At 63.3% G+C, this 105,606-nt stretch carries 108 protein-coding genes, 1 pseudogene and 1 riboswitch (1 of these 110 running past the window's edge); of the genes and pseudogenes, 59 read left to right on the plus strand and 50 right to left on the minus strand.

The annotated features are described in order from the left end of the window. Nucleotides 1-1,452, minus strand: partial view of a carboxypeptidase M32 gene (locus NKH59_RS15560; protein ID WP_352540315.1) — the 5' portion only. Its footprint begins 33 nt before the window's first position; the window shows 1,452 of its 1,485 coding nt (coding positions 1-1,452); the start codon lies at nucleotides 1,450-1,452; its stop codon lies beyond the left edge, outside the window. Between the two features lie 185 nt (nucleotides 1,453-1,637). On the opposite strand from NKH59_RS15560, the pseudogene NKH59_RS15565 reads away from it, so the two are divergent. Continuing rightward, nucleotides 1,638-1,980: pseudogene (locus NKH59_RS15565) on the plus strand (DUF1304 domain-containing protein). Nucleotides 1,981-2,059: 79 nt separating this feature from the next. Here NKH59_RS15565 and NKH59_RS15570 read toward each other — a convergent pair. The 7 genes from NKH59_RS15570 to NKH59_RS15600 form a co-directional block, all read right to left on the minus strand. Beyond that, nucleotides 2,060-2,458 (minus strand): hypothetical protein, encoded by a 399-nt coding sequence (locus NKH59_RS15570; protein ID WP_352540314.1) that lies wholly within the window; start codon nucleotides 2,456-2,458, stop codon nucleotides 2,060-2,062. A 273-nt stretch (nucleotides 2,459-2,731) separates the two neighbouring features. Next, on the minus strand, nucleotides 2,732-3,763 hold the full coding sequence (locus NKH59_RS15575) for a peptidoglycan -binding protein (RefSeq protein WP_352471213.1): 1,032 nt from the start codon (nucleotides 3,761-3,763) through the stop codon (nucleotides 2,732-2,734). Between the two features lies 1 nt (nucleotide 3,764). Further along, nucleotides 3,765-4,790 (minus strand): MotA/TolQ/ExbB proton channel family protein, encoded by a 1,026-nt coding sequence (locus NKH59_RS15580; RefSeq protein WP_352471212.1) that lies wholly within the window; start codon nucleotides 4,788-4,790, stop codon nucleotides 3,765-3,767. A 115-nt stretch (nucleotides 4,791-4,905) separates the two neighbouring features. Beyond that, on the minus strand, nucleotides 4,906-5,613 hold the full coding sequence (gene trhA, locus NKH59_RS15585) for a PAQR family membrane homeostasis protein TrhA (protein ID WP_023678018.1): 708 nt from the start codon (nucleotides 5,611-5,613) through the stop codon (nucleotides 4,906-4,908). A gap of 99 nt (nucleotides 5,614-5,712) precedes the next feature. Continuing rightward, the gene (locus tag NKH59_RS15590) at nucleotides 5,713-6,513 is read right to left on the minus strand and encodes an inositol monophosphatase family protein (protein ID WP_352540313.1); all 801 of its coding nucleotides are present in this window, start codon (nucleotides 6,511-6,513) and stop codon (nucleotides 5,713-5,715) included. An 81-nt stretch (nucleotides 6,514-6,594) separates the two neighbouring features. Continuing rightward, nucleotides 6,595-7,161: an elongation factor P gene (efp, locus tag NKH59_RS15595; RefSeq protein WP_023678016.1), complete on the minus strand. Its 567-nt coding sequence runs from the start codon at nucleotides 7,159-7,161 to the stop codon at nucleotides 6,595-6,597. Nucleotides 7,162-7,299: 138 nt separating this feature from the next. Further along, nucleotides 7,300-8,157, minus strand: a complete 858-nt coding sequence (locus NKH59_RS15600; RefSeq protein ID WP_352540312.1) for a LysR family transcriptional regulator — start codon at nucleotides 8,155-8,157, stop codon at nucleotides 7,300-7,302. 112 nt (nucleotides 8,158-8,269) lie between these two features. On the opposite strand from NKH59_RS15600, the gene NKH59_RS15605 reads away from it, so the two are divergent. Continuing rightward, entirely contained in the window at nucleotides 8,270-9,286 is a 1,017-nt protein-coding gene (locus tag NKH59_RS15605; RefSeq protein WP_353022307.1) for a zinc-dependent alcohol dehydrogenase family protein, read from the plus strand. A 42-nt stretch (nucleotides 9,287-9,328) separates the two neighbouring features. Here the strand turns inward: NKH59_RS15605 and NKH59_RS15610 are convergent, their stop codons facing one another. The 3 genes from NKH59_RS15610 to NKH59_RS15620 form a co-directional block, all read right to left on the minus strand. Next, entirely contained in the window at nucleotides 9,329-10,360 is a 1,032-nt protein-coding gene (locus NKH59_RS15610) for a tetratricopeptide repeat protein (protein WP_023678013.1), read from the minus strand. A 1-nt stretch (nucleotide 10,361) separates the two neighbouring features. After that, entirely contained in the window at nucleotides 10,362-11,009 is a 648-nt protein-coding gene (locus tag NKH59_RS15615; protein ID WP_352540310.1) for a thiamine phosphate synthase, read from the minus strand. A 176-nt stretch (nucleotides 11,010-11,185) separates the two neighbouring features. Beyond that, nucleotides 11,186-12,070, minus strand: coding sequence for a DMT family transporter (locus NKH59_RS15620; RefSeq protein ID WP_352540309.1), 885 nt, complete (start codon nucleotides 12,068-12,070; stop codon nucleotides 11,186-11,188). A 132-nt stretch (nucleotides 12,071-12,202) separates the two neighbouring features. On the opposite strand from NKH59_RS15620, the gene NKH59_RS15625 reads away from it, so the two are divergent. Together NKH59_RS15625 and NKH59_RS15630 are read left to right on the plus strand one after the other, a co-directional pair. Next, the gene (locus tag NKH59_RS15625; protein WP_023678010.1) at nucleotides 12,203-12,652 is read left to right on the plus strand and encodes an Lrp/AsnC family transcriptional regulator; all 450 of its coding nucleotides are present in this window, start codon (nucleotides 12,203-12,205) and stop codon (nucleotides 12,650-12,652) included. A 95-nt stretch (nucleotides 12,653-12,747) separates the two neighbouring features. Further along, the gene (locus tag NKH59_RS15630) at nucleotides 12,748-13,518 is read left to right on the plus strand and encodes a sulfite exporter TauE/SafE family protein (RefSeq protein WP_352450835.1); all 771 of its coding nucleotides are present in this window, start codon (nucleotides 12,748-12,750) and stop codon (nucleotides 13,516-13,518) included. A gap of 41 nt (nucleotides 13,519-13,559) precedes the next feature. On the opposite strand, the gene NKH59_RS15635 is transcribed toward NKH59_RS15630, so the two are convergent. Then, a complete protein-coding gene (locus NKH59_RS15635; RefSeq protein ID WP_352540308.1) occupies nucleotides 13,560-14,111 on the minus strand; it encodes a DUF2269 family protein in 552 nt (183 codons plus the stop codon). Between the two features lie 604 nt (nucleotides 14,112-14,715). Here NKH59_RS15635 and rcdA point away from each other — a divergent pair. Beyond that, nucleotides 14,716-15,243: a protease adaptor protein RcdA gene (gene rcdA / locus NKH59_RS15640; protein WP_352450833.1), complete on the plus strand. Its 528-nt coding sequence runs from the start codon at nucleotides 14,716-14,718 to the stop codon at nucleotides 15,241-15,243. A gap of 38 nt (nucleotides 15,244-15,281) precedes the next feature. On the opposite strand, the gene NKH59_RS15645 is transcribed toward rcdA, so the two are convergent. Continuing rightward, nucleotides 15,282-15,599 (minus strand): winged helix-turn-helix transcriptional regulator, encoded by a 318-nt coding sequence (locus tag NKH59_RS15645; protein WP_245274745.1) that lies wholly within the window; start codon nucleotides 15,597-15,599, stop codon nucleotides 15,282-15,284. A gap of 192 nt (nucleotides 15,600-15,791) precedes the next feature. On the opposite strand from NKH59_RS15645, the gene NKH59_RS15650 reads away from it, so the two are divergent. The 17 genes from NKH59_RS15650 (at nucleotide 15,792) to ftsH (ending at nucleotide 30,759) form a co-directional block, all read left to right on the plus strand. Next, nucleotides 15,792-16,646, plus strand: a complete 855-nt coding sequence (locus tag NKH59_RS15650) for an SDR family oxidoreductase (protein ID WP_352979150.1) — start codon at nucleotides 15,792-15,794, stop codon at nucleotides 16,644-16,646. A gap of 265 nt (nucleotides 16,647-16,911) precedes the next feature. After that, entirely contained in the window at nucleotides 16,912-17,424 is a 513-nt protein-coding gene (gene ruvC, locus NKH59_RS15655) for a crossover junction endodeoxyribonuclease RuvC (protein ID WP_352613377.1), read from the plus strand. A gap of 56 nt (nucleotides 17,425-17,480) precedes the next feature. Continuing rightward, nucleotides 17,481-17,750, plus strand: a complete 270-nt coding sequence (locus NKH59_RS15660) for an AbrB/MazE/SpoVT family DNA-binding domain-containing protein (RefSeq protein ID WP_352471202.1) — start codon at nucleotides 17,481-17,483, stop codon at nucleotides 17,748-17,750. Continuing rightward, a complete protein-coding gene (locus NKH59_RS15665) occupies nucleotides 17,728-18,150 on the plus strand; it encodes a type II toxin-antitoxin system VapC family toxin (protein WP_353022310.1) in 423 nt (140 codons plus the stop codon). The genes NKH59_RS15660 and NKH59_RS15665 overlap by 23 nt, the downstream gene beginning before the upstream one ends. A 13-nt stretch (nucleotides 18,151-18,163) precedes the next feature. Beyond that, complete coding sequence (ruvA, locus tag NKH59_RS15670; RefSeq protein ID WP_352613383.1) at nucleotides 18,164-18,784, plus strand: Holliday junction branch migration protein RuvA; 621 nt, start codon at nucleotides 18,164-18,166, stop codon at nucleotides 18,782-18,784. A gap of 40 nt (nucleotides 18,785-18,824) precedes the next feature. After that, nucleotides 18,825-19,109 (plus strand): AbrB/MazE/SpoVT family DNA-binding domain-containing protein, encoded by a 285-nt coding sequence (locus NKH59_RS15675; protein ID WP_023678000.1) that lies wholly within the window; start codon nucleotides 18,825-18,827, stop codon nucleotides 19,107-19,109. A gap of 46 nt (nucleotides 19,110-19,155) precedes the next feature. After that, nucleotides 19,156-20,196: a Holliday junction branch migration DNA helicase RuvB gene (gene ruvB / locus NKH59_RS15680; protein ID WP_023677999.1), complete on the plus strand. Its 1,041-nt coding sequence runs from the start codon at nucleotides 19,156-19,158 to the stop codon at nucleotides 20,194-20,196. A gap of 125 nt (nucleotides 20,197-20,321) precedes the next feature. Continuing rightward, entirely contained in the window at nucleotides 20,322-20,792 is a 471-nt protein-coding gene (gene ybgC, locus NKH59_RS15685; RefSeq protein ID WP_352471199.1) for a tol-pal system-associated acyl-CoA thioesterase, read from the plus strand. Nucleotides 20,793-21,087: 295 nt separating this feature from the next. Beyond that, the gene (tolQ, locus tag NKH59_RS15690; RefSeq protein WP_023677997.1) at nucleotides 21,088-21,798 is read left to right on the plus strand and encodes a protein TolQ; all 711 of its coding nucleotides are present in this window, start codon (nucleotides 21,088-21,090) and stop codon (nucleotides 21,796-21,798) included. Nucleotides 21,799-21,807: 9 nt separating this feature from the next. Further along, entirely contained in the window at nucleotides 21,808-22,266 is a 459-nt protein-coding gene (gene tolR, locus NKH59_RS15695; protein WP_023677996.1) for a protein TolR, read from the plus strand. A gap of 7 nt (nucleotides 22,267-22,273) precedes the next feature. Then, nucleotides 22,274-23,440 (plus strand): cell envelope integrity protein TolA, encoded by a 1,167-nt coding sequence (tolA, locus tag NKH59_RS15700; RefSeq protein ID WP_352500781.1) that lies wholly within the window; start codon nucleotides 22,274-22,276, stop codon nucleotides 23,438-23,440. 28 nt (nucleotides 23,441-23,468) lie between these two features. Next, on the plus strand, nucleotides 23,469-24,779 hold the full coding sequence (tolB, locus tag NKH59_RS15705; protein WP_352471197.1) for a Tol-Pal system beta propeller repeat protein TolB: 1,311 nt from the start codon (nucleotides 23,469-23,471) through the stop codon (nucleotides 24,777-24,779). An 81-nt stretch (nucleotides 24,780-24,860) separates the two neighbouring features. Continuing rightward, on the plus strand, nucleotides 24,861-25,208 hold the full coding sequence (locus NKH59_RS15710; protein ID WP_353022345.1) for a four helix bundle protein: 348 nt from the start codon (nucleotides 24,861-24,863) through the stop codon (nucleotides 25,206-25,208). A 236-nt stretch (nucleotides 25,209-25,444) separates the two neighbouring features. Further along, nucleotides 25,445-25,951, plus strand: a complete 507-nt coding sequence (pal, locus tag NKH59_RS15715; protein WP_023677992.1) for a peptidoglycan-associated lipoprotein Pal — start codon at nucleotides 25,445-25,447, stop codon at nucleotides 25,949-25,951. A gap of 175 nt (nucleotides 25,952-26,126) precedes the next feature. Then, entirely contained in the window at nucleotides 26,127-27,236 is a 1,110-nt protein-coding gene (gene ybgF, locus NKH59_RS15720) for a tol-pal system protein YbgF (protein ID WP_352471196.1), read from the plus strand. A gap of 54 nt (nucleotides 27,237-27,290) precedes the next feature. Continuing rightward, nucleotides 27,291-28,727: a tRNA lysidine(34) synthetase TilS gene (gene tilS, locus NKH59_RS15725; RefSeq protein ID WP_352471195.1), complete on the plus strand. Its 1,437-nt coding sequence runs from the start codon at nucleotides 27,291-27,293 to the stop codon at nucleotides 28,725-28,727. Nucleotides 28,728-28,833: 106 nt separating this feature from the next. After that, a complete protein-coding gene (ftsH, locus tag NKH59_RS15730; protein ID WP_023677989.1) occupies nucleotides 28,834-30,759 on the plus strand; it encodes an ATP-dependent zinc metalloprotease FtsH in 1,926 nt (641 codons plus the stop codon). Nucleotides 30,760-31,289: 530 nt separating this feature from the next. On the opposite strand, the gene NKH59_RS15735 is transcribed toward ftsH, so the two are convergent. After that, nucleotides 31,290-31,952 carry a hypothetical protein gene (locus tag NKH59_RS15735; protein WP_502893708.1) on the minus strand — a complete coding sequence of 221 codons (663 nt, stop codon included), beginning with the start codon at nucleotides 31,950-31,952 and terminating at the stop codon, nucleotides 31,290-31,292. Nucleotides 31,953-32,826: 874 nt separating this feature from the next. Between NKH59_RS15735 and glmM the strand changes: the two genes are divergently transcribed. From glmM to serA, 5 genes are all read left to right on the plus strand, one after another. After that, nucleotides 32,827-34,179 carry a phosphoglucosamine mutase gene (glmM, locus tag NKH59_RS15740; protein WP_352471193.1) on the plus strand — a complete coding sequence of 451 codons (1,353 nt, stop codon included), beginning with the start codon at nucleotides 32,827-32,829 and terminating at the stop codon, nucleotides 34,177-34,179. Nucleotides 34,180-34,405: 226 nt separating this feature from the next. Then, the gene (locus NKH59_RS15745; RefSeq protein WP_352613400.1) at nucleotides 34,406-35,245 is read left to right on the plus strand and encodes an outer membrane protein; all 840 of its coding nucleotides are present in this window, start codon (nucleotides 34,406-34,408) and stop codon (nucleotides 35,243-35,245) included. A 232-nt stretch (nucleotides 35,246-35,477) separates the two neighbouring features. After that, on the plus strand, nucleotides 35,478-36,227 hold the full coding sequence (locus NKH59_RS15750) for an outer membrane protein (RefSeq protein WP_353022312.1): 750 nt from the start codon (nucleotides 35,478-35,480) through the stop codon (nucleotides 36,225-36,227). Between the two features lie 182 nt (nucleotides 36,228-36,409). After that, complete coding sequence (locus tag NKH59_RS15755; RefSeq protein WP_353022313.1) at nucleotides 36,410-37,585, plus strand: phosphoserine transaminase; 1,176 nt, start codon at nucleotides 36,410-36,412, stop codon at nucleotides 37,583-37,585. Between the two features lie 184 nt (nucleotides 37,586-37,769). Beyond that, nucleotides 37,770-39,368, plus strand: coding sequence for a phosphoglycerate dehydrogenase (gene serA / locus NKH59_RS15760; RefSeq protein ID WP_353022315.1), 1,599 nt, complete (start codon nucleotides 37,770-37,772; stop codon nucleotides 39,366-39,368). Nucleotides 39,369-39,427: 59 nt separating this feature from the next. On the opposite strand, the gene NKH59_RS15765 is transcribed toward serA, so the two are convergent. Continuing rightward, nucleotides 39,428-40,330 carry a DMT family transporter gene (locus NKH59_RS15765; RefSeq protein WP_352613407.1) on the minus strand — a complete coding sequence of 301 codons (903 nt, stop codon included), beginning with the start codon at nucleotides 40,328-40,330 and terminating at the stop codon, nucleotides 39,428-39,430. 321 nt (nucleotides 40,331-40,651) lie between these two features. Here NKH59_RS15765 and NKH59_RS15770 point away from each other — a divergent pair, with 321 nt between their 5' ends. Further along, entirely contained in the window at nucleotides 40,652-41,950 is a 1,299-nt protein-coding gene (locus NKH59_RS15770; RefSeq protein WP_023680654.1) for an adenylosuccinate synthase, read from the plus strand. A 73-nt stretch (nucleotides 41,951-42,023) separates the two neighbouring features. Further along, a complete protein-coding gene (locus NKH59_RS15775; protein ID WP_352683372.1) occupies nucleotides 42,024-43,709 on the plus strand; it encodes a hypothetical protein in 1,686 nt (561 codons plus the stop codon). A gap of 31 nt (nucleotides 43,710-43,740) precedes the next feature. Here NKH59_RS15775 and NKH59_RS15780 read toward each other — a convergent pair whose 3' ends face one another. From NKH59_RS15780 to NKH59_RS15795, 4 genes are all read right to left on the minus strand, one after another. After that, entirely contained in the window at nucleotides 43,741-44,040 is a 300-nt protein-coding gene (locus NKH59_RS15780) for a CcdB family protein (RefSeq protein ID WP_352450813.1), read from the minus strand. Beyond that, on the minus strand, nucleotides 44,040-44,282 hold the full coding sequence (locus tag NKH59_RS15785; protein ID WP_254816484.1) for a type II toxin-antitoxin system CcdA family antitoxin: 243 nt from the start codon (nucleotides 44,280-44,282) through the stop codon (nucleotides 44,040-44,042). Before NKH59_RS15785 ends, NKH59_RS15780 begins: the two co-directional genes overlap by 1 nt. A 76-nt stretch (nucleotides 44,283-44,358) precedes the next feature. Next, nucleotides 44,359-46,179, minus strand: coding sequence for an ABC-F family ATP-binding cassette domain-containing protein (locus tag NKH59_RS15790; RefSeq protein ID WP_352683374.1), 1,821 nt, complete (start codon nucleotides 46,177-46,179; stop codon nucleotides 44,359-44,361). 15 nt (nucleotides 46,180-46,194) lie between these two features. Continuing rightward, complete coding sequence (locus tag NKH59_RS15795) at nucleotides 46,195-46,839, minus strand: thiamine diphosphokinase (RefSeq protein WP_353022317.1); 645 nt, start codon at nucleotides 46,837-46,839, stop codon at nucleotides 46,195-46,197. 127 nt (nucleotides 46,840-46,966) lie between these two features. Continuing rightward, nucleotides 46,967-47,081: riboswitch (TPP riboswitch) on the plus strand. 43 nt (nucleotides 47,082-47,124) lie between these two features. Between NKH59_RS15795 and thiB the strand changes: the two genes are divergently transcribed. The 4 genes from thiB to NKH59_RS15815 all read left to right on the plus strand — a co-directional run bounded on the left by thiB (nucleotide 47,125) and on the right by NKH59_RS15815 (nucleotide 52,520). Continuing rightward, nucleotides 47,125-48,138, plus strand: a complete 1,014-nt coding sequence (gene thiB / locus NKH59_RS15800) for a thiamine ABC transporter substrate binding subunit (protein ID WP_352683378.1) — start codon at nucleotides 47,125-47,127, stop codon at nucleotides 48,136-48,138. A gap of 251 nt (nucleotides 48,139-48,389) precedes the next feature. Beyond that, nucleotides 48,390-50,009 (plus strand): thiamine/thiamine pyrophosphate ABC transporter permease, encoded by a 1,620-nt coding sequence (gene thiP, locus NKH59_RS15805; RefSeq protein WP_353022319.1) that lies wholly within the window; start codon nucleotides 48,390-48,392, stop codon nucleotides 50,007-50,009. Next, nucleotides 50,006-50,797, plus strand: a complete 792-nt coding sequence (gene thiQ / locus NKH59_RS15810; protein ID WP_352613421.1) for a thiamine ABC transporter ATP-binding protein — start codon at nucleotides 50,006-50,008, stop codon at nucleotides 50,795-50,797. The genes thiP and thiQ overlap by 4 nt, the downstream gene beginning before the upstream one ends. Before the next feature lie 253 nt (nucleotides 50,798-51,050). Beyond that, complete coding sequence (locus NKH59_RS15815) at nucleotides 51,051-52,520, plus strand: M48 family metalloprotease (RefSeq protein WP_352683380.1); 1,470 nt, start codon at nucleotides 51,051-51,053, stop codon at nucleotides 52,518-52,520. Between the two features lie 13 nt (nucleotides 52,521-52,533). Here NKH59_RS15815 and NKH59_RS15820 read toward each other — a convergent pair whose 3' ends face one another. Then, nucleotides 52,534-53,391, minus strand: a complete 858-nt coding sequence (locus NKH59_RS15820) for an RNA polymerase factor sigma-32 (protein WP_254816490.1) — start codon at nucleotides 53,389-53,391, stop codon at nucleotides 52,534-52,536. Nucleotides 53,392-53,715: 324 nt separating this feature from the next. Here NKH59_RS15820 and NKH59_RS15825 point away from each other — a divergent pair, with 324 nt between their 5' ends. From NKH59_RS15825 to NKH59_RS15835, 3 genes are all read left to right on the plus strand, one after another. Then, nucleotides 53,716-54,489, plus strand: a complete 774-nt coding sequence (locus NKH59_RS15825) for an amino acid ABC transporter substrate-binding protein (protein ID WP_352768306.1) — start codon at nucleotides 53,716-53,718, stop codon at nucleotides 54,487-54,489. Between the two features lie 122 nt (nucleotides 54,490-54,611). Continuing rightward, entirely contained in the window at nucleotides 54,612-55,292 is a 681-nt protein-coding gene (locus NKH59_RS15830; protein WP_023721020.1) for an ABC transporter permease subunit, read from the plus strand. Further along, nucleotides 55,289-56,062: an amino acid ABC transporter ATP-binding protein gene (locus tag NKH59_RS15835; RefSeq protein WP_352714394.1), complete on the plus strand. Its 774-nt coding sequence runs from the start codon at nucleotides 55,289-55,291 to the stop codon at nucleotides 56,060-56,062. The genes NKH59_RS15830 and NKH59_RS15835 overlap by 4 nt, the downstream gene beginning before the upstream one ends. A gap of 78 nt (nucleotides 56,063-56,140) precedes the next feature. Here NKH59_RS15835 and NKH59_RS15840 read toward each other — a convergent pair whose 3' ends face one another. The 6 genes from NKH59_RS15840 to NKH59_RS15865 all read right to left on the minus strand — a co-directional run bounded on the left by NKH59_RS15840 (nucleotide 56,141) and on the right by NKH59_RS15865 (nucleotide 64,129). Beyond that, nucleotides 56,141-56,722: a CarD family transcriptional regulator gene (locus NKH59_RS15840; protein ID WP_006327799.1), complete on the minus strand. Its 582-nt coding sequence runs from the start codon at nucleotides 56,720-56,722 to the stop codon at nucleotides 56,141-56,143. A gap of 368 nt (nucleotides 56,723-57,090) precedes the next feature. After that, on the minus strand, nucleotides 57,091-57,429 hold the full coding sequence (fdxA, locus tag NKH59_RS15845) for a ferredoxin FdxA (protein WP_352452512.1): 339 nt from the start codon (nucleotides 57,427-57,429) through the stop codon (nucleotides 57,091-57,093). Between the two features lie 148 nt (nucleotides 57,430-57,577). After that, on the minus strand, nucleotides 57,578-57,964 hold the full coding sequence (locus NKH59_RS15850; RefSeq protein ID WP_023680553.1) for an RNA-binding S4 domain-containing protein: 387 nt from the start codon (nucleotides 57,962-57,964) through the stop codon (nucleotides 57,578-57,580). 12 nt (nucleotides 57,965-57,976) lie between these two features. Next, nucleotides 57,977-61,384, minus strand: a complete 3,408-nt coding sequence (locus NKH59_RS15855) for a helicase-related protein (protein ID WP_353022321.1) — start codon at nucleotides 61,382-61,384, stop codon at nucleotides 57,977-57,979. 731 nt (nucleotides 61,385-62,115) lie between these two features. Further along, on the minus strand, nucleotides 62,116-62,841 hold the full coding sequence (gene phbB, locus NKH59_RS15860) for an acetoacetyl-CoA reductase (RefSeq protein ID WP_352767641.1): 726 nt from the start codon (nucleotides 62,839-62,841) through the stop codon (nucleotides 62,116-62,118). 103 nt (nucleotides 62,842-62,944) lie between these two features. Next, nucleotides 62,945-64,129: an acetyl-CoA C-acetyltransferase gene (locus tag NKH59_RS15865; protein WP_352452508.1), complete on the minus strand. Its 1,185-nt coding sequence runs from the start codon at nucleotides 64,127-64,129 to the stop codon at nucleotides 62,945-62,947. Between the two features lie 278 nt (nucleotides 64,130-64,407). Here NKH59_RS15865 and phaR point away from each other — a divergent pair, with 278 nt between their 5' ends. Continuing rightward, nucleotides 64,408-65,016 carry a polyhydroxyalkanoate synthesis repressor PhaR gene (gene phaR / locus NKH59_RS15870; RefSeq protein WP_023678449.1) on the plus strand — a complete coding sequence of 203 codons (609 nt, stop codon included), beginning with the start codon at nucleotides 64,408-64,410 and terminating at the stop codon, nucleotides 65,014-65,016. Nucleotides 65,017-65,089: 73 nt separating this feature from the next. Here the strand turns inward: phaR and NKH59_RS15875 are convergent, their stop codons facing one another. After that, a complete protein-coding gene (locus NKH59_RS15875) occupies nucleotides 65,090-66,238 on the minus strand; it encodes a citrate/2-methylcitrate synthase (protein ID WP_352452507.1) in 1,149 nt (382 codons plus the stop codon). Between the two features lie 91 nt (nucleotides 66,239-66,329). Here NKH59_RS15875 and NKH59_RS15880 point away from each other — a divergent pair, with 91 nt between their 5' ends. From NKH59_RS15880 to NKH59_RS15905, 6 genes are all read left to right on the plus strand, one after another. Beyond that, nucleotides 66,330-67,418: a citrate synthase/methylcitrate synthase gene (locus tag NKH59_RS15880; protein ID WP_353022322.1), complete on the plus strand. Its 1,089-nt coding sequence runs from the start codon at nucleotides 66,330-66,332 to the stop codon at nucleotides 67,416-67,418. A gap of 200 nt (nucleotides 67,419-67,618) precedes the next feature. Beyond that, nucleotides 67,619-68,401: a 3-hydroxybutyrate dehydrogenase gene (locus NKH59_RS15885; RefSeq protein ID WP_353022324.1), complete on the plus strand. Its 783-nt coding sequence runs from the start codon at nucleotides 67,619-67,621 to the stop codon at nucleotides 68,399-68,401. A gap of 26 nt (nucleotides 68,402-68,427) precedes the next feature. Then, nucleotides 68,428-69,558 (plus strand): patatin-like phospholipase family protein, encoded by a 1,131-nt coding sequence (locus NKH59_RS15890; protein ID WP_353022347.1) that lies wholly within the window; start codon nucleotides 68,428-68,430, stop codon nucleotides 69,556-69,558. Between the two features lie 282 nt (nucleotides 69,559-69,840). After that, on the plus strand, nucleotides 69,841-71,052 hold the full coding sequence (locus tag NKH59_RS15895; RefSeq protein ID WP_352613440.1) for an efflux RND transporter periplasmic adaptor subunit: 1,212 nt from the start codon (nucleotides 69,841-69,843) through the stop codon (nucleotides 71,050-71,052). Nucleotides 71,053-71,054: 2 nt separating this feature from the next. After that, nucleotides 71,055-74,231 (plus strand): efflux RND transporter permease subunit, encoded by a 3,177-nt coding sequence (locus NKH59_RS15900; RefSeq protein ID WP_352613442.1) that lies wholly within the window; start codon nucleotides 71,055-71,057, stop codon nucleotides 74,229-74,231. Nucleotides 74,232-74,329: 98 nt separating this feature from the next. Continuing rightward, nucleotides 74,330-74,488, plus strand: a complete 159-nt coding sequence (locus tag NKH59_RS15905) for a DUF3309 family protein (protein ID WP_023678456.1) — start codon at nucleotides 74,330-74,332, stop codon at nucleotides 74,486-74,488. A 66-nt stretch (nucleotides 74,489-74,554) separates the two neighbouring features. Here the strand turns inward: NKH59_RS15905 and NKH59_RS15910 are convergent, their stop codons facing one another. Continuing rightward, nucleotides 74,555-75,514, minus strand: coding sequence for an SDR family oxidoreductase (locus NKH59_RS15910; RefSeq protein WP_352613444.1), 960 nt, complete (start codon nucleotides 75,512-75,514; stop codon nucleotides 74,555-74,557). A 93-nt stretch (nucleotides 75,515-75,607) separates the two neighbouring features. On the opposite strand from NKH59_RS15910, the gene NKH59_RS15915 reads away from it, so the two are divergent. Further along, nucleotides 75,608-76,519 carry a LysR family transcriptional regulator gene (locus tag NKH59_RS15915; RefSeq protein WP_353022325.1) on the plus strand — a complete coding sequence of 304 codons (912 nt, stop codon included), beginning with the start codon at nucleotides 75,608-75,610 and terminating at the stop codon, nucleotides 76,517-76,519. Here the strand turns inward: NKH59_RS15915 and NKH59_RS15920 are convergent. The 4 genes from NKH59_RS15920 to NKH59_RS15935 form a co-directional block, all read right to left on the minus strand. Then, on the minus strand, nucleotides 76,477-77,658 hold the full coding sequence (locus NKH59_RS15920) for an MFS transporter (RefSeq protein WP_352613448.1): 1,182 nt from the start codon (nucleotides 77,656-77,658) through the stop codon (nucleotides 76,477-76,479). The genes NKH59_RS15915 and NKH59_RS15920 overlap by 43 nt on opposite strands. A 146-nt stretch (nucleotides 77,659-77,804) precedes the next feature. Continuing rightward, a complete protein-coding gene (locus NKH59_RS15925) occupies nucleotides 77,805-78,266 on the minus strand; it encodes a cupin domain-containing protein (RefSeq protein ID WP_353022327.1) in 462 nt (153 codons plus the stop codon). 11 nt (nucleotides 78,267-78,277) lie between these two features. Then, the gene (locus tag NKH59_RS15930) at nucleotides 78,278-78,586 is read right to left on the minus strand and encodes a DUF1244 domain-containing protein (protein WP_352979192.1); all 309 of its coding nucleotides are present in this window, start codon (nucleotides 78,584-78,586) and stop codon (nucleotides 78,278-78,280) included. 26 nt (nucleotides 78,587-78,612) lie between these two features. Beyond that, complete coding sequence (locus NKH59_RS15935) at nucleotides 78,613-79,410, minus strand: N-formylglutamate amidohydrolase (protein ID WP_352471170.1); 798 nt, start codon at nucleotides 79,408-79,410, stop codon at nucleotides 78,613-78,615. A 286-nt stretch (nucleotides 79,411-79,696) separates the two neighbouring features. On the opposite strand from NKH59_RS15935, the gene NKH59_RS15940 reads away from it, so the two are divergent. The 3 genes from NKH59_RS15940 to NKH59_RS15950 all read left to right on the plus strand — a co-directional run bounded on the left by NKH59_RS15940 (nucleotide 79,697) and on the right by NKH59_RS15950 (nucleotide 82,881). Further along, nucleotides 79,697-80,143 (plus strand): DUF1036 domain-containing protein, encoded by a 447-nt coding sequence (locus NKH59_RS15940; protein ID WP_352703963.1) that lies wholly within the window; start codon nucleotides 79,697-79,699, stop codon nucleotides 80,141-80,143. Next, nucleotides 80,140-81,570: a pyruvate kinase gene (gene pyk, locus NKH59_RS15945; RefSeq protein WP_352454861.1), complete on the plus strand. Its 1,431-nt coding sequence runs from the start codon at nucleotides 80,140-80,142 to the stop codon at nucleotides 81,568-81,570. The genes NKH59_RS15940 and pyk overlap by 4 nt, the downstream gene beginning before the upstream one ends. Before the next feature lie 213 nt (nucleotides 81,571-81,783). Further along, nucleotides 81,784-82,881 (plus strand): NAD(P)H-dependent flavin oxidoreductase, encoded by a 1,098-nt coding sequence (locus NKH59_RS15950; RefSeq protein WP_353022329.1) that lies wholly within the window; start codon nucleotides 81,784-81,786, stop codon nucleotides 82,879-82,881. Between the two features lie 86 nt (nucleotides 82,882-82,967). Here NKH59_RS15950 and NKH59_RS15955 read toward each other — a convergent pair whose 3' ends face one another. Beyond that, nucleotides 82,968-83,567 (minus strand): tetratricopeptide repeat protein, encoded by a 600-nt coding sequence (locus NKH59_RS15955; protein WP_352489294.1) that lies wholly within the window; start codon nucleotides 83,565-83,567, stop codon nucleotides 82,968-82,970. Between the two features lie 94 nt (nucleotides 83,568-83,661). Beyond that, a complete protein-coding gene (ykgO, locus tag NKH59_RS15960; protein WP_006327841.1) occupies nucleotides 83,662-83,787 on the minus strand; it encodes a type B 50S ribosomal protein L36 in 126 nt (41 codons plus the stop codon). Between the two features lie 225 nt (nucleotides 83,788-84,012). Here ykgO and NKH59_RS15965 point away from each other — a divergent pair, with 225 nt between their 5' ends. Next, nucleotides 84,013-84,435: a lysozyme inhibitor LprI family protein gene (locus NKH59_RS15965; RefSeq protein WP_352540271.1), complete on the plus strand. Its 423-nt coding sequence runs from the start codon at nucleotides 84,013-84,015 to the stop codon at nucleotides 84,433-84,435. 92 nt (nucleotides 84,436-84,527) lie between these two features. Here the strand turns inward: NKH59_RS15965 and NKH59_RS15970 are convergent, their stop codons facing one another. The 13 genes from NKH59_RS15970 to NKH59_RS16030 form a co-directional block, all read right to left on the minus strand. Beyond that, entirely contained in the window at nucleotides 84,528-85,604 is a 1,077-nt protein-coding gene (locus NKH59_RS15970; RefSeq protein WP_352471166.1) for a 5-(carboxyamino)imidazole ribonucleotide synthase, read from the minus strand. Next, the gene (gene purE, locus NKH59_RS15975; protein WP_023678468.1) at nucleotides 85,601-86,098 is read right to left on the minus strand and encodes a 5-(carboxyamino)imidazole ribonucleotide mutase; all 498 of its coding nucleotides are present in this window, start codon (nucleotides 86,096-86,098) and stop codon (nucleotides 85,601-85,603) included. Before purE ends, NKH59_RS15970 begins: the two co-directional genes overlap by 4 nt. Nucleotides 86,099-86,178: 80 nt before the next feature. After that, nucleotides 86,179-86,562, minus strand: coding sequence for a DUF6572 domain-containing protein (locus NKH59_RS15980; RefSeq protein WP_353022331.1), 384 nt, complete (start codon nucleotides 86,560-86,562; stop codon nucleotides 86,179-86,181). Between the two features lie 154 nt (nucleotides 86,563-86,716). Further along, nucleotides 86,717-87,565 (minus strand): anti-sigma factor family protein, encoded by an 849-nt coding sequence (locus NKH59_RS15985; protein ID WP_353022333.1) that lies wholly within the window; start codon nucleotides 87,563-87,565, stop codon nucleotides 86,717-86,719. Next, nucleotides 87,562-88,122 (minus strand): sigma-70 family RNA polymerase sigma factor, encoded by a 561-nt coding sequence (locus NKH59_RS15990; RefSeq protein WP_352817726.1) that lies wholly within the window; start codon nucleotides 88,120-88,122, stop codon nucleotides 87,562-87,564. Before NKH59_RS15990 ends, NKH59_RS15985 begins: the two co-directional genes overlap by 4 nt. 25 nt (nucleotides 88,123-88,147) lie before the next feature. Continuing rightward, the gene (locus NKH59_RS15995) at nucleotides 88,148-88,495 is read right to left on the minus strand and encodes a cupredoxin domain-containing protein (protein ID WP_353022335.1); all 348 of its coding nucleotides are present in this window, start codon (nucleotides 88,493-88,495) and stop codon (nucleotides 88,148-88,150) included. A gap of 11 nt (nucleotides 88,496-88,506) precedes the next feature. Further along, the gene (locus tag NKH59_RS16000; RefSeq protein ID WP_502908703.1) at nucleotides 88,507-89,454 is read right to left on the minus strand and encodes a metallophosphoesterase family protein; all 948 of its coding nucleotides are present in this window, start codon (nucleotides 89,452-89,454) and stop codon (nucleotides 88,507-88,509) included. A 165-nt stretch (nucleotides 89,455-89,619) separates the two neighbouring features. Next, a complete protein-coding gene (locus tag NKH59_RS16005) occupies nucleotides 89,620-90,825 on the minus strand; it encodes an aminotransferase class V-fold PLP-dependent enzyme (protein WP_352814943.1) in 1,206 nt (401 codons plus the stop codon). Between the two features lie 23 nt (nucleotides 90,826-90,848). Further along, complete coding sequence (locus tag NKH59_RS16010; protein ID WP_023678474.1) at nucleotides 90,849-91,310, minus strand: RidA family protein; 462 nt, start codon at nucleotides 91,308-91,310, stop codon at nucleotides 90,849-90,851. 34 nt (nucleotides 91,311-91,344) lie between these two features. Further along, a complete protein-coding gene (locus NKH59_RS16015; RefSeq protein WP_292655694.1) occupies nucleotides 91,345-92,139 on the minus strand; it encodes an amino acid ABC transporter ATP-binding protein in 795 nt (264 codons plus the stop codon). Between the two features lie 4 nt (nucleotides 92,140-92,143). Then, nucleotides 92,144-92,794 carry an amino acid ABC transporter permease gene (locus tag NKH59_RS16020; RefSeq protein ID WP_352589866.1) on the minus strand — a complete coding sequence of 217 codons (651 nt, stop codon included), beginning with the start codon at nucleotides 92,792-92,794 and terminating at the stop codon, nucleotides 92,144-92,146. Nucleotide 92,795: 1 nt separating this feature from the next. Next, nucleotides 92,796-93,461: an amino acid ABC transporter permease gene (locus tag NKH59_RS16025; protein ID WP_023678477.1), complete on the minus strand. Its 666-nt coding sequence runs from the start codon at nucleotides 93,459-93,461 to the stop codon at nucleotides 92,796-92,798. A 66-nt stretch (nucleotides 93,462-93,527) separates the two neighbouring features. Further along, nucleotides 93,528-94,409, minus strand: coding sequence for a transporter substrate-binding protein (locus NKH59_RS16030; RefSeq protein ID WP_031212143.1), 882 nt, complete (start codon nucleotides 94,407-94,409; stop codon nucleotides 93,528-93,530). Between the two features lie 146 nt (nucleotides 94,410-94,555). Here NKH59_RS16030 and NKH59_RS16035 point away from each other — a divergent pair, with 146 nt between their 5' ends. After that, entirely contained in the window at nucleotides 94,556-95,341 is a 786-nt protein-coding gene (locus NKH59_RS16035; protein WP_352768256.1) for an IclR family transcriptional regulator, read from the plus strand. Nucleotides 95,342-95,391: 50 nt separating this feature from the next. On the opposite strand, the gene NKH59_RS16040 is transcribed toward NKH59_RS16035, so the two are convergent. Beyond that, nucleotides 95,392-95,595 (minus strand): YdcH family protein, encoded by a 204-nt coding sequence (locus NKH59_RS16040; RefSeq protein ID WP_023678480.1) that lies wholly within the window; start codon nucleotides 95,593-95,595, stop codon nucleotides 95,392-95,394. A gap of 239 nt (nucleotides 95,596-95,834) precedes the next feature. On the opposite strand from NKH59_RS16040, the gene NKH59_RS16045 reads away from it, so the two are divergent. From NKH59_RS16045 to NKH59_RS16075, 7 genes are all read left to right on the plus strand, one after another. Continuing rightward, complete coding sequence (locus tag NKH59_RS16045) at nucleotides 95,835-96,014, plus strand: YdcH family protein (protein ID WP_023678481.1); 180 nt, start codon at nucleotides 95,835-95,837, stop codon at nucleotides 96,012-96,014. A gap of 202 nt (nucleotides 96,015-96,216) precedes the next feature. Further along, on the plus strand, nucleotides 96,217-97,470 hold the full coding sequence (ispG, locus tag NKH59_RS16050; protein ID WP_352452483.1) for a flavodoxin-dependent (E)-4-hydroxy-3-methylbut-2-enyl-diphosphate synthase: 1,254 nt from the start codon (nucleotides 96,217-96,219) through the stop codon (nucleotides 97,468-97,470). Between the two features lie 4 nt (nucleotides 97,471-97,474). Beyond that, entirely contained in the window at nucleotides 97,475-98,329 is an 855-nt protein-coding gene (locus NKH59_RS16055; protein WP_352471157.1) for a lytic transglycosylase domain-containing protein, read from the plus strand. A gap of 162 nt (nucleotides 98,330-98,491) precedes the next feature. Beyond that, nucleotides 98,492-99,688 (plus strand): phosphoglycerate kinase, encoded by a 1,197-nt coding sequence (locus NKH59_RS16060; protein ID WP_353022337.1) that lies wholly within the window; start codon nucleotides 98,492-98,494, stop codon nucleotides 99,686-99,688. A 140-nt stretch (nucleotides 99,689-99,828) separates the two neighbouring features. Beyond that, on the plus strand, nucleotides 99,829-100,854 hold the full coding sequence (locus NKH59_RS16065; protein WP_353022339.1) for a class I fructose-bisphosphate aldolase: 1,026 nt from the start codon (nucleotides 99,829-99,831) through the stop codon (nucleotides 100,852-100,854). Between the two features lie 141 nt (nucleotides 100,855-100,995). After that, the gene (locus tag NKH59_RS16070; RefSeq protein ID WP_353022341.1) at nucleotides 100,996-101,733 is read left to right on the plus strand and encodes a DUF899 domain-containing protein; all 738 of its coding nucleotides are present in this window, start codon (nucleotides 100,996-100,998) and stop codon (nucleotides 101,731-101,733) included. 86 nt (nucleotides 101,734-101,819) lie between these two features. Next, nucleotides 101,820-102,551, plus strand: coding sequence for an SGNH/GDSL hydrolase family protein (locus tag NKH59_RS16075; RefSeq protein WP_353022342.1), 732 nt, complete (start codon nucleotides 101,820-101,822; stop codon nucleotides 102,549-102,551). Between the two features lie 117 nt (nucleotides 102,552-102,668). Here NKH59_RS16075 and NKH59_RS16080 read toward each other — a convergent pair whose 3' ends face one another. Further along, nucleotides 102,669-102,830, minus strand: coding sequence for a hypothetical protein (locus tag NKH59_RS16080; RefSeq protein WP_352540257.1), 162 nt, complete (start codon nucleotides 102,828-102,830; stop codon nucleotides 102,669-102,671). Nucleotides 102,831-103,034: 204 nt separating this feature from the next. On the opposite strand from NKH59_RS16080, the gene NKH59_RS16085 reads away from it, so the two are divergent. From NKH59_RS16085 to NKH59_RS16095, 3 genes are all read left to right on the plus strand, one after another. Further along, a complete protein-coding gene (locus NKH59_RS16085; protein WP_023678489.1) occupies nucleotides 103,035-103,202 on the plus strand; it encodes a hypothetical protein in 168 nt (55 codons plus the stop codon). Nucleotides 103,203-103,343: 141 nt separating this feature from the next. Beyond that, a complete protein-coding gene (locus NKH59_RS16090) occupies nucleotides 103,344-103,751 on the plus strand; it encodes a hypothetical protein (RefSeq protein WP_353022343.1) in 408 nt (135 codons plus the stop codon). Nucleotides 103,752-103,769: 18 nt separating this feature from the next. Continuing rightward, entirely contained in the window at nucleotides 103,770-104,489 is a 720-nt protein-coding gene (locus NKH59_RS16095; RefSeq protein ID WP_352540254.1) for a helix-turn-helix transcriptional regulator, read from the plus strand. 58 nt (nucleotides 104,490-104,547) lie between these two features. On the opposite strand, the gene NKH59_RS16100 is transcribed toward NKH59_RS16095, so the two are convergent. Then, the gene (locus NKH59_RS16100; RefSeq protein ID WP_352471151.1) at nucleotides 104,548-105,243 is read right to left on the minus strand and encodes a DUF1013 domain-containing protein; all 696 of its coding nucleotides are present in this window, start codon (nucleotides 105,241-105,243) and stop codon (nucleotides 104,548-104,550) included. Between the last annotated feature and the right edge of the window lie 363 nt (nucleotides 105,244-105,606).

The following is a 105,606-nucleotide window of genomic DNA, read 5'->3' on the forward strand; positions in this document are numbered from 1 at the left end:
GAAATGCACGGCATTGAGCTTTTCGCCGGTAGCGCGTTCGAGCAGTTCCGGTGTCGACCAGCGCGAGCCTTGCGACCAGATCCTTTTGCGGCGCCAGTCGTTGATCGCGGCAAAATCTCCGTTGGCGAGGTCTTCGTCGGCTGAAGGATGATCCCTGGTCAGCGCCGCCCATTGCTGCGCCGCCATCATGGCGCCCAGCGTGTAGGAGGGGAAATAGCCGAAGGCGGCACCCGGCCAGTGGACGTCCTGCATCGGACCGTCAGCCGGATTGTCTGATGTCGACAGGCCGAGATAATCGCACATCTTGGCATCCCAGGCTTCGGGCAGGTCGGCTGCTTCCAGCCGTCCCGAGACAAGCTCCTGCTCCAGCTCGTAGCGCAGGATGACGTGCAGCGGATAGGTGACCTCGTCGGCATCGACGCGGATCAGGCCGCGCTCGACCCGGTGCACATGCGGCAGGATGTCGTCGATCGTCCAGCGCTCGCCGAGGTGTCTTTCGACCACCGGCAGCGCCCAGCGCCAGAATTCTGGATTGCGGCCGATCTGCTTTTCGACGAACAGGCTCTGGCTTTCATGCACCGCCATGCCGCGCGCTCTACCCAGAGGCCAGTGCGCCCACGCCTTCGGCAGGTTCTGCTCGTACAGCGCATGGCCGGTCTCGTGCAGCACGCCCATCAGCGCCGACAGGAAATCCGAGGTCTTGTAGCGGGTGGTGATGCGCACGTCGCTCGGCACGCCGCCGCAGAAGGGATGGTGCGAAACCGACAGCGAGCCGTGGGTGAGGTCGAAGCCGACTGCCGCCATCATGGCGAGGCCGAGCTCGCGCTGCTTGTCCAAGGGGTAGCTGCCGGAAAGCGGCTTCAGCGGATGTTTCGCCAGCCGCTCTTCCTGCACGGCCAGTGCCTCCGGCACGAAGCCTTTCAGGAAGGTCTTCAACTCGACAAACACAGGCGTGATGTCGGCGGCGCGATTGCCCGGATCATATTGCTCCATCAGCGCGTCGTAAGGCTCGAGCCCGAGCACCTCGGCGCGAAGGGCCGCCTCCTCGCGGACCAGCGCCACGACGCCTTCCAGCGCCGGCAGGAAGCCGGCCCAGTCGTTCTTGGCGCGCAGGTCGCGCCACAGCTGCTCGGAGCGCATGCGCGCGGTCGTCTGGCGCTCGACGAACTCGACCGGCAGGCAGGTCAGGTTGGTATATTGCCGGCGGAATTCCCTGACCGCGGCCTGCTGCTCTTCGTTCAGCGCCTCCTGCTCGGCCGCCGCGATCCAGTCGGCAATCTCCGGCGCAGTCGCCCGGGCATGGTGCATGCCGGCAAGCACCGACATTGCCTCTGCGCGCTTCTCGCCGCCGCCGACCGCCATATGGGTCGCCTCGTCGGCGCCGAGGATGGCGAGGGCGTGTTCCAGTGCTTCGAGCTTGTGGCCGAGGTCGTCGAGTTTTTGAAAGGACATTGTGGGTTCCGCTGATTTGACGGCGGGAAAAGATACCAATGCAAAACTGTTGGCAACCCCTGAAGACCGTCCGCGACCGATGCATCGACTGCCGGCCGCAACGGTCGAAAGGCACCTCGCGGAAGCGGTGGCGTGCGTGATCAATGTCGTCCGGCGGCGGCAGACCGCGATGGGGGAGACGAAACGTGATCGCCAATGTGCTGGTCGGGCTGGTGGCCGTGATCCACCTCTGCATCGCCTATCTGGAGATGGTGCTGTGGGACACGCCGCGCGGCCATATGGTATTCAGGCTGACGCCGGAATTCGCCAGTGCCTCGAAAGTCCTCGCGGCCAATCAGGGCTTTACGACGGCTTTCTCGCAGCCGGCCTGACCTGGGGCTTTACCTCGGCGAAGCCGGTTTTCAGTAGTCTTCTTCTTGCTCTGCGTCGCCGTCGCCGGCCTTTACGGCGGCAACGGCGGGCGCAAAATCCCTGTTCATCGAGACAGTGCCGGCAGTACTGGCGCTGATTGCGCTGGCGTTGGACTAGCGCATGATCCCTGAACCGAAAGCTGGAAAAGGATCATGGGCAAAATCAATTGCCACAGCGCCCGGCACTGCGGCCGATTTCAGCCGCCTGGATAAGTTGGGCCATAGCCGTTGGGATAGTATCCGCCATCGGCGCCGTTGCCGATGAGGAAGGCACTGCCGGTGTCAGCGCGCAGCTTTTGGCTGATATCGTCGAGCTGCGCCATCAACTGCTGATATTGCGTGCTCGGCATCGTTCCACGGCGAGCGGCCCTCTGGGCGGCCCGATCGAGTTGAGCGACCTGCGTGCGCAAGTCACGTGCCTCGCCCGGCTCGAGCTTGTTCGCCCGGATGGCGCCCTGGATACCCGTCTCCACACTCTGGATCTGATTGATCAAGGCCGTCTCACGCGGGCCGGCGTAAGCGCCAGCAAATGGAACGGCGAGGAAAAGTGTGGCGAGCGTAGCAGTCCTGAGATTCCTGGGAGCGAAGAAGCGCATGGTTGCGTCTCCTTTACTGGGGAAGGCGGTGGTTGGGAGGGTCCTGCCTTCCGGCCGCGGGCCGTCAGGTTCCGTCGCGTCGCGATGAGCGGTTCCACCGCCGGCGGTTCTCGGCCCATGACCAAGGCTAAAGGTCACGGCGGCAAAGTGTAATTAAAAAATGGTAATTTTTTCAGCTCTTGCCGCTGCCGCACCAGTGCCCTAAATGCCGCCGACTTGAGCCGGCTCGAGCCGGCCCGACCTGGCGCGTGATACAAGCCAAAGGCTTGCAGATCACCGCTCGGTCAGCTTCAACTCGATGCGGCGGTTCTTGTTGCGCGCCTCTTCGGTATCGGCGGGGTCGAGCGGCTGGAATTCGCCGAAGCCGGCCGCGACCAGCCGGTTGGCCGGCACGCCGTTCTCGATCAGGAACTTGACCACCGATGTCGAGCGCGCCGTCGACAATTCCCAATTGTCGCGGTAGCGGCCGGTGCCGGAGAGCGGCTTGTTGTCGGTGTGGCCGTCGACGCGCAGCACCCAGCTGATCTCCGGCGGGATTTCCTTTTGCAACTCGATGATGGCATCGGCAAGCTTCTTCATCTCGAGCTTGCCGGCATCGTTGATCACCTCGGAGCCGGTCGGGAAAAGCACTTCCGACTGGAAGACGAAGCGGTCGCCGACGATGCGGATGTTCTCGCGGTCGGCAAGAATTTCACGCAAGCGGCCGAAGAAATCGGAGCGGTAGCGGTTTAGCTCCTGCACGCGTTGCGCCAGTGCGACGTTGAGGCGGCGGCCGAGATCGGCGATCTTGGTGTTGGATTCGCGGTCGCGCGTTTCGGACACGTCGAGCGCTTGTTCGAGCGCTGCGATCTGCCTGCGCAGCGCCGAAATCTGCTGGTTGAGGATCTCGACCTGGCTCAGCGCCTGCTGGCTGATCTGGCGCTGGCTGTCGAGCTCGCCGGAAAGTGCCGTCGCGCGCTGGTTGGCGGCATCGCCGGCACCGGCGCCTTGCGCCAGCAATTGCTCGAGCCGGCTCTTTTCCGCCTCCGATGCAGACAGCGATGCCTGCAAATTGGCAAGGGTGTCCTCCTTGTCCTGCGTCGTCGAGCGCTCCAGCGCCAGAAGCTGGGTCAACTCGTTGATCTGCGAATTGAGGCGGTTGAGCACCGTGTCCTTGCCGGAGATCTCGCGGCCGAGCAGGAACTGCGCCAGCACGAAAACAGTCAGCAGGAACATGATCGCCAACAGCAGCGTCGACAGCGCATCGACGAAGCCCGGCCAGTAATCGATGCGGCGGTCGGAGCGCCGGCCTCGTGCCAACGCCACGTCAATGCACTCCAGGCTTCTTCAAGGCGTCGGCGATCTTCTCCAGGGTGTTGCGCATCGCCTTCTGCTCGTCCGACTGGGCCTCGACCCAGTCGCGCATGATCTGCTGTTCCGAGCGCATGTTCTTGACCAGGCCGGAAATGCCGTCGGCGAGATTGGCCATGGCGGTGGCGACGCGCGGATTGGAGCCGCCGCCATTCTCCTGCAGAGTGCGCAGCTTTTCCGACAACAGCCGGATTTCCTCGGAGGGTTCGGTCTTGGCCGTGTCGGCAACGACGATGTCGGAGGACAGGTCGGTGACCGAGGACAGCCAGTTTTCGAGTTCGGTATAGAAGCGCGTCTGGGCGCGGCCGGCCTGCAGGTCGAGGAAGCCGAGCACCAGCGAGCCGGAGAGGCCGAACAGCGAGGACGAGAAGGCGGTGCCCATGCCGGCCAACGGAGCGGAAAGCCCCTGCTTCAGGGATTCGAGCACGGCCGCGGCATCGCCGGTGCCGGGATCGAGCGACTCGATGGTTTCGCGGATCGAGCCGATCGTGTTGAGCAGGCCCCAGAAGGTGCCGAGCAGGCCGAGGAACACCAGCAGTCCGACAAGGTAGCGCGACGTGTCGCGGCTTTCGTCGAGCCGGGTGGCGATCGAATCCAGCATGGTGCGCATCGAACTGGTCGAGAAGGCAATCGTCGAGGAGCGGCCGATCATCGCCTTCATCGGCGCCAGCAGCACCGGTTCGGTGGTTTCGGAGCCGGCGCGGAACGAGTTGACCCAGCGCACCTCGCGGAACAGCCGGCCGACCTGGACGAAGGCCAGCAGGATGCCGACCGCCAGCACGCCGATGATCAGGCCGTTGAGGCCGGGATTGGTGACGAAGGCGGTCGAGATCTGGCGGGTCAGGATGGCGGCGATGAAGGCCACGATGAACAGAAAGATCACCATGGTCAGCAGAAACACCTGAGGGCTCGACAATTTGTGCGGGTCGTAGATCAGAACGTCGGAGCGCCTGCCCATGCCGAAGGATCTGAGAAGAGTCATCCGTGCCCCGTTTCCGATGCCGTCGCCGCCGATCAATTTGTGTTTGCGACTCTAAACGGAATTGTGACGAAATTGAATGGCGCTTGGCAATATTGCCACTGTCCGCGACCGGAGGTCAAAGCCGGTTGATGACCAGGCAGTCGACCATGGCGGCCAGATGCAGGCCGGCGCCGGTGACGACAAAGCCATGCCACAGCGCATTGTGGAAGCGCAGGCCCTTCCAGGCGAAGAAGATCACGCCACAGGAGTAGACGATGCCGCCGGCAACGATGAGCGCGATCGATGTCGCCGGCAGCGTCCGCACGAGCGGCTCCACCAGAACGATACCGCTCCAGCCGATGGCTAGGTAGAAGACGATCGCCAGCCGGTCGAAACGGCCGGGAAGAAAGACCTTGATGGCGATGCCGACCGCCGCGGCGGTCCAGACCAGGACGATCATGGAAACGGCCAGCGGCGAGCCGCCGAGCTGGGCCAGGAAAGGCGTGTAGGTGGCAGCGATCAGCAGATAGATCGCGGCATGATCGAAGCGCCGCAATATCCATTTCGCCGGCGACGAGACCGGCCAGACATTATAGGCCAGCGAAACCGACAGCACGGTGAGCAGCGAGACTACATAGAAGGCGGCGGCGACGTATTCGCCGGGGCCGGTTCGATAGGCGGCCAGTGCCAGCAGCGTCGAGCCGGCAGCGATCGCTAGCACGATGCCCACGGCGTGGACAATGCCGTCGGCGATGATCTCGGCGCGCGAGTAATGCCAGCGCCCCATGAAGGGAATGTCGAGCTGGGAGAGTTCGCTCTGGGGTTGGGGCCGGCTGTTCGTCATCGATGATCCTGCGCCACCGTATCTGGGCGGCCGCGGGACAGTATTTCAAGCTTTGGTTGCGGTTTTGCGACTGCGGCGGTTCAGCGCGGCGTGCCTCTATCAGCCGACTGAGAGTGGCTTTTTGATAGTCTTCAACAGCGCGCGCTGGATGAGTTCGTTGCCGGCGACCAGTGAACCGGCGTTCAGCACATCCTGTCCCCCGGCGAAATCGGAGACGAACCCGCCCGCCTCGCGGATCAGCAAAATGCCGGCGGCGACATCCCAGGCCGACAGGCCGGTTTCCCAGAACCCGTCCATGCGGCCGGCGGCGACGTAGGCAAGATCGAGCGAGGCGGAGCCGAGACGGCGGACGCCAGAGACCTCGGCCATGACATTGCGCAACTCGATGAGGAAATTGCCGTGCTGGCCACGCCCGAGATGCGGCATGCCGCAGCCGATCACCGCATCGACCAGCTTGGTGCGGCCGGCGACGCGCAGCCGGCGGTCGTTCATGAAAGCGCCGCCGCCGCGCTCGGCGGTATAGAGCTCATCCATCGCCGGATTGTAGACGACGCCGGCGACGATCTGGCCCTGGCGCTCCAGCGCGATCGAAACGGCAAAGAGCGGAATGCCGTGCAGGAAATTGGTGGTGCCGTCGAGCGGGTCGACGATCCAGCGGTGCTGGCCGTCGTCGCCCTCGATCACGCCGCGTTCCTCCATCAGGAAGGCGTAGCCGGGCCGCGCCTTGGAGAGTTCGGCAAAGACGATGTCTTCGGCCTTGCGGTCGGCCTGGCTGACATAGTCGCCCGGCCCCTTCATCGAGACCTGCAGGTTCTGCACTTCGCCGAAGTCACGCGACAGCGAGCGGCCGGCCTTCATTGCGGCCTGGACCATGACATTGAGGATCGCGGAACGCGCCATTGCTGTTCTTCCTGTCGCTGCGCCTATTTGCCTTGACGCATGATCTTATCCAAAAAGTCTGCAACTCTTTGGGATCACGCCTTAGTCGGCGCGGCGCACGTAAGTGATTTCGTTGGTATCGACGATGATGCGCTCGCCCGAGCCGATGAACGGCGGCACCAGCACGCGGATGCCGTTTTCGAGTATCGCCGGCTTGTAGGACGAGGCTGCCGTCTGGCCCCTCACCACCGGGTCGGCCTCGGTGATGGTCAGCGTCACCTGGTCGGGCAGCGAAATGCCGATCGGCCTTTCGTCATAGAGCTGGACCGTCACCATCATGCCGTCCTGCAGGAAGGCGGCGCGATCGCCGACGAACTCCTTTTGCAATTCGAGCTGCTCGTAGCTTTCGGTGTCCATGAACACCAGCGCGTCGCCCTGCTCGTAGAGGAAGGAAAAATCCTTCAGATCGAGCCGGATCTGCTCGACCGTCTCGGCCGAACGGAAGCGCTCGTTGAGCTTGGTGCCGTTGATCAGGTTCTTGAGTTCGACCTGGTTGTAGGCGCCGCCCTTGCCGGGCTTGACGGTGTTGGTCCTGACCGCCACCCAAAGGCCGCCATCATGCTCGATGACGTTGCCGGGACGGATTTCGTTGCCATTGATCTTGGCCATGGTGAGGTGATCCGGAAATGAGATGATCGCCGCAAAGGGCAATTTGGCGCCTCCAAGACCACAAATCGCCAGCAGAGGCAAGGAGCGCCTTCCGATGAAGCGGGAACGAAGCTGGCCCGGCAGCGCGGCGTGGCGGCCTCAGTCCGCCCTGACAGTCGCGGTGACGGCCTCGGTCACTGCGTCGGCGACCTCTCTCAAAAGATGCAGATGCGGCGAACGCAAGACGACAATTCGCAGCGACAGCTCGAGGCCGGGAGCGTCGACCAGGGCAATGCCCTCCGGCAGCTTTTCCCGCAGCAGCCGCGTGGGCAGCAGGCCAAGGCCTTGGCCTCGATGAACCCAGTCGATCTGCAGCGCGCTGTCCTGAATCTCGGCGCCGACCATCAACCTGTGGCCGCCCTCGGCCAGGGCAGCCGCCAGCCGCCGGCGCGCGTCGCAGGGTTCAGGGCTGAGGACCCAGGGCATGGTCTTGACGTCGGCTTGCCGACTGGTGTTTTCGGCAGCGATGATGCCGAGGGGCTCGGTTCCGACAACGCCGTCTCCAGTTTTGGAATTGCTGCCGTCCAGGATGAAGGCGAGGTCGAGCTGTCCGCGCTTGTGCTGGTCGGCCAGCTCAAGACTCCAGCCGCTCTTCAGACGCAGCGAAACCTTCGGAAACCGCGCCACGGCATCAGCAATGGCGGCGGCCACGGCTTTGTCGCAAAGTCCATGCGCGAGGCCGAGCCGCAGCAGGCCCTCCGGCTCGTTGCCCTTGGCGAATGATCTCAGCGCGTCGACGGCGGCGAGAATTTCCTTGCCGCGTGCCAGCACCTCTACGCCGGCCGGGGTCAGTCGCGACGGCTTTAGCCGGCGGTCGAGCAATTCCGTGCCGAGCACCTCCTCCAGCCGCTGGATCTGGCGGGTGACGGCCGGCTGCGTCAACGGCAGGCGTCGAGCCACCTTCTGAATCGAACCCTCCTCGGCAAAGAGGGCCAGTGTTTTCAGTTCTTCAAGCACGACACACCCGAACATGTCACAGAAGCATAATTATGCTGAACATTATGAATTTGAAATCCGGTGGATGGCAAGCGATTTTCCTCTGGCAGGACCCAGCTGAAAAGGAACGACGATGAAAGCGATCGAATTGCAGAGCCCGGGCGGCCTCGAGAGCCTCAGAATGGTCGAGCGGCCGATGCCTGAACCGGGGCGCCAGGAGATGATTGTGAAGGTCAAGGCGACGGCGCTGAACTACCGCGATGCCGAGATCGTCCGCGGCAGCTATCACACGAAGTTTGCATTGCCGCTGGTGCCGCTGTCGGACGGCGTCGGCGAAGTCGTTGCCATCGGCGCCGAGGTCAGCCGGTTCAAGATCGGCGACCGGGTCTGCGGCACGTTCTGGCAACGCTGGGTCGGCGGCAGTTTCGCGATGGCCGAGCCCTCCTATCAACGTGGCGGCCCGATCGACGGGCTGCTCAGCGAGTTTGCCCGGCTCGACGAACAGGCGGCGGTGCTGGCGCCGGCCAATCTGAGCGACCTCGAGGCGGCGACGCTGCCATGCGCCGGCGTGACGGCATGGCACGCGCTGTTTACGGAAGGCAGCGTCAAACCCGGCGACACCGTGCTTTGCCTCGGCACCGGCGGCGTTTCGCTGTTTGCGGTGCAGTTCGCCGCCGCTGCCGGGGCGCGCGTCATCGTGACGTCGAGCAGCGATGAGAAGCTTGCGCGGGCAAAGCAACTTGGCGCGCAGGATGGCGTGAACTATCGCAGCGTCCCCGATTGGGCATCGGCCGTGCTGGGATTGACGGATGGCCGCGGCGCCGACCATATCATCGAGGTTGGCGGACCGCAGAGTTTTGCACAATCGCTGAGGGCAGCGGCGCGCGGCGCCCAGATCAACGTCATAGGCTATCTCGGCGGCAGTGACGGCGCCATCAACCCGCTCGACATCTTCCGCCGGCAGGTCCGGGCGCGAGGCATACCGGTGGGCTCACGCGAATCCTTCGAGGCGATGAACCGCGCCATTGTCGTCAACCGGTTGAGACCGGTGATCGACCGGGTCGTGCCATGGAGCCGGGCCGCCGAAGCCTTTCGGTACCTTGAACACGGCTCGCCCTTCGGCAAGGTCGTGCTCGATCATACCCAATGAGCCCGCCTGACGAGCCCGGTGCGATGAGTCTCGAGACCGCGGTCAGGGCAGGCGGTTGGCCCGTTGCAGCGCCTGCTGCGTCTGCTCGTCGGTCAGGCCCTGCAGGAAATCGTCCATCTCTTGGTCGATGAGCCCGGCGCGGCGGGCGACAACATACCAGGCGCCGGCGAGGATCAGATCCGGGTCGGTGCCGATGCCGTTCATGTAGAGCTTGGCGAGACGGTTCTGGGCGGCGACATTGCCGCCCTCGGCGGCCTGCTTCATCCAGTTGAAGCCGGATTTCAGGTCGCGGGCGCCGCCGCGCCCCTCGATCATCCAGGTTGCGAGATCGATCTGTGCCGTGTCGTAGTTCTGCCGCGCGGCCTGTGCCAGCAGGCCGCGGGCGCGGACATCGTCGCGCGGCTTGCCGCCGGCGCCATTGGCGTAGACCTGTGCCATCGCATATTGTGCGTCGGCAAGCCCGGTCGCGGCAGCGCGCTCGTAATAGGATACGGCTTTGGCAATACCGGCATCGCCGGGCTCCTGTTCGACCATCAGCTGCGCAAAATTGAACTGCGCCAGGCGGTTGCCGGCCTCGGCGGCGGCCTGCATCAGCGCATAGGCCTCCTTCTCGTCCTTTTTGACGTAGCGGCCGTCGAGCAGCATCAGCGCATACTGGAATTGCGATTCCGGGACGCCCTGCTCGGCGGCAAGCGCATACCACTTCGCCGCCCCTGCCGCGTCGACCGGCACGCCGAGGCCGCGCGACAATATCTCGGCCACCAGCGTCTGTGCCGCCGGATCGCCGTTTTGAGCGCGCGAAAGCGCAAGGTTGTAGGCCGTCTTGTAGAGCCCGCGCTGAAAGGCGCCGTAGGCAGCATCGGACGGCTTTGCGCCGAAGCGGTCGGGGTTGATGGTATCGGCCGACGGCAACGGGGCGGTAGTGGCGGGCTGCGGCAATTGTGCGGCGATCGGCTTGTCGGCAGGTTCGCTGGAATCCGGCCTGGGCTGCGGCAGAGGAACGGGTTCCGCCGCTATCGCCTGCGTCACGGCCGTTGCGAGAAAGGCGCTGAAAAGGATTTTCCGCGAGAGCACGTCAGTCCTCGAAGCGCGGCGCGGTTTCGTCGAGCAGCGCGTTGGCGGCGGCAACCGCCATCTTCGGATCGACGTCCTCGGCGAAGACGGCGCTGGACAGCGCCACGAATTCAGCGCCGGTGGCGGCGACCGCTTCCACCGAGGCAAGATCCGATCCGGCCATGACGATGCAGGGGATCTGGATGACGTCCGCCCACCATTGCCCGAGCGACAGGTTGCGGGGGTGCGGCTCAGGCTTGTTGTCGTAACCGAAACGGCCGAAGAAAATGTAATCAGGCCTGACCTCGCCGAGTTCCAGCGCATCATCGCGGGTCTTGGCGCCGCCGGTGCCGACCATCATCCTGGCCTGGAAGTGTTCGATCGTTTCGGCGAGCTCGTCCTTGCCGACCTCGACATGAATGCCGTCGGCCTGGACGCGGCCGGCGATGCGGGTGTCGCCGGCAATGATGACGGCAATGCCGGCCGCTTGCGCCACCGGCACGATCTGCTCGGCAAAGGCTTGGAAAGAGGCCTCGTCCATACCGTTTTCCGGCAGGATAAGCGAGGCGACGTCACCGCCCTCGAAGGCCGCGGCGATGCGCTCGGCCGGCACGTTCGGCGGCGCGATCAGCACGATACGGCAGCGGTTGGGCGGCGTTGCGTCATTCATTGGTGTTCGATCCCGGTTATCGCCTATGCCGGGCGAAGATGGTTGCATTGCGGCATAGAGCAAAGTGCGGGGATTGAACAGGCGGCAGGGGGATCACGATTGCCGTCAACGATTCCATAGGGCTCGGCGCATGACTGCCGTTGGCCGAAATTCTCCTCGCCTGGTCGCCTGCGGCCCTACGCAGGCACCTTCGATTTCCACAGCGACCAGCCGAGATTCATGCCGGCCGCGGCGACCAGGATGGCGGCGGCGCCGACGATCTGCGCCGGATGCAGCCGATGGCCGAAGGCGACGACATCGACGAGGATGGCGACGACGGGATAGATGAAGGACAGCGATCCCTGCAGATGCGTCGGCAGCTTCTGGATGGCGCCGTACATGAGGATGTACATCAGGCCGGTATGGACGATGCCGAGCGTCGCCAGCATGACCCAGCTCCGCGCATCGGCGGGAAGGTGGGTGAGATTGGCGAAAGGTGCCAGCATGAGAACGCCGACGCAGACCTGGATCAGGGCGATCAGGTGCGGCGGCGTGCCTTTGAGCTTCTTGGTGACGATAGCCGCAACGGCCCAGAAGAAAGCCGCGGCCAGCGCCATCGCAATGCCGGTAAAGTAATCCGTACCATGATCGCCTGCATCGGGCGCGGCCTGCACGATCAGCAGCATGCCGGCAAAGGCGATGCCGAGCCAGGTCAGCTTGGTCACCGTCAGCCGTTCGGAGAAGAAGAGCGCGCCAAAACCTACCAGCATGAAGGGCTGCGTGTTGTAAACGGCCGTGGCGATCGAGATCGACGCGCGGGAAAACGCGCTGAACAGCAACAGCCAGTTGATAACGATGGCAGCACCGCCGAGAGCCGCGATCGCGACGATGCGAAGCGACAGCCTGCCACGCAGCAGTCCCAGCGCCGCGCAGATGATCAGCAGCGTTACCGCCCCGAAAGCACAGCGCCAGAACACCACGTCCATGATGGGCTGGCCGGAAAGCACGACGAACCAGCCGATCGTGCCGAGGATCGCCATCGCCGCCGTCATTTCGATCGTGCCGCGTACCGTGTTGTCCATGGATGCTCCTGAAACCCGTTGAGATTTTATAATCCCACGGCGGATCGGGTATTTCCATGACTTGCAGCTGGTGATATGCAGGACGAACCTCATTTAATTAGGTAGACATCGGCTTTTTCTTGGAATTGTAAAATGCTGGACGAACTCGACAGAAAGCTCCTCGATATCCTGGTCAAGGATTCACGGACCTCGCTGAAGGAACTGGCGCTGCAGGTCGGGTTGTCGTCGCCAAGCGTTTCGGAGCGGCTTCGGCGGCTTGAGGATCGCGGCGTCATCCGCGCGTTCACCATTGACATCGATCCGCAGGCGCTCGGCTACGCCTTGCAGGCGATCGTTCGCATCCGGCCATTGCCGGGCAAGCTGCACATCGTCCAGAAGCTGATCGAGGAAATCCCGGAATTCGGCGAATGCGACAAGGTGACGGGCGATGACTGCTTCGTTGCCCGGCTGTTCGTCCGCTCGATCGGCGAGCTCGACGGGATTCTCGACCGCATTGCCGACAAGGCCGAAACCAGCACCGCCATCATCAAGGCGCAGCCGATCCGGAGACGCCCGCCGCCGCTCGACATGCCAAACATGTGACGGGTTTCGGTGGCGTGGCCCACATATTTGCGGTCGCGGTCTGGCCATTTCTGGTCTATTCCAGAGTTCAACTTTCCCTCCAGCGTCCCTTCCCCATGTCAGGCCTGCTCGTCGATCCCTGGTTCTATGCCGCGGCCATTCCGGCCGTCATCCTCGTCGGCCTGTCGAAAGGCGGCTTCGGCGGCGCCGTCGGCTTTGTCGGCGTGCCGTTGATGGCGCTGACCATGCCGCCGGTTCAGGCTGCCGCAATTCTTCTGCCAATTCTGTGCCTGATGGACATTGTCTCGGTATGGACGTGGTGGGGCATCTTCGACCGCAAGATGCTGGCCGACATGATGCCGGGCGCCGTGATCGGCATCGCCCTTGGCTGGCTGACGGCGGCACTTGTAACCGAAGAGATGGTGCGGCTGATCGTCGGCGCGGTTGCCCTGATCTTCGTGCTGCGCTGGCTCTATTTGCAACTCCGCCACGGTGCCGGCCACGCGGCGGAGCCCAACCGCGTCGCCGCCGGCTTCTGGGGTACTGTTGCCGGGTTCACCAGCTTCGTCGCCCATGTCGGCGGCCCGCCTTTTCAGGTCTATGCGCTGCCGATCAGGCTCGATCCGAAGGTGCTGTCGGGCACCGCGGCGATCTTTTTCGCCGTCACCAATGCGCTGAAGCTCATCCCCTATTTCGCGCTCGGCCAGTTCGACACCACCAATTTGACCGCGTCGGCGGTGCTGATGCCGCTGGCGCCGCTGTCGACCATCGCCGGCGCCTGGCTGGTGCGGCGGATGCGGCCGGAGCTGTTCTATCCCTTCACCTATGCGACCGTGGCGGTCGTCGCGGTCAAGCTTCTGTGGGACGGCATCGCCGGCCTCCTGTAAGACGGCGGCCCCATTCGGCCGCCGCCGGATATCCTTACACCTCAGGCGGCACTCGGCAGCAGCTGCCGCGTCCTGCCAAGCGCCAGGGCAATGCCGGTTGCGAGTACGAGCGCCATGCAGCCCAGAATGGTGATGTCGTGCAGCGTCGGCTTCAGCACCATGTCCGCGATGATCACCAGCATCACCGAATAGTCGAAGCGCGCGGCGCTGAGGACGCGCTGGCCCTGGGCAAGCACTGCCGGCGTCACGCCATCCTTGGCGATCATGCCTGCCATGCGGTCGGCAGTCGGCTTGAAGATGAACATGCCGATGCAGAAGGTCGTCGCATAACCGGCAAGGCCGATCAGCACCCACAGATCGGAAAAGCCGACCCAGAAGCCGCACATGATGAGGCCGAAAAGCAATGTCAGCATCGACATCGGCGCGAAGAACCGGTTGCCGAGCTCGCCGGTGGCGCGCATCGCCTGCAGCATGCCTTCGACGTTCCCGGCGCGGTCGGCGCGTACCGCGAGCAGCATCAGCGTGAAGCCGCCGCCGACCCAGAGGATCGCCGAGACGACATGCAGAAATTTAACGGCCGAGTACCAGTCCATTATTCGCTCCTTGAGAGATTTGATGATTTGCCGGAGCGCAAGGTTTGCTCCGCCTCGTTGCGAGGAGCGGGCGTTTACCGCGGCGCCTGTTTCGGAACGATGTCGCGCGGCGAGCGGATCTGTTTCGATATGTCGGTCACGATCTGGAGGAAACATGGCGCAAGCGCGTCGCCCCGACTTTCCAGCCGGTAGTGGGAACGGGTGCCGTGGCCAGTCAGCTGTGCTGTTACGGCACAGATGCTGGGCGCTTGATCGAAAAATATGCCCTGCGTTAAGGCTTCGTTAAGCTTTACAGGCGTTTACTATGTCCATCCAGTGATCTGGATTCTTACCGAGTGGTTGGAGCCACTTTGTTTGACGCCTCCCTGTTAAACTCCTGAGAGCCGCCTTATCCGCGGCTCTTTTTTTGTGCGCCGGCATGGGCGTCCTTCCGGCTAAATGCGGCCGTTAACCCCGGCTAAATGCGGCCGTTAACCGTTTGTTAAACATGTGCTTGCCTTCGCTGGCAGCGAAGCGCATTTTCAAGCTTCAGTCGTTTAGGCTGCCGGATATGGCGGCCAAGAGCCGAATCGGCCGGCTGTCAGGCAAGTGCAGGGGCGTAGCGATGAACGAGCCTTCGAAGGCGAGCGCGAAAACCATCAAGCTGGCGGAGCGCCGGGTTTTCTCCCAATCCTTCAAGCCGCTCTATCAGGAAGGCATGGGCCTGGTCGAGCAGGCGGCCGAATATCTCGACGGCAAGGGCCGCGCCGAGGCCAAGAAGCTGTCGAGGCTGGCGGCGACGCTTTATGCGGCCGAATCGATGCGGCTGACCACCAGGCTGATGCAGGTCGCCTCGTGGCTGCTTTTGCAGCGGGCGGCGAATTCCGGCGAGATGACCCGCGATCAGGTGGCCTCAGAAAAATCCAAGGTGCGTCTCGACACTGCCTCGGCGCATGACGAGGCGCCCGGCTGGGCCGAGCTGCCGAAGGATTTCATCGATCTCGTCAACCGCTCGCTGCGGCTGCAGGCGCTGGTGCGCCGGATGGACGAGGAGATCTATGGCGGCCTTGCCGAGGTGCCGCCGTCGAGCCGTCGCCTCAATCCGGTCTCCGACCAGATCACGCTGCTCAACACGGCTTTCGCCCGCGGCTGAGAGACCGTTTCATAATTCTACTCCGGCGGCCATCTAGACTAACCGCGAAGGGACGGGCTCGCGATCATCAGGCGGGGAGAATCACGCAGCAGCAGGCGCGATCCGACCTCCACGATAGACCTGATCGCTGGGAGCAGCTCCTGCCCCAATGACGTCAGCTCATACTCCACGGTCGGCGGCGATGTCGGCATCACGTGGCGTGCGAGGACGCCACGCTCCTCGAGATCGCGCAACCTGCCGGTCAGCACCTTCGCCGAAATGGCTGGGATATCGCGGCGCAATTCGGAGAACCGGCGCGGGCCGTCGCTCAAGGACCAGAGCACCTCGGGTGTCCAGCACCCGCCAAGCAGCGCCATGCACCTCGACATGGGGCAGCCGGGAAGCGCCTTCACCTTCGTTCGCATCCTGAGGACCATCGCGCATCTTCCATGAGAGTTTCCAGTTGGTTACCGGAAAATGATGGTAACTACAAGATACGTGGTTTCCGCGGGTAACGAGAGCCGCTATCTGAGGCTCTCAATCCATCCAACCACGAAATGGACAGAACGATGTACGCAATAACTGGAGCAACAGGACAGCTTGGCCGTCTCGTGATCGACGCACTGCTGAAGACAGTTCCGGCCAGCCGGATCGTTGCGGCGGTTCGTGATCCGGCAAAGGCCAGCGATCTTGTCCAACGCGGCGTAGTCGTGCGGGAGGCGGACTATGATCGTCCCGACACGCTCCCGATGGCGCTGGCCGGCGTCGATAGACTGCTGCTGATTTCCTCGACCGAAGTCAGCGGCCGCTTGCCGCAGCATCGGTCAGTGATCAAGGCCGCCCAACGGGTGGGGGTTTCGCTGATCGCTTACACAAGCATGCTGCATGCGGACACGTCTCCCGCGAGGCTCGCGGTCGAACATCGGCAGACGGAGAAGGTCATCGCGGCCTCCGGCCTACCCGCCGTCATCCTGCGCAACGGCTGGTACACCGAGAACCATCTGATGGCGCTCCCGGCGGCTCTGGAGCACGGCGCCTTCATCGGCGCCGCAAATGAGGGGCGCTTCTCGTCCGCGGCGCGGCAGGATTATGCCGAGGCCGCGGCCGTGGTGCTGACGAGCGAGGATCAAGCAGGGAGGATTTACGAGCTCGCCGCGGACCAAGCCTTCACGCTCGCCGAGCTTGCGGCGAAGGTCTCGCGGCAATCGGGCAAGGCGATCGCCTACAACGACCTTGCCGGGGCGGCCTATGAGGGTCTGTTGACGGGCGCCGGGCTGCCCGCCGATCTCGCCGCTATCCTGGCCGATGCCGACATTGCAGCCTCACGCGGAGCGTTGTTCGATGACGGCGGCGCCATGAGCCGGCTGATCGGTCGACCGACAACGCCACTGGAGAGCGTCGTTGCGGCAGCATTGCGCGGTTGAAACCGAGATGGCTGTCACATCCGCCAAAGGATCAGAGGACCGTCTGTCGCTCGCGCCAACGGTTATTCAAACGACTAGACTAGCGCAGCCTTCTGCGCTTCCGGTGCTCGCGTACTTATGTACGCTCCGCTCCGGTTCTCGAAAACCACGCTATCTGTCTCGCCAGAGCGAATTCTCAAACATTCTCTAGACCAGACTCGGTTGCTGTTTCTGGTTTGTTTCACATTTCGCTGGCATCGCTGTCCCCCGAAGGTAGACTTGACGGATGGGGGAAGCGATTCGCATCATCGGCATCGATCCGGGGCTGAGGCGCACCGGCTGGGGCATCGTCGAGAGCCTCGGCAATTCGCTGCGCTTCGTCGCTTCCGGCACGGTGCGGTCCGACGACAAGGCCGCCCTGGCGGTGCGTCTTTGCCAGTTGTATGACGGGCTCGCCGAGGTCCTGCATGCCGCGATGCCGCAGGAGGCGGCGGTCGAGCAAACTTTCGTCAACAAGGACGCCGCAGCGACGCTGAAACTCGGCCAGGCACGCGGCATCGCCATGCTGGTGCCGGCGCGTGCCGGCCTTGTCGTTGCCGAATATGCGCCAAACGCCGTCAAGAAGGCGGTGATCGGCGTCGGCCATGGCGACAAGAAGCAGATCCACATGATGGTCAAGGTGCTGATGCCGAAGGCGACTTTCGACAGCGATGACGCCGCCGACGCGCTGGCCATCGCCATCTGTCACGCGCATCACCGGCAGAGCATCGCTTACAGGATGGCGGCGCTGGCCGGATAAGTATGTTCTTGACTTGTTCTCCAGTGGGCAATAAGTAATACCAACGAGGTATTACCATGCGCGTTACCACCAAGGGCCAAGTGACCATCCCGAAGGAAATACGGGATCATCTGGGTATCGGCCCGGGCTCGGAGGTGGAGTTCGTCCCCACCGAGGACGGGGCTCGTGTTATTGCGGTCGACGAAAACATGTCGGAGGAGGAAGCCTCGCGCAGATTCAGCCAGATGCTCGGCCGTATGGCCGGTACGCTGGATCTGGGAGGCATGACGGCGAACGAATATATGGAATGGCTGAGGGGCCCACGTGAAGATCTCGACATTGATTGACACAAATGTCCTGATCGACGTTTGGGGTCCTGCCGGACGGGAGACGAAATGGTCGGCATCCGCGATTACCGCATGCCGGCGCGACGGCGCACTCGTAATCAATGCAATCGTCTGGTCCGAGCTCGCGCCGTTGATTGCGACCGAACAGGCCCTTCGCCAAGCAGTCGACATGCTCAAGATTGATCGCGAATTCCTGCCGTGGGAAGCAGCCTTCCTCGCCGGTGTCACACATTCGCGCTATCGCCGCGCCGGCGGCCTCCGCGAACGAACGCTGCCGGATTTCTTTATTGGAGCCCATGCGGTTGTCGCTGGGCATCGCCTGCTGACGCGCAATGCCGCGCGCTATCGCGGCTATTTCCCGGACCTCGATATCATCTCTCCGGAAACCCACCCGGCATGATCGGCACGCTCAAATGATCGGCAAGCTAAAAGGCACGCTGGACGAGATCGACGAGGATTTCTGCATCGTCGACGTGCATGGCGTCGGCTACGTCGCCTATTGCTCGGCGCGCACGCTTACCGCGTTGCCGCCGCCCGGCGAGGCGGTGGTGCTGTTCATCGAGACCTATGTGCGCGAGGACATGCTGCGGCTCTATGGGTTCCAGTCGGTGCTGGAGCGCGAATGGTTCCGGCTGTTGATGAACAATGTGCAAGGCGTCGGCGCCAAGGTGGCGCTGGCCATCCTATCGACGCTGGCGCCGGCCGATCTCGCCAATGCGATTGCGTTGCGCGATATCGCCATGGTCAGCCGTGCGCCGGGCGTCGGCAAGAAGGTGGCCGAGCGCATCGTCACCGAATTGAAGAACAAGGCGCCGGCCTATGCGGGCACTGCCTCCGGCACCATCGGCCTGAAGCAGGAGCTCGGCGAGGGCGTCGCCTCGGCGCCGATCACCGATGCCGTCTCGGCGCTGGTCAATCTCGGCTATTCGCGAGACACCGCCGCCAATGCAGTGGCGGCGGCGCTGAAGACGGCAGGCGAAGAGGCGGACGCGTCGAAGCTGATCCGCTTCGGGCTGAAGGAGCTGGCACGGTGAGAAGTTGCCCGACAAATAAATTCCGACTAGGAACAAGAGCATGGTCGGATATGCAAGCTTGACCTCCAGGGGGCAGCTTACGATTCCAAAGAAAGTCCGGAACGAGTTGTCGCTCAAGTCAGGCGATACTGTTGCGTGGACGGTCGTGGATGGTCTCCTGATAGGAACGCCGCGCAATCTCGAATTTGCCGACCTCGCTGGATTTCTAGGCGATCCACCTGACGGGCCTGCTGCGCTGGAACAGATCGATGCGGTGGTAAGAGATGCAGTGGGCCGCCATGTTGTTGGCGAGGAGCACGGCGACGAACGAGAGGGTGCCGGGTGACGTTGATCGGTATCGATACAAACTTTTTCTTTCGGGCGGTATGCGCATGAGCCTTTCGCCACGCCTCATTGCTCCCGACAGACGCGGCGAGGACGCCGAGCAGACCTTGCGGCCGCAGACGCTCGGCGACTTCGTCGGCCAGGCGGCGGTGCGGGCCAATCTCAAAGTGTTCATCGAGGCCGCCAAGGGCCGCAGCGAAGCGCTCGACCATGTGCTGTTCGTCGGCCCGCCCGGCCTCGGCAAGACGACGCTGGCGCAGATCATGGCGCGCGAGCTCGGCGTCAATTTCCGCTCGACCTCGGGTCCGGTCATCGCCAAGGCCGGTGATCTCGCGGCGTTGCTCACCAACCTCGAAGACCGCGACGTGCTGTTCATCGACGAGATCCACCGGCTCAACCCGGCGGTCGAGGAAATCCTCTATCCGGCGATGGAGGATTTCCAGCTCGACCTGATCATCGGCGAGGGGCCGGCGGCGCGCTCGGTCAAGATCGACCTGGCCCGCTTCACGCTTGTCGCCGCCACCACCCGGCTCGGCCTTTTGACCAACCCGCTGCGCGACCGCTTCGGCATTCCGGTGCGGCTCAATTTCTACTCGGTCGAGGAACTCGAGCAGATCGTGCGGCGCGGCGCCCGCATCCTTGCCATGCCGCTCGGCGACGACGGTGCCTTGGAGATCGCCCGGCGGGCGCGCGGCACGCCGCGCATCGCCGGCCGGCTGTTGCGCCGGGTGCGCGACTTCGCCAGCGTTGCCGGCGACGGTCATGTCGACCGCAAGGTCGCCGACGAGGCGCTGACGCGGCTGGAGGTCGACGGGCTCGGCCTCGACGCGCTCGACCGCCGTTATCTGTCGATGATCGCCCGGAATTTCGGCGGCGGGCCGGTCGGCATCGAGACCATCGCGGCCGGGCTTTCCGAGCCACGCGATGCCATCGAGGACATCATCGAACCCTTTCTGATCCAGCAAGGCTTCATCATGCGTACCCCGCGCGGCCGCGTGCTGGCGGCCAATGCCTGGCGGCATCTCGGCCTCGACGCGCCAAAGGACCTGGCGCAGCAGCAGATCAGCCTGTTCCAGGAAGAACCCTAAGTTCCGCTGCTTATGGCTTCGGTGCTGGCAGTCCCCGGCCCAGCCCTCCAGGTCTTGATCATCGCCGGTCTATGCGCAAAACAGGTGTTGCTTGAAACAGGGCCTGTCGGGCCAAAAGGACAGCAATGGACGATCATGGTGAATCGGCATTGTCCGCCGGACTTTCCGGCGCGCTGACGGAATTCGGCCATCGACTGATGGCGCGGGTCTATTATGCAGACACCGATTTTTCCGGCGTCGTCTACCACGCGCGCTATCTCGAATTCTTCGAGCGCGGCCGGTCCGACTATCTGCGGCTGGCCGGCGTCCACCACACCGAGCTTGCCGACGGCAAGCATGGCGAGAAAATAGTCTGGGTGGTGCGGCGCATGGAGATCGATTTCCGCGGTTCGGCCCGCATGGATGACATCCTGACCATCGATACGCGCACCGAAGACATTTCCGGCGCCCGCATCGTCATGGCGCAGCAGTTGAAACGCGGCAGCGAAGTGCTGGTCGAGGCGCGGGTCGAAGCGGCGATCGTCGGCGAGAACGGCCGGCCGCGGCGCTTTCCCAAGGATTGGGTGGCAGCCTTCATGCCCGGAACGCGCAAATAAGAGTTCAGAGGCGGAAGATCCGGAGCTCCCGGTCGAGGCGAGGATCGCCGGGCTGGTCGTCGGGGCGCGGCAATGCGCCGCGCTGTACGTCCTAACCCATCCTTAACCATAACGGTCCATGAAGGGATTGGTTAAGATTGGAAGAATCCAAGCGCCTTCCTTTCACCAATATTTGCCCCGAAAAGGCCGCCAACGGTGCATTTGGGGTTATTCCGCAAGCTTAACGCGAACGGACCACAAGGGATGCCCATGGGCCAGCCGCCAGCCACGCCCGGAAAATCTTTAAGGACGTAACATGGAAAACATCGCTCTCGCCGAACCGGGCGCGCATTTATCGATTTGGGCCTTGTTCATGCAGGCCGGTTGGGTGGTCAAGCTGGTCATGATCGGGCTGCTTGGTGCCTCGATCTGGACCTGGGCGATCATCGTCGACAAGCTCGTCGCCTATGCCCGCATGCGGCTGGCGCTCAACCGCTTCGAACAGGTGTTCTGGTCGGGGCAGTCGCTGGAAGAGCTTTACCGCACGCTCGCCGACCGCAAGACGACCGGCATGAGCGCGATCTTCGTCGCCGCCATGCGCGAATGGAAGAAGAGCTTCGAGAAGGGCGCAAAATCGCCGCTCGGCCTGCAGACCCGCATCGACAAGGCTATGGATCTGGCGCTGACCCGCGAGATGGAAAAGCTGGAAGGGCGGCTCGGCTTCCTCGCCACCACCGGCTCGGCGGCGCCCTTCATCGGCCTGTTCGGCACCGTGATCGGCATCATGACCTCGTTCCAGGCGATCGCCGCTTCGAAGAACACCAGCCTGTCGGTGGTCGCGCCCGGTATCGCCGAAGCGCTGCTGGCGACGGCCATCGGCCTGCTCGCCGCCATCCCCGCCGTCATCGCCTACAACAAGCTGTCGTCCGACGCGAGCAAGATCGCCGTCCGCATGGAAGGGTTCGCGGATGAGTTCTCCGCCATACTCTCGCGCCAAATCGATGAAAAAGTCGCGCAGAAGGCCTGAGGAACGATCATGGGAATGTCTGTAGGCGCGGGTGGCGGAGGACGCGGTGGTCGAGGCCACAGGCGGCGCGGCCGCCATCACGCGATGATATCGGAAATCAATGTCACGCCGATGGTCGACGTGATGCTGGTGCTGCTGATCATCTTCATGGTCGCCGCACCCATGTTGACGGTCGGCGTGCCGGTCACCCTGCCGGAGACGAAGGCCAAGGCGATGAACGCCGATACCCAGCCGATTACGATTACGATCGACGGCACAGGCAAGATCTTCGTACAGGAGACCGAAATCCCGCAGGAGGAGCTGATCGCCAAGCTGAAGGCGATTTCTAAGACCGGCTACGAAGAGCGCATTTACGTCAAGGGCGACAAGACCACCAATTATGGCGACGCGATGGTGGTGATGGGTCTCATCCAGGACGCAGGCTACAAGAACCTCGGCCTGATTACACTGCCGAAACAGGATCAATAAACGCGAGATGAGGACCGGCCTCACCACATCGGTGATCTTGCATACGGTGGCGATCGCCTTCGGGCTGTTCACGCTGTCGGCGCCGGCTGCGCTTCCGTCGTCCGATGTCGAGTCGGTCGCAGTCGACATTGTGCCGATGGAGGCCGTCTCGCAGGTTTTGCAGGGCGACAAGAAAGCCGTGATGCACGAAAAGCCGGCGCCGCTGCCGACACAGCGTCCCGACATCGTTCCCGATGCCCAGAAAGTCGGCGAGAACAGCATCGATACCGACAAGCCGCCGACGCCTGAGGCCAAGCCCAAGCCGGTCGATATGACGGCGGCTCCGCCACCCGCGCCGACGCCGGTCGAAAAGCCCAAGCCCGAGGACGTGCCGAAGCCGCCGGAAAAGCCGAAGCCTATTCCCGCAACGGAGGTAGCGCCGGTGCCGCAGCCGAAGGAAGAGGTCAAGCCCGAACCGGTCAAGCAGACCGATCCCAAGCCGACGCCGGCCAAGGAGCCGACGCCCACGCCGCCGCAGGACAAGACCGCCGCGATCGATCCGCAGCCCGAGGTCAAGCCGGATGCCGTCGCCGAGGCGATTGCCAAGCAACCGCCGACCGAGGAGGCGCAGCTTCCGGACTCGGCGCCGGCGCCCGAGGCTCGGCCGAAGCCGCAGCCGGCCCAGGCTGAAAGCGCGAAGGCGCCGGAGCGCAAGGACACCGACAAGCCGGTCAAGGAAGCCTCGTCCAGGCCGAAATCGGACGACAAGCAATTCAATGCCGACGAGATTTCGGCGCTGCTGGACAAGCAGAAACCGTCCGGCGGCGGCGCCAAGCGCTCGACCCAGCAGGCTTCGCTCGGCGGCGAGAAGAACCAAGGCACCAAACTCTCGCAGAGCGAGCTTGATGGCCTGAAGGCCCAGATCAAACGCTGCTGGAGTGTGACACCCGGCACATTCGATGGCGACAGCCAAAAAGTCACCATCAGGATGAAGCTCACTCAAAATGGCGAGATCGACGGCGCTCCGGAAGTCGGATCCGCAGGCGATGGCTCAATGGGCTCCCGAGTTGCCTCGGAAGCAGCGCGGCGCGCAGTGCTGCGATGTGCGCCCTACAATCTGCCCGTCGCAAAGTATGACGGCGAACTGGGATGGAACGAGGTCGAGGTCAATTTCATCCCCAGCGACATGTATTGATTGCCGAGAGAACAACGAGGCTGAACGAATGAAGAAGTTGCTTACGACGCTGATGCTGATCGGCACGATTGCGACCGCCATGAGCGGGCTCGCCACGCTGCCGGCAAAGGCGTTGGTCCAACTCGATTTGACTCAACCCAATATCGAGCCTCTGCCGATCGCCATCACCGACTTTCAATCGGGCGACGCGTTGGGCGCGGAGATATCGGGGATCGTCATCGACGATTTGAAGCGCTCGGGCCTGTTTGCTCCGATCGACAAGAGCGCTTTCATTGAAAAGATCTCCAACCCGGATGCCACGCCCCGCTTCGAGGACTGGAAGGTAATCAACGCCCAGGCTTTGGTCACCGGCAGCGTCGGCAAGGAAGCCGACGGCCGTGTCCGCGCCCAGTACCGGCTGTGGGACGCCTTCGCCGGCCAGCAGCTCTCGGGCGAACAGTTCTTCGCCAACGACGCCAATACCAGGCGCGTCGGCCATATCATCGCCGATGCGATCTACGAGCGGCTGACCGGCGAGAAGGGCTATTTCGACACGCGCGTCGTCTTCATCGATGAGTCCGGTGCCAAGAATGCGCGCAAGAAGCGGCTTGCCATCATGGACCAGGACGGCGCCAACGTCCGCTATCTCTCGAACGGCAAATCGATCGTGCTGACGCCGCGCTTCTCGCCGAACCGGCAGGAAATCACCTACATGTCCTACGAGAGCGGCCAGCCGCGGGTTTACCTTTTGCAGATCGAGACGGGGCAGCGCGAGCTGGTCGGCAATTTCCCCGGCATGACGTTTGCGCCGCGCTTTTCGCCGGACGGCCAGAAGGTGATCATGAGCCTGCTGCGCGATGACGGCAATTCCAACATCTTCGCCATGGATCTGAGAAGCCGCTCGACGACCAGGCTCACCAATTCGACCGCCATCGACACCTCACCGTCCTACTCGCCTGACGGCAGCAAGGTGGTGTTCACCTCGGATCGCGGCGGCCGCGCGCAGATCTATGTGATGGGCGCCGACGGCTCGGGCCAGACCCGCATCTCGTTTGGCGACGGCGTCTATTCGACGCCGGTGTGGTCGCCGCGCGGCGATCTCATCGCCTTCACCAAGCAGACCGGCGGCGAATTCCAGATCGGCGTCATGCGCACCGACGGTTCGGGTGAGCGCATCCTGTCCACCGGCTTTCAGCAGGAAGGGCCGACCTGGGCGCCCAACGGCCGGGTGCTGATGTTCTTCCGCGATTCCAATGGTGGACCAAAACTTGTTTCGGTCGATCTCACCGGCCGCAACGAACAGTCGATCCCCACGGCGAACTTCGCCTCGGATCCGGCCTGGTCGCCGCTGCTGGAGTGATGGAAGAAGAACTGAGGAATTGAAGAACTGAGGAGTTGAAGAGTTGAAGAACTGAAGAATGGAGAAGGCAGAGGGGTCTACATCGAGCACGCGAGGGATTTAGAAGTCTATAAGCGTGCCTGTGCGGTTTCCCTTGGGGTACACAGAGCCACGCTTGCTTTTCCGAAAATGGAGCAATACGCGCTCGCCGATCAACTACGTCGTTCCAGCAAGGCGATCTGCGCCAATTTGGCCGAAGGCTTTGCCAAACAGGCTCACTCCAAGCCCGAATTCGCACGCTTGGCCATAGGATCATGCAGTGAGGTGGAGACCTGGAGTTCGTATGCGTTCGACCTCGAGTACATCACACAGGCGCAACGCGACCATTGGTTGCAATCCTATGCCCGTATCTACGGAGTGCTGGTCAATCTCAGAGAGAAGCTGAGGTGATCTCTTTGCTCAATTCCTCGATTCCTCAATTCCTCGGTTCTTCAGTTCCTCAATTCCCTCTTTTTCATGTTAGCCGCATTTCCGCCTACGGTCCGCGCTCATTGTCGCCCCTCGGCAGAACGGTTGCGGACGGCAGCCGAAAACCAAATTTTAACCGTGTTTCTTGAGCGCCGGTTAACCCAAACGTGGTTACTGGACGATCAATGAAATCACTCGAATTGCGAAGGAGAGGCGGCATGGGCCGTATCGCAGCACTTACCACAAACCCGGTCATGATCGCGCTGGTCGCGATGCTCGCGATCACCGGTTGCGCCTCGAAGAAGACGCCGAACAGCGCCGCCGATCTCGGCCTCAACGGCGCCGGCGCGGCAACGCCCGGATCGGCCCAGGACTTTACCGTCAACATCGGCGACCGCATCTTCTTCGACACCGATTCGTCCTCGATCCGCGCCGATGCGCAGACGACGCTGTCGCGCCAGGCGCAGTGGCTGAACCAGTACAAGCAGTATGCCATCGTCATCGAAGGCCATGCCGACGAGCGCGGCACGCGCGAATACAATCTGGCGCTCGGCGCCCGCCGTGCTGCCGCCACACGCGACTTCCTGGTCGCCAAGGGTGTTTCGGCGCAGCGCCTGAAGACCATTTCCTACGGCAAGGAGCGTCCGGTCGCGGTTTGCGACGACATCTCCTGCTGGTCGCAGAACCGCCGCGCCGTAACCACGCTGGGCGGCGCCGGTTCTTGATCGGCATAAATGCAACACTTGGTGCGAAAGGCGGCCAAAAGGCCGCCTTTTTCATATCTGCCCGCTCCAAACAAAATTTGGCCGAAGTCTCACGTCCTGTTAAGAGCCGAGGGCGCCTGGCCACTTCGGTTGGAAAGGGCGCGCAACAGGCTAACGGTTTCACGGCGAGAGGCACATGCATTTCAGATCGGTCTTGAGCGGCACGCTTGCGCTGCTGCTCGTATCAAGTATCGCGGCGCTTGCTGACGGGGCAAACGGCACCGGGCAGTCATCGGAAAGCGGTTTTTCCTTCCACCTGCCGACGATCAAACTGCCCGGCATTTTCGGCGAAAAGAAAAAGCCGGATCAGGTTCAATTCGCGCAACAGGATGGTACCGGCACTCCGGCGCTGGAGGAACAGCTCCGGCAGATGAATGGCAAGATCGAGGAACTCAATTTCCAGGTCCTGCAGATGCAGGAGCAGATCCGCAAGCAGCAGGAAGACAACGAATTCCGCTTCCAGCAGCTGGAAGGCGGTCCGCAAGGCGCGCAGCAGCCGGCCGAGCAGAAGAAGTCCGAGGCCGCGCCCAGCAGCGACAGCCCCAACGGCGACGGTAACGTGGCGGAGGCGCCGGCAACGCCGGCTCCGGCCGCTGCGGACGCGCCGCCAGCCGGCGACAAGAGCGTCGAGGACGTCATCGTCGAATCGCCCAACGGCGATCCCGGCAAGCTGATCCCCGGCGCGCCGCCCAAGACGTTCGGCACCATCACCGTCGACAAAAACGGCAATGTCGTTGAAGCCGACGGCAATGCGCAAGCGAATGCGCCGCGGCAGAATACGGCCCCAGCCAACGGCGCCAGCACAGCCGGCAACAAGGCCGGTAAATCCGACGATACGGTGGTCGCGGCACTCCCGTCGACCAACGATCCGGAGGAGCTTTACCGCAACTCTTACCAGTTCATCCTGTCGGGCGACTACAGCACCGCCGAACAGGGCTTCCGCGACCATATCGCCCGTTTTCCCCGGGACGCCAAGGCGGCGGACGCGCATTACTGGCTCGGTGAATCGCTGCTCGGCCAGCAGAAATACCGCGATGCGGCCGAGATTTTCCTCGCAGCCAACAAGGACTATCCCAAGGCCAAGAAGGCGCCCGACATGCTGCTGAAGCTCGGCGTTTCACTGGTCGGGCTGAAGCAGCGCGACGTGGCCTGTGCCACTTTCAGCGAGATCGGCAAGCGCTACCCCGATATTTCCGGCGCGCTCAAGGAGCGGGTCAAGCAGGAAAGGGCACTCGCGGCGTGCTAGTTTTTCCGTTGCGTGTCGGTGCCGCAAAACCGGGCCCACGCTTGGGCGACATGCATGACGCTCGACAGCGAGCCTGACCTTTCGGATTTTTCGCGGATCGACTTTTCCAACGGCGCTGTTGCGGCCGTGTCCGGCGGCAGCGACTCGACCGCCCTTCTCCTCCTCCTCAAAGCCCATCTCGATCGTAACGCCCCGGCAACGAAATTGCTGGCGGTAACGATCGATCATCAACTGCGGCCGCAAGCGGCAGCGGAAGCGCAAGCCGTGGCCAGGCTGTGCGCGGCGCGCGGCATTGCCCATCGCATCCTCGCCTGGTCGGGGCACAAACCATCGACCGGCCTGCCCGCCGCCGCGCGCGAAGCCCGCTACCGGCTGCTCGCCGAGGCCGCCGAAGCGGCAGGCATCGGCCTGATCCTGACCGGCCACACCGCCGACGACCAGGCCGAGACCGTGCTGATGCGGCAAGCACGTGACGACGGGCCAGGTGAGGAGAGGCCGCGCGACGAAGCGCGGGGCCTTGCCGGCATGGCGCCGGCAACCCTCTACGAGTGGCGGCACTGGATCGTGCGGCCGCTGCTCCGCGTGCGGCGTGCTGAGCTGCGCGAATTCCTGCGGCGTGAACAGGTTGCCTGGATCGAAGATCCGACCAATGCCGACACCGCTTTCGAGCGGCCGCGCGTCCGCGCAGCACTTGCCGAAGGCGATGGTACGCCTAGCGTGGCTGAAGCGATAGCGCTGGCCAGCAAGGCGGCGGTCGAGCGTGAGCAGCTGGGACATCGCGCGGCCATGCTGATCCACAGCTTGGCCTCCAGGCCGGCCGCCGGCCTCGTCCGGCTCGATCGGGATTTTGCGACGGCCGCCGACAGCCGGTCGGCCATTTATGCGCTGCGCATCCTGCTGGCGGCGACCGGCGGCACCGCCTTTCTTCCCGACCAGGCCCGCAGCGAAGCCCTTTTCGGCCGGTTCCGCACCGGGCCGCTTTGTGCCACATTGTCGCGGACCGTGATCGATGCCCGGCGTACCGGCATCTTTCTGCACCGCGAATTGCGCGATCTGCCGCCCGCTGTTGCGGTTTCCGGCAATGCCCTGTGGGACGGCCGCAGACGGATCACATTGGGCGACAGTCCAGGTGCATTGTTGATGATCGCGCCGCTGTTGATAGCACCGCTCGGGGCGGCTCTTGCCGCAAAGCGGGCAATTGCCGGGCATGGCACGCCGGCAAGCCTTGTGCGTGCCGCCTTGGCCGCCGAGCCGGCGCTCTGGCGGGATGGCGAATGCCTTGGTTTGCTGGGGGAAGGCCCGGGTTTGCCCGGGGAAGGCCCGATGCCGGCGGCTGTCGCCGCATATCCGGCAGTCGCGCCCTTCGCCCGTTTCCTGCCGTCCTTCGATCTGGCGCCGGCCGATGCCGTCGCCGCGTTGCTTGGCGCGGCGCCCGTTCCAGCCGTGCCGTTCGGCGGCCACAATGCCGGCCTACCACGGGCGAAAGCTTAACCGAGACCTGCTGTTATGCTTGGCAATGGGAGACGCTCTCCCTATGTTAGGGCCAAGTTTCCTCTCACGACGCGTGTCCGCCCAGCGGGCGCCAACGGGACAATTGATGAATCCGAATTATCGCAACCTCGCGCTCTGGGCGATCATAGCGGTCCTGCTCATCGCTCTCTTCAATCTTTTCCAGACGCCGCAGACGCGTGGAGCCTCGAGCGATGTTCCCTATTCGCAGTTCCTGCAGGAAGTCGCGGCGGGACGGATCAAGTCGGTGACCATCGCCGGCGCCCGTATCTCCGGCAATTACACGGACAGTTCCAACGGCTTCCAGACCTATTCGCCTGGGGACCCGTCACTGGTTTCGCGGCTGCAGGACAAGAACGTCACCATCAACGCGCGTCCTGAATCCGACGGCTCCAATTCGCTGTTCGGCACCCTGATCTCCTGGCTGCCGATGATCCTCATCCTCGGCGTCTGGATATTCTTCATGCGCCAGATGCAGTCCGGTTCCGGCCGCGCCATGGGCTTCGGCAAGTCGAAGGCCAAGCTTTTGACCGAAGCACATGGCCGCGTCACCTTCCAGGACGTCGCCGGCGTCGACGAAGCCAAGGAAGATCTGGAAGAGATCGTCGAGTTCCTGCGCGACCCGCAGAAATTCCAGCGGCTCGGCGGCAAGATCCCGCGCGGTGTGCTGCTCGTCGGTCCTCCTGGAACCGGCAAGACGCTGCTCGCCCGCTCGGTCGCGGGTGAAGCCAACGTGCCGTTCTTCACCATTTCGGGCTCGGACTTCGTCGAGATGTTCGTCGGCGTCGGCGCAAGCCGCGTTCGCGACATGTTCGACCAGGCCAAGAAGAACGCGCCTTGCATCATCTTCATCGACGAAATCGACGCGGTCGGCCGCCATCGCGGCGCCGGCCTGGGCGGCGGCAATGATGAACGCGAGCAGACGCTGAACCAGCTGCTGGTCGAGATGGATGGCTTCGAATCCAACGAAAGCATCATCCTGATCGCCGCCACCAACCGGCCAGACGTGCTCGATCCGGCGCTGCTGAGGCCGGGCCGCTTCGACCGCCAGGTGGTGGTGCCGAACCCCGACATCGTCGGCCGCGAGAAGATCCTGAAGGTGCATGTGCGCAACGTGCCGCTGGCGCCCAATGTCGACCTCAAGGTGATCGCGCGCGGCACGCCGGGCTTTTCCGGCGCCGATCTGATGAACCTGGTCAACGAATCCGCCCTGATGGCGGCGCGGCGCAACAAGCGCCTCGTCACCATGGCCGAATTCGAGGACGCCAAGGACAAGATCATGATGGGCGCCGAGCGCCGCTCGTCGGCGATGACACAGGCCGAGAAGGAGCTGACCGCCTATCACGAGGCCGGTCATGCCATCCTGGCGCTCAACGTGCCGTCGGCCGATCCGCTGCACAAGGCGACCATCATTCCGCGCGGCCGGGCACTCGGCATGGTCATGCAGCTGCCGGAAGGCGACCGCTATTCGATGAGCTACAAATACATGATCTCGCGCCTCGCCATCATGATGGGCGGCCGTGTCGCCGAGGAGTTCAAGTTCGGCAAGGAGAACATCACCTCCGGCGCCTCCTCCGATATCGAGCAGGCGACCAAGCTGGCGCGTGCCATGGTGACGCGCTGGGGCTTCTCCGACAAGCTCGGCCATGTCGCCTATGGCGACAACCAGGAGGAGGTGTTCCTCGGCCATTCGGTGGCGCGCACGCAGAACATCTCGGAAGAGACGGCGCAAATCATCGACGCCGAAGTGCGCCGGCTGATCGACGAGGCCTATTCAACGGCAAGGTCCATCCTGACCAAGAAAAAGAAGGAATGGATCGCGTTGGCGCAGGGCCTGCTCGAATACGAGACGCTGTCCGGCGAGGAGATCAAGCAGCTGATCGCCGGCAATAAGCCCGCGCGCGACCTTGGCGACGACACGCCGCCGAGCCGCGGCTCGGCCGTGCCGAAGTCCGGCCGCCGCAAGAAAGGCCCCGAGCCCGAAGGCGGCATGGAACCTCAGCCGTCAAGCTAGGCTCCGGCCCGGCACAGATCGACTTCGAAACGCCGCGGCTCTAACCGCGGCGTTTTCTCTTGGGGAATGCGACCCTTCCTGCATCGCAGGAAATTGGCGAAAGTGACGATGACGGCCAATCTCCCGCCTCGCGGGGGAGATGTCCGGCAGGACAGAGAGAGGCGCGAAGGAATGGGGGCCTTCTATCGGCCTCGTTGACGACTTCGGGAAGATCGACAAGGCGCGCCGGAGAATGAAGCTCGCATTTTTTGCCGGCGGCGCCACATTTTGTTCTTGCTTTGTGCCGGCAGCTATGCTACTAATCTGAGTATGGTGCCAATTGGCGCTGATGACCCGCCCGCCGAGGCGGGTTTTCTGCTTCTGGCTATGAGAGTTCCGGTGGTGCCGAGATCGATGTCGGCCGGACAGAGCCAAGAAACACGATCTGACAGTTGGTTCGACCTCGGAAGGCCCTCTCACTTGTTCGGCAGCAACAAAAAGCCCGCGAACCTTGCGGCTCGCGGGCTCATGTCGTCGGATGGTGGCGCCGGTCAGCTCTTCAGCTTGGCGTTGCAGAGGCTGTAGAAGCCGCCGCCCTTCTGGATCCACCTGAGGCCGCCCAGCGTGTTGGCGTCCTTGTTGGCGTAGTAGAGGTCGAGACAGGTGTGCATGCGGCCCTTGGCCGGGGTCTCGGTTGCATACTTCTTGGAGATCGCCGTCGGGAATTTCACGCCCTGGGGGGCGGTGATGGTCGGCGGTTGCGGATCGCCGGTGTATTTGGCATCGGGAGCCGGCAGGGTGTCGTCGTCGGCTGCGCCGGCGCCGCATTGGCTCTTGCGGAAGTCGTTCCACTTCATGCCGTTCAGCGTGTTGCCGGCCTTGGCAGCCTGATATTTGGCGCTGCAATCCGCCATGCTGACGCCTTTGCCGGTATCGGTCGCGGCGGCTGTCGTCGCCTTGGCAGGTGCCGCGGCGGGTTGTGCGGCTGCACTTGCGCCGGCGGCGCATTCACTCTTGCGGAAGTCGTTCCACTTCATGCCGTTGAGCGTGCCGGCAGCCTTGGCGGCCTGGTATTTGGTGCTGCATTCCTTGGCCGTCAGCCCAGGCGCTGCGTCATCGCTGCTGGCCGCCGCTGCTTTGGTCTTGGCGGCGGGTTGTGCGGCTGCCGTCGCGCCGGCGGCGCACTGGGTCTTGCGGAAATCGTTCCACTTCATGCCGTTGAGCGTGCCGGCAGCCTTGGCGGCCTGGTATTTGGTGCTGCACTCCTTCGCCGTCAGGCCCGGCGCCGCATCGTCGGCGGCGGCTGCCTTGGTCGTGTCGGCAGCCTTGGCCGTGGCTTTGGCTGGCGCGGGTTCGGTTGTAGCGGCGGAAGCATCGGTGCCGCATTGGGCCTTGCGGAACTGGTTCCAGTTCTGCCCGCCAAGCGTTCCCGCGTCCTTGGCCGTGTTATACTTGGTGCTGCACTCGGCCATGGTCAGCGCGCTGGCAGGCGCCGCCAGGAATAAGGTCGCGACGGCAAGACCCGTCAAAGTGGCAAGTCGGTGGATGAGCATGCGTTTTCTCCCTACGGCGGTTCATGATATGTCCCAGTGCAGCAATAGCGCTCAACGGCTGGTTGCGCCAGATGCTAAGTAGCGTAGAGACAAATTTAGAAGTGCATTCTTTTCTTTAAGGTGATGAATTCGTTGCCGGGACCGTCTCCCCGCCAAGTTCGTCCGGGTGCATTGCACGGAGCGCGCGCCTATGGCTGGTTCCCAGCGAGGACACTGCGTCGAATGACAGCCAGTCAAATCGGCGGCTGCGGCGGACCTGAGCCCACCGCTGTCTGGAGCAGCACGATGCGGATTCGGGTTCAAGGCCACACTGCCACAGCCCAAAGGATCCAGATGAGGTTTGAGTTGATGTTTCTGATGCTGCTGCCGCAACAAGGGCTCGGAACTTGAAAATCAACACACTAGCGTGACGTAAAACACACAAAACAACAATTTTCTAAGGATTGGTCGTCCATAATCATACAATGTGATGACGGGGCTTGGGCCATTTTATGGCATGAGATGCTCGGAAAGAACCATCGGGAAGCTGGCGAACATGGCAGGACATTATTTCGGTACGGACGGCATTCGTGGGCGCGCCAACAAGTTTCCAATGACGGCGGAGGTCGCCATGCGGGTCGGCATGGCCGCCGGCCTCTCGTTCCAGCGCGGCAGCCACCGCCACCGCGTCGTGCTCGGCAAGGATACCAGGCTTTCCGGCTACATGATCGAGAACGCCATGGTGTCGGGCCTGTGCGCCGCCGGCATGGATGTCTTCCTGCTCGGCCCGATCCCGACGCCGGCTGTTGCCATGCTGGTGCGCTCGCTGCGCGCCGATATCGGCGTGATGATCTCTGCCTCGCACAACCCCTATTACGACAACGGCATCAAGCTGTTCGGCCCCGATGGCTACAAGCTGTCCGATGAGATCGAGGAGCGTATCGAGGGGATGCTCGACAAGGATATCGAACTGGCGCTCGCCGATTCCGATGGGCTCGGCCGCGCCAAACGCGTCGACGGCGTGCATGACCGCTATATCGAATTCGCCAAGCGCACGCTGCCGCGCTCGATGTCGCTGTCGGGCCTGCGCATCGTCGTCGATTGCGCCAATGGCGCCGCCTACAAGGTGGCGCCCGACGCGCTGTGGGAACTCGGCGCCGAGGTCGTTGCCATCAATGTCGAGCCCAACGGCTTCAACATCAACAAGGAATGCGGCTCGACTCATCCGGCCGGCCTGCAAAAGAAGGTGCACGAGGTGCGCGCCGATATCGGCATTGCGCTCGACGGCGATGCCGACCGTGTCGTCATTGTCGACGAGAACGGCGCGATCGTCGATGGCGACCAGATCATGGCGCTGATCGCCGAATCCTGGCAGCAGAGCGGACGGCTGGCCGGCGGCGGCGTCGTCTCGACGGTGATGTCCAATCTCGGCCTCGAACGCTTCCTCGGCGACATGAACCTGCAGTTGCATCGCACCAAGGTCGGTGACCGCTATGTCGTCGAGCACATGCGTGCCCATGGACTCAATGTCGGCGGCGAACAGTCGGGCCACATCGTGCTGTCCGATTTCTCGACCACCGGCGACGGCCTCGTCTCGGCGCTCCAAGTGCTCGCCTGCATCAAGCGGCATAACCGACCGGTCAGCGAACTGTCGAAGAAATTCGAGCCGGTGCCGCAGCTTTTGAAGAATGTGCATATTTCCGGCGGCAAGCCGCTGGAGGAGGCGCCGGTCAAGGCGGCGATCGAAGATGCGCGCAATCGCCTCGGCAAGGCCGGGCGCCTGGTCATCCGGCCATCCGGCACGGAGCCGCTCATCCGCGTCATGGCGGAGGGCGACGACCCGCAGCTTGTCGAGTCCGTGGTCAACGACATCGTCGAGGTCATTTCGGAAACGCGCAGCGCCGCCTGATCTCCCTCCAACATCGGTTCAAAAGCCCGCCTTGCCGGCGGGCTTTTTTATTGGGTCGCGGCCAGCTCCGCCTGCAGCAACGGCCGCCAGATTGCTCCACTTTTAGAGATTCGTGGTTAATCAATACGGTTAAACGCCTTTTAACCTTTCCGATTCATTATCCACAACTGAGGTCAATCACATTTCGGGCGCGTTCGCCGTTCGAGGGTTCTCAGGGGTGATAAGCATGTTCAACACAGCTAGAATGGCTCTTCTGGCCGCGCTGTTTGCCGGCGTCGGACCGGCATTCGCCGCCGATTTCGTCGAGCCGCCCGTCGTCGAGGAGGCACCGCCACCGGTTGCCTATGAGCAGCCGGCCGAATTCGGCGGCTGGTATATCCGCGGCGACATCGACTATCACTGGTCGAAGTTTCGTGGTGGCGACTACATCACCTACGGTGTGGCGCCCCAGAATCCCGGCAAGTTCGATACAGGCAAGCTGGATGGCGCCTTCTCGGCCGGCGGCGGTGTTGGTTACCAGATCGACGAGCATTTCCGCACCGATCTCACCCTGGACTGGATGAGCAAGTCCAAATTCCGCGGCTCGACCAACGGCTTCTGCGGCCCACAGCAAACGCCTTGCACGTCCGTCGATACCTCGTCCTATTCGGCGCTGCTGCTCTTGGCCAACGCCTATGTCGATATCGGCACCTGGCATGGGATCACGCCTTACGTCGGCGCCGGCATCGGCGGTGCCTGGGTCAAGTGGGATGAACTGCACAACGTGGACAGCGACGGTTCATTTGATCATGCCGGCGGCAAGGGCTGGCGGTTTGCCTATGCTGCCATGGCGGGCGCATCCTACTGCCTGACTGACCGCGTCAAACTAGATGTCGGCTACCGCTTCAGCCACATCAACGGCGGTAAGATGTTCGACTATGCCTCCCTCCCCAATGTCGGCCCCGGCTATGACAAAGGTATCAACGTTCACGAAGTGCGCGGCGGCCTGCGCTACCAGTTCGGCAGGTCGGACTGTGCGCCGCCGGAGCCTTACGTCCCGGAACCCGAGCCGGTCTACACGAAGTAGTCGCTTCGAAATCGAGGAATTCGTCGACCGCCCGGCTGATGCCGGGCGGTTTCGTTTGGCTGCCTAAAGATGCTGCGTTGCCCTGTAACACCGTCCGGCTCGAGCAGCGAAAACGGATCAAATCAATTGCTAACGCCTTGTTATCCTTAACCCGCACTTAACCACTATGGTTAACAATGCTGTCTGAAACGGCGCGCGATCGCGAATGCGCCAAGTTCGGGAGCCGAGGACCATGACATTCAAATCGCCTGTAGCACTGGCGCTTGCAGCAGTCGTCCTGGTGCCGCTGACGCCGGCGCTTGGCGCCGATTACGAACCGCCGGTCTATGTCGACCAGGCGCCCGACTATGTACCGGTCGAGGTTGGCTCGGGATGGTATCTGCGCGGCGATGTCTCCTATCTGGTGCAGAAGAGCTTCAAGGATGAGCATTTCGCCTTTACACCCGCGAGCTTCGACGAAAAGGAAGATCCCATCTTCGCCAGCATCGGCTTCGGCTACCATTTCAACGACTATCTGCGCGCCGATCTCAATGTCGGCTATCTTCCCGGCAACAAGATCGACATCGGCTATAACGACGGAACGACCGTGGCATCGGCGACCCTGAAGAACTATGCCTTCTCAGGCATACTCAACGGCTATGTCGACCTTGGCACCTATGTCGGAATCACACCTTATCTCGGCGCCGGTGTCGGTGTCGTGCAGAGCAAGCGTCGCCTGTCGGCGAGCTACTTCACCGACAACGCCGACCCCACCGACGATTTCGTCCGGCATGACAACAAGACCCAGTACTCCTTCGCCTACACGCTGAATGCCGGGCTTGCCTACCAAGTGTCCAAGAACGTCTCAGTCGATCTGGGCTATCAGTATTTTTCCGCGCCAGACGCCGAATATGTGACTGCCGAGAGCCTGACTTCCTTTCCGATCCGCAAAGGAATCAACAATCATCAAGTCAAAGTCGGACTACGCTACGATCTCTGGTAGGCTCGATCGAAGCCGAGGCGTTGACAATGGCGGGTCGTAGGCCCGCCGTTTGCGTTTCGTCGCCGGCAATATCCCGGCAGCGACAAAAACTTTCCCCTTGACGCCGAAAGCCTGAACGCATATCGCCGTCCGTGGGCCACCCCTCCCCAACGAGGGGCCACTATCTGGAAGGATAGACCACGATGACGACGCATACGAAGCCCGGATTCCGTCCGGCAAATCCCAATTTTTCCTCAGGTCCCTGTGCAAAACGCCCCGGCTGGTCGGTCGAGGCGCTCAAAAATGCCGCGCTCGGGCGCTCGCACCGTGCCAAGATCGGCAAGACCAAGCTCGAACAAGCGATCGAGCTGACGCGGGAAATCCTCCAGGTTCCGGCGGATTACCGCATCGGCATCGTGCCGGCCTCGGATACCGGCGCGGTCGAAATGGGGCTGTGGTCGCTGCTCGGCGAGCGCGGCGTCGACATGGTCGCCTGGGAGAGCTTCGGCTCCGGCTGGGTCACTGATGTGGTCAAGCAGCTGAGGCTCGCCGATGTTCGCAGGTTAGAGGCGGACTACGGCGCACTGCCGGACCTGACCAAAATCGACTTCGACCGCGACGTGGTCTTCACCTGGAACGGCACGACGTCGGGTGTGCGCGTGCCGAACGGCGATTTCATCCCGGCCACCCGCAAGGGCCTGACCATCTGCGACGCGACTTCGGCGGCCTTTGCGCAACAGCTCGATTTTCAGAAACTCGACGTCGTCACGTTCTCCTGGCAGAAAGTGCTGGGCGGTGAGGGCGCGCACGGCATGCTGATCCTCAGCCCGCGCGCCGTCGAACGCCTGGAAAGCTACAAGCCAGCCTGGCCGTTGCCGAAAATCTTCCGCCTCACCTCGGGCGGCAAGCTGATCGAAGGCATCTTCAAGGGCGAGACTATCAACACGCCGTCGATGCTGTGCGTCGAGGACTATCTCGACGCGCTGCGTTGGGCGAAGTCGATCGGCGGCCTCGACGCGCTGGTCACCAGAGCGGATGCCAATGCCGCCGTTCTCGATCGCTTTGTCCGGAAATCTTCCTGGCTCGGCCATCTTGCCGTAGACCCGGCGACGCGTTCGAACACGTCGGTCTGCCTTTCCTTCACCGACCGGCAAGTCGCTGCACTCGACGCCGACGGACAGGCTGCATTCGCCAAGGCAATTGTCTCGGCGCTCGACAAGGAAGGCGTCGCCTACGACATTGGTGCCTACCGCGATGCACCGCCCGGCCTGCGCATCTGGTGCGGGGCGACAGTCGAGACCTCCGATCTCGAAGCGTTGCTGCCCTGGCTCGACTGGGCCTTTGCCGCGCAAAAGGCGTCGCTCAAAGCGGCGGCCTGACTCCCTCCCCCTCGAGGGGAGGGTGGCCCGAAGGGCCGGGTGGGGTCGCCTCCACCCGCTCAACTATCCGCCATCCAGAAAGAAAAAGATTTGGCCGCATCCGGCCGCAACGACCCCACCCCGGCGCTTCGCGCCGACCCTCCCCTCAAAGGGGGAGGGACGCCAATCGCAAAGGACCAAGCCAATGCCCCGCGTTCTCGTCTCAGACAAACTTTCCACCACCGCCGTGCAGATATTCAGGGATCGCGGCATCGAGGTCGACTATTTGCCGGATCTCGGCAAGGACAAGGAAAAACTGCTCGAAGTGATCGGCCAGTATGATGGGCTGGCCATCCGCTCGGCGACAAAGGTCACGGAGAAGCTGATCAATGCCGCGACCAGGCTGAAGGTCGTGGGCCGCGCCGGCATCGGCGTCGACAATGTCGACATCCCGGCGGCGAGCCGCAAGGGCATCATCGTGATGAACACGCCCTTCGGCAATTCGATCACCACCGCCGAGCATGCCGTCGCCATGATCTTCGCGCTGGCCCGCCAGATACCGGAGGCCAACGCCTCGACCCACGCCGGCAAATGGGAAAAGAACCGCTTCATGGGTGTCGAGATCACCGGCAAGACGCTGGGCATCATCGGCTGCGGCAATATCGGTTCGATCGTCGCTACGCGCGGCGTCGGCCTGAAGATGCATGTCATCGCCTTCGATCCATTCCTGTCGGACAGCCGCGCCGAGGAGCTCGGCGTCGAAAAGGTCGAGCTCGACGAGCTGTTCGCCCGCGCCGACTTCATCACGCTGCATACGCCGCTTACCGACAAGACGCGCAACATCATCGACGCCGCGGCGATCGCCAAGATGAAGACCGGCGTGCGTATCATCAACTGCGCCCGTGGCGGGCTGATCGTCGAGGCCGACCTGATCGCGGCGCTGAAGAGCGGCAAGGTGGCCGGCGCCGGCATCGACGTGTTCGAGGTCGAACCGGCGGAGAACAACGCACTGTTCGGCATGGACAATGTCGTGGCGACGCCGCATCTCGGCGCGTCGACCACCGAAGCGCAGGAGAATGTCGCCCTGCACGTCGCCGAGCAGATGTCCGACTATCTGATCAAGGGCGCCGTTTCCAACGCCATCAACATGCCGTCGATCACCGCCGAAGAGGCGCCGCGGCTGAAACCTTTCGTCAAGCTCGCCGAAGTGCTCGGCGCCTTTGTCGGCCAGGTCACCGAGGATCCGATCAAGGAGGTCGAGATCCTGTTCGACGGCTCGACCGCGACGATGAACACGCGGGCGCTGATCAGCGCCACTCTTGCCGGGCTGATCCGGCCGCAGGTCGCCGACGTCAACATGGTGTCGGCGCCGATCATGGTGAAGGAGCGCGGCATCATCGTCGCCGAGGTCAAGCGCGACAAGTCGGGCGTGTTCGACGGCTATATCAAGCTGACGGTCAAGACCGAGCACAGGACGCGCTCGATCGCCGGCACGTGTTTTTCGGACGGCAAGCCGCGCTTCATCCAGATCAAGGGCATCAATCTCGACGCCGAGGTTGGCCAGCACATGCTCTACACGACCAATGCCGACGCGCCCGGCATCATCGGTCTGCTCGGCACGGTGTGCGGCGAGAACGGCGTCAACATCGCCAATTTCCAGCTCGGCCGCAACCGGCCGGGCGGTGATGCCATCGCATTGCTCTATCTCGATGCGCCATTCCCGGAAAACGTGTTGGCGCAGGTGCGCTCGCACAAGTCGATCGACTCTGCCAAGCGGCTGCATTTCGATGTTGGGATAGCCTGAAATTCGGTCGCCCCGTGTGCAGCAGCACGCGGGGCGGTGGAACGTCGCGGCAAGCGACTTCATTCAGCAGCGGATGCCGCCATCTTCCGTCCGCTGTATTCGGCGAGGCTGATGCCACCGAGCACCAGCGCGAGAGCCAGCGCCTGATAGAGCTGGAATGTCTCGCCGACAATCAGCACCGATAGCAGCGTGCCGAAGATCGGCACCAGATTGATGAACAGGCCGGCGCGGTTGGCGCCGATCAGCTCGTTGCCCCTGATGTAGAAGATTTGCGAGATGACCGAAGCACCGATGGCGGTATAGAACGCGACCGCCCAGCCGCGGGCATCGGGGACGATGACTTTGCCGGCGGCAATCTCCCACAGGAAGAAAGGCAGCGATGTGACGAGTGCGGCAACCGACAGCGCCAGCATCAGGCTCTGCCAGCGGATTATCGGCTTCAGCCGCAACCCCACCGAATAGAAGGAGTAGCAAAGCACGGCGACCAGCATGATCGCGTCGCCAAAGTTGAGATCCAGCTTGAGAAGCTGGCGCAGGTCGCCATGGCTCGCCGTCACCGCGACGCCAATGATGGTCAGCACGACGCCAGCGATCTGCACCCGGTTCACCCGCAGGCGAAACAGCAGGAAATTGGCGATGATGATCACGATCGGTATCGCCGCCTGCTCGATCGAGACGTTGATCGCCGTGGTGTAGTTGAGCGCCGTGTAGAAGATCGTGTTGAAGAAGGCGAAGCCGCAAGCGCCGAGCCCGCCAAGCAGCAACCAATGCCTGCGCACCACCGGCCAGTCTTGGCGTAGCGTTCCCCAGCCGATCGGCAGCAGAATCAGAACCGCCAGCAGCCAACGCAGGAAGACCAGCGTCATCGGCGAGATATGACCGACCGCCAGCTTTCCCGCCACGGAGTTGCCGCCCCACAGCAAGGTGGTGAACAGCAGGAACAGATAGGCGGCTCGATGCATCGTGAACTCCCGGCCAGGCAGAGGGAATTTGACGGTCGGTGTGGGCCTATTGCGACCGCCAGCCCAAGTAAATGATGTCAAAGGCGAAAATTGTTGTGCCTCGGAGCGTTTTGGGCGGCAAAGAGTGGTCGCGCTCGACGGGTCTTGACGCTATAGAACGACGTGCGTGCAATTGGACGCTACAAAGTACGCGTCGGAAGGCTTTAATCCTCGCGTCGTGCTTTCCGAAAATCGATTCCGATTTTGGGGGCCGATGCGATAGAGGCCTGTCGTTTCGAACTGTTTCAAGCTGCTCGTGCGGCGTCTCAAGGGAAAAGAAATATGGCCAATGTGGTGGTCGTCGGCTCGCAATGGGGCGATGAGGGCAAAGGCAAGATCGTAGACTGGCTGTCGGAGCGCGCCGATGTTGTCGTGCGCTTCCAGGGCGGCCACAATGCCGGCCATACGCTGGTCGTCGACGGCAAGGTCTACAAGCTGTCGCTGCTGCCGTCCGGCGTGGTGCGGCAAGGCAAGCTGTCCATCATCGGCAATGGCGTCGTCTTCGATCCGCACGCTTTCGTCGCGGAGGTTGCGAAATTGAAGGCGCAGGGCGTCGAGGTGACGCCAGACCGCCTGAAAATAGCCGAAAACACCGCGCTTATCCTGTCCTTGCACCGGGAGCTGGACGGATTTCGCGAGGACGCCGCTTCCAATTCCGGAACGAAGATCGGCACGACCCGTCGCGGCATCGGTCCCGCCTATGAAGACAAGGTGGGCCGGCGCGCGGTCAGGGTGATGGATTTGGCGGATTTGGAAACGCTGCCCTTGAAGGTCGACAGGCTGCTGACGCACCACAATGCGCTGCGGCGCGGGCTCGGCCATGCCGAGGTCACGCACGAGGCGATCATGAGCGAGCTGATCTCGGTGGCCGACGAGATCCTGCCCTATATGGACCGCGTCTGGAAAATCCTCGACGACAAGCGCCGCGCCGGCGAGCGCATCCTGTTCGAGGGCGCGCAAGGGACGTTGCTTGACATCGACCACGGCACCTATCCGTTCGTCACCTCGTCCAATACGGTTGCCGGCCAGGCCGCCGCCGGGTCGGGTGTCGGGCCGGGCGCCATCGGTTATGTGCTCGGCATCACCAAGGCCTATACGACGCGCGTCGGCGAAGGCCCGTTTCCAACCGAACAGAAGAACGAGATCGGCGAGTTCCTGGGCACGCGCGGCCATGAATTCGGCGTCGTCACCGGCCGCAAGCGCCGCTGCGGCTGGTTCGATGCCGTGCTGGTCCGCCAGGCCGTCGCCGTCAACGGCATCAAGGGCATTGCGCTGACCAAGCTCGATGTGCTCGATGGGCTGGACGAGATCAAGGTCTGTACCGGCTACCGACTCGACGGCGAGGCGATCGATTACCTGCCGGCCAGCCAGGGTGCGCAGGCCCGCGTCGAACCGGTCTACGAGACGCTGGAGGGGTGGAAAGGCACCACTGCCGGCGCACGCAGCTGGAACGACCTGCCGGCCCAGGCGGTGAAGTACGTCCGCTACATCGAGGAGCTGATCGGCGCGCCGGTCGCACTCCTTTCCACCAGCCCTGAACGGGACGACACGATACTTGTGACCGATCCGTTTCAAGACTAGTTTCTCAGCCTTTCCGGGCATTGCGGCTGATTTGCGGGGGCCGGCCCAGAAACAAATGCAGGTCGACTGACGTATGGTAGATTTTGTTCCTATTCTGAAAAAGGCGCTCGATAAACTCGGTGAGCCGTCGGCGGAAGTGCGCGCCAGGGTCTATGACAGGGCCCGTTCGTCAATCGCGAAACAACTCGCAGAGAAGGCCACCATGACGCCTTCCGATGTCGACCGGCAGATGCGTGCACTGGAAGACGCCATCGCCAAAGTCGAGCGGGACTATGCCAAGCCTGCGCCGCCACCCGACCCGCTGGCGGAACTGGAGGACATCTTCTCCTCCATCGACCGCAACAAGAACCAGTCCAGCCATATCCGACAGCCAGCAAAGACGGAGCCGGCATGGCAGCCGGCCAAGACCGAGCCGGCAAAGACGGAGCCAGCAAAGACTGGGCCGGCCTGGCAGCCCACGCCCGCCAAGGCGGCGCCGAACTGGCAAAAGCCGCAGCCCGTCGCTCTTTCTCAGGAGCGCGCTGGTCCGCCGCCGTCCGATATGGATCTTCCGACGGCTGACGGCCAAGACGGCGTTTTTCCGGGCGACGACTTTTCCAACGACGGCGGCCCCGCGGAGGACAGGTTCCAGCGGCTCTATCCTGCCGAGCGCAGGCGCAGCTATGGCGGTGTGATCGCCGCCGCCATTGCCTTGCTCGTCATTGCCGGTGGTGGCTATGGCATCTGGCTGAACAAGGATGCGTTCGGCAGCATGCTCGGCCTCGACTCGACCACAGCCGTCGCCACCGAACCGCTGGTAAAACCAGCCCCGGCCAAGCCGGTGGCCGATGCGGCCGTACCGGCCGCCGCGCCTCCGACGGATGCCGGCGAGGGCGCGAAGTTCACGCAGCGCCTGACGCCCGAGGGGCACGAAGTCGATCCCGGCCCCGCGGCCGGGCAGGCGGGCATCGGCGAAGGCGAATCCGTCGCCGCACTGACCACGCCGCCATCGGCCGCACAAGCGCCGACCACCCCGGCACCGGCCGCGCCGGCTCCGGCCGCACCCGCCGACACGCAAGCCACGGCCAATGCTCCAGCAGTCGATGGGTCCGCTGCACCAACTCCCGCAACGCCGCCCGCCAACGGGGCAGCAGCGCCTGCAGCGGCCGCCCCGCCGCCAGCACCGGCAGCGGCACCAACGGCAGTTCCGCCGCAAGCCACGTTGGCCGTCGGCCAGAAGGCGATCTTCTACGAGGAGCGCACCAGCACCGCTCAAGGCTCGGCCGAGCCCGGCAACATCGTCTGGTCGCTGGTGCAGGAATCGCCCGGCGGCGACCTGCCGCCCGAGCCGGCGATCCGCGCCGAGGCGACCATTCCAGGCAAGGATATCCAGTTGCGCATGACGATCCGTCGCAACACCGACCAGACGCTGCCGGCCAGCCATATTATCGAGATGATCTTCCTGACGCCTGACGGCTTCGAGGGCGGCGGCGTCGACAACATCCTGCGTGTCGCCATGAAGGGCTCCGAGCAAGATGCCGGAAGCCCGCTGATCGGCATCCCGGCCAAGATCGCCGACGGTTTCTTCCTGGTTGCGCTCAACGATACCAAGGCGGATGAAGACGCCAATCTGACCTTGCTCAGAGGTCAGGACTGGATCGACGTGCCGGTCGTCTACAAGACCGGGCGGCGGGCGCTGCTCACCATGGAAAAGGGCATTCCAGGCGAGAAGGTGTTTGACGAGGCGCTAAAGGCCTGGCAGACAAAGACGGCGGGGTGAGGTCGGCTCACCAGCCCAACGCCTCTCTGGCTCAGAAGCCCTGGAACAGCATATCGAGCGCGGCCACGATCTCGTCGTGATGCCTCGTCAGATTCAGTCGGCTCTCGCCCAGTTCCGTCGCCGCAACCGTGGCGATCAAATGGGTGGCCATGACCAATTTCCGACCATTGATCTCGAAAATCGGATGGAGCTTTCGCATTGGTGATGGCGCCATCGCAGCCGGCAGAAGCGGGACGACCACCCGGGTCTTGAAATGGTCTAGCAGATCGGCCTGGACGTCGAGGAGATAGCCGCCTTCGATGCTACCCGCGAAGACGTCGTAGCGCGCCATCAGAATTGCCGATGTTCTGCCAGCGGAATACCGTGTTTTTCGACATATTCGTTCCACGCATCTATCGTCGCGCGGTTCTCAAGCTTCCACAGCCGCGTCTTTTCGGCGGCCACGGCCTCGGCGATGCCGGCTTCAGCGGCGCGCGAGACATTCACATCGAGCCCCTTGGCTTCCTTCATGAGCTTTGAGTCGATCGAGAGATTTGCCGGCTGGCGAACCGCATTCACAGCTATCTTGCGCATGATCACCTCCACAGTATGCGCATAACATATGCGCATTCCTCTCTAGTCGCAATGACAAGGTGCTTGAACTCGCGAATTACCCCTCCATCTCCTCGCGCAGCATTTCCAGTTCCAGCCATTCCTCCTCGAGCGCTGCCAGTGTGACGCGCTCCTTGTCGAGCGCGGCAATCGTCTTCTGGAACGAGGCCGGATCGCGCTCGTAATAGGCCGGATCGGCGATGTTGTTCTCCAGCCGCGAGATCGAGGCCGACACCGCCTCGATCTTCTTGGGTAAGGTTTCCAGCGCGAATTTCTGCTTGAACGACAGTTTCTTGGCCGGGCCCTTCGGTGCGGCCGCTTCGTTCCTGCTTGCCGCCGTCGCGTCGCCCGTCTCGGCCTTTGGTCGCGCCTTGCGGTCGTCCAGCCTGGTGCCGCCGCGCTGCGCCAGCATGTCGGAATAGCCGCCGGCATATTCGATCCAGCGGCCGTCACCATCCGGCGCGATGATGCTGGTCACGGTGCGATCGAGGAAATCGCGATCGTGGCTGACCAGGATCACCGTGCCGGCAAAGCCGGCGACCAATTCCTGCAGCAGCTCCAGCGTCTCCATGTCGAGGTCGTTGGTCGGCTCGTCGAGCACAAGCAGGTTTGCCGGCCGCGCCAAAACGCGGGCGAGGATCAGCCGCGCCCGCTCGCCGCCCGAAAGCTCGCGCACCGGCGTGCGCGCCTGTTCCGGCTTGAACAGGAAGTCTTTCATGTAAGAGACGACGTGGCGCTGCTCGCCATTGATGACGAGGTTCTCGCCGCGCCCGTCGGTGAGATACTGCGCCAATGTCTCCTGCGGGTCGACGGCTTCGCGCTTCTGGTCGAGCGTGGCGATCTCCAGATTTGTGCCGAGCCGCACCGTGCCCGCGTCCGGCTTCAATTCGCCGGTCAGCATCTTCAACAGCGTCGTCTTGCCGGCGCCGTTCGGCCCGACCAGACCGACGCGATCGCCGCGCTGGATTCGGGTCGAGAATCCCTTGACCACGGTCAGATCGCCAAAGGTCTTCTCGATGTTCTTGGCTTCGATCACCAGCTTACCGGATTCGGCGGCGTCGCTGGCTGTCATCGTCGCCGCACCCTCGGCGCCGCGATGACCACGAAAGCGCTGGCGCATGGTCTGCAACTCACCGAGCCGGCGCATGTTGCGCTTGCGCCGCGCTGTCACGCCATAGCGCAGCCAGTGCTCCTCGCGCACGATCTGGCGACCGAGCTTGTGCTGCTCGCGCTCTTCCTCCTCCAGCACCGTGTCGCGCCATTCCTCGAAATAGCCAAAGCCCTTGTCGAGACGGCGGGTCTGGCCGCGGTCGAGCCAGATTGTGGCGCGTGACACGCGCTCGAGAAAACGGCGGTCATGCGAGATGACGACCAGTGCCGAGGAGGTGCGGGCAAGCTCCTCCTCCAGCCATTCGATGACCGAAAGGTCAAGATGATTGGTCGGCTCATCGAGGAGGAGAATGTCGGGCTCCGGCGCCATGACGCGGGCGAGGGCGGCGCGCCGCGCCTCGCCGCCGGAAAGGTCGTTCGGCCGTTCCTCGCCGGTCAGGCCGAGATGCTCCATCAGATAGGTGGCGCGGTAGGGATCGTCGGCGGGCCCGAGCCCCGCCTCGACATAGGCGCGGACGGTCGCAAAACCGTCCATGTCGGGCATTTGCGGCAAGTAGCGCACGGTTGCCGAGGGCTGGCGGAAGACTTCGCCATCCTGCGGTTCGATCAGCCCGGCGGCGATCTTGAGGAGCGTCGACTTGCCAGAGCCGTTGCGGCCGACCAGGGCAATCTTGTCGCCAGCCGAGGCCGTCAAGGCGGCACCGTCGAGCAACGGCGTGCCGCCAAAGGTCAGCTTTATCCCGTCGAGATTGAGAAGTGGCGGCGCCATATCAGCTTTCTGGGCTCAGCTTTCCGGAAGAGGGTAGGGATGCGCGAGCAGCAGCGCGCGGCCGCTGGCCAGCGCGATTTCCAGCCGGCCCTTGACCTCGTTGGAAATGGTCAGCGACGAGCCGAACGCAACCTCGACATGGTCGAGCGGCCATTTGGCGCCGGTGACTGTCAGGCCGGCGAGATCCGAAAAGCCGAGCACCGAAAACAGCGTGCCGTCGGCATAGTCGGAGCCAGTCTTTCCAGGCAGCAAAGGAATGCCTTCCTGTGCGCCGCTGGTCAAAAGCACTTCCGTTCCGCCTTCCGCCAGCCGGACGCTCAGCGCCAGATGCAGGAAGATGTGGTCGGTGCGTTTGCCGCCGAAGGCGCCTGCGAGCACAAGGCTTGTCGCACCGCGTTCGAGCGCGGCGGCGATAGCGAGTTCACCGTCGGTCTTGTCCTTTTCAGCGGGAAATACCTGCCGTGGCACGGCGGCCAGATCTTCCGGCAAATCGGCAGGCACCGAATCGAAATCGCCGACCCAGAGTTCCGGCCTCAGGCCCAGCATGCGGGCATGACCGATGCCGGCGTCGGCGGCGATGACGCGCGAGCCTTCGACCTGGCGGTCGAGCAGCGGCGTGCGGATGAGATCGCCGCCAAGCAGGATGGTGAATGTGCTCATATCTCGTGGCCCTTACCAGCCCTGCCCCGGAAACGGAAGATGAAACGGCAGACGAAACGGAAGGCTGGGCTTTGGATGTCCGGCAAACTTCCGCTTGCGCAGCACTTCGGCCGGGCCTATGTGTCGCAACGCTCTAACGGGGTGCCGGACGCGATCTTCGCGGACCGGCTGAGAGGCAAGACTGCCAACCCGCTGAACCTGATCCGGTTTGTACCGGCGGAGGGATTAGACGTTTCGGACAGCCCGACGCCTCAATTCCTTTCAACGCGAACGAAGGAGGCGCCGATGCGCAGTTTTTTCCACTCTCTTGTCTCAATTGTCCTGCTTGCGGCATCCGCGCTCGCCCTGCCAGGGCAGGCATCGGCACAGGATAGACTGACGGTCTATACCTATGAAAGCTTCACCGCCGATTGGGGTCCGGGACCGGCAGTGAAGAAGGCCTTCGAGGCCGAATGCAGTTGCGTCGTCGAATTCGTCTCGGTCGCCGACGGCGTGGCGCTGCTCAACCGTGTGAAGCTGGAAGGCGCCGCGACCAAGGCCGATATCGTACTTGGCCTCGATACCAACTTAACCGCCGACGCCAAGGCAACCGGCCTGTTTTCGCCGCACGGCGCCGTCTCGGGCGTCAATGTACCGGGCGGCTGGAGCGACGATATTTTCGTGCCGTTCGACTATGGCTATTTCGCCGTCGTCTACGACACCGAAAAACTGAAGAGCCCGCCGAAGAGCCTCAGGGAATTGGTCGAGGGCGATGCCGGAGAGAAGATCGTCATCCAGGATCCGCGCACCTCGACGCCGGGCCTTGGCCTGCTGCTGTGGGTCAAGTCGGTCTATGGCGACAAGGCGCCGGAAGCCTGGGCCAAACTCAAGGCGAAGGTGCTGACGGTAACGCCGGGCTGGAGCGAGGCCTACGGCCTGTTCACCAAGGGCGAGGCGCCGATGGTGCTGTCCTACACGACCTCGCCGGCCTACCACATGGTCGCCGAAAACACCGAGCGCTACCAGGCGGCGTCCTTCGAGGAGGGCGAATATCTGCAGATCGAGGTCGCGGGGATCACCACCAAGGGCGCGAAGAACCCGCTGGCGGAAAAGTTCATTGCCTTCATGACCGGACCGAAATTCCAGGATGTCATTCCCGAAACCAACTGGATGTTCCCGGCCGGCAAAACCGACAAGCCGCTCAACCCGGCGTTCGACAAGCTGGTCAAGCCGACCAAGACCTTGCTGTTCAGCCCGGAAGACGTCGCGGCCAACCGCAAGGCCTGGGTCGATGAGTGGCTTGCGGCGATGAGCAGGTAGGGCTCAAGCCTCGTCGGATGTTTGCGCCAAGCCACCCCCCTCTGGCCTGCCGGCCATCTCCCCCTCAAGGGGGGAGATCGGCAGCTTTGTCGCCTCTCCTCGCCCTGCCACTTGTGAGATTGGCGAAGGCGGCTGAGTGCGCAATCTCCCCCCTTGAGGGGGAGATGGCCGGCAGGCCAGAGAGGGGTGGGCTCGGCCTTTGCCAGGTATTTCCTTCGATCAACGCCTGTCGTAGTGTCGGGTAGGGCGACATGCGTACGCGTCATCCGGCCGATCCCCGCGTCACTGCCGGTATCGTCGCGCTCGCCGCCATCGCGCTGCTTATCGGCGGAGCATTCGCCGGGCTCCTCGTCGAAGCTACGCGCGACCTGTCCGGCGCCGCTTCCGCCTTCGATTCCTATCTCCTGCGTGTTGCCCGCTTCACGCTCTGGCAGGCTCTGTTGTCGACCCTGCTCTCCGTCGCACCGGCGCTGTTCGTCGCGCGCGCCCTGTCGCGGCATCCGCGTTTTTTCGGGCGAGGCTTCATCCTCCAGCTTTTCGCCGTGCCACTGGCGCTGCCGGCCATTGTTGCCGCACTCGGTGTCTTGGCGCTCTATGGCCGCGCCGGCTATTTTGCCGGCACGCTGGGCGCGCTAGGCGGCCAGAGCTGGCCCGGCATCTATGGCCTGTCGGGCATACTCGTTGCCCATGTCTTCTTCAACCTGCCGCTGGCGACGCGGCTGTTCCTGGAGGCGTTGCAGACCGTGCCGGCTAACCAATGGCGGCTGGCGAGCCAGCTTGGCATGGGTGCTGCGCCGGCCTTCCGGCTGATCGAATGGCCGCCGCTGCGTGCGGCCTTGCCGGGCGTTGCCGGGCTCGTTTTCATGCTGTGCATCACCTCCTTCACCATCGTGCTTACGCTCGGCGGCGGGCCGCGCGCGACGACGCTCGAGGTTGCCATCTACCAGGCGCTGCGTTTCGACTTCGACCCGGCGCGGGCGGTGACGCTGACCCTGCTGCAGATTGCCCTGACCTTCGTCGTCGTGCTGGCACTGACGCGGCTTGGCGCCAATATGACCGGCGACGCCAATCTGCCGGTGGCGCCGCGCCGGTATTTTTCAGCCGGTGCGGCCGAGACCGTGCTGAACGCGCTGGCGATCGGGCTCGCACTGCTGTTTGTCGCCGGGCCGATGGCGGCCACGCTGGCAGCCGGGCTTGGCGCCGATCTCGGCCGCCTGGCCGGCGAGAGCGCGGTGCGGCAAGCGACGGCGACCAGTGCCGTGCTCTCCCTCCTATCGGCGCTGCTCTCTGTGGCGTTGTCGCTGTCGCTGGTGATGGCGCGCCGGGCGCTGGCGCTCACCCGGCGGAGCGGCAGGAGGACGCTGCTCGAACACCTGGCCGACACCGGTGCGGGGTTCGTCCTGGTGGTGCCGCCCATCGTCATCGGTGCCGGCTGGTTCTTGCTCCTGCGCACCGTCGGCGATGTCTTTGCGATCGCCCCTGTCATGGTGGTTGCGGTCAATGCAGTGATGGCGATGCCGTTCGCCATCCGCGCCATCCGCCCTGCCTATGACGCGGCGAGCGAACGCCACGAACGGCTCTGCGCACAGCTTGGCATCTCGGGCTGGAACCGGTTGCGGCTGGTCGACTGGCCGTCGCTGCGGCGGCCGCTCGCCACCGGCTTCGCGTTCGCCATGGCGCTGTCGCTCGGCGATCTCGGCGTCATTGCGCTGTTCGGCAGCGATTCCGTGCAGACCTTGCCCTATCTGCTGCTGGCGCGCATGGGCAGTTACCGCACCGAGGATGCCGCCGGCCTGGCGCTGCTGCTCGGCCTTGTCTGCCTGGCGCTGGTGTTGGCCGCGGACTGGCTGGGAAGGAGGGAGAAATCATGATGCCGATCAGCCCGGAACGGTCCATTTCGGTGGAAAAAGGCGCGGCCGTGCGGCTCGATAATGTCTCGTTCAGCTATGGTGAAACGCCGCTTATATTCGATGTCGATTTCCCGGCGTCGGAAATCACCGCCATCATGGGGCCGAGCGGTTCGGGAAAGTCGACGCTGCTCAATCTGGTGGCCGGCTTCGAGACGCCGCGGTCGGGCCGCGTGCTGATCGGCGGCGCCGACGTCAGCACTGCGCCGCCATCAGCGCGGCCGGTATCGATGGTGTTCCAGGAAAACAACCTGTTTGCCCATCTGTCCCTCGAGCAGAATGTCGGGCTCGGCCGCTCGCCTTCGCTCAGGCTGAGCGAGGCTGACCGCGCCGCAATCGCCGCAGCGCTGAAGCGCGTCGGCCTTGCCGGCAAGGAAAGCCGGCTGCCGCGCGAACTCTCCGGCGGCGAGCGGCAGCGCGTCGCGCTCGCCCGGGTCCTGGTGCGCGACCGGCCGGTGCTGTTGCTCGACGAGCCGTTCGCTTCGCTCGGACCGGCACTGCGCGACGACATGCTCGACCTGGTGGCCGACGTCCATTCGGAGCAGCGCATGACGGTGTTATTCGTCACGCACCAGCCGGACGATGCGCGCCGTATCGGCCAAAATATGGTTTTCCTGGATGGTGGCACGGTTGCCGCGACCGGCACCGCGGCCGATTTTTTCGTCGGGGCTGGACCGGAGGCATTCCGACGCTATATCGGCTCGGGTCCGTTTGCGGCTGGATCACGAGATGTTGCCCGGAAGCGGACATAATTTATGGTCAAACCGGCGGAAGGCGAAGCGGCGCTTGCTTGCCATGGTCGAGGTAGTGTGGCTAGGTCCGCCAGGAGCTGGTCCGGCCTAGACCGTGATTTGCCCTTGCTGCCTCGTATCTGTCGGACGCACGAAGGACGCCGTAGCACTTGATTTGCGCGTGATGCTTTCCGGAAATCGCGCCCGATTTTCGCGGTCACGTGCCAGGACTTGAAAGGAAGCCGATCTGCCGACCGGCATCGACAATCGGAGGGTGAAACCGCTGGCGCGCTTTCTGGCGCTGGCCGGTCTTGCCGTGGCGCTGGCAAGCTGCCAGATGTTCACGCCTCCCGACGTGCAGGAATCAGGCTTTCAGCCCTCAGACAAGCCGATCACGGTCGACAATGTCGCCGCCAACGGCAAGCTCGCTCAACTGGCGAAGGCGCAGCACCCGCGCATCCTCGCCACCTATGGCGGCGAGTATTCCGACCCCAAGCTGGAGCGCATGGTGGCCAAGATCGTCGGCAGACTGACCGTGGTGTCGGCCAACCCAACCCAGACCTACCGCATCACCATCCTCAACTCGCCCAACGTCAATGCCTTCGCGCTGCCGGGCGGCTATCTCTACATCACCCGCGGGCTGCTGGCGCTGGCCAACGATTCCGCCGAGCTTGCCGCCGTCATCGCGCATGAGATGGGCCACGTTACGGCCAACCACGGCCTGCAGCGCCAGCAGCTGGAAGCCGAAGAGGGGTTGGCGACCAAGGTCGTTTCGGACGTGCTCGGCGACAACCCGACGGCCAAGGCGGCGCTGATCCGCGGCAAGCTGAGGCTGGCCCAGTTCTCGCGCAATCAGGAGCTGGAGGCCGATGCCATCGGCATCAAGTCGATCGGCGAAGCCGGTTTCGACCCCTACGCCGCCGGCCGCTTCCTGCAGTCGATGTCGGCCTATACCGATTTCCGCTCAATCAGCGGCGCCACCGACGCCAGCCTCGACTTCCTGGCGACGCACCCCAACACGCCGCAGCGTATCGATCTCGCGCAGCGCCACGCCCGCCAGTTCGGCGCGCCTGGTGTCGGGTCGCGCGACCGCGATTCATTTCTTGCCGGCGTAGACGGGCTGCTTTACGGCGACACGCCGGAGGAAGGCTACGTGCGCGGCGAAACCTTCCTGCACCCTGGCCTCGGTGTGTCGTTCTCGGTGCCCAACGGTTTCGTCATCGACAATTCGGCGGCGGCGGTGACGGCCACAGGCCCGGGCGACATGGCAATCCGCTTCGATGGCGTTTCGATCGACAAGGACCGCTCGCTGACCGACTACATCCGCAGCGGCTGGGTTGCCGGCCTCGACGACAGCAGCGTGCGCCAGGAGACGATCAACGGCAACGAAGCGGCAACCGCGCATGCCGGCGCCGATGGCTGGCAATTCGACATTGCGGTGATCCGCGCCGGCGGCCAGGTCTACCGCTTGCTGACTGCTGCGCCGTCGGCCAGCACCTCGCTGAGCACGGTGGCGCGCTCGGTCAGCGGCTCGTTCCGCATCCTGAGTGCTGCCGAGAAGGCAGCACTGAAGCCACTGCGTATCCGCATCGTCACGGTGCAGCCCGGCCAGACGATGGGCTCCCTGGCCGCACAGATGGTCGGCGTCGACCGCAAGCTGGATTTGTTCAGGGTGCTCAACGCGCTGTCGCCGGGTGCCGCGGTTTCGGCCGGCGACAAGGTGAAGATCGTCACCGACAAATAGCAGGCGACGCGATTCAGGCTGCGAGAAATTCCGGATTCTGCTTTACCAGCGCCGCCTTGAGCTTTTCCATGGCGCGCGCCTCGATCTGCCGGACACGTTCCTTGGAGATGCCGAGGGTCTCGCCGAGCGCTTCGAGCGTCGCGCCCTCGTCGCTCAGCCGGCGTTCCTCGATAATCCTGAGCTCGCGCGCATTGAGAGCGCCGAGTGCCGTCTTCAGCCACACCGAGCGGCGTTCGACGTCGATCGTATCGCCGACGACCTCATCGGGCAGCGGGTCATCCGAAACCAGGAACTCCATCCGCTCGGTTGCGCCCGCATCGTCGGCTAGCGGCGTGTTGAGCGAGCTGTCCGGCGCCGAAAGGCGGGAATCCATCATCGCCACATCGGCCTCCGATACCCCGAGAGCCGCCGACACTTCGCGGTAGAGCGTGGCATTCGACGTCTGCTCGGCGCCGTTTGCCAGGCGGGCGCGCAGACGCCGCAGGTTAAAGAACAGCGCCTTTTGCGCCGAGCTGGTGCCGCCGCGCACGATCGACCAGTTGCGCAGGATATAGTCCTGCATCGAGGCGCGAATCCACCAAGTCGCGTAGGTCGAGAACCGCACCTCGCGCTCGGGTTCGAAACGGGCCGCGGCCTCCAGCAGCCCGACATGGCCTTCCTGGATCAGGTCGCCCAGCGGAAGGCCGTAGTGGCGAAACCGCGACGCCATGGAAATGACCAGCCGCATATGCGCGACGGTGATGCGGTGCAGCGCGTGCTGGTCATTGTTTTCCTTCCAGCGCAGCGCCAGGAGATGCTCTTCGTCACGTTCCAGATAAGGGGCTTTCATCGCCGCGCGAACCATGGTCCGTCCTGCACTGTCTTCCATCATGCCGCGCTCCTGCTTCAGGCGTTGCGGTGCGATCGAATCGTGAGTTGGCGCCGATGGTTGAAATGGCGGCGCCGCGCCCTACAACAGCGAAGAACGTGCCATGCGGGGGAATGTTCCCCCGGACTGTCATGTCGATTGCGCTGTTCCAGGCGATTCGCCACCGGCCTTGACTCAGCCGGATGGCGCCGGAAGATGCTGGTTGAGAATTGGATTTCAAGGGTGCGGGATTTTTGAAATTCAGTTTCTTATTCTGGCATCGCGCATCTGTCATTTTCCGGCACTCGCAATGACGCCGGACACCGGCCAAGGACGGATCACAGAAAAATGAAATGGCTCAAATCGCTCATCATCGCCGGAACGCTGCAGGTTCTGGCCATCGCCGCCGGTCACGCCGGCGCCAATCTCGACCAGATCAAGCAGTCCGGCGTCTTCAAGGTCGGCACAGAAGGAACCTATGCGCCCTTCACCTATCATGATGCTTCCGGCGCGCTGGTCGGCTTCGACGTCGAGATCGCGCGGGCCATCGCCGAGCGCCTCGGCGTCAAAGCCCAGTTCCTCGAAGGCAAATGGGACGGGCTGATCGCCGGTCTCGATGCCAACCGCTACGATGCCGTCATCAACGAGGTCGGCATCACCGAGGCGCGCAAGGCCAAATATGCTTTCTCCGATCCCTACATCGCCTCCAAGGCGGTGCTGATCGTGCGCGGCGACAACACCGACATCAAGGGTTTCGCCGATCTCAAGGGCAAGAAGGCGGCGCAATCGCTGACCTCGAATTTCGGCAAGCTGGCTGAAACCAATGGCGCCGAGCTCGTCGGCACCGACGGCTTCGACCAGTCGATCCAGCTGCTTCTTACGGGCCGCGCCGACGCCACCATCAACGACAGCCTGTCCTTCCTCGACTTCAAGAAGCACAAGCCCGACGCCAATGTGAAGATTGCCGCGCAGGAAGAAAACGCCGACTATTCCGGCGTCATCGTGCGCAAGGGCGATCCGGAACTGGTGGCCGCCATCAATAAGGCGCTGGCCGACATCAAGGCCGACGGCACCTACAAGAAAATCGCCGACACCTATTTCGGCCAGGACGTTTCGAAGTAAAACGGCTTTCTCGTGTGGGCCGAACGCCGGCCCGCGTCGTTCATATCGCGGCGAGCTGTCTTTTGATGGCCCGCCGCTTTCGCGTGATATGAGCGACGGCAATCTGGCAAGGAGGAGCCTTCGTGCCGCACTGGCTGCAATTGATGCTGGAATCCCTGCCTACGCTGCTATGGGCTGCACTGATCTTCACCGTGCCGCTGACGCTGCTGTCGTTTGCATTCGGTCTTGTCCTGGGCCTGGTTGTGGCGCTTGTCCGGCTGTTCGGTCCCAAACCGCTGGTCGCCGTGGTCCGCTTCTACGTCTGGATCTTCCGCGGCACCCCGCTTCTCGTGCAACTGTTCCTTATCTTCTACGGCCTGCCATCGGTCGGCATCCTGCTCGACGCCTTTCCAGCAGCACTGATCGGCTTCACCTTGAACATCGGTGCTTATTCGTCGGAAATCATCCGCGCCGTCATCGGTTCGGTGCCCAAGGGCCAGTGGGAAGCGGCCTATTCGATCGGCATGACCTGGGCCCAGGCAATGCGGCGCACCATTCTTCCACAGGCGGGCCGCGTCGCCGTGCCGCCGCTGTCCAACACCTTCATCTCGCTGGTCAAGGACACTTCGCTCGCCGCCGCCATCACTGTGCCGGAGATGTTCCAGGCAGCGCAGCGCATCGTCGCCACCACCTATGAGCCGCTGATCCTCTATGTCGAGGCAGCGGCCCTCTATCTGGTCATGAGCTCCGTGCTGTCGGCCTTGCAGGCGCGGCTGGAAACGCGGCTCAACCGTTATGGCGGCTTCCTGGAGGCGCGCGCATGATCGGCCTCACCAACATCGAAAAGCGTTTCGGCGACAATTTGGTGCTGAAGGGCGTCACCGTCACGATCGAGGAAGGCAGCGTTACGGCGCTTGTCGGGCCGTCGGGCGGAGGGAAGAGCACGCTTTTGCGCTGCATCAACCTGCTCGAGCTGCCGACTTCAGGCACGGTACGGATCGGCGACGATGCACTCGAATTCCATCCCGGCGGCAGGGTCTCGACCAGGGATATCCAGCGGCTGCGGCTGCAGACCGGCATGGTGTTCCAGAATTTCCAGCTGTTTCCGCATCGCACTGCGATCGAGAACATCATGGAGGGGCTGGTGACGGTGCTGAAATGGCCCAAGGAGAGGGCGCGCGAACGGGCGCTGGCCCTGCTCGAAAAAGTCGGCATGGCGCACAAGGCCGATGCCTGGCCGGCGACCCTGTCGGGCGGCCAGCAGCAGCGCGTGGCGATTGCCCGGGCGCTGGCGCCTTCGCCGAAGGTCCTGCTCTGCGACGAGCCGACCTCGGCACTCGATCCGGAACTGGCGCAGGAGGTGGTTGACGTGCTCGGCAAGCTCGCCAGCGAGGGCACGACCATGGTGATGGCGACGCATGACCTGCGGCTCGCCTCCAAGATCGCGCGGGAAGTGGTGTTCCTCGATGCCGGCAACATCGTCGAACAAGGCCCGGCCGCGGTGCTGTTCAGCAACCCGGAACGCCAGCGGACCAAGCGGTTCATCGCCACGCTGAAGCACGAGGCGGAAAGGGAAGGCGGCGGCGAAGGTTAGATATGCCCGTCGCCGGTCAGCTAAGACAAAAAAACCCGGCGCGAGGCCGGGTTTTCCATGTTTCCTGGGCGAAAAGGCTCAGGCAGCTTCTTCCTGCTCGGCTTCCTCGTTGTCGGCCTTGGCGCCGCGCTTCGGGCCCTTGTTGAGGTTCACCTCGATGAGGCGGACCGCTTCGGTCTCCGACATGCGGTTGACGGCCGCGATCTCGCGGGCCATGCGGTCGAGGGCCGCCTCGTAGAGCTGGCGCTCGGAATAGGACTGCTCCGGCTGGTTATCGGCGCGGTAAAGGTCGCGCACCACTTCCGAGATCGAGATCAGATCGCCGGAGTTGATCTTGGCATCATATTCCTGGGCACGGCGTGACCACATGGTGCGCTTGACGCGGGCGCGGCCCTGCACGACCTTCAGCGCGCGCTCGACATAATCCTCTTCCGACAGCTTGCGCATGCCGATCGAGGTCGCCTTGGCGACCGGCACCTTGAGGCGCATCTTGTCCTTCTGGAAGTCGATGACGAACAGCTCCAGCTTGTGGCCCGCGACTTCCTGCTCGTCGATCGAGACGATCTGGCCGACACCATGCGCCGGATAAACGATGTACTCGCCGGTCTTGAAACCGTGGCGCGCTGCGGTGGACTTCTTCTGCGGGGTGATCGTTGCCATTACGCCCTGAACTCCTTGTTGTGGTACCGGCATCGTGCCGGCCCGAACTCGTGCGACCGGGGTGACCGGTCCTCAGCCACACAACGATGAACTCACCGGAAAGGCCAGGACCGGCAAATCGCAACATTGCGACCGCCTGCCCCAGATCGCTCTGGTCCGGATTGAGAAATTCACCTTTCAGTGATTTGGGGCGTTTGCGCCATAAATCGACGTTGTGTCACCGGCATGTTTAGTTGATATAACACAAAAAGTCGGAAGAATCAAGGTTTTGCTGCAGGCGCGAAGGCCACGCGCCGTCGCCGCCTGTCAAGGCGGTTAATGTATCACGGCTGTTACGCGGCGTCAGGCCGCCGCAGCCGGCAGGCTCGTCAGTCGCCTTCGCCGGGCTCGGGGGAGAAATATTTCTCGAACTTGCCAGTTTCGCCATCGAAATTCTTAGCGTCGGCCGGCGGCTCCTTCTTGGCGGTGATGTTGGGCCATTTGTCGGCATATTCTGTGTTGATCTGCAGCCATTTGTCGAGGCCCGACTCGGTGTCGGGCTTGATCGCGTCGGCCGGGCATTCCGGTTCGCAGACACCGCAATCGATGCACTCGTCCGGGTGGATGACGAGCATGTTCTCACCTTCGTAGAAGCAGTCGACCGGACAGACCTCGATGCAGTCCATGTATTTGCATTTTATGCAATTGTCGGTCACGACGTAGGTCATTGGTCGGCTCCGGGACGTCCCATTTTGTTGGGCTTTTTTGGTGAGGTAACGCCTTTGTCCGCCGGTGGCAAGGGCGGCCCCTGCCAGCGGTGCCGCGGTTTCCGGAATGGAATTCCGGAAGGCCGGCAAAGCGGGCGTTCGACCTTGCTCAATCGTCGCCGAGCAGGTGGTCGGTCTGGCGGCGTTCCTTCTTCGTCGGGCGACCGCTGCCGGCCTCGCGCAACGGCGGCACCGCATCCGGAAGCGCCTCGCCCTTGGGCGCGGGGGGCGGCGACATGTCCTCGTAGAGCAGGCGGGCCTCTTCGGCCGGGCCACGCCGTACGCCGGTGCCAAGGACTTTCCAGACGAAGATCCGCCGCTCCAGCGTGATGGTCAAAACGTCGCCCGGCCGGACCGTATCGGAGGCCTGCGCTGCTTTGTCGCGATTGATGCGGACGCGTCCGGCGACGACCAGCTTGGCTGCCAGCGTGCGCGATTTTACCGCGCGCGAGAAGAACAGCCACTTGTCGATGCGCTGGCGGGCATCAGTGACCATTGGACGAGCAGCTTACTTCTTCAGCTGGTCGCGCAACGCGGCGAGCTTGGCGAAGGGCGAGTCCGGATCGAAGCGGACCGGGCGTTCCTCACGCGGCTTTGGCTGGAACGCCGGCTTTGCGCCTTGGGCGCCGCCTTTGCCGTCCTGCCGGCCAGCCTTCCAGTCGGGCCGGTTTTCGCGCCGGTCCGGGCGTTCACCTTGCGGCTTGCCGGCGCGCTGATCTGCCGCGTCGCCTTGCGGCCTGGGCTTGAACTTGCTGCGATCGAAGCGCGGCTTGCCGGCGCCGTCGCGCTGGTCGTGGCGCCCCTGACGGGCGGGCCGGTCGCCCGGCGTCGGTTGCCCGCCGGCATCTACCGGCGCATCGCTGCGGCTGTCCGGCGCAGCTTGACCATTGCGCGCGCGATTGTCCCGATGATTGTCCCGGGGGCGGTTGTCATGCTGGCGATGACGCGGGCGCTGGTCGAAACGACCCTGCCGCCACAACAGGATGGGTTTTGGCTCCTCGGCTTCTGGAGCAGCTTCGCCGGCGATGGCTCCTGCCGTCGCTGCAGGTTCGGCCGGCGATGCTTCCGTAGTGTCGGAAACCGGCGGTTCTGCCGGTGCCGCAGCCTCAGTTTCCGCCCCAGGTTCCGCCCTTGGCTCGGCCGTTGGTTCCGCAGGCGCTTCAGCAGTTGCCTCCGCGGCGGGCCGGGTCTCTTGCGTGACTTCTGCCGCAGCTTCAGGGGCTGGAGCTTCCGCGACAGGCTCTGCCGTCGCTTCGGTCACAGCTTCGGCCGCCGCCTCCGCAACAGGAGCCGCATCCGACACAGGTTCCGAAGCCTCCGCCGGCGGCTCTGCCGCGGCAGATGCTTCCGCCATCCTCGCCTGCTCGACGCGCGCAGTCTCTTCCGCCGCCTGCTTTGCAGCGGCAGCTTCACGCGCGGCATTGTCCTGTGCTTCGAGCCGCGCCTTGACCTCGGCCGCCGGTTTGGCATCGGCGCGATAGCCGAGTCCCTTCAGGATTTCTTCCATGTCGTCGGCGGTGGCGCCGAGAATCGACATCATCGGCGGCGTCACCATGAAGGACTGGCCGTCATAGGCTCCGTCGGGGCGAGGGCCGAGGCCCGGCTTCCAGTTGGTCGCCGGCCGGATCAGGTCGGCCAGCCGTTCGAGAATATCGACGCGTACAGCACGCCGGCCAAGATTGCGGTAGCCGGCAAGCTTGTAGAAGGTCTTGTCGAAGGTCGGATCGATGACCACCGAGGTGCGGCCGGAGGCCAGTGCGTGAACGACATCGCCGAAACCGGGCTTGTCCTTGCCGTCGTTTCTCAGCGCCCACAGCAGCGTTATCAGCCCGGCCGGCGCCGGCTTGATCAGCGCCGGCACGAAGACATGGTAGGCGCCGAAGCGCACGCCGAGACGGCGAAGCGCCGCGCGGCCTTCCTGGTCGAGCGATTTCATCTCGTCGGCGATGTCGCGACGGTTGATGAGACCGAAATGCTCGACCAGCTGGAAAGCAATGCCGCGGCCGATGCCGGTGATCTGCTCGGCATTCTTGAGGTCGACCAGCGGCTTCAGCAGGGATTCGATCTGGAAATTGACGAAGCGCTCGGCGCGCGCCGCAACCTTGTCGCGGGCCGGGCCGGTGAGTTGCTCGTCGGCCAGCAGAACCAGACGCGGCTTCAAAGCGTCTTCGCCGGCGACCAGCGTGCCGATCGGCGCGCCGATCCAGCGAAGCGTGCCATCCGAACCCAGCGCAATGTCGCCATTGGCCGAGGCGCCGAAGCGCTCGGCCCGCGCCTCGAACTCGGCGGCAAGCGCCTTCTGCGCCGCCGCCCGCACCGCCTTGGCATCCTCGCCGCCGGCGCTCTGGTCGGCGGTGAAGCGGAAACCTTGCAACTCGCCGACGTGATGGCCTTCGACGAGGACGGTTCCGGTTGGGCTGATTTCGGCTTCAGGCATCGTGTTTTCTCTAAGGCGCCGCATGAGGACGGAAGTCCTGCGGTCTACAAAACGTTTCGTCAACCGCTCATGCAGCGCATCCGACAATCTGTCTTCGATTTCGCGCGTCTTTTCCTGCCAGTGTGCCCGATCGGCCAGCCAGCCGGGCCGGTTGGAAACGAAGGTCCATGTGCGGATCTGGGCAATCCTGTGCGACAGCGTGTCGATGTCGCCTTCGGTTGTGTCGGCACGGCGCACCTGCTCGGCCATGTAGTTCTCGTCGACATGGCCATGCCTGGCAAGGTCCATGTAGATGGAGGCGATCAAGTCGGCGTGCTGGGCCGGCGCGATCTTCCTGTAGTCGGGCAGCGCGCAGGCTTCCCAAAGCAGCGCCACGCGCCTGGCATCGGTGGTGAGTGCCCGGACGTCCTCGTCGCGCGACAGATGCTCGAGCGCCTGCGCGTCCACGGCCGGCAGCGCGCGCGTCAGGCCTTCGACCGGGGCGTTGGTCTCGATCGAGCGCTTCAGCGCATCGAGGCTGGCGAAATCGAAATGCGCGGTGCGCCACTGCAGCACTTTCACCGGATCGAAATCATGCGCCTCGATCTTGTTGACCAGTTCATCATCCAGCGGATCGACCTGGCCGGTGACGCCGAAGGTGCCGTCGCGCAGATGCCGGCCGGCGCGGCCGGCAATCTGGCCGAGCTCGGCCGCCGTCAGGTTGCGGTACTGGTAGCCGTCGAATTTACGGTTCTGGGCGAAGGCGACGTGGTCGAGGTCGAGGTTGAGGCCCATGCCGATGGCGTCGGTGGCGACGAGGTAGTCGACGTCGCCCGACTGGAACAGCGCCACCTGGGCGTTGCGGGTGCGCGGGCTGAGTGCGCCGAGCACGACGGCGGCACCGCCCTGCTGGCGGCGGATCAGCTCGGCGATGGCATAGACCTCGTCGGCCGAAAAGGCGACGATCGCCGTGCGCCGCGGCAGGCGGGTCAGCTTCTTCGAGCCGGCATAGGCAAGGTGCGACAGGCGTGGCCGGGTCACCACCGACACGCCCCGCAGCAGGCGCTGCAGGATGCCATGCATGGTGGCCGCGCCCAGCAGCAGCGTCTCCTGCCGGCCGCGCAGATGCAGGATGCGATCGGTAAAGATGTGTCCGCGTTCGAGATCGCCGGCGAGCTGGACCTCGTCGATGGCAACGAAGGCGGCGTCGGTCTCGCGCGGCATCGCTTCCACGGTGCAGACCGAGTATTTCGCGCCCGCCGGCTGGATCTTTTCCTCGCCGGTGATGAGCGCCACCTTATGGGCGCCGACCTTCTCGCAGACGCGCGTATAGACCTCGCGGGCAAGCAGCCTGAGCGGCAGGCCGATGACGCCGCTTTCGTGCGCCACCATGCGTTCGATGGCGAGATGGGTCTTGCCGGTGTTGGTCGGGCCGAGCACGGCCGTCACGTCTCGACCCGACAGGATCAGCGGTTCAGTGTGTTTCGGATGGATGTTCATCGGCCTGGAAATAAGGCTCTCTGCCTCGCATTGTCGGGAGCGCGCCCATATTGGCCGCGTATGACAGGCGACACATAGGGATTTCGGGCGCGAAGCGAAAGCGGAATATGCCGAGGGCAGGCCGATTGGTTGGTTCGAAGCCAGAAAATCTGTTCCCGATTAACAGTTGGAACGAGTCTGGAACGAATCAGCGACGAATCACTGACTCGCGCTGATTCAGGGTTTGTTCACGGCTACATCTGGGTTTTCTGTCGGCGTACCTCACCACATGCTGAATCACGGAAACTGGCCCGATTTATGCAAGCGGCATCCAAGCGAGCACTGCGGTTAACCTTTGCCGGCGAATGGTCGTGGCCGGCCAATCTGCTTCGCACAACATTATGAAATTATTGATGTTTCCTAATGCGTTTTAATCATTTCGCGGGTGTTTTCAGCTCTCGCCGTTAACGTTCCGCTCAAAGCCGGAACGAATCGGCGACGAATCAGCGATAGCTGAAGTTTCTTGGTTTGTTCACCGCAACATGTTGTGTCGTGAACAGCTTTTCCACCGAGAATCCACAGGCTGCCGGGCGGCTTTTGCACAAGCTGCGAGTTTGCCGTTAACCTTTGCGTGCCGGATTGGGGCAGCGTGCTGCATCGAGATCTTGCAACGGGAAGACCGCTATAGAAACGGGCCGTTTTGCAGGCCCGTTCGTCCAAGCGCGGATCTGTCTCAACGTAAAGACAAACGATCAGGCGACGTACTGGCCGCCATTGGCTGATATGGTCGAGCCGGTGATGAAACCGGCATCGTCGGAAGCGAGGAAGACGACGCAGCGCGCGATCTCCTCCGGCTCGCCGAGACGGCCGACCGGGATGTGCGGGATGACGCGCTCGTTGAGGACCTTCTCGTCCATTGCCTTGACCATCTCGGTGGCGATGTAGCCGGGGCAAATGACGTTGACGGTGATGCCGGCGCGCGCGCCTTCCTGGGCCAGTGCCTTGGTGAAGCCGATATCGCCGGCCTTCGAGGCCGAATAATTGACCTGGCCGACCTGGCCTTTCTGGCCGTTGATCGAGGAGATGGTGATGATGCGACCGAACTTACGGTCGCGCATGCCGCCCCACAATGGATGCGTCATGTTGAAGACGCCGGAAAGGTTGGTGTCGAGGACCTCTTTCCATTGCTCGCGCGTCATCTTATGGAACATCGCGTCGCGAGTGATGCCGGCATTGTTGACCAGCACCGAGACGGGACCGAGATCGGCCTCTATCTGTTTGATGCCGGCGGCGCAGGCCTCGTAGTCGGCGACGGACCATTTATAGACCGGGATGCCGGTCGCGGCCTTGAACTTTGCCGCCGCTTCTTCATTGCCGGCGTAGTTTGCGGCGACCGAATAGCCGGCGCTTTTCAAGGCGACCGATATCGCCGCGCCGATGCCGCGCGACCCGCCTGTGACGATTGCAACCTTTGTCATATGTCCTCCCGGGAAATGCAGATGACTGAGCGTTGAAGCGGTGGGGTTTGCCCTCTTTCCCTACTCGCTTTGCGCCAGCATCCTATTCGTATCGCTTATCTCATCACAATGCTTCCACGCACATGGCAACACCCATGCCGCCGCCGATGCACAGCGTGGCAAGGCCTTTCTTGGCACTTCTGCGGCGCATCTCGTAGACCAGCGTGTTGAAGATGCGGGCGCCCGAGGCGCCGACCGGATGGCCGATGGCGATGGCGCCGCCATTGACGTTGACGATGGCCGGATCCCAGCCCATGTCCTTGTTGACGGCGCAGGCCTGCGCGGCAAAGGCCTCGTTGGCTTCGACCAGATCGAGGTCGCCAACCGACCAGCCGGCCTTGGCCAGCGCCTTGCGCGAGGAGGGGATCGGTCCCGTCCCCATGATCTGCGGGTCGACACCGGCGGTCGCCCAGGAAACGATACGCACCAGCGGTGTGATGCCGCGCCTTGCGGCTTCCGCTTCGGTCATCAGCACCACGGCGGCGGCGCCGTCGTTGATGCCGGAAGCATTGGCAGCCGTCACCGTGCCTTCCTTGTCGAAGGCGGGCTTGAGCTTGGTCATGGCATCGATTGTCGCGCCGTGGCGGATGTATTCATCCTGGTCGACTACGGTGTCGCCCTTCCTGCCCTTGACTGTAAAGGCAACGATCTCGTCCTTGAATTTCCCGGCTTTCTGCGCGGCCTCGGCCTTGTTCTGGGAAGCCAGTGCGAACTGGTCCTGGTCGTCGCGGGTGATCTGAAACTGGCGGGCGACGTTCTCAGCGGTGTTGCCCATATGATAGCCGTAGAAGGCATCGGTCAGGCCGTCCTTGATCATGGTGTCGATCAGCTTGAAGTCGCCCATCTTGACGCCACCGCGCAGATGTTGCGCATGCGGAGCCATCGACATCGATTCCTGGCCGCCGGCAACGATGATTTTTGCATCGCCCTGGGCGATCTGCTGCATGCCGAGCGCGATAGCGCGCAAGCCCGAGCCGCAGAGCTGGTTCAGGCCCCAGGAGGTCGCCTCCTGCGGTACGCCGGCAGCCATTGCCGCCTGCCGCGCCGGGTTCTGCCCTTGAGCCGCGGTCAGAATCTGGCCGAGAATGACCTCGTCCACCTCCTTGCCGTCGACGCCGGCACGGACCAGCGCTTCCCTGACGGCGACGGCACCCAATTCATGGGCTGGGGTGTTGGCGAAGGCGCCGTTGAAGGAGCCGACGGGCGTGCGCGCTGCACTGGCGACAACGATGGCGTTGGAAGCGGACATGTTCTTCTCCAGGCTTTCGGGGAATGATTTCGGGTGCCGTCGGGGACTTTTCTTGCCCTTTCCACAACCCGAGTCAAACCCGAAATGGGCATGGCGTCCCACTCCCGCAAGTATGCCGCCCGTCGCTGCAACGGCGGCCCGTCCGTGCTGCGCAGCATAAAATGTTCCCGCACTGCACAAACTGCTTGGATTCATGACGCTTTTGCGCATATCCTTTAAAAAGGCGCAATCGTTACCGGCGGCTTACTTAAGCTGCCCGGTGTCCGGGGAGGATGCAGATGGCCGCAAAAGACGAACCTATTGTTATCAAGAAATATGCCAATCGCCGTCTCTACAATACGGGCACCAGCACCTATGTGACGCTCGAGGATCTCGCTGAAATGGTCAAAAGAGGCGAGGACTTTACTGTCCAGGACGCCAAGACCGGTGACGACATCACGCATCCGGTACTGACCCAGATCATCTTCGAGCTGGAGAACAAGGACGGGCAGAACATGCTGCCGATCCCGTTCCTGCGTCAGCTCATCGCCTATTACGGCGACCAGATGCAGATGATCGTGCCGAGCTTTCTCGAACAGTCGATGCTGGCCTTCTCGAAGGAGCAGGAGCGCTTTCGCGAGCAGATGAAAGATGCGCTCGGCAAGTCGCCGATGGACATGATGAAGATCGCTACGCCGATCAAGGTGCTGGAGGAGCAGACGCGGCGCAACATGGAAATGTTCCAGAACGCCATGCGGCTGTTCACGCCGTTCCCGCCCGCGGGCTCGGCGCCGGCAGCAGCGCCGGCCGAACCGGCCAGGAAGGAAACGCCGGAAAAACCCGACGACCTTCAGGAGCTGAAGGAGCAGATCGCCGCGATGCAGCGCAAGCTCGACACGATGTCCTGACTGCCGGCTGGCGAAGTGCAGCGTCGGACCTTCCTTCAGGTGCTGCTGAGACTTCGCAAGCAGCGCGGCTAGACTAGAGCTGCTCCGGCAGCGGTCCCTGGTAGCGGGCGCGTGGCCGGATCAGGCCGTTGCTCGTCACCTGCTCCACGGCATGCGCGGCCCAGCCGACGCTGCGGCCGAGCGCGAACAGGCGGAACGGCGCATCGGACGGCAAACGGAGACCGCGCGTCAGCGCGGCCAAAGCGAAATCGACGTTCGGGCGCATGCCCGTTGCCGCAAAGGCCGCATCGCAAAGCCGTAACAGCCCATCATCGACATCTATCGCGGCCAGCAACGGTTCCGCACGCGGATCGCCGTCGGGATAAAGCGGATGGCCAAATCCGGGCAGCGGCCTGTCGTGACCGAGCCAGCGTCCGACAGCCGCGTCCGGCCCCAATCTCTGCGCATCTTCCGCCAGCATCATGACCGCCTCCGCGGCGCCGCCATGACGCGGCCCGGAGAGCGTGGCGAGGCCGGCAAGCAGGCAGGCCGAAACAGGTGCGCCGGTGGACGCGGCGACCCGTGCGGCGAAGGTCGATGCGTTCAATTCGTGATCGGCCAACAGTACCAGTGAGCGGCGGATCAAGTCTGCGCCGGCCGCATCGAGCGACCATCCCCGCGCCAGCCTTTCGTGCACGGCACCAGTTCCGGGAATCGCGCCGAGCGCCTGGGCCAAAGCGGCGATGGCGCCGGCCGCATCGTGGTTGAGCGAAGCCGATCTTCGGCCGAGCGAAGGCCGGCCGTTGGCCGCCAACGCGGCCAATTCCGCGAAGGCAGCCGGCCGGCCAGTTGCGCCGTTGCCATGGCGGCTCGCCGAGACGAACGACACCGGTGCGTCAGATGCCCAAAGCAGGTTTGCCGTCTGCTCCAGCGTGGCAGCCTCGCAGAGAGCAACCGCATCCTGGCCGCGATAGACAAGGCGGCCATGCAAAACGGTCGAGATCGTGGTGGCGATCGCCGGCTCACCCCAGGCAATTGCACTTTCGGCGATTGCCTGGGGATTTCGGCCACGAGCCCGGCGACTCGCCAGCGCCGCGATGTCGTCGGCGCGATACTGGCTGCGGCGTGGATCCGCCCGGTCCGGCCGCACGCCGATGCGCCCGCGGCTGACATAGGCATAGAGGGTCTGGGCTCGCACCTTGAGACGCTTCAGGGCTTCGTCCCGCGTCAGCCACTCCGTCATGTCAGCCTTGTCATGTTGATTCCATTGATCAAGATTGATGGTCCAGTCACCAACCCTTATCTACCACCCGGAAAGGTCAAGGAGAAAACCGATGGCGAATGGGCTCGATGATGTTGTGGCGGCGGAAACGGTGCTCTCCGATGTCGACGGTCTTGGTGGCCGCCTGACCATCCGGGGCCATTCGTTGCCCGAACTGGCAGGTCGCTGGAAATACGCCGAGGTGGTTCATCTGCTGTTCGACGGCTTTTTCGACGATCTTCCCGACGGCAGGGAGCTGGCGAACGCGATCGGTCGGGCGCGCAGCGAAGTGTTCGAGCAGATCAAACCCTTGCTGCCGTTTCTCACATCCGTCGATATCTACAGCGCGATGCGCGCCGGTATTGCCCTGCTGCCGGATGGTGACAAATTGTCGGACGCGCTGCGGCTGGTTGCGGCACCTGCCGTGCTGACGCCGGCCTTGCTGCGCTTGCAGCGCGGCGAACGCCCGATTGCGCCCGATAGCAAGGCCGATCACGCCGCCGACATGCTGCGGATGCTGACCGGCATTGCGGCCTCGCCTAAATTGGCGAAGGCGCTCGATGCCTATCTCGTGACGGTTTGCGACCACGGCCTCAACGCATCGACCTTCGCCGCGCGCGTGGTCTCTTCGACGCAGGCCGGGCTTACTTCGGCGGTGCTGGCCGGGCTCGGAGCGCTCAAGGGGCCGCTGCATGGCGGCGCGCCAGGTCCGGTGATCGAGATGCTGGATGCGATCGAGGCGCATGGCGACGCCGCCGGCTGGCTGCGTAGCGAGATCGCGCGTGGCCGCCGCATCATGGGCTTCGGCCATCGCATCTATCGCGTGCGCGATCCGCGTGCCGACGTGCTGAAAGCGGTGGTGCGCCAGCTCGGCGCCAAGGGCGAAGCCGGCCACCGGCTGGCCTTTGCCGAAAGCGTGGAGCAAGCGGCGCTCGAAGTGCTCCGCATCGCCAAGCCGTCGCGCTCGCTCCAGACCAACGTCGAGTTCTTCACAGCGCTCCTGCTGGAAGCGGCGGGCTTTCCGAAAGAGGCGTTCACCAACGTCTTTGCTGCCGGGCGCGTCGCCGGCTGGATTGCCCATGCGCGCGAGCAGCAAACGAGCGGACGGCTGATCCGGCCGCAGTCGCGCTATATCGGGCCGGTGCCGGACCTCGTCGCCTGAGGATTTTTCCCTCGCATACTTGCGAAAACCGGTCGCAACAGCCGGTGCCGAACACCTCTCTCGTCGGGACGAGAGAGGTCTACATGACAAAAATTTCATGTCATTGCTCCACACATCCGCTGTTCTTGGGTGACAGAGAGCCTATATGTTGCAGTGCAGCATGGTTCCACGGGAGCCGCCTCGAAAGGAATAAAGCCGCCTTGACCGCCAGAAAAACCGCCATCGTCACCGGTTCCACCTCGGGCATCGGCCTGGCCATTGCCCACGCGCTCGCGGCCGAAGGCTGCAACGTCGTCGTCAATTCCTTTTCCGACACCGCCGACGATCACGCCATCGCCGACGCGATTGCGAAGCACCACGAGGTGAAGACCGTCTACGTCAAGGCCGACATGTCGAAGCCGGCCGAGTGCCGGGCTTTGGTGGCGAAGGCAGCCGAGGCATTCGGCTCGGTCGACATCCTGGTCAACAACGCCGGCATCCAGCATGTCGCACCGGTCGAAAGCTTCCCGATCGAGAAATGGGATGCGATCATAGCCATCAACCTGTCATCGGCCTTCCACACCATCGCAGCCGCCATCCCGTTGATGAAACAGGCCGGTGGCGGCCGGATCGTCAACGTCGCCTCGGCCCACGGCCTTGTCGCCTCGCCGTTCAAGTCGGCCTATGTCTCGGCCAAGCATGGCATTATGGGCTTGACCAAGACTGTCGCCCTGGAGCTGGCGCGCGACAAGATCACCTGTAATGCCATTTGTCCGGGCTATGTGCTGACGCCGCTGGTCGAGGCGCAGATCCCCGACCAGATGAAGGCCAACAAGATGGACCGCGAGACGGTGGTCCGTGAGGTCATGCTCGAAAAGCAGCCGACCAAGGAGTTCGTTACCGTCGAGCAGATTGCGGCGGCCGCGGTGTTCCTATGCTCGGATGCGGCGGCGCAGATCAACGGCACGCACATCTCTGTCGACGGCGGCTGGACCGCTCAGTGAGCCTTCCAGCGGTCAAGGGCCACGCCATGCCGAAAAATGGCAAGGCGGAAGAGCCAAAGAAGATCAATGTCGCGCTGCAAGGCGGCGGCTCGCACGGGGCGTTTTCCTGGGGCGTGCTCGATCGGCTGCTCGAGGACGGGCGCCTCGACATAACGGCGGTTTCGGGCACCAGCGCCGGCGCCATGAATGCCGTGGCACTGGCCGACGGCTTTGTCCGCGGCGGTGTCGAGGGCGCGCGGCGGAAGCTCGACGATTTCTGGCGTGCGGTGGCGGCAAAGGGCCGCTTCAGCCCGGTACAGCGCATGCCCTGGGACGTCGCCTGGGGCAATTGGTCGATCGAGAACACGCCCGGCTATTTCCTGTTCGATACGATGTCTCGGGTATTTTCGCCCTATGTCGCCAATCCGCTCGCCATCAATCCGCTGCGCGACGTGGTCGAACGTGAGATCGATTTCGACAATGTGCGCGCCTGCAAGTCGATGGAACTGTTCATTTCCGCTACCAATGTCGAGACCGGCCAGTTGCGCGTCTTCTCGGACGGCGAGATCGACCTCGACACGGTGATGGCGTCGGCCTGCTTGCCGCAATTGTTCCGTGCCGTCGAGATCAAGGGCGTGCCCTATTGGGATGGCGGTTATGGCGGCAACCCGGCATTGTTCCCGTTCTTCAAGACGGCGGCCACCGAGGACGTGCTTTTGGTGCAGATCAATCCGGTGGTCCGCGAGGGAACGCCGAAGAGCGCCAATGAGATCCAGAACCGCATCGACGAGATCACCTTCAATGCCGGGCTGTTGCGCGAATTCCGCTCGATCGCCTTCGTCAAGGAACTGATCGCCGCCGGCCGATTGCCGCACGGCGAATATCGCGACATCCGCATGCACCGCATCGATGCCGACGAAGCGTTCAAGGATCTGTCGGCATCGTCCAAGGTCAATGCCGAATGGGCGTTCCTTGCCTATCTGCGCGACCTCGGCCGCACCGCAGCCAGTGATTGGCTGGAAGAAGATTATGACGCCGTCGGCAAGCGGCCGACGATCGATCTGTCCGGCGAACTCGACGACGGCTTGAAGCCGGTGCGCGGGCCGGCGCCGGGCCGGCGGGTCAAGGAATTTCTTGCGGCGCGCAAGCAGCCCGAGGCCGCCCGCCGTCCGGCCTAGCTGCTTCGCAAAGCAGGTGGCATTCGCAATCTGTCCAATCATCCTGACACTTGCTGCCATGCCGCTGTTTTGGCAATCAACAGCCGATGCTGTGGCCGCATCTTTGCGGACAAAGCAACAATCCATCAACTTTTCTGACTATATTGCGATGCAACTTTGAGGTAGAAGCGCGCTTCGCCGATCACGGCAATTTGAATACGGCCTCGCGCGCACCCATATCGGCGACGCGCCCCAAGTAGAAGATGCGGCCTGGCCGAACCCCGCGCACTGGAAAAAATGACGATGCCGAAATTCAGGTTTCACAAGCTTGCAGCCATTGTTGTGCTCATCGGGTTCGCTGGCTGGATGGCGACAGGCGAGTTCTCGTCCGTCGGCAGCGCGTCCGCCGACAACAAGCCCAAGGCAGGAGAGGTCGAGCAGCCCAAGGCAGCCGACGCAGGCAAGCCCCAAACTGGCAAACAGGGGGCTGCCAAGCCGGGGACTGCCGAGGCGGAACAGCCCAAGGCGCCGTTACGCACGGTCGCGATCATAACCCCGCCGCGGCGCACCTATGCACGCGCTATCCGCATTTCCGGACTGACCGAAGCCGACAAGCGCGCCGTCCTGGCGACACGCGTCGCCGGCGTCATCGACAAGCTGCCGGTCAAGCAGGGTCAGCATGTCAAGACCGGCGACCTGATCCTGATGCTTGCCGCCGAGGAAAAAATCTCGGCGGTCGACAACGCCAAGCAGCTTGTCGTGCAACGTGAGGCAGAGCTGGCAGCTGCCCTGCGGCTGATGAAAACCGGCAATCTGCCCAAGCTGCAGCTCGACACGGCCCGCTCCAACCTGACGCTGGCCAAGTCGCAACTGGAGGCCGTGCAAGCCGAGCTCGACCGCAACGAGGTGAAGGCGCCCTTCGACGGCGTCATCGACCGGGTGCCAGTGGAGCTTGGCAGTTCCGTCATGCAGGGCGGCGAAGTGGCGACCATTCTGAAGCTCGATCCGGTGATCGCCCGCGGCGAAGTCAGCGAGCGCGATCTCGGCTATCTGAAGATCGGCGACAAGGCCGATGTGCGTCTGGTCAGCGGCCAGAATGTCGAGGGCACGGTGCGCTACATCAGCCGCGATGCATCTTCGGCAACCCGTACCTTCCGCGTCGAAGTCGCCATCCCCAACGCCGATGGTTCCGTACCGGCCGGCATGACGGCAGAAATTGCGCTCAGCGCCCAGCCGACCGACGCCGTCATGCTGCCGCGCTCGGTGGTGACGCTCGGCGACAAGGGCGATCTCGGCATTCGCGCCGTCGACAAGGACGACAAGGTCGTGTTCTTCCCGATCGACCTGGTCGACGACACGCCGACCGGCCTGGTGCTCGGCGGCATTCCGGCCGACGCCCGCATCATCGTCGCCGGCCAGGAGCTGGTGAAGGAAGGCGAAGTGGTCAAGCCGGTCGAAGCCGACCAGGCGACCATTCAAAAGCTGTTGGGCGAAGCGACGGCCGGGACGCAGTAATCATGGACATCGTCAAACTTGCAATCAGCAATGCCCGGCTGACCATTTCGGTCCTGGTCTTTCTCATCCTTGCCGGTGCGGTCGCTTACCAGTCGACGCCGAAGGAAGCGGAACCCGACGTTCCGATTCCGATGATGTATGTCAGTCTGATCTACCAGGGCATCTCGCCGGAAGACTCCGAACGCCTCCTGCTGCGGCCGATGGAAGCCAAGCTGAAGAGCCTGAAGGGCCTGAAGGAGATGCGGTCGGCCGCCTTCCAGGGCGGCGGTTATGTGCTCGTCGAATTCCAGCCACAGACGGACCTCGCCACCGCGCTGCAGGACACACGCAGCAAGGTGCAGGACGGCAAGGCCGACCTGCCGCAAGCGGCTGAGGAGCCCGTGGTCTCCGAGGTCAACATCTCCGAGTTCCCCGTCCTGGTCGTGACGCTGTCGGGCGAGGTGCCCGAGCGCGTGCTGACGGCGGCGGCGCGCGAGCTGCGCGACCGCATCGAGGAAGTGCCTGGCGTGCTCGAGGGCTCGCTGCAGGGTGCGCGCGACGACCTCGTCGAAGTGGTCATCGATCCGATGAAGCTGTCTTCCTACGGGCTGCAGCTCGACCAGTTGATCGGTGCGGTCGGCGCTTCCAACAGTCTTGTCGCCGCCGGCAACATCGAAGGATCCGAGGGCAAATACGCGGTCAAGGTGCCCTCGCTTATCGAGACACCAGAGGATGTGGCGGCGCTTCCGGTCGTCGCCGGCCCCAATGCGGTGGTGCAGGCCAAGGACATTGCCACCATCCGCTCCACATTCAAGGACGCCGAGACGGTCACCCGCCTCGACGGCAAGCCGGCGATCGCCATCGAGGTGAAGAAGCGCATCGGCTCCAACCTGATCGATACGATTGGCAAGGTCAGGGAGGTGTCCGACGCCTTCATCAAGACGATGCCGGAGGGCATGCACGTCACCTACACGCAAGACAAGTCCGTCTTCGTGAACCAGTTGCTCGGCGATTTGCAGAACCACGTGATGATCGCCGTCATCCTGGTGTTCATCGTCATTCTCTACGCGCTGTCTGGCCGTGCCTCGCTGCTGATCGGATTGGCCATCCCCTCATCCTTCCTGATCGGCATCCTGTTGCTGGCAATGATGGGCTACACGATCAACATGATCGTGCTGTTCAGCCTCATCCTGGCGGTCGGCATGCTGGTCGACGACGCCATCATCGTCACCGAATTCGCCGAGCGCCGCATGAGCGAGGGCATGCCGAAGGAGCAAGCGTTCGCGCTTGCTGCCAAGCGCATGGCCGGCCCGGTCATCGCGGCGACGATGACGCGCATTGCCGCCTTCTCGCCGCTGCTGTTCTGGCCGGGCATTATCGGCGACTTCATGAAATACATGCCGATCACGCTGATCGTGACGCTCTCGGCCTCGATGCTCTATGCGCTGGTCTTCGCGCCGACGCTGGGCGCGATATTTGCCAAGGCGCCGGCCCATCACCCCGACGACAATCGCGACGGCTGGTACATGGCCGTGGTCAAGCAGGCGGTGCATTATCCCATCACCGTGCTTGTCCTCACTGTGGCGCTGTTGTTCGGCGTCGGCTACGCCTATTCGAAATTCGGCGCCGGCGTCGAATTCTTCCCGAATGTCGAGCCTGACTACGGCCTGCTCTATGTCCACGCCCGCGGCAATCTTTCGCTCGCAGAAATGGACGCGGCCACCAAGACCGCGGAAAATCGGCTGCTCGGTTGGCCGGGCGTGAAGTCTGTCTATACCCGTGTCGGCAAGACGCAGGGCGGCGGCCAGGATGTTCCGGAAGACGTGGTTGGCGTGATCCAGTACGAATTCGTCGACTGGCGCGAGCGTAAATCGGCGAACTCAATCCTGGACGAACTGCGCGGCGTTATGGCCGGCATTCCCGGTGTCGACGTCGAGGTTCGCGTGCCGGAAGCCGGCCCGCCTACCGGCAAGCCGATCCAGATCAGGCTTTCGGCCGTCGATCCGAAGGGCCTTGACGACAAGGCCCGCGCCGTCGCCGCGCGCATTGCCAAGGTGCCCGGCGTCATCGATATTTCCGACGGTCTGGCGCCGCCCGGCGTCGACTGGGCGCTCGAGGTCGATCGCGCCAAGGCGGCGCAGTACGGCATCAGCCCGACCGCGGTCGGGACGGTCGTGCAATTGGTGACCAACGGGCTGAAGCTCAGCGAGTACCGGCCCGCCGGCGCCGACGATGCGGTCGACATCAGACTGCGCCTGCCCGAAGATCGGCGCACGCTGTCGACGCTCGACGAACTCAGGGTGCAGACCGCGCAAGGCTCGGTGCCGATCTCGAACTTCGTCGTGCGCAAGCCGGAGCCGACGGTCGGTATCCTCAACCGCATCGACGGTGCGCGAACGGTCGTCGTCCAGGCCAACGTCGCTGCCGGCGCCCAGGTGGCTGCCGTCCAGCAGGAGGTCACCAAAGCTGTCGCCGACATGAACCTCAGCAGCGGCATTCGCTGGAAGCTTGCCGGTTCGAATGAGGACAGCGCAGAGGCTGGTGCCTTCCTCAGCAAAGCCTTCGGTGCGGCGATCTTCCTGATCTTCATCGTGCTTCTGGCGCAGTTCAACAAGTTCACCAGCGTCTGGCTGGTGCTGTCCTGCGTGGTCATGGCGACGATCGGCGTGTTCCTCGGGCTGCTGCTGACGGGAGAGGCATTCGGCATCGTCATGTCGGGCATCGGTGTCATCGCGCTGGCCGGAGTGGTGGTGAACAACAACATCGTGCTGATCGACACCTATGACCGGTTGCGCGAAGAGGGCTGGGACAAATACGAAGCCGTTCTGCAGACCTGCCGCGAACGTGCCCGTCCGGTGGTGCTGACGGCGGTGTCGGCGATCCTCGGCGTGCTGCCGATTGCTTTCGGCCTCGGCCTCGAAATCTTCCATCACGAGACGACGATCAACGCGCCGTCGACGCAATGGTGGATTTCGCTGTCCTCGGCGATCGTCTTCGGCCTGTCCTTCGCCACCGTGCTGACGCTGGTGGTGACGCCGTCGATGCTGATGGTGTTCACTCGCGCCAAGGTCAAACCCGGTGCGCGTCGGGGCTGGTTCAGCCGCCTGTTCGGGCGTCGCAAGGCCGAAATCCCGTCGAAAGGCCTGGACGCCGATCTGGGCGCCGAACCGGCGATCGCCTTCCCGAAGGCCGCCGAATAGAGTCCGGCTCGCCGTCCTGATCAAGCAAGGCCGCCCGGGAACAATGGGCGGCCTTCTGCATTGTTCCGTCATTGCAACCTCAAAGCGAGGATTTTCTGATGACGATCAGCACCATTCTCATCATTATCCTTATTCTTATTCTGATCGGCGCGGTTCCGGCGTGGCCGCATTCCCGGTCCTGGGGTTACGGACCATCCGGCATCGTCGGCGTCATCCTGATCGTTGTCCTGGTGCTGCTGTTGATGGGCCGGATCTGAGCGCAACCTTCCTCCCCGACCAGCGGCGGATGACCGTGAGGCCATCCGCCTTTTTTTGGTTTGTTGTTAGGCAGCTTTTTGCGTCGTCTTGATCGTGGCGATGCCGATATCCTCGAGCGCTTCCGACACCGCATTTTCCAGCGGCGTGTGCGGGATCGTACCGATGACGCTTTCCAGCCTGCCTGAAACCAGCCGGTGCGGCTCGAAGCGGAGATAGGACATCGAAACGATCTCGCGCCACATCGCCACGAACGGGCCGCCGGCACGCAGCACCCACCACGGCATCGACGTCAGTTTCAGCGTGCGTCCGAGCGCCTTCTCCGCGGCCGCCTTGATGTCCAGATCGGTCACCGCATGGCCAGGAAAGTTCAGCGCCTCGTAGAAGCCGAGCTTGTCGAGATTGTCAGCCAGCCCGACGAAGGCCTTGGCCAGGTCGGGCAGATAGGCCCATTCATGCACGAGATCGACCGGCCCTGGGGCGGTATAGACGCCCTTGGTCATCTTGGCGGCAACAACCAGATCGAACCACGATCCGCTGCCGGTGCCGCCGAAGAAATCACCAGCGCGCAACAGGATCGTGCGCACCAGACCCGCGTCGGCCTCGCGGCGAAACAGATCTTCCATGGCGACGCGGATACGGCCCTTTTCCGTCGTCGGGCGAAACGGCGTGTCTTCGGCGATCACCGCCGGCATCTGCGAGCCGTAATTGTAGACGGTGCCCGGGAAGAGATGCAGCGCGCCGTTCGCCCGGCAGGCAGCCATCACATTCTCGGCCATCGGCAGGCATTTGCTCCAGTCGGTGTAGAGCGGGTTGAGGCCGTTGAAAATGATATCGACGCCTTCGGTCGCGCGGATCAGCGCAGCACGGTCGAGCGCGTCGCCGGCGATCGCCGTGGCGCCTTTGAGCTCGGCCGGCACCTTGCCGCTGCGGGTGATGGCACGGACATCGTAGCCGGCATCGATGAAGGCCTTGGCCACCGTGCGGCCGAGGCGGCCATTGGCGCCGAGAATTGCGATCGTGGTCATTGTTCGTCTCCGTGTTGCGTTACGACCCCAATATTGTCTCTCCGCAAACGAATGGAAATTGACTACGACTGGCGATGTGATATTCAATTTTGAATGGATATTGACTGGAACCTGATCAAGAGTTTCGTCACCGTGGCGGAGACCGGCAGCCTGTCGGCCGCCGCACGAAAACTTGCCGCAAGCCAGCCGACGCTCGGCCGCCACATCGCCGAGCTGGAACAGGCGCTCGGCGTCACCCTCTTCCGGCGCGGGCGGCGTGGCTACGCGCTCACGGAAGCAGGCAGTACGCTCTTTGAACGGGGCCGCGCGGTGAGCGAGCAGGCGAGCGCCTTTTCGCTGCTGGCGCTGGGATCGGTCGAGGCGATAGAGGGTACGGTGCGCATTGCCGCCAGCGAAGTGGTGGCGGCCTATGTGCTGCCGGAAATCACAGCGAGGCTTGGGTTCGAGGAGCCGGGCATCGAGGTCGAGATCGTCGCCTCGAACCAGGTCGAGAATCTGCTGCGTCGCGACGCCGACATTGCCATCCGCATGGTCAAGCCGGCGCAGAATGAACTGGTCGCGCGCAAGGTGACCGACATTCCGCTCCGCGCCTGCGCGGCAAAATCCTACCTCGACCGGCGTGGCCGTCCGCGCGAGGCCCGCGATCTTGCCGGCCATGATCTGGTCGGCTTCGACCGCAGCGACGAGATCATTCGCGGCTTTGCCCAGTTCGGCGTCGCGCTCGCCCGCAATGCCTTCCGCTTCAGGACCGATAATCAGATCGTGCTGTGGGAAGCAGTGCGGGCGGGAAACGGCATCGGCTTTGGCCAGCAGCCGCTCGCCGACCGTGATCCGCTGGTCGAGACAGTGCTGCCGGGTCTCCCGCTGCCGACGCTGCCGGTGTGGCTGGCCATGCACCGCGACGTGCGTACCAGCGTCCGCATCCGCCGCGTCGCGGATTTCCTCTACGAAGAGTTCAAGCGCTATTCAGCCGGTGCAGGCTCGGCAGCGAATTCGGCACGGTGAGCGAGGCCGGCCATCACCAGCACGACGACCAGCAGCCCGGACAGAGCGACGAAGATCGGGCCGAAGCTCGAGTGCTCGGCGATGAAGCCGATCGCCGACGGTGCCACCAGAATGCCTGAGTAACCCATTGTGGTGACGACGCTCATGCCGGTGCCGGACGCCATGCCCTCCTGGTTGCCGCCAGCCGAAAAGATGATCGGCACCATGTTGGCAATGCCGAGGCCGCAAAAGGCGAAGGCGGCAATGGCCAGCCAAGGCGAGGGAGCCAGCCCGGCCACCAGCATGCCGGCAGCAGCGGCAAGGGCCGAGGCGCGCAATGTCGTAACGGCACCGAAACGGTTGCGGACGCCATCGCCGAGGAAGCGCATGACGGCCATGACACCGGAAAAGGCGGCATAGGCCAGGCCTGCGACGGCAAGATCGGCGCCGAGTTCCTGCCGGAGATACAGCGCTGCCCAGTCGAGTACCGCGCCTTCGGAGATCATCGTCAGCAGCGCCATAAGTCCGACCAGATAGACCAGCGGATTTGCCGGCAACGCGAATTTGTGGTGCTCGGCGACCGGGTGCTTGTCCTCGGCGATCAGGTAGCGGATCGCTACGGCGATGACGGCAAAGGCAAGAGCCGTCACCACTGTCGCATGGGCGAGGTGACCGTAGTTCTGGATGGCGAAACCGCCCAAAGCGCCGCCGGCGAAACCGCCAAGGCTCCAGAAGCCGTGCGAGGACGACATGATGGCACGGGACAGCCGCCGTTCGACTGCCACTGCATTGGCATTCATGGCGACGTCCATGCCGCCGATCGAACCGCCGAAGATGAACATGGCGATGGCTGCAAGGGGCACGTTGGGGGCCAGAGCCACAACCAAAAGGCCGAAGCTGCCGGCAAGTCCGAACCAGCGCAGCACCGTGCGCGAGCCATGCTTCGAGATCAGATGGCCGCACCAGGTCATGGCGGTGACGGCGCCGGCACCGAACAACAGAATCAGCAAGCCGAGCGTGAACTTCGAAATGTCGAGTCGCGTCAGGAACACCGGGATCTGCGGCGCCCAACTGCCGGTCAAGAAGCCGTTGGCGAGGAAGATGCCGGCCACTGCCCAGCGTCCACGAATCGCGATCTGCGTGATTTTCTGCGCGTCCATCGGGTAGAATCCGGTCCGGAAATGGCGTTGCGCGGCAAATTAGATCGATTCAATTCACAGTCAAGCGCTCTTCGCCGAAAGTGCTTGGACCAGACGCTACGTCCTCTCGCATCGGCCAACCATCTCGGCGGTCCACTCCGAAATCCCTACGGCTCGGGATAAGGCGCGCCATCCTTGTGCACAAACCGGCCGTCAGCGTTGGTGCTCATCATGTCGATGTCGGAGCAGGTGGCGACGTCGTCGGGCCAGCGCGAACGGACTTCGAGATAGATCGCCATCGCGCCCGATTTATTGATCATGTGATGGCCGTTGCCTGATCCTTTCGGAAAGGCCGCGCAATCACCGGCGCGCAGCACCGTCTCGCCGGCATCTTCGACGAGCGTCAGCTCGCCTTCAAGCACGTAGACGAATTCGTCTTCGTGCGAATGCCAGTGGCGCTGGCTCGACCAGTTGCCCGGCGGCAGGCGCATGAGATTGATGCCGAAGTCGGTGAGCCCGCCTGCGTTGCCTAGCCGCTGCCGCACGCGTTCGGCACAGGGTGCATCGAACGGCGGTGGATAGGACGAGCCCTTGCGTCCGGGCACGTCGGCAACGTCGATCTTAGGCACGGCGTCCTCCCCTAGTGATCTCTAGGGCGCCTTGCCTCGAACTCGGCCTTCTTGGCGTCGGAGGCTTCGACCTGGTTCAGTGCCTGCCACTCGGCATAGGGCATGCCGTAGATGATCTCGCGCGACTGTTCCTTGCTGAGTTCGACACCTTCGGCTTGCGCCGCATCGCGGTACCAGTTGGACAGGCAGTTGCGGCAGAAGCCGGCGAGGTTCATCAGGTCGATGTTCTGCACGTCGGAACGCTCGCGCAGATGCGCGACCAGCCGGCGGAAGGCAGCGGCTTCGAAATCGCGCTTTTGTTCTTCGCTGAGTTCGGTCATGTCATGTTGGCCTCCCTTGCGCCTCATCATACCGGCCCGGTGCGCGAGCCGAATATTTTCACCGCATGTATATCGGCACGTCGGTCTATCGCGTCAACGATCGGCGCCAGCCGTTCGGCCCAGGCGAGGGCACCCTTGCGGTCGGCGATCAGGTCCTGGCGGACCTCGAGCAGCGCATGGGCAAAGCCGTTGACGATGGCGTGCCTGAACATGGTATCGCCGCGCAGTGCGCCGTCATAGGGCTCGTTGTCGCCGACGATGAGGCTCTTGTCCTCGGCGAGCATGTCGATCAGCGGCCGCGCAACGCGGTCGTCCAGATCCCACAATATGCCGACGTGCCACGGCCGCACGAAGCCCTGCATGGTCGGTGTGAAGGAATGCACCGAAAAGATGAAGGGTGCCTGCGCGGATGCTCGCGCCACAGAGGCGATCATGGCGCCGACGGCATCATGATAGGGGCGGTAAAAGCGATCCAGCCGTCTTTCGCGCTCCTCCGGCGCGATGGGGTAATTTCCCGGGATGACGGTGCCGTCATAGAGCTGGCGAATCAGCGTTGGATCGTCTTCGCCGCGATTGGGGTCGATCAGCAGTCGCGAAAAATTGGCAAGCACCGCCGGAACGCCGAGCAGACTTGCGAGTTCGCGGGTTACAGTCTCGACGCCGATGTCGTAGGCGATGTGGCGGTCGAACTCCGCCGCCGGCAGGCCGAGACTGCCATACTCCTCCGGCAGGTCGCGGCGGGCGTGATCGGCGAGAAGCACCATGCCGCGCTTGCGATCGCCTTCGACGATATCGAAAGGCGCGAAAACTGTGGATCGGGTCATTGGCGGGAAAGGTCTGTTCGCTGGCTTTCGGGGAGGGTGGTATCGTCATTCCACGAAGAGAACGCTTGCGCAATGCCGTTGTTTGGCCACGGTTTCTGCCAAAAAACTGAGCAGGGGCGGCCGCAAGCGCGCCAGAGCCTTCTAAATCGATTGGAATTGGACAGATCGGCGCGTTGACATGCGTACGGACTTTTCCGAAAAGGGGCGTTGAGAGATGCAAATGTGGTTCTTGAGGGGTTTCAGGATGGGTTTCGCCGGCAGGCTGCGTGTGCGCCATGCCTTGGCCATGCCGCTCCTGATACCGGCAATGGGCCTTTTCGCGGTGATCACGGCCTCGCCGGCACGGGCCGATTTCCGGGTCTGCAACGCCACGCAGAACCTGGTCGGTGTCGGCATCGGCTATCGCGCCAAAGCCGGCTGGATCACCGAAGGCTGGTGGCACATCGAAGGCTCGAGCTGCAAGACGCTGATCGAGGGACCGTTGTCATCAAGGTTTTACTATCTTTATGCAGAAGACGCCGAGCGCGGCGGACGCTGGGATGGCCCGATCAACATGTGCGTGGCCGAAAAAGAGTTCAAGATCGCCGGCGTTACCGATTGCGTCGCCCGGGGCTTTCAGCGCGCCGGATTCCAGGAATATGACACGGGCGAGCAGGCAAGCTGGATGGTCCAGCTGACTGACGAGCCCGCAACGGATGGCGCTCCAGCCGCCCCGGGAACAAACAGTCAATGAGACGCAGCCGCAAGGTCAAGATCCTCGCCACCATCGGTCCGGCCTCCTCGTCCGAGGAGATGCTGAAGAAGCTGTTCGAAGCCGGCGCCGACGTGTTCCGCATTAATATGAGCCACACCGACCATGAATTGATGCGGACGCTTGTCGGCCGCATTCGTGCCGTCGAGGAGGCGGTCGGCCGGCCGATCGGCGTTCTCGCCGACCTGCAAGGGCCAAAGCTGCGCGTCGGCAAGTTCGCCAACGGCAAAGAGGTGCTGACCGTCGGTCAGACCTTCACGCTCGACGACAATCCCGAGCCCGGCAATTCGACGAGGGTCTACCTGCCGCATCCCGAAATCCTGCGTTCGGTCGAGGCTGGTCATCGCCTGCTGATCGACGACGGCAAGCTCGAGCTCAAGGCGGTCAGCAGCAACGGCAAGGCGATCGTCTGCACCGTTGTCGCCGGCACGACCATTTCCGACAAGAAGGGCGTCAGCCTGCCCGACACCGACCTGCCGGTCGGCGCGCTGACGGAAAAGGACCGCCGGGATCTCGACGCGGTTCTGGCGACCGGCGTCGACTGGGTGGCGCTGTCCTTCGTGCAGCGGCCCGAGGACCTGGCCGAGGCGCGCAAGATCGCACGCGGCCGGGCGCTGATCATGGCCAAGATCGAAAAGCCGCAGGCCGTCGCCCGGCTGGCCGAGATCATCGAGCTTTCGGATGCGCTGATGGTCGCCCGCGGCGATCTCGGCGTCGAGATGCCTCTCGAAGCCGTGCCTGGCATTCAGAAGCAGATCACCCGCGCCGCGCGCCGCGCCGGCAAGCCTGTGGTGGTCGCCACGCAGATGCTGGAATCGATGATCACCGCGCCGGTGCCGACCCGCGCCGAAGTCTCGGACGTCTCGATCGCCGTGTTTGAAGGCGCCGACGCGATCATGCTTTCGGCGGAGTCCGCCGCCGGCGCCTACCCGGTCGAAGCGGTGGCGATGATGAACCGGATCGCCACCAAGGTCGAAACCGACCCGACCTATGCCGGCATCATCAACGCGCAGCGCTCGGAACCGGAAGCGACCGGAGCCGACGCGATCTCGCTCGCCGCCCGCGAAATAGCCGAGACGCTGAAGCTGTCGGCGATCATCACCTATACCGCGTCCGGCACGACCGGCTTGCGCGCCGCGCGCGAGCGGCCGCAAGTGCCGATCGTGGCGCTGTCGCCGATCCTCAACACGGCGCGGCGGCTGTCGCTGTTGTGGGGCACGCATTGCGTCGTTTCCCCCGACGCCAGCGACCTCGACGACATGGTCGACCGCGCCTGCCGCATCGCCTTCGATGAAGGTTTCGGCAAGCCGGGCGACCGCGTCATCATCACGGCCGGCGTGCCGTTGAGGACGCCGGGCTCGACCAACATGCTGCGCATCGCCTATGTCGGATCGGAAGTCGGCCGCTAATTTCGGCCGCGGCTGCCGGATAGGCCGGCTGCATGGCGCGTCGTAAACGCGGCGGCCCGGTGCATTGACGGCAGTTGGGCTGCGATCAACGCCGAACTCCGCCAGCTTGCATCAGCCTGTAGCCAGCCGTGAAGCGGTTCGAAGGCCCTATCCGATCTTGAGCTGGAAGTCAGTTAAGGTAATCTCTCCTGGGAGAAAGAGGAGGGTGATCCAATGTGGATGCGCACTGATCTTCTGGAACTCCTCGGCATTGAGCACCCGATAATCCAGGCGCCGATGAGCGGCATCACCACGCCGGAACTGGCGGCGGCAGTCAGCAATGCCGGGGCGCTTGGCTCGCTCGGATGCGGCATTCTGCCTGCGGCGGCTATCCGCGAGCAGCTCACGGCGACACAGCACGCCACCAATCGTCCGATCAACGTCAACTTCTTTGCGCACCCGGCGCCGATACACGATGATGCGGCAGCCCAAAGTATGCGAGACCGCCTTCGCGGCTGCTATGAGGAGGTCGGTCTCGGACCGGTGCCCGAGCCGGGCGAGCCCTTCCCCACCTTCGATCGTGAGCGCCTCGAAATTGTGCTCGAGCTGCGCCCCAAGGTGGTCAGCTTCCACTTCGGTCTACCCGACACCGCAATTGTGCAGCAGTTGAAGGCGGCCGGCTGTACTGTCTTGTGTTCGGCCACCACCGTCTCGGAAGCGCGCCAGCTTGAGGCAGGAGGGGTGGACGCCATTATCGCCCAGGGATACGAGGCGGGTGGGCATCGCGGCACATTCACTGGCGACCCTGCTATCGGCACAGCCGGCACTATGGCACTCGTACCGCAGATTGTTGATGCCGTGCGGGTGCCTGTAATTGCCGCTGGCGGTATCTTCGACGGTCGCGGCATTGCTGCCAGCTTTGCACTTGGTGCATCTGGTGTGCAGATCGGCACGGCTTTCCTGGCCTGTCCTGAAGCCAATGTGCAGCCAGTCTATCGCGAAGCATTGCGCTCGGCCAACGACGAGAGCACGTCGGTGACTCGCTGCTTCACTGGCCGCCCAGCGCGCGTGGTGCGCAACCGGTTTGTGATGGAAATGGCTGGTGAGGAAGATGCAGCGTTGGCGTTTCCGCTGCAGGCGAGTCTGGTCATGCCGCTTTCGATGGCAAAGGATGAAAGCAAGCGGGCTGACTTCTTGCCCACTTGGGCCGGGCAGGGCGTTGCGAAGCTGCGGGAGATGCCGGCCGCCGCCCTTGTGGAGAAACTCGTCACGGAAGCAAACGGCATAGATCGGGCCTATAGGGGAGTAGGGGGTAGGGGAGTAGGGGAGTAGGGGAGTAGGGGAGTAGGGCGCATGTGTTCCACAGTGCAATCTGCACCTCTCACATACTACCCTATTCCCCTACTCCCTTACTGGTCTCAAATGCCTTCGCCGGCAAGCTCCTCGGAAAGTGCGGCGACCTGGTCCTGGGCGCTGCGCATCATTGGGTAGATGCCGAGCACGCGCTGCCAGGCCTCAAGTGCCGACTGCTTGTGGCCGGTTTCGGCCATGATCTGAGCCAGGCCCGAAAGCGCGCCGAAATGGCGTGGTTCGAGCTGCAGGGTGCGGTCGATGTCCGCCATCGACTTCCCGTAGTTCTTCATCATGAAATGAACAGTGGCGCGCCGGTTCCAGCCTTCCGCATAGGTCGGCTGCAAAGTCACAACCTGATCGAGGAAATCGAGTGCAACATCGAATTTCTGGTTTTCGATCGCCTTCTGCGACCATTGCATCATCAGGTCGATAGAGGCGCTGCCCGACTGGGACCACTCGCTGCCGATCCGTCCGGCGATGCGCTCGGCCGCCTTTTCATTGCGTTCGCGCTTGAGATCGGCAAACAGCTGATCGAGCCGCGCCTGTTTCGTCTTGACGACCGGAGGTGCTGCCGGCGGAGTTGTGGTCGGATCTTCAGCCCACGCCGGCAGCGAGACAGCGCCGGAAACGAGGAAGGCCGTGAAAAATGCAAAAAGAATCCGCATCGCGGGAATCTAGCCCCCGACGCCGGATCGTCAAACTGAATTTAGCGTGAGAGTCGTATCATGCGAACGGAGGCGCGCAGCCTCCGTCGAAAACTCAACCCTGGCGCGCCTTGTAGCGCGGCGCGGTCTTGTTGATGATGTAGACGCGGCCCTTGCGACGAACCAGCTGGTTGTCGCGGTGACGCGCCTTCAACGCCTTGAGCGAATTCTTGATTTTCATGGTCTTGCCCGTCGGTCTGGGCCCGGTCACGGGCCGAATTATTAAGGCGCGCCCACAGACGCGCCTTTGAACTGTGCGTGGCTCATAGACGAGGAGCGTTGCCCGTGTCAACCGCAAGCGCGTTGCCTAAACGATACGGACCGTTTCGTATCATCAAATATCCGTCACTGGCGTTGCGCAGGCTTGAGACGGCTGGAATGATGCGGTTGCGAATTGGAGATCGTCATGCGCCGAATTCTTGTGTCCGCCTGTCTTGTCGTCCTCGCGGCAGGTTCTGTTGCCTATGCGCAGGAATGCGACCGCAACGACGACAGCCAGCAGATGATGAACATCTGCGCCGACGCGGACTACAAATCCGCCGACGCCAAGCTCAACAAGGCCTACCAGGATCTCATCGGCGGAACTGACGCAAAAGCCAGGAAGCTGTTGCAGACGGCGCAGCGCGCCTGGATCGCTTTTCGCGACGCGGAATGCAGCTATTCGGCCGCGGACAGCGAAGGCGGCTCTATCTATCCGATGCTGATATCGGAATGCCTGACGCGGCTGACCGACGATCGCACCAAGCAGCTCACCGCCGATTCGACCTGCGCGGAAGGCGATGTTAGCTGCGCCAGCCCCGACGAGGACGAGAGCGGCGAAATCCAGTAAGCGTAGGTTCTAACTTTGTGTTTGAGCATGATCTTTTCCGAAAACCGGATTCCACTTTTCGCTAGCGCGGACCTTCGGTTCGGGATCATGCTCTAGCTGCGGCGGCTCACGCGCGTAAAATGGCCCATCTTGCGGCCGGGCCGCGCCTCGGCCTTGCCATAGAGGTGCAGCATCAGATCGGGCTCGGCGAGCAGCTCAGGAACGCGCCTGACATCGTCGCCGATCAGGTTTTCCATGACGCAGTCGAACTGCCGGGCGGGATTTCCCAGCGGCAGGCCGGCGACGGCGCGGATGTGCTGCTCGAATTGCGAGATGGTGCAGGCGGCCTCCGTCCAGTGGCCGGAATTGTGGACGCGCGGCGCTATCTCGTTGGCCAACAGCGAACCGTCGGCAAGGACAAAGAATTCGACGCCGATGACGCCGACATAGTCGAGCGCTGCAAGGATCTCTGCCGCCGCCGTTTGAGCCGCAGCCGCCGTCTCGGATTTTACTCCGCCCGGCAGCGTCGAACTGTGAAGAATACCGTTGCGATGGACATTCCACGCTGGATCGTAGGCGGCGAGCGAGCCGTCGCTGCCGCGCGCGGCGATCACCGAAATCTCGCGCTCGAAGGTGACGAAGGATTCCAGGATCAACGGCACGTTGCCCATCGCCTCGCAAGTGCCGGCAAAGCCGCCTGTTTCCATGTTGCGGAAGACGCGCTGGCCCTTGCCGTCATAGCCCATGCGGCGCGTCTTCAATATACCGCTGCCGTTGAACTGTTTCAGCGCAGCCGTCAGTTCCTCGTCATTGTCGACGGGGCTGAAATCCGCGGTCGGTATGCCGATGCCGTTGAGGAATTTCTTTTCCGCCAGCCGGTCCTGCGCCACTTCCAGTGCGCGTGCCGGCGGATAGACCGGCACCGTAGAGGCAAGTGCCGCGGCGGCCGCGACCGGTACGTTCTCGAATTCATAAGTAACGACGGCACTGGCCGCAGCCAGCTCGCTAAGCGCGGCCGCGTCGTCATAGGCGGCGACGATCTGCCGGTTGGCAACCTGTGCCGCCGGGCAATCCGGCTGCGGTTCCAGCACGACGATGCGGTAGCCGAGGCGGGCCGCGGCCATCGCCAGCATGCGGCCAAGCTGGCCGCCGCCGATGATGCCGATGCTCGATCCCGCCGGCAGGCTCACGGCGCGTCCGTGGGCTCGGCGGCCACCTTGGCGGTCTGCGCGGCGCGCCAGCTATCCAGCCGGGCGGCGAGCTTTTCGTCGCTCAGCGCCAACACCGCGGCGGCCAGAAGGGCAGCATTGGCAGCGCCGGCCTTGCCGATGGCCAAAGTGCCGACCGGAATGCCGGCCGGCATCTGCACGATTGATAGCAGCGAGTCCTGGCCCGACAGCGTCTTTGATTCCACCGGCACGCCGAACACCGGCAGCGGCGTCATAGCCGCCGTCATGCCGGGCAGATGCGCCGCACCGCCGGCACCGGCGATGATCACCTTGTAGCCGGCCGCCTTGGCGCCCTTGGCGAAGTCATAGAGCCGGTCGGGCGTGCGGTGGGCCGAGACGATCAGCCGCTTATGCGGGATGCCAAGCGCCTCCAGCGTTTCGGCGGCGTGGCGCATCGTCGCCCAGTCGGACTGGCTGCCCATGATAATGGCGACGTCGGCGCGATGATCGTCCAAGCTTCTGCTCCCCGGCGACAAAGGCGCGCATTAGCGGAATTCGGGTGGAACAGCAAGGATGGCCCGAAACGGGTAGTGTCTCAGTTTGAAATTTCACCGCAGCTACGATCTCTCCGATATTCCGAAGCCATCCCGTAACGGAAGCGTATGCCATCGGTTGCGAGCCTTTTTGACATCCCAGACAAAGTCGGCTCCGCAGTTGGAGCGGGATCGTAGCGGAATCGAAGCACAATCGAAACCTTGTCTGGCGGGGTTTCTGGATATCTCTGGCGAAATTGATCGCTTGTTGCAATCTGCAAGTAGGAGTCCACTCTCGCCGATATGCTTTCGAGATGCGCAGTTATCGCCTCGTCATCTGTCCAAGGCAACGTATCAGTGATGACGAACCGCAGACCATTATTTCCCAAACGAACTTCCAAATCGTCCGAAAAATCATCCCTGATAGCAAAACTCTCGTTATTCATTATCCCTCAATTGTTTTGTACGGCATATAGGAGTTCGGCGCGTCGAGCGACAGTTGGTTGACGACGATTGACGCCGCGGCAAATTCGAACTGAGAGACTACCCGAAACGGGTGGCCGCTTCCACGGTTTCTGTCACTGCGCCGGCACGGTCGCTTCACCGGGCGGCTGCCGCCCGGAAACGCGTGACGAAATCGTCGAGCTCGGGCCGTTCGGTATCGGAAATCGCCCAGTAGGAAAAAGCGCTGTCGCTCCAGTGGACCAGCGAGAAGCCACCAGCAGAAAGATCGACCGGTCCGGCTGTCGAGCCGGTTTCCTCGGGCGCGGCGACGAGAGTGATCAGGTGCTCGCGGTGCCTGTAGACCAGTGCCGGCACTGGCTGGTCGGCGATCACCTCGACCCGGCCGCCGAGCAACGCGAAGCCGTCATTGGCAAGGTCTGGCGCAGGCGGCGACAGGCCGACCCTGCCATCGAGCCAGGGTTTGACCGTATGCCTGTCCGACGAGACGACGTCCACCGGGCTGGCGGCCAGCAGGCTGCGGCGGTGGCCGCTGGCGACCGCCGTTGCAAAGCTGTCGGGCGCCCCGCTGAGCGTCACCCATTGCGTCGCGCCGCTGGCCAGCACGGCGGTGACGAGGATCGATGCCGCCATTGCGCGCCAGTCGAACGCGCCGAAGCGGCCCGGCCGCGTTTGGGTTGGCCGCATGTGGGTTGGCACGGTTTGCTGCGGCCGCGTCGGCGCCGGCCGATCCTGTGCCTCGCCAGTCGCGCCGATCGCCGCGATGCGCGCATTGAGGGCGTCGCTGACCTGTGGCAGCGCCAGCCTGCCGACAGCGGACTGCAGCGCAGCGATGCGGGCATGCTCGGCGGCGAGCGCCGGATCGGCCGCGATGCGTCGCTCGACAGCCAATGCTGCTGCTGCGTCGAGCTCGCCATCGACCAAGGCATGGATCATCAGCTCCACGCCCGCCGGGTCATCGGGCAGTCCATCGTTGTGCGCGCTCATGGCGCCCTCCCAAGTTGGGATATCAGCAGACCGCGCGCCCTCGCCAGTCGCGACATCACCGTGCCTAGCGGCACGCCAAGCAGCGTCGCGATCTCGCGATAGCTGAGGCCGTTGATGTCGCGCAGCACCACAGTCTCGCGAAATTGGTGCGGCAGCGCGGCGATCGCCGCCTCGAGTGCGGCCGTGTCGGCCTTGGCGATCAGGCTTGCCTCAGGACTATCCGTATCCGGCAGGCCGGCGCCATATGCAGCCGTCATGTCATCGAGGTCGCTCAGGTCGCCGACGGCGACGATACTGCGCGGCCGGTTGCGCGCCAGCCAGGAGTAAGAGGCGTTGCGCACGATCGCCAGCAGCCAGGCGCGCGCATTGCCGCCGGCATAGCCGGCGATGCCCGCATGCGCCTTCAAACAGGCCTCCTGCACCACATCCTCCGCGTCGGCGGCGTTGCCGGTCAGCCAGCGGGCAAGCGCAAGCGCATCCGCGAGATGGGGCAGAACCACCTCGCGAAAGCGCTCGGTCGCGGCCTCTTGGTTCAACACCGTCGCATCGCCCGGCATCCCGGGCAGAACCTTCCGAAAATCCTCACGGAGCGACGGTGATCCTGCCCTGCATGTGCGGGTGAAGCCCGCAGAAATAGGCATAGTCGCCCACTTTGGTGAAGGTGAAGGCATATGTGTCACCGGTGTCAAGCGCCTTGGAGCGAAACGAGGCATCGTTGGCGACCACCAGATGCGGGATGTCGTCGTCATTCTCGAAGGTCACGGTAGTGCCCTGCTTTACCGTCAGCACCGCCGGCGTGAAGGCAAAGTTCTCGATCTTGACCATTGGCTGGCCTGCTGCGTTCAGTGGCATGGCAACCATTATCAGGATCGCCGCCAAACCGAACGTGACAGGGGATACGAGCAAGACGCGGGATGGGAAGCGGATCATCGCATTTCCCCTCAGGCCAGCGTGCTGTCGATGATGGCGAGGTCCTGCCCGCCTTGCGTGACTGTCACGCTGCTTGTGCCGAGCAGGCTGCGCAACTGGCCGGCAGGTACCGTCATCGGCCCGGGTGAGGCTGCGGTGCCCGGCGCCGGTTGCGGGAAAGCGGTCGAGCGCGCGGTATGAAAGGTAACGTTGCCTTCGACCTTCTGCATGATCTGGTGGATATGGCCGTTGAGTACGGTGACAGAGCCGAAGCGCTTGAGCAGGGCCAAGGCCTGCGCCGCGTCGTCAGTGCCCCAGCCCCATTCGGGATAAACAGCCCATAGCGGGATATGGGCAAAGACGACGATTGGCGTCGAGGCGGTGACCGCCTTCAGATCATCGGCCAACCATGCCAACTGGTCGGCGCCGAGATTGCCCAGCCCGCCAGCCTTCAGGTTGACGACGTTGACCAGCCCGATGAAATGGACGCCGTTCTGGTCGAACGAATACCAGCCAGCGCCCTTGGTGCCCTTGCCGTAGCGGTCGAGATAGGCCTGGCCATTGCCGTCATCGATCAGGTCGTGCTCACCGGGCACATAATGCACGTCGAAGCCTGCGCCGCCGATGATCTGGGCAGCGTTGTCGAATTGCGCGGCTTTCGACAAATGGGTGATGTCGCCGGTGTGGATCATGAAAGCCGGCTTTTGCGGCAACGCCTGGATCTTGCCGATGGCCTCCTTCAGCGTGTCGATGGCGTGCGGGTTGGCAGCCTTGTCGAAGCCGATGTGGCTGTCGGAGATCTGGAGGAAAGTGAAGCCGGTGGCCAAGGCCTCGGCGGCTTGCGACGCACCCAGCAGGCTGAGCGAAGCCGGCACGCCGGCCGAAATTGTCCACAGCACTCCCGTGCCGGCCCAGATCATGCATTCCAGTGCATGACGGCGGCTGATGCCGTCAGCTTCATTGTCGTGGTGGTGGATCATACCGGTCTCCTGCACGCCGGAAATGGCGTCTGTTTGGGAGACCAATGGGCGGGGTGGTTTATTCCGCCCGAAGACTAAAAGTTCATTCACACTGCCGTGATGGCGCACTGGCCCGATGCGAAGCCGGTGCTGGAAGGCACTGGCTCGACCACGCTCTGGCGATGTCTAGTCCGGCCAGCGCAGCGCTCCGGCGGACTGCTTGCGAGCGGGTTTCATCGCATCCGCGGGCCGATCGGCAGCACTCAACACCGCCCGCAGGCGTTCGGCAACGATCTCCGCCTCGCCGGGATGGAGATTGCACGGATCAAGGAAGAAGTGACCGCGCTCGACCTCGTGGTTGCGCACGATCACGGGCGGTGAACCCGCCGCAAGCGCCGAGGCGAGGCCGGCGGCAGTGAAGCGGCTTTCCGGCGCAACGAACACCTGCAGGCGGTCGAGAGGATTTCCGGTCGGATCTGGAATGATACGTGCCTCGATGCCAGGCAGGCCCTGCAATGCGGTTTGCCACAGATGCAGTGCGGCTTCTTCCCGCTGGCGAATGCCGGCATGGTCGCGCCGCTCCCAGGCTTCCAGGGCCGCCATAGTGCCGGCAATGCTCTCCTTGCCGACCTTCATGGCGCGCGCAACGCCCCGGTTCTGGAGATAGGCGGCCCGTACCAGATCCTTGCGGCCGGCAACGATGCCGCTTGTCGGCCCTGAGAGAAATTTGTGCCCGCTGTAGACAACAATGTCGGCGCCGCGCGCCAGAAAGCCACGCAAATCGTATTCCGAGGCGGCGTCGACGATCACCGGCACGCCCTTGGCGTGGCAAATCTCGCAGAACTCCTCAAGCGAGAGCATGCCGTATTGCACGGTGTGGTGCGCAACGACGTAGAGGGCTGCCGCCGTCCGGTCCCGGATCGCCTCGGCAACATGATAATCCTGGGTGACGCTGACCGTGCCGGCAGGCACTGCCTTGGCTCCGGCAAGCCGGATCGACTGGTCGATCGGCGCGCCATAATTGACGATGTGACCAAGCTGAACGATGACCTCCGATTTGAGGCCCTCGGTGTCGTCCGGCAGCCGCTCGATCGCAAGAAGGCTGGTCCCGGTCATCGCGCCGGCAATCGCCATTGTTATGCCGCTGGCGCAGCATGCGGTGATGAAGCCGGCCTCGCCGCCGGTAAGGCGTGCAATCACCCTACTTGCGGCGCGCTGCAGATCGTCCATCTCGACCCATTGCGAGGCCATTTCCGACATTGCGGCAATCGCTTCTGGCACGATGATCGAAGCACCGAGTGCCGTCATCGTGCCGGAGACATTGATGATTGGGCGAAGGCCAAGCCGTTCGCGGATTGTCGTGTTGGAACGGTCAGCGGCATAGGTCGTCATCTCTGTAGATCCTGTTTAAGATTTCAGGCGGCGATCTCGACGACCGCCTCGATTTCAACTGTGATGTTGCCCGGCAGCGAGCCGACACCGATCGCCGAACGGGCATGTCCGCCAAGCGTATCAAAGACGGCCGCGAAAAGATCGGAACAGCCGTTCACCACCTTGGGGTGCTCGCTGAATGTCGGCGTCGCATTGACAAAGCCAAGCAGCTTGACGACGCGCACGATGCGGCCGAGGTCGCCGGCCGCCGCGTGCATGACGGCGAGCAGGTTCAGGCCGGTCAGACGCGCATGCCCGTAGGCCTCTTCAACGCTGACATCCTCTCCGACCTTGCCGGTGCAGAGCGCGCCATCGGCGCGCAACGGCCCCTGGCCGGAGAGGAAGATCAGCCGTCCGCTCTCGGCATAGGTGACGAAGTTGGCGATGGGCTTCGGCGGCTCGGGCAGTGTCAGGCCCAATTCCGCGAGCCGGATGTAAGGCGTCATAAAAGCTCCTTGCGACAGCTTTCGCCGTCCGATGTCAAAAATGCGAGGCGCGAAACCGCGCCAGGAAACTGCGAAGACGTTCATTGTCGAACCCCGCCGCCAGAATCTCGGCGGGTGGTCCGACGGCACTGACGCCGCCATCCGCCATGAAAACGATGCGGCTCGATGCGTCGCGTGCAAAAGCCATTTCGTGCGTGACCATCAGCATCGTCATGCCGTCTTCGGCGAGGCTGCGCACGACCTCGAGCACCTCGCCAACCAGTTCGGGGTCGAGTGCCGAGGTTATCTCGTCGAGAAGCAATATCTTCGGCTCCATCGCCACGGCGCGGGCGATGCCGACGCGCTGCTGCTGGCCGCCGGACAGCTCGGCCGGCAGACTGTCGGCTTTGTGGGCGAGGCCCACGCGGCCGAGCCAGTGCTCGGCAATGGTGCGGGCCTCGGCATTGCTCTTGCCGCGCACCTTGCGCAGGCCAAGCATGATGTTGCCGGCCGCAGTCAAGTGCGGAAACAGATTGAAGCTCTGGAACACCATTCCGGTCTCGGCTCGCATCGCCGCCAGGTCGCGCTCGCTGCGTCGCTGGCGCGTTCCCGTCTCGCGATAGCCGACTTCTTTGCCGTCGATACGGATCGAGCCGCTGTCGTAGCTCTCCAGGAAGTTGACGCAGCGCAGCAGCGTGGTCTTGCCGCTGCCGGAGGGGCCGATGACAGTCACGACCTCGCCGCGTGTCACTTGCAGGCTGACGGAGCGCAGGACCTCGACGGATCCAAAGGCTTTGGAAACCTCGGTGACATCGAGAAGTGCCGGATTCTGGTGCGAGGCGTTGGACATCGTGCTATTCCCGGATGAAGGAGAAACGCCGCTCCAGGCGCCGGCTGGCCAAGGAGAGGGCGTAGTTGACGGCGAAGTAGACGAGCGCACCGAGAATGTAGAGTGGCATCGCCTCATAGGTGCGGCCGATGACCTGGTTGATTGCCTGCATGAGGTCGGTGATGCCGAGCAACGAGACCAGCGCGCTGCCCTTCACCGCGTCGGTGACGCCATTGATCCAGGGTGGCAGGAAGCGCCTGAACGCCTGCGGAAAAATGACGTAGGCCAGCCGCTGGCGAAAGGTCAGTCCGATCGCCATCGCCGCCTCGGACTGACCCTTGGGAATCGAGCCGACGGCGCCCCTGAGATACTCGACGACTTGTGCGGTCTTGAAGAGGGTGAGGGCGAACACGGCCGCCCAAAAGGATTCCAGATGCAGCCCCACCGCGGGCAGGCCGTAATAGACGAAGAAGATCAGCACCAGGATCGGAATGCCGCGTATGGTGTCGCTGAAAATGCGCACTGCCCAGCGCAGCGGAAAAGGACCATAGACAAGGCCGACGCCCATCAGCACGCCGGCGATGAGCGATAACACCACGACCAGCAGCGACACCCACAAGGTTACGGCAAAGCCTTCGGCGAGGAACGGCAAGGCGTAGATGATCTGGCTCAGCATGTCAGCGCGCCGCCTTGAACCGGCGCTCGACGAGCCGCAGCGCGAAAAGCAGCGTGTAGCCGGTCAACAGGTACATTGCCGTCACCACCAGATAGACTTCGACAATGCGGAACGTGTTGAAGTTGATCCACTGGGCGCCATAGGTGAGTTCGGGTACCGAGATGACCGACGCCACGGACGTATCCTTGAAGAGCGATATGAATGTGTTGGAAAGCGCCGGCAGGGTTATGCGCAGCATCGTCGGCAGGCGCACATCGAGCAGCCTTTGCCATGGCGTCAGGCCGATTGCCTTGCCAGCGTCGAGCTGACCGCGCGGCACCGCCTCGAGCCCCGAGCGAAACACCTCGACCAGGTAGGCGCCGCTGTAGAGCGACAGCGTGGCAATGAATGAGGTTTGCGCGCTGTAGGCAATGTCGACCACCGTCGGCAAGCCGTAGAAGACCAGATAGACGAGCAGGATCAGCGGCACGTTGCGGATGAACTCGACATACCCCGCGATGATGGTCCGCACCGCACGTCCGGCCGACACGTACCAGACCGCCAGAACGAGCCCGATGACGATGCCGATCGCGATCGAGATGACGGCCAGTTCGAGGCTTAGCAGCAGTCCGCCCCAGAGCTTGTCGAAATGCCGCCAGATAAGGTTGAAGTTGAGAGTATAACCCATGCGTCCTCGTCATGGACGGCTGTGATGAGAGAAGGCGGAAGGACGTTGTCCTTCCGCCTGCTTGCATCAAATGACCGGGAAACCGGGATGGCGCGCCGGCGGCTCCTGTCCGAAATAATCCTTGAACGCAGCGTCGTAGAGTGCCGTTTCATGGCCGAACATGGCGATGGTGAAGGTCTGGTTGACGAAGGTCAGCCAGTCGAGGTCGCCCTGCCGCAGCGCGGCACCATAAAGCATCGAGAACCAGCTCTTGCCGGCATCGAAGTACTTATCCGGATTGCGCGAGGCGAGCCAGCGCACCGTTGACAGATCGACCGCGGCGGCGTCGACGCGCTTCGATTCCAAGGCCTGCAGCACGTTGGCCTGCGTGTCTATCTGCATCACCTGCGACTCCGGCAGGACGATATGCACGTTAGCCTCGGCATCGACATTTTGCAGGATGGAAATCCGCGTCGCCGAACCGCCGGCAAGCAGCTTGTCGAAGGTCTTGTTTTCGGCGTTCGGAAGGGTCAGCAAGGCGATGCCTTCGACGTAGTAGGGTCGGGAGAAGTGGATCAGCTGCGATCGCTGGGCGGTCATGGTCATGAACTGGATGGTGATGTCGACCTTGTTGGTGGTCACGTTCGGAATGCGCTGAGCCGGATCCTGCATGACGAATTCCACTTTGGTCGGATCGTCGAAAAGCCCCTTGGCGAGAATGCGACCCATGGTGATGTCCATGCCTACCAGTTCGCCGGCGTCGTTCTCGAAATGCCAGGGCGCATTGGTACTGCCGGTGCCGACGATCACCTTGCCGCGCTCGAGGACGGTGCGCAGCAGGCTGTCCGGCGCTGCCTGGGCCGCCGCTTTCTGAACATCGACCGCGGTAGCGGCGCTCATCACTCCGGCCGTTGCAAGCCCGGCCATTCCCAGTTTCAGAAATTCACGCCTTTTGGATGTGTCGTTCACGGCGACCTCCTTTCGTGTTGAGTTCCCCTTTGGACCAGCAGTACAGGCATCAGTTGCAACTGACATCATTGTCCCTTACAAGAGACGCCTGTACTCTGTACAAGACAGATTAACATCAGGGATCGATAATGCAAGAAGGTAATGCCTTGGCCGCTCGACCTGACGCCGGTCTGGACGAAGACAAGAACTCGGGTTCTCGGGAGAAGGGCCTCAACCGGGTCCTCCAGATTTTGGAGTTTCTTCACGCGACCCAGCGCGCGATCGGCATCGGCGATCTTGCCAAGGGGGTAAACGCGCCGCGTTCGACGACTTATACGCTTGTGCGCTCGCTGGTCGACGCAGGCCTGCTGGAAATGGCCGGAGACGGCAATCGGGTCTATTTCGGAAAGAAGCTCTATCTCTACGGAATGGACTATGTGCGGGGCAACGACCTGCTCAGGCGAGGGCGCCAGGAAGTCGACCATCTGTCACGCGAGACCGGCGAGACCTCGGAGTTGTGCATGCTGCAAAGCGGCCGCTACACCATCGTCCATTCAAGCCCGGGGACGAGGCCATTCCGGATCAGCTCGGCGACCGGTCTGCAAATACCGCTCCCCTGGACAGCTTCCGGGCGACTGCTCCTCGCCGGCTTCGACAGGGCAGCGATTGAGGATATGGTCTCCGAGGACGATCTCGTGCTGCCGGACGGCCGCAGATTGCAACTCGACGATTTCATAGACGACATCGCCGTCGCCAAGTCGGCCGGCTACTGCGTCACCTCCGGCCTTGTCGATGCCTACACGAAATGCCTGGCCGCGCCGGTCTTTTCAGCGCCGGGCAGGGTCGAGGCGACGATGTGCCTGGTGGTTCCGATCGATACCTCGACCGAAAAGACCGACAACCTGATAGCGTTGTTGCGCGAGCGCGCCGCACGGCTTTCGATCGCGGCATAACCGCTTTTCCAGCAGGCCCCGCCGGCGTTCGTTCAAACAATGGCGTTCGTTCAAGCAATAATGTCTGGAATGATCTTGTCTTCCAGCGCCATCAGCCTGTCCTTCAGGAAAAGCTTCTTTTTCTTCATGCGCTGGATCTGCAGCGGGTCGCAATTCATGGCGATCATCGCATTGATGGCAGCGTCGAAATCGGCGTGTTCCTGCTTCAGCCGGGAATATTCGAGGCGGATATCTGCCTGTTCCTGATCGGACATTTTTACCGTCTGCACGTCTGCGGCGCCCAAACTATGGGCCTGATTGGGCGGGACCGGGGCTTCTTGCACCGGCGCGCAGCCCATATCACATTTCATATTGGCGTGGAATGCTACCACGCAGCATTCGACATCGGTGCGCGATGGTGGCACACTGTCATTATGCCGTCATAGAAGCGAGCCTGCGGTGGACGTGCCATGACGGCTGCAATCCGAGGAAACCATGAAAGGGAGAACCAATCATGTCTCTTGCATCCCATCTTGATGAGCTGCAGCGGAAACACGGCGACATCGAACGGGAAATCGACGATGCGATGACCCATCCGTCGGTAGACGACCTCGAAATCGTGAATCTCAAGCGGCGCAAGCTGGCGCTCAAGGACGAGATTGAAAAACTGAAGGCGAAACCGACGACGCACTGAAACCCTTCCAGGACTAGAAGCGCCACCCGGCGCGCGATCTTTCCGGTGGCATGTCTCTATGCTGCCGGAAACGCCCATGGATTTGCGGTAAGCTGCCATCTTGTTGTTTCCGATTTGCTGGGCCTGCGCGGCAGTCGCCATTGACAAGCCATCTTTGCTCCTCCACCTCATGCCCGGACCTTCAAGATTAAAGGCAGCCGGCATGACCGGATATTTTTCCTCACCCTTCCCACGCCGCAGGTCGGTCGGTGTCGATGTCGGCGGCGTGATGGTCGGCGGCGGCGCGCCGGTCGTCGTCCAGTCAATGACCAACACCGATACGGCCGATGTCGACCAGACGGTCGCGCAAGTGGCGGCGCTGCATCGTGCCGGCTCCGAGATCGTGCGCATAACCGTCGATCGCGACGAAAGCGCTGCGGCCGTACCGGCCATCCGCGAGCGGCTGGAACGGCTCGGCATCGACGTGCCGCTGGTCGGCGATTTCCACTATATCGGCCACAAGCTCCTGGCCGACCACCCGGCCTGTGCCGAGGCACTGGCCAAATACCGTATCAATCCCGGCAATGTCGGCTTCAAGGACAAGAAAGACCGGCAGTTCGCGGCGATCGTCGAGATGGCGATCAAATACGACAAACCGGTGCGCATCGGCGTCAATTGGGGTTCGCTTGACCAGGAGCTGCTGACCCGGCTGATGGACGACAACCAGGCCCAGGGCTTTCCGCTGACGGCGCAGGAAGTGACGCGCGAGGCAATCGTGCAATCGGCGATCCTGTCGGCCGGAATGGCCGAAGAGATCGGCCTTGCGCGCGAGAAAATCATCCTGTCGGCCAAGGTCAGCGGCGTGCAGGATCTGATCGCCGTCTACACCGAGCTTGCCACCCGATCCGACCATGCGCTGCACCTCGGCCTGACGGAGGCCGGCATGGGCTCGAAAGGCATCGTCGCCTCGTCCGCGGCCATGGGCATCCTGCTCCAGCAAGGCATCGGCGACACAATCCGCATCTCGCTGACGCCGGAGCCGAACGGCGACCGCACGCGCGAGGTGCAGGTATCGCAGGAGCTGTTGCAGACCATGGGCTTCCGGCAGTTCGTGCCAATCGTCGCCGCCTGCCCGGGCTGCGGCCGCACAACCTCGACCGTGTTCCAGGAGCTTGCCCAGAACATCCAGGCCGACCTGCGCAAGAACATGCCGGTGTGGCGTGAACAATATCCCGGCGTCGAGAACCTCAAAGTCGCGGTGATGGGTTGCATCGTCAACGGTCCGGGCGAATCCAAACATGCCGATATCGGCATTTCGCTGCCCGGCACCGGCGAGACACCGACCGCCCCGGTATTCGTCGACGGCAAGAAGGCGGCGACCCTGCGCGGCCCATCGATTGCCGCGGATTTCGAGAAGATGGTCGCCGACTATATCGAACGGCGATTCGGGCAGCACGACAAAGCCGCGGCGGAGTAGTTCGATGCGGCGTTTGCTGGGCGCGGCGCTGGTTGTCATTTGCGGGCTGATCTGGGCGACAGCCGTTCAGGCCGATCCACCACGGCCCGCCAAAAAGAAGCTGATCGACCAGGTTTGCAACCTGATCGAGACGCATGCCGACCAGAACGGGCTGCCCCGGGATTTCTTTGCCCGGCTGATCTGGAAGGAAAGCCGTTTCGATCCCAATGCGGTCAGCCCGGTCGGCGCGGAGGGTATCGCCCAATTCATGCCGGGCACCGCCAAGATGCGCGGGCTCGCCAATTCCTTCGACATCGAACAGGCAATCCCGGCCTCGGCAAAATACCTTGCCGAAATGAAATCCGGTTTCGGCAATCTCGGCCTCGCCGCCGCAGCCTACAATGCCGGCGAGAGCCGGGTGACGCGCTGGCTGAATTCCGGCGGATTCCTCCCGTTGGAGACCGAAAGCTACGTCCTGGACGTCATGGGCGAGCCGGCCGACAAGTTCACCGATGCCGCGTATGCCGGCGTCATCCGGCCGCTCGACAAAAAGGCGAGTTTCGCTGCCGCTTGCCGCGAGCTGCCGGTGATCATGTCCAGAACCGTGCCGATGTCGTCGATCAACATCAAGCCCTGGGGCGTGCAGGTGGCCGGCAATTTCCGCCGCGCCGCGGCGCTCAACCAGTGGCTGAGAGTGAAAAGCCGGTTCCCGGCACTGCTTGCCGGCCACGATCCGGTGGTCAGCCGGGTCCGCACACCGATCGGCAGGCGCGGCATCTATGCCGTGCGGATCGGCGCCGATAGCAGAGCCAAGGCCGACACGATCTGCGACAAGCTGCAAAGCGTCGGCGGCGCCTGCATCGTGGTACGCAACCGGTAAAGCCATATGTCGGAGCGTTTTGCGCCATTGCTGCCCATCTCGCTCCCCGTGGGCACTTCGTCCTCGATACGTGAATCATATTTTCGGTGAACCGTTAGGCAGGTCTTGCATCGTCGTCGATGCGGGGTAAGGTCCCCGCGATTTTTCGCGAAAGGGATCAGCATGGCCGGCTTCAAGACACTGGACGACATCGGCAATATCAGCGGCAAGCGTGTGCTGGTGCGTGTCGACCTCAACGTTCCCGTCGCCGAGGGCAAGGTCACCGACGCCACCCGCATCGAGCGCATTGCGCCGACCATTGCCGAGCTCTCCGGCAAGGGCGCCAAGGTCATCCTGCTTGCCCATTTCGGCCGGCCGAAGGATGGACCGGCGGCGGAATTCTCGCTCGAGCCGATCGCCAAGGCGACGGCGGACGTGCTCGGCCGTCCGGTTGGCTTTGCCTCCGACTGCATCGGTGACAAGGCGGCAAATGCCGTTGCTGCCATGAATAACGGCGACGTATTGCTGCTCGAGAACACCCGCTTCCATAAGGGCGAGGAGCAGAACGATCCGGCCTTCACCGAAAAGCTCGCCGCCAACGGCGACATTTTCGTCAACGACGCCTTCTCTGCTGCGCACCGCGCCCACTCGTCGACGGAAGGGTTGGCGCATGTGCAGCCTTCCTTCGCCGGCCGCACCATGCAGGCCGAGCTCGACGCGTTGGAAAAGGGTCTTGGAAATCCCGTCCGTCCGGTTGTCGCCATCGTCGGCGGCGCCAAGGTCTCGACCAAGATCGACCTGTTGATGAACCTGGTGAAGAAGGTCGACGCGCTGGTCATCGGCGGCGGCATGGCCAACACGTTTCTCGCGGCACGCGGCACCGATGTCGGGAAATCCTTGTGCGAGCGTGATCTCGCGACCACCGCCAAGCAGATCATGATCGAGGCGGCCGAGGCCGGCTGCGCCATCATCCTGCCCGCCGACGGCGTTGTCGCCAGGGAGTTCAAGGCCGGCGCCGCCAGCGAGACCGTCGCCATAGCAGACGTGCCGGCCGACGGCATGATCCTCGACGTCGGCGCAAAGACCGTGAAAACCATTGCCGAATGGATCGACCGCGCCGCGACGCTGGTCTGGAACGGGCCGCTCGGCGCCTTCGAGATCGAGCCATTCGACCACGCAACGGTGGCGACGGCCAGGCACGCGGCAGCGCGCACGAGGGCCGGCAGACTGATCTCGGTCGCCGGCGGCGGCGATACGGTGGCGGCGCTCAACCATGCCGGCGTTGCCGACGACTTCACCTATGTCTCGACGGCTGGCGGCGCTTTCCTGGAGTGGATGGAAGGCAAGCCCTTGCCCGGCGTCGACATCTTGAAGCGCTGAGCGCGGCAGCAATAACAGCGCGAAAGAGGGCGCCCGCGACTTTCAATCGATTCGCGCCTACCCGGTGAAATTGTTCGACTTGAACCTGCGTTGCTCTGGTGGTCTGCTGGGCACGGATCAATTCTTTCAGGAGAAGCACGATGAGCGAACGTCTCGAGGACATTGCTGCCGCGATGGTGGCCAATGGCAAAGGCCTGCTGGCTGCCGACGAGAGCTCCGGCACCATCAAGAAGCGCTTCGACGTCATCGGTGTCGAGTCGACCGCCGACAGTCGCCGCGACTATCGCGAGATGATGTTCCGCGCCAGCGATGCAATGACCAAGTACATTTCCGGCGTCATCCTCTACGACGAGACCATTCACCAGAAGGCCGCCGACGGCACACCGCTGGTCGACATCATCAAGGCATCAGGCGCTATCCCCGGCATCAAGGTCGACGCCGGCGCCAAGCCGCTGGCCGGCTTTCCCGGCGACACCATCACCGAGGGCCTCGACGGCCTGCGCGAACGCCTTGCCGACTATTACAAGCTCGGCGCCCGCTTTGCCAAATGGCGCGCGGTGATCGACATCGATGTTGCCAAGGGCGTGCCTTCCGCCACGTCGATCGGCTCGAACGCCCATGCGCTCGCCCGTTACGCCGCGCTTTGCCAGGAGGCCGGCATCGTGCCGATCGTCGAGCCGGAGGTGCTGATGGACGGCGCCCACGACATCGACACCTGCTACGAGATCAGCAAGGCGACACTGACAAAGTTGTACACCGAGCTCTATGCGGCCCGCGTCGTGCTCGAAGGCACCATCCTGAAACCGAACATGGTCCTTGCCGGCAAGAAATCGGGCAAGGTCAGCAGCCCCGAGGAAGTCGCCGAAAAGACCATAAAACTGTTCCGCGAGACGGTGCCGGTCGCGATCGGAGGCATCGCCTTCCTGTCAGGCGGACAAACGGACGAGCAGGCGACCGCCAACCTCAATGCCATCAACGCTATCGGCCCGCATCCGTGGAAGCTGACCTTCTCCTACGGCCGCGCCTTGCAGGCCGCTCCACAGAAGGCCTGGAGCGGCAAGGCGGCGAACGTCGCCGCCGCGCAGGCCGCCTTCGCCCATCGCGCCCACATGAACCATCTGGCAGCGCTTGGACAATGGCAGCCGACGCTTGAGCAAGCCGCCTGACGGAATTCAGGTTGCGTTCCCTCCGACCCGCCCGGGTTTGTTTGAAAGCAGCAAGGTCTGCAATTTCCTGCAACTAAAAATGCAGCTCGGTGTCGGCATTCCTCGCTGCCGAACGTCCTCCGTGAAAAGAGGAGCAGACCGATGCCAAACAACAAGACCGTTTCGCAGGAAGAGTGGTTTCAGGCGCACAAGGCGCATCTGGCGCGCGAAAAGGAATTGACGCGCTTTCGGGACCGCATCGCTGCCGAACGCCGCGAATTGCCGTGGCTGAAGATCCGCAAGGACTATGTCTTCGAGACCGAGCAAGGGCCAAAGAAACTGCCCGACCTGTTTGGCGGCAACAGCCAGCTGATCGTCTACCATTTCATGTTCGGGCCGGGCGCCGATTATCGCTGCGAAGGCTGCTCATTTCTTGCCGACCACATCGACGGCGCCAACCAGCATCTCAGGCATCACGATGTCTCACTTGTCGTGGTAGCGCGCGCGCCACTGGCTGAATTGCTGCCCTACAAGCAGCGCATGGGCTGGAAATTCGACTGGGTGTCGTCCTACGCTTCGGACTTCAACTTCGACATGCAGGTGTCATTCACCGACAAGCAGATCGCGGCCGGCGACACGACCTACAATTTCGAGCGGCGCGCGCGGCAATCGAAGGATCTTCCCGGCACCAGCGTGTTCTATCGCGACGAGAAAGGCGACATCTTCCTGACTTTCATCTCGCGCTCGCGAGGCGGCGATCCGCTGATCGGCGCCTATCACTACCTCGATCTGACGCCGAAAGGCCGCAACGAAACTGGCCCGCATCATAGCCTCGGCGACTGGGTGCGGCTGCATGACGAGTATCAAGACCAATCCGGGACGCATGACGGTTGCCATTGAGGCGACAAGGGTGTCGCTGCAAGGTCGTTCACCTTCAGTGCAACATGCGCTAAGTGCTGTTCGCTATGCCCTAAAAGGGACTTGCCATGCGGCGCTTTCCGACCCTTCTCACCTGGCTCGCCTTTCCGGTCTATGTCTGGCAAGGACTTGGCGTGCGTCGCCGCACCGCCCGCATGCTGCCGGCACAAGGTCCGGTCATGCACGAGATATCTGGCCTGGCGCCAGCAATCTCGGTTCTGGTGCTTGGCGATTCCTCCGCCGCCTCGGTAGGCATCGGCAATTCCGAAAACGGATTGGCCGCGCAACTGGCAGTTCTGATTGCGCAACGCACCGGCCGCACCGTGCGCTGGCGGGCGGCCGGCTTCAACTCGGCAACCTCTGGCCAGATCCGCGATCATGTGCTGCCCAATCTATCGGCCGATCCGTGGACGCATATCGTGCTGGCCATCGGTACCAACGACACCAAGAATTTTCATTCGGTACCGCGCTTCAAGCGCGAGTTTGGCGGCCTGCTCTACGCGCTGCGCGCCAAATGGCCGGAGGCTCGCGTGGTGTGGTCGCCGGTGCTGGAGTTCACCCGGGCTCCGGCAATGCCGCCGCTACTCGGCAATATCCTCGAAATCCGCGCCGTCGAAATGAACCGGATGGGCGAGCGCCTTTGCCTCGAACGCGGCGCCATACCGGCGCGCCGGCTGCCGATCACGGATGCCGATGCCGGCTTCGCATCGGATGGATTTCACGCTTCGGAAGCCGGCTACCGAGCCTGGGCGGAACATCTGGTCAGCCTGGTGCTCGCCAACGAACCGGGCGTCGCATAGCGGACCGCCAGCACTAAAGCGCGTCGCGTTCGATTGGCCTCATCCGACGCGCTTCAGGTTCTCGTTTTTATGCATGTCGTTGTCGCAAAACCGCTGCACACTTTTGCGCGACATGCATTACGTCCAGTGCCCGAGCACCGCCGTAATCGAAATCGCCGCCATCGCCAGCAGCGCCAGCTTCCAGAAATCGCTGCGCCGCTTCAGCCCGGGCCAGCCGAGCGGCTTGATGAGCTGGATGACCATCATGAAGATGATGACGAGTGCGAGAAGTTTCGACATGCAGCCTTTGATCAGCATCGCGGCTGGACTGTCAAAGCGGCTCCGCGATCGCCGTCTTTCCAGTGCAGCAGGCCTCTTTTCAGCACTGCCTGATCACTTCGGTCGACAAATCGGAACGCCGGTCAGGAGAGACGCACCCTCCTGACAGACTGCTGTCAGCAGGGGTGTGCGATAGTGCCTGCATCGAAAGAGAGGAGACCAGCCATGAACGGCATTACCATTCTGCGTAGCGTGCAGCACTATGTCGGCAAGATCCGGACGATCCGCAATGAGATCCGCACCCAGCGATTCATGAACACCCTGCCGGCGGACATCCGCAAGGATATTGGTTGGCCGGACATGTATGGCGACCGCCGCAATGGCGGCAATTGAGGCAAGCTTTCCGCGTGGCGTTTGGATGCAACCTGGCGACGAGCTGAAATGGGCATGCTGAAGCCTCCTGACAGTATGGTGTCAGGAGGCTCGTGCCATAGTGCAATGGCCGCCGGAGCCGGATGGCCGAGAGGACGATCGATGAAAAGCTGGAACGACAGGCTGAACACGCCTGGCATCAACGGCATAACACCGTCGCCACGCACCATCGGCGACGTCGTCGAAGGCCAGCCGATGCTGGTTCCTGCAGCTCGCCAGGTCCATGCATTCATCCGCTCTATCCCCGAAGGCATGGACATGAATATCCGCGCTTTGCGCACCGCTCTCGCCATCGAGCACGGTGCCGAGATGACATGTCCGGTCACCATCGGCTATCATCTGCGCACCGTCGCCGAGGCCGCCAACGAGGATCTTGAGCGTGGTATGGCGCTGGGCGATGTTGCGCCGTTCTGGCGGGTGGTCGGCGCAAACCCGCCGACAACGAGTAAACTGTCCTTCGGCGCGGCCTTCGTCGCCGCGCAGCGCAAGCGCGAAGGGCTGGAACGATAGACGCCGAGGGACCATACGATGCGCCGCGCCGACAGGCTCTTCCAGATCGTGCAGCATCTGCGTGGTGGTCGTCTGGTCACCGCCCAGAAGCTGGGCACGTGGCTCGAGGTTTCCGAGCGGACGATCTATCGCGACATCGCCGATCTGCAGTCGACCGGCGTGCCGATCGACGGCGAGGCCGGTGTCGGCTACATGATGAGGGAGGGTTTCGACCTTCCGCCGCTGATGTTCACGCGTGACGAGATCGTCGCGCTGGTCGCCGGCGCCCGCATGGTGCGCGCCTTTGGCGGCGCGGCCATGGCGCGAGCCGCCGACGAGGCGCTGGTCAAGATAGGCGCCGTGTTGCCCGACGCCGAAAAGGACCGCATCGCCCGTACCGAGATCCACACGCCGATGTGGGTGGTAAGCGATGCCGCCCGCGAAGCCATCGACCTGATCGAGCGGTCCATCGAGAAACGTCAGGTGCTGACCATCGACTATTCGGATGAGGCCGGCCGCAGCACCGCGCGCGACATCCGCCCGCTCGGCCTGTGGTTCTGGGGCAAGGTGTGGACCTTGGTCGCCTGGTGTGAGATGCGCAGCGATTTCCGCGCTTTCCGCATCGACCGAATCGCCACGGTGGTCATCGCCGGCCGCACCTTCAAGCCGGAGCGCGGCAAGCAGCTCGCCGATTTCTATCGCGCGGTGGAGCGCAGCGAGGATTACGGCATGGCGCCGGACCGGGCGGCGCGAAGCTGACACGGAAGATCACAAAAAAGCCCGCTTGAAAGCGGGCTTTTTGTTTTGGATGCCAGACCTATTCCTCTTCGTCGGCGTCCTTGTCCTTCGACTTCAGCGCCGAAAGCTTGGCGAAGACGGCGTTGGCGTCAAGTTCGCGGTCCTCGTCCTTCGGCTTTTCGGGCGCCGGCACCAGCCGTTCGGTCAAGGCGGCCGGCAGCAGCGTATCGCCGACCGGCTGCGCCTGCTCGCGGCCGCGCGAGGCGCGGTTGATTTCCATATCGAGGTCGATCTGCGACGTCAGGCCGAGCGTCACCGGATCCATAGGCTGGAGATTGGCGGAGTTCCAGTGCTTTCTGTCGCGAATCTGGTCGATCGTCGACTTCGTTGTGCCGACAAGGCGGGCAATCTGCGCATCCTTGAGCTCGGGATGGTTGCGCACCAGCCAGAGGATGGCGTTGGGCCGGTCCTGGCGCTTCGACAGCGGCGTGTAGCGCGGACCCTTGCGTTTGGATTCCGGCACCCGCACCTTGGGATCGGAGAGCTTCAGCCGGTGGTTCGAGTCCTTCTCGGCGCGCGCGATCTCGTCGCGAGTGAGCTGGCCGGTCATGATCGGGTCCATGCCCTTGATGCCTTGCGCCGACTCGCCGTCGGCGATAGCCTTGACCTCAAGCGGATGCAGTCCGCAGAACTGCGCAATCTGCTCGAAGGAAAGCGCTGTGTTGTCAACCAGCCAGACGGCGGTCGCCTTTGGCATCAGCAGCGTATTGGCCATTACAAAAATCCTTCTCGTTCGCCCGCGTTCCCGCGCGGGCGGTGGTTTAGAGCCACCAAAATGGGAAAATCGCGGTCTATATAACCGCTCGCTCGCCGTTTCGCAATGTTTTTGGCAGGCGCGCGTCAAGGACGGCACGGCAGCGCGACCAGCAGACCGCGAAGGGTCGGCAGATGACGCCATGCAGTCGAAAGCTTCAAAAAGACAAAGCCCGCCAGACCAAGGTCGGGCGGGCTCGGAACCGGCGACGGAAATCCGTCTGCTGCGGCTCTGGCTTCTAGAGCCTTTCACGTTTTGATGGAAGCGTAGCCGGCGTTTGCGAAGTAGTTGTTGCATTCGGTTGCCTCGATCGTTTCAACGAGG

The sequence above is a fragment of the Mesorhizobium sp. M0998 genome, assembly GCF_040318885.1.
Classification (GTDB): domain Bacteria; phylum Pseudomonadota; class Alphaproteobacteria; order Rhizobiales; family Rhizobiaceae; genus Mesorhizobium.

Excerpts from the sequence above, each read along its gene's own strand:
- NKH59_RS15570 (WP_352540314.1), bottom strand. The coding sequence starts at position 2,458 with ATGCGCTTCTTCGCTCCCAGGAATCTCAGGACTGCTACGCTCGCCACA.
- NKH59_RS15580 (WP_352471212.1), bottom strand. The coding sequence starts at position 4,790 with ATGACTCTTCTCAGATCCTTCGGCATGGGCAGGCGCTCCGACGTTCTG.
- trhA (WP_023678018.1), bottom strand. The coding sequence starts at position 5,613 with ATGACGAACAGCCGGCCCCAACCCCAGAGCGAACTCTCCCAGCTCGAC.
- NKH59_RS15590 (WP_352540313.1), bottom strand. The coding sequence starts at position 6,513 with ATGGCGCGTTCCGCGATCCTCAATGTCATGGTCCAGGCCGCAATGAAG.
- efp (WP_023678016.1), bottom strand. The coding sequence starts at position 7,161 with ATGGCCAAGATCAATGGCAACGAAATCCGTCCCGGCAACGTCATCGAG.
- NKH59_RS15605 (WP_353022307.1), top strand. The coding sequence starts at position 8,270 with ATGAAAGCGATCGAATTGCAGAGCCCGGGCGGCCTCGAGAGCCTCAGA.
- NKH59_RS15615 (WP_352540310.1), bottom strand. The coding sequence starts at position 11,009 with ATGAATGACGCAACGCCGCCCAACCGCTGCCGTATCGTGCTGATCGCG.
- NKH59_RS15620 (WP_352540309.1), bottom strand. The coding sequence starts at position 12,070 with ATGGACAACACGGTACGCGGCACGATCGAAATGACGGCGGCGATGGCG.
- NKH59_RS15625 (WP_023678010.1), top strand. The coding sequence starts at position 12,203 with ATGCTGGACGAACTCGACAGAAAGCTCCTCGATATCCTGGTCAAGGAT.
- NKH59_RS15630 (WP_352450835.1), top strand. The coding sequence starts at position 12,748 with ATGTCAGGCCTGCTCGTCGATCCCTGGTTCTATGCCGCGGCCATTCCG.
- NKH59_RS15635 (WP_352540308.1), bottom strand. The coding sequence starts at position 14,111 with ATGGACTGGTACTCGGCCGTTAAATTTCTGCATGTCGTCTCGGCGATC.
- rcdA (WP_352450833.1), top strand. The coding sequence starts at position 14,716 with ATGAACGAGCCTTCGAAGGCGAGCGCGAAAACCATCAAGCTGGCGGAG.
- NKH59_RS15645 (WP_245274745.1), bottom strand. The coding sequence starts at position 15,599 with ATGGCGCTGCTTGGCGGGTGCTGGACACCCGAGGTGCTCTGGTCCTTG.
- NKH59_RS15650 (WP_352979150.1), top strand. The coding sequence starts at position 15,792 with ATGTACGCAATAACTGGAGCAACAGGACAGCTTGGCCGTCTCGTGATC.
- ruvC (WP_352613377.1), top strand. The coding sequence starts at position 16,912 with ATGGGGGAAGCGATTCGCATCATCGGCATCGATCCGGGGCTGAGGCGC.
- NKH59_RS15660 (WP_352471202.1), top strand. The coding sequence starts at position 17,481 with ATGCGCGTTACCACCAAGGGCCAAGTGACCATCCCGAAGGAAATACGG.
- ruvA (WP_352613383.1), top strand. The coding sequence starts at position 18,164 with ATGATCGGCAAGCTAAAAGGCACGCTGGACGAGATCGACGAGGATTTC.
- NKH59_RS15675 (WP_023678000.1), top strand. The coding sequence starts at position 18,825 with ATGGTCGGATATGCAAGCTTGACCTCCAGGGGGCAGCTTACGATTCCA.
- ruvB (WP_023677999.1), top strand. The coding sequence starts at position 19,156 with ATGAGCCTTTCGCCACGCCTCATTGCTCCCGACAGACGCGGCGAGGAC.
- ybgC (WP_352471199.1), top strand. The coding sequence starts at position 20,322 with ATGGACGATCATGGTGAATCGGCATTGTCCGCCGGACTTTCCGGCGCG.
- tolQ (WP_023677997.1), top strand. The coding sequence starts at position 21,088 with ATGGAAAACATCGCTCTCGCCGAACCGGGCGCGCATTTATCGATTTGG.
- tolR (WP_023677996.1), top strand. The coding sequence starts at position 21,808 with ATGGGAATGTCTGTAGGCGCGGGTGGCGGAGGACGCGGTGGTCGAGGC.
- tolA (WP_352500781.1), top strand. The coding sequence starts at position 22,274 with ATGAGGACCGGCCTCACCACATCGGTGATCTTGCATACGGTGGCGATC.
- tolB (WP_352471197.1), top strand. The coding sequence starts at position 23,469 with ATGAAGAAGTTGCTTACGACGCTGATGCTGATCGGCACGATTGCGACC.
- pal (WP_023677992.1), top strand. The coding sequence starts at position 25,445 with ATGGGCCGTATCGCAGCACTTACCACAAACCCGGTCATGATCGCGCTG.
- ybgF (WP_352471196.1), top strand. The coding sequence starts at position 26,127 with ATGCATTTCAGATCGGTCTTGAGCGGCACGCTTGCGCTGCTGCTCGTA.
- tilS (WP_352471195.1), top strand. The coding sequence starts at position 27,291 with ATGACGCTCGACAGCGAGCCTGACCTTTCGGATTTTTCGCGGATCGAC.
- ftsH (WP_023677989.1), top strand. The coding sequence starts at position 28,834 with ATGAATCCGAATTATCGCAACCTCGCGCTCTGGGCGATCATAGCGGTC.
- NKH59_RS15735 (WP_502893708.1), bottom strand. The coding sequence starts at position 31,952 with ATGAAGTGGAACGATTTCCGCAAGACCCAGTGCGCCGCCGGCGCGACG.
- glmM (WP_352471193.1), top strand. The coding sequence starts at position 32,827 with ATGGCAGGACATTATTTCGGTACGGACGGCATTCGTGGGCGCGCCAAC.
- NKH59_RS15745 (WP_352613400.1), top strand. The coding sequence starts at position 34,406 with ATGTTCAACACAGCTAGAATGGCTCTTCTGGCCGCGCTGTTTGCCGGC.
- NKH59_RS15750 (WP_353022312.1), top strand. The coding sequence starts at position 35,478 with ATGACATTCAAATCGCCTGTAGCACTGGCGCTTGCAGCAGTCGTCCTG.
- NKH59_RS15755 (WP_353022313.1), top strand. The coding sequence starts at position 36,410 with ATGACGACGCATACGAAGCCCGGATTCCGTCCGGCAAATCCCAATTTT.
- serA (WP_353022315.1), top strand. The coding sequence starts at position 37,770 with ATGCCCCGCGTTCTCGTCTCAGACAAACTTTCCACCACCGCCGTGCAG.
- NKH59_RS15765 (WP_352613407.1), bottom strand. The coding sequence starts at position 40,330 with ATGCATCGAGCCGCCTATCTGTTCCTGCTGTTCACCACCTTGCTGTGG.
- NKH59_RS15770 (WP_023680654.1), top strand. The coding sequence starts at position 40,652 with ATGGCCAATGTGGTGGTCGTCGGCTCGCAATGGGGCGATGAGGGCAAA.
- NKH59_RS15775 (WP_352683372.1), top strand. The coding sequence starts at position 42,024 with ATGGTAGATTTTGTTCCTATTCTGAAAAAGGCGCTCGATAAACTCGGT.
- NKH59_RS15780 (WP_352450813.1), bottom strand. The coding sequence starts at position 44,040 with ATGGCGCGCTACGACGTCTTCGCGGGTAGCATCGAAGGCGGCTATCTC.
- NKH59_RS15785 (WP_254816484.1), bottom strand. The coding sequence starts at position 44,282 with ATGCGCAAGATAGCTGTGAATGCGGTTCGCCAGCCGGCAAATCTCTCG.
- NKH59_RS15790 (WP_352683374.1), bottom strand. The coding sequence starts at position 46,179 with ATGGCGCCGCCACTTCTCAATCTCGACGGGATAAAGCTGACCTTTGGC.
- NKH59_RS15795 (WP_353022317.1), bottom strand. The coding sequence starts at position 46,839 with ATGAGCACATTCACCATCCTGCTTGGCGGCGATCTCATCCGCACGCCG.
- thiB (WP_352683378.1), top strand. The coding sequence starts at position 47,125 with ATGCGCAGTTTTTTCCACTCTCTTGTCTCAATTGTCCTGCTTGCGGCA.
- thiP (WP_353022319.1), top strand. The coding sequence starts at position 48,390 with ATGCGTACGCGTCATCCGGCCGATCCCCGCGTCACTGCCGGTATCGTC.
- thiQ (WP_352613421.1), top strand. The coding sequence starts at position 50,006 with ATGATGCCGATCAGCCCGGAACGGTCCATTTCGGTGGAAAAAGGCGCG.
- NKH59_RS15820 (WP_254816490.1), bottom strand. The coding sequence starts at position 53,391 with ATGATGGAAGACAGTGCAGGACGGACCATGGTTCGCGCGGCGATGAAA.
- NKH59_RS15825 (WP_352768306.1), top strand. The coding sequence starts at position 53,716 with ATGAAATGGCTCAAATCGCTCATCATCGCCGGAACGCTGCAGGTTCTG.
- NKH59_RS15835 (WP_352714394.1), top strand. The coding sequence starts at position 55,289 with ATGATCGGCCTCACCAACATCGAAAAGCGTTTCGGCGACAATTTGGTG.
- NKH59_RS15840 (WP_006327799.1), bottom strand. The coding sequence starts at position 56,722 with ATGGCAACGATCACCCCGCAGAAGAAGTCCACCGCAGCGCGCCACGGT.
- fdxA (WP_352452512.1), bottom strand. The coding sequence starts at position 57,429 with ATGACCTACGTCGTGACCGACAATTGCATAAAATGCAAATACATGGAC.
- NKH59_RS15850 (WP_023680553.1), bottom strand. The coding sequence starts at position 57,964 with ATGGTCACTGATGCCCGCCAGCGCATCGACAAGTGGCTGTTCTTCTCG.
- NKH59_RS15855 (WP_353022321.1), bottom strand. The coding sequence starts at position 61,384 with ATGAACATCCATCCGAAACACACTGAACCGCTGATCCTGTCGGGTCGA.
- phbB (WP_352767641.1), bottom strand. The coding sequence starts at position 62,841 with ATGACAAAGGTTGCAATCGTCACAGGCGGGTCGCGCGGCATCGGCGCG.
- NKH59_RS15865 (WP_352452508.1), bottom strand. The coding sequence starts at position 64,129 with ATGTCCGCTTCCAACGCCATCGTTGTCGCCAGTGCAGCGCGCACGCCC.
- phaR (WP_023678449.1), top strand. The coding sequence starts at position 64,408 with ATGGCCGCAAAAGACGAACCTATTGTTATCAAGAAATATGCCAATCGC.
- NKH59_RS15875 (WP_352452507.1), bottom strand. The coding sequence starts at position 66,238 with ATGACGGAGTGGCTGACGCGGGACGAAGCCCTGAAGCGTCTCAAGGTG.
- NKH59_RS15880 (WP_353022322.1), top strand. The coding sequence starts at position 66,330 with ATGGCGAATGGGCTCGATGATGTTGTGGCGGCGGAAACGGTGCTCTCC.
- NKH59_RS15890 (WP_353022347.1), top strand. The coding sequence starts at position 68,428 with ATGCCGAAAAATGGCAAGGCGGAAGAGCCAAAGAAGATCAATGTCGCG.
- NKH59_RS15895 (WP_352613440.1), top strand. The coding sequence starts at position 69,841 with ATGCCGAAATTCAGGTTTCACAAGCTTGCAGCCATTGTTGTGCTCATC.
- NKH59_RS15900 (WP_352613442.1), top strand. The coding sequence starts at position 71,055 with ATGGACATCGTCAAACTTGCAATCAGCAATGCCCGGCTGACCATTTCG.
- NKH59_RS15905 (WP_023678456.1), top strand. The coding sequence starts at position 74,330 with ATGACGATCAGCACCATTCTCATCATTATCCTTATTCTTATTCTGATC.
- NKH59_RS15910 (WP_352613444.1), bottom strand. The coding sequence starts at position 75,514 with ATGACCACGATCGCAATTCTCGGCGCCAATGGCCGCCTCGGCCGCACG.
- NKH59_RS15915 (WP_353022325.1), top strand. The coding sequence starts at position 75,608 with ATGGATATTGACTGGAACCTGATCAAGAGTTTCGTCACCGTGGCGGAG.
- NKH59_RS15920 (WP_352613448.1), bottom strand. The coding sequence starts at position 77,658 with ATGGACGCGCAGAAAATCACGCAGATCGCGATTCGTGGACGCTGGGCA.
- NKH59_RS15930 (WP_352979192.1), bottom strand. The coding sequence starts at position 78,586 with ATGACCGAACTCAGCGAAGAACAAAAGCGCGATTTCGAAGCCGCTGCC.
- NKH59_RS15935 (WP_352471170.1), bottom strand. The coding sequence starts at position 79,410 with ATGACCCGATCCACAGTTTTCGCGCCTTTCGATATCGTCGAAGGCGAT.
- NKH59_RS15940 (WP_352703963.1), top strand. The coding sequence starts at position 79,697 with ATGCCGCTCCTGATACCGGCAATGGGCCTTTTCGCGGTGATCACGGCC.
- pyk (WP_352454861.1), top strand. The coding sequence starts at position 80,140 with ATGAGACGCAGCCGCAAGGTCAAGATCCTCGCCACCATCGGTCCGGCC.
- NKH59_RS15950 (WP_353022329.1), top strand. The coding sequence starts at position 81,784 with ATGTGGATGCGCACTGATCTTCTGGAACTCCTCGGCATTGAGCACCCG.
- NKH59_RS15955 (WP_352489294.1), bottom strand. The coding sequence starts at position 83,567 with ATGCGGATTCTTTTTGCATTTTTCACGGCCTTCCTCGTTTCCGGCGCT.
- ykgO (WP_006327841.1), bottom strand. The coding sequence starts at position 83,787 with ATGAAAATCAAGAATTCGCTCAAGGCGTTGAAGGCGCGTCACCGCGAC.
- NKH59_RS15965 (WP_352540271.1), top strand. The coding sequence starts at position 84,013 with ATGCGCCGAATTCTTGTGTCCGCCTGTCTTGTCGTCCTCGCGGCAGGT.
- NKH59_RS15980 (WP_353022331.1), bottom strand. The coding sequence starts at position 86,562 with ATGAATAACGAGAGTTTTGCTATCAGGGATGATTTTTCGGACGATTTG.
- NKH59_RS15985 (WP_353022333.1), bottom strand. The coding sequence starts at position 87,565 with ATGAGCGCGCACAACGATGGACTGCCCGATGACCCGGCGGGCGTGGAG.
- NKH59_RS15990 (WP_352817726.1), bottom strand. The coding sequence starts at position 88,122 with ATGCCGGGCGATGCGACGGTGTTGAACCAAGAGGCCGCGACCGAGCGC.
- NKH59_RS15995 (WP_353022335.1), bottom strand. The coding sequence starts at position 88,495 with ATGATCCGCTTCCCATCCCGCGTCTTGCTCGTATCCCCTGTCACGTTC.
- NKH59_RS16000 (WP_502908703.1), bottom strand. The coding sequence starts at position 89,454 with ATGATCCACCACCACGACAATGAAGCTGACGGCATCAGCCGCCGTCAT.
- NKH59_RS16005 (WP_352814943.1), bottom strand. The coding sequence starts at position 90,825 with ATGACGACCTATGCCGCTGACCGTTCCAACACGACAATCCGCGAACGG.
- NKH59_RS16010 (WP_023678474.1), bottom strand. The coding sequence starts at position 91,310 with ATGACGCCTTACATCCGGCTCGCGGAATTGGGCCTGACACTGCCCGAG.
- NKH59_RS16015 (WP_292655694.1), bottom strand. The coding sequence starts at position 92,139 with ATGTCCAACGCCTCGCACCAGAATCCGGCACTTCTCGATGTCACCGAG.
- NKH59_RS16020 (WP_352589866.1), bottom strand. The coding sequence starts at position 92,794 with ATGCTGAGCCAGATCATCTACGCCTTGCCGTTCCTCGCCGAAGGCTTT.
- NKH59_RS16025 (WP_023678477.1), bottom strand. The coding sequence starts at position 93,461 with ATGGGTTATACTCTCAACTTCAACCTTATCTGGCGGCATTTCGACAAG.
- NKH59_RS16040 (WP_023678480.1), bottom strand. The coding sequence starts at position 95,595 with ATGTCCGATCAGGAACAGGCAGATATCCGCCTCGAATATTCCCGGCTG.
- NKH59_RS16045 (WP_023678481.1), top strand. The coding sequence starts at position 95,835 with ATGTCTCTTGCATCCCATCTTGATGAGCTGCAGCGGAAACACGGCGAC.
- ispG (WP_352452483.1), top strand. The coding sequence starts at position 96,217 with ATGACCGGATATTTTTCCTCACCCTTCCCACGCCGCAGGTCGGTCGGT.
- NKH59_RS16055 (WP_352471157.1), top strand. The coding sequence starts at position 97,475 with ATGCGGCGTTTGCTGGGCGCGGCGCTGGTTGTCATTTGCGGGCTGATC.
- NKH59_RS16060 (WP_353022337.1), top strand. The coding sequence starts at position 98,492 with ATGGCCGGCTTCAAGACACTGGACGACATCGGCAATATCAGCGGCAAG.
- NKH59_RS16065 (WP_353022339.1), top strand. The coding sequence starts at position 99,829 with ATGAGCGAACGTCTCGAGGACATTGCTGCCGCGATGGTGGCCAATGGC.
- NKH59_RS16070 (WP_353022341.1), top strand. The coding sequence starts at position 100,996 with ATGCCAAACAACAAGACCGTTTCGCAGGAAGAGTGGTTTCAGGCGCAC.
- NKH59_RS16075 (WP_353022342.1), top strand. The coding sequence starts at position 101,820 with ATGCGGCGCTTTCCGACCCTTCTCACCTGGCTCGCCTTTCCGGTCTAT.
- NKH59_RS16080 (WP_352540257.1), bottom strand. The coding sequence starts at position 102,830 with ATGTCGAAACTTCTCGCACTCGTCATCATCTTCATGATGGTCATCCAG.
- NKH59_RS16085 (WP_023678489.1), top strand. The coding sequence starts at position 103,035 with ATGAACGGCATTACCATTCTGCGTAGCGTGCAGCACTATGTCGGCAAG.
- NKH59_RS16090 (WP_353022343.1), top strand. The coding sequence starts at position 103,344 with ATGAAAAGCTGGAACGACAGGCTGAACACGCCTGGCATCAACGGCATA.
- NKH59_RS16095 (WP_352540254.1), top strand. The coding sequence starts at position 103,770 with ATGCGCCGCGCCGACAGGCTCTTCCAGATCGTGCAGCATCTGCGTGGT.
- NKH59_RS16100 (WP_352471151.1), bottom strand. The coding sequence starts at position 105,243 with ATGGCCAATACGCTGCTGATGCCAAAGGCGACCGCCGTCTGGCTGGTT.